At 72.7% G+C, this 114,324-nt stretch carries 103 protein-coding genes and 3 tRNA genes (2 of these 106 running past the window's edge); 59 read left to right on the forward strand and 47 right to left on the reverse strand.

Going from position 1 to position 114,324, the window contains the following annotated elements:
* Positions 1-108: the start of a DUF6328 family protein gene (locus HF995_RS04715; RefSeq protein WP_168446604.1), read on the reverse strand. Its footprint begins 378 nt before the window's first position; 108 of the gene's 486 nt are visible here — the first part of the coding sequence; the start codon lies at positions 106-108; its stop codon lies beyond the left edge, outside the window.
* 229 nt (positions 109-337) lie between these two features.
* Between HF995_RS04715 and HF995_RS04720 the strand changes: the two genes are divergently transcribed.
* The 7 genes from HF995_RS04720 (at position 338) to HF995_RS04750 (ending at position 7,263) form a co-directional block, all read left to right on the forward strand.
* Complete coding sequence (locus HF995_RS04720; protein WP_168446605.1) at positions 338-1,399, forward strand: iron-containing redox enzyme family protein; 1,062 nt, start codon at positions 338-340, stop codon at positions 1,397-1,399.
* Entirely contained in the window at positions 1,396-1,623 is a 228-nt protein-coding gene (locus tag HF995_RS04725; RefSeq protein ID WP_168446606.1) for a CDGSH iron-sulfur domain-containing protein, read from the forward strand. Before HF995_RS04720 ends, HF995_RS04725 begins: the two co-directional genes overlap by 4 nt.
* A gap of 75 nt (positions 1,624-1,698) precedes the next feature.
* On the forward strand, positions 1,699-2,919 hold the full coding sequence (locus HF995_RS04730; RefSeq protein ID WP_168446607.1) for a zinc-dependent alcohol dehydrogenase: 1,221 nt from the start codon (positions 1,699-1,701) through the stop codon (positions 2,917-2,919).
* Positions 2,916-4,400 carry an NAD-dependent epimerase/dehydratase family protein gene (locus HF995_RS04735; RefSeq protein WP_210727071.1) on the forward strand — a complete coding sequence of 495 codons (1,485 nt, stop codon included), beginning with the start codon at positions 2,916-2,918 and terminating at the stop codon, positions 4,398-4,400. The genes HF995_RS04730 and HF995_RS04735 overlap by 4 nt, the downstream gene beginning before the upstream one ends.
* An 89-nt stretch (positions 4,401-4,489) precedes the next feature.
* Positions 4,490-5,077 (forward strand): DUF2231 domain-containing protein, encoded by a 588-nt coding sequence (locus HF995_RS04740; protein ID WP_168446608.1) that lies wholly within the window; start codon positions 4,490-4,492, stop codon positions 5,075-5,077.
* Positions 5,078-5,213: 136 nt separating this feature from the next.
* Positions 5,214-6,758, forward strand: a complete 1,545-nt coding sequence (locus HF995_RS04745) for a SulP family inorganic anion transporter (RefSeq protein ID WP_434060835.1) — start codon at positions 5,214-5,216, stop codon at positions 6,756-6,758.
* Positions 6,759-6,795: 37 nt separating this feature from the next.
* Positions 6,796-7,263, forward strand: coding sequence for a hypothetical protein (locus tag HF995_RS04750; RefSeq protein ID WP_168446609.1), 468 nt, complete (start codon positions 6,796-6,798; stop codon positions 7,261-7,263).
* A 15-nt stretch (positions 7,264-7,278) separates the two neighbouring features.
* Here the strand turns inward: HF995_RS04750 and HF995_RS04755 are convergent, their stop codons facing one another.
* Positions 7,279-8,232, reverse strand: coding sequence for a hypothetical protein (locus HF995_RS04755; RefSeq protein WP_168446610.1), 954 nt, complete (start codon positions 8,230-8,232; stop codon positions 7,279-7,281).
* A 139-nt stretch (positions 8,233-8,371) separates the two neighbouring features.
* On the opposite strand from HF995_RS04755, the gene HF995_RS04760 reads away from it, so the two are divergent.
* Entirely contained in the window at positions 8,372-8,941 is a 570-nt protein-coding gene (locus tag HF995_RS04760; RefSeq protein WP_168446611.1) for a GNAT family N-acetyltransferase, read from the forward strand.
* Positions 8,942-8,967: 26 nt separating this feature from the next.
* Here HF995_RS04760 and HF995_RS04765 read toward each other — a convergent pair whose 3' ends face one another.
* The 5 genes from HF995_RS04765 to HF995_RS04785 form a co-directional block, all read right to left on the reverse strand.
* Positions 8,968-9,318, reverse strand: a complete 351-nt coding sequence (locus tag HF995_RS04765) for a TraR/DksA family transcriptional regulator (RefSeq protein WP_350308731.1) — start codon at positions 9,316-9,318, stop codon at positions 8,968-8,970.
* A gap of 8 nt (positions 9,319-9,326) precedes the next feature.
* Positions 9,327-10,127, reverse strand: coding sequence for an isocitrate lyase/PEP mutase family protein (locus HF995_RS04770; RefSeq protein ID WP_168446612.1), 801 nt, complete (start codon positions 10,125-10,127; stop codon positions 9,327-9,329).
* A 76-nt stretch (positions 10,128-10,203) separates the two neighbouring features.
* Positions 10,204-11,448 (reverse strand): Dyp-type peroxidase, encoded by a 1,245-nt coding sequence (locus HF995_RS04775; protein ID WP_168446613.1) that lies wholly within the window; start codon positions 11,446-11,448, stop codon positions 10,204-10,206.
* Positions 11,448-11,990, reverse strand: a complete 543-nt coding sequence (locus tag HF995_RS04780; RefSeq protein ID WP_168446614.1) for a copper chaperone PCu(A)C — start codon at positions 11,988-11,990, stop codon at positions 11,448-11,450. Before HF995_RS04780 ends, HF995_RS04775 begins: the two co-directional genes overlap by 1 nt.
* A 37-nt stretch (positions 11,991-12,027) precedes the next feature.
* Positions 12,028-12,555, reverse strand: coding sequence for a copper resistance CopC family protein (locus tag HF995_RS04785; protein ID WP_168446615.1), 528 nt, complete (start codon positions 12,553-12,555; stop codon positions 12,028-12,030).
* A 197-nt stretch (positions 12,556-12,752) separates the two neighbouring features.
* On the opposite strand from HF995_RS04785, the gene HF995_RS04790 reads away from it, so the two are divergent.
* Positions 12,753-13,904 (forward strand): hypothetical protein, encoded by a 1,152-nt coding sequence (locus HF995_RS04790; protein ID WP_168446616.1) that lies wholly within the window; start codon positions 12,753-12,755, stop codon positions 13,902-13,904.
* Positions 13,905-14,012: 108 nt separating this feature from the next.
* Here HF995_RS04790 and HF995_RS04795 read toward each other — a convergent pair.
* The 9 genes from HF995_RS04795 to HF995_RS04835 form a co-directional block, all read right to left on the reverse strand.
* Positions 14,013-14,085 (reverse strand) — tRNA-Arg (locus HF995_RS04795).
* 153 nt (positions 14,086-14,238) lie between these two features.
* Positions 14,239-14,327: transfer RNA gene (locus HF995_RS04800), tRNA-Ser, on the reverse strand.
* Between the two features lie 51 nt (positions 14,328-14,378).
* The gene (locus HF995_RS04805; protein ID WP_350308732.1) at positions 14,379-15,647 is read right to left on the reverse strand and encodes a threonine/serine exporter family protein; all 1,269 of its coding nucleotides are present in this window, start codon (positions 15,645-15,647) and stop codon (positions 14,379-14,381) included.
* Positions 15,648-15,758: 111 nt separating this feature from the next.
* A tRNA-Ser gene (locus tag HF995_RS04810) sits at positions 15,759-15,846 on the reverse strand.
* Positions 15,847-15,879: 33 nt separating this feature from the next.
* On the reverse strand, positions 15,880-16,323 hold the full coding sequence (locus HF995_RS04815; protein WP_168446618.1) for a PIN domain-containing protein: 444 nt from the start codon (positions 16,321-16,323) through the stop codon (positions 15,880-15,882).
* Positions 16,324-16,443: 120 nt separating this feature from the next.
* The gene (locus tag HF995_RS04820; protein WP_168446619.1) at positions 16,444-17,043 is read right to left on the reverse strand and encodes a GTP-binding protein; all 600 of its coding nucleotides are present in this window, start codon (positions 17,041-17,043) and stop codon (positions 16,444-16,446) included.
* Entirely contained in the window at positions 17,024-17,428 is a 405-nt protein-coding gene (locus HF995_RS04825) for a DUF742 domain-containing protein (RefSeq protein WP_168446620.1), read from the reverse strand. The genes HF995_RS04820 and HF995_RS04825 overlap by 20 nt, the downstream gene beginning before the upstream one ends.
* An 11-nt stretch (positions 17,429-17,439) precedes the next feature.
* The gene (locus HF995_RS04830) at positions 17,440-17,883 is read right to left on the reverse strand and encodes a roadblock/LC7 domain-containing protein (RefSeq protein WP_098457876.1); all 444 of its coding nucleotides are present in this window, start codon (positions 17,881-17,883) and stop codon (positions 17,440-17,442) included.
* A gap of 20 nt (positions 17,884-17,903) precedes the next feature.
* Positions 17,904-22,157: an ATP-binding protein gene (locus tag HF995_RS04835; protein WP_168446621.1), complete on the reverse strand. Its 4,254-nt coding sequence runs from the start codon at positions 22,155-22,157 to the stop codon at positions 17,904-17,906.
* 219 nt (positions 22,158-22,376) lie between these two features.
* Between HF995_RS04835 and HF995_RS04840 the strand changes: the two genes are divergently transcribed.
* Positions 22,377-23,378: an NAD(P)H-quinone oxidoreductase gene (locus HF995_RS04840; RefSeq protein WP_350308733.1), complete on the forward strand. Its 1,002-nt coding sequence runs from the start codon at positions 22,377-22,379 to the stop codon at positions 23,376-23,378.
* Positions 23,379-23,450: 72 nt separating this feature from the next.
* Here the strand turns inward: HF995_RS04840 and HF995_RS04845 are convergent, their stop codons facing one another.
* From HF995_RS04845 to serS, 6 genes are all read right to left on the reverse strand, one after another.
* Entirely contained in the window at positions 23,451-24,380 is a 930-nt protein-coding gene (locus HF995_RS04845; RefSeq protein WP_168446623.1) for a carbohydrate ABC transporter permease, read from the reverse strand.
* Positions 24,377-25,384, reverse strand: coding sequence for a carbohydrate ABC transporter permease (locus HF995_RS04850; RefSeq protein ID WP_168446624.1), 1,008 nt, complete (start codon positions 25,382-25,384; stop codon positions 24,377-24,379). Before HF995_RS04850 ends, HF995_RS04845 begins: the two co-directional genes overlap by 4 nt.
* Positions 25,385-25,524: 140 nt before the next feature.
* Positions 25,525-26,907 (reverse strand): ABC transporter substrate-binding protein, encoded by a 1,383-nt coding sequence (locus tag HF995_RS04855; RefSeq protein WP_168446625.1) that lies wholly within the window; start codon positions 26,905-26,907, stop codon positions 25,525-25,527.
* Positions 26,908-27,064: 157 nt separating this feature from the next.
* Entirely contained in the window at positions 27,065-28,117 is a 1,053-nt protein-coding gene (locus HF995_RS04860; protein ID WP_350308734.1) for a LacI family DNA-binding transcriptional regulator, read from the reverse strand.
* A gap of 18 nt (positions 28,118-28,135) precedes the next feature.
* Positions 28,136-29,035 carry an HAD hydrolase family protein gene (locus HF995_RS04865; protein WP_168446627.1) on the reverse strand — a complete coding sequence of 300 codons (900 nt, stop codon included), beginning with the start codon at positions 29,033-29,035 and terminating at the stop codon, positions 28,136-28,138.
* On the reverse strand, positions 29,032-30,324 hold the full coding sequence (gene serS / locus HF995_RS04870; RefSeq protein WP_168446628.1) for a serine--tRNA ligase: 1,293 nt from the start codon (positions 30,322-30,324) through the stop codon (positions 29,032-29,034). The genes HF995_RS04865 and serS overlap by 4 nt, the downstream gene beginning before the upstream one ends.
* 107 nt (positions 30,325-30,431) lie before the next feature.
* Here serS and HF995_RS04875 point away from each other — a divergent pair, with 107 nt between their 5' ends.
* The gene (locus HF995_RS04875) at positions 30,432-31,595 is read left to right on the forward strand and encodes a diacylglycerol/lipid kinase family protein (protein WP_286189201.1); all 1,164 of its coding nucleotides are present in this window, start codon (positions 30,432-30,434) and stop codon (positions 31,593-31,595) included.
* A 20-nt stretch (positions 31,596-31,615) separates the two neighbouring features.
* Positions 31,616-33,835 carry a hypothetical protein gene (locus tag HF995_RS04880; RefSeq protein WP_168446629.1) on the forward strand — a complete coding sequence of 740 codons (2,220 nt, stop codon included), beginning with the start codon at positions 31,616-31,618 and terminating at the stop codon, positions 33,833-33,835.
* On the opposite strand, the gene HF995_RS04885 is transcribed toward HF995_RS04880, so the two are convergent.
* Together HF995_RS04885 and HF995_RS04890 are read right to left on the reverse strand one after the other, a co-directional pair.
* Entirely contained in the window at positions 33,789-34,550 is a 762-nt protein-coding gene (locus HF995_RS04885; protein ID WP_350308765.1) for a glycosyltransferase family 2 protein, read from the reverse strand. The genes HF995_RS04880 and HF995_RS04885 overlap by 47 nt on opposite strands.
* A gap of 196 nt (positions 34,551-34,746) precedes the next feature.
* Positions 34,747-35,574, reverse strand: a complete 828-nt coding sequence (locus HF995_RS04890) for a DUF5926 family protein (RefSeq protein ID WP_168446631.1) — start codon at positions 35,572-35,574, stop codon at positions 34,747-34,749.
* Positions 35,575-35,716: 142 nt separating this feature from the next.
* Between HF995_RS04890 and pgm the strand changes: the two genes are divergently transcribed.
* Positions 35,717-37,399 (forward strand): phosphoglucomutase (alpha-D-glucose-1,6-bisphosphate-dependent), encoded by a 1,683-nt coding sequence (gene pgm / locus HF995_RS04895; protein WP_168446632.1) that lies wholly within the window; start codon positions 35,717-35,719, stop codon positions 37,397-37,399.
* A gap of 105 nt (positions 37,400-37,504) precedes the next feature.
* Here the strand turns inward: pgm and HF995_RS04900 are convergent, their stop codons facing one another.
* On the reverse strand, positions 37,505-38,377 hold the full coding sequence (locus HF995_RS04900; protein WP_350308735.1) for an ArgP/LysG family DNA-binding transcriptional regulator: 873 nt from the start codon (positions 38,375-38,377) through the stop codon (positions 37,505-37,507).
* Positions 38,378-38,432: 55 nt separating this feature from the next.
* On the opposite strand from HF995_RS04900, the gene HF995_RS04905 reads away from it, so the two are divergent.
* From HF995_RS04905 to HF995_RS04940, 8 genes are all read left to right on the forward strand, one after another.
* A complete protein-coding gene (locus HF995_RS04905) occupies positions 38,433-39,038 on the forward strand; it encodes a LysE/ArgO family amino acid transporter (RefSeq protein ID WP_168446633.1) in 606 nt (201 codons plus the stop codon).
* Positions 39,039-39,090: 52 nt separating this feature from the next.
* Positions 39,091-40,311 (forward strand): MFS transporter, encoded by a 1,221-nt coding sequence (locus tag HF995_RS04910; RefSeq protein WP_168446634.1) that lies wholly within the window; start codon positions 39,091-39,093, stop codon positions 40,309-40,311.
* 201 nt (positions 40,312-40,512) lie between these two features.
* Positions 40,513-41,610, forward strand: a complete 1,098-nt coding sequence (locus HF995_RS04915) for a polyprenyl synthetase family protein (protein WP_168446635.1) — start codon at positions 40,513-40,515, stop codon at positions 41,608-41,610.
* The gene (locus HF995_RS13790) at positions 41,607-42,503 is read left to right on the forward strand and encodes a phytoene/squalene synthase family protein (protein ID WP_168446636.1); all 897 of its coding nucleotides are present in this window, start codon (positions 41,607-41,609) and stop codon (positions 42,501-42,503) included. Before HF995_RS04915 ends, HF995_RS13790 begins: the two co-directional genes overlap by 4 nt.
* On the forward strand, positions 42,500-44,173 hold the full coding sequence (gene crtI / locus HF995_RS13795; protein WP_350308736.1) for a phytoene desaturase family protein: 1,674 nt from the start codon (positions 42,500-42,502) through the stop codon (positions 44,171-44,173). The genes HF995_RS13790 and crtI overlap by 4 nt, the downstream gene beginning before the upstream one ends.
* Positions 44,170-44,523, forward strand: coding sequence for a lycopene cyclase domain-containing protein (locus HF995_RS04930; RefSeq protein WP_168446637.1), 354 nt, complete (start codon positions 44,170-44,172; stop codon positions 44,521-44,523). Before crtI ends, HF995_RS04930 begins: the two co-directional genes overlap by 4 nt.
* Positions 44,520-44,885, forward strand: coding sequence for a lycopene cyclase domain-containing protein (locus HF995_RS04935; protein WP_168446638.1), 366 nt, complete (start codon positions 44,520-44,522; stop codon positions 44,883-44,885). Before HF995_RS04930 ends, HF995_RS04935 begins: the two co-directional genes overlap by 4 nt.
* The gene (locus HF995_RS04940; RefSeq protein WP_168446639.1) at positions 44,882-45,784 is read left to right on the forward strand and encodes a prenyltransferase; all 903 of its coding nucleotides are present in this window, start codon (positions 44,882-44,884) and stop codon (positions 45,782-45,784) included. Before HF995_RS04935 ends, HF995_RS04940 begins: the two co-directional genes overlap by 4 nt.
* Positions 45,785-45,796: 12 nt before the next feature.
* Here the strand turns inward: HF995_RS04940 and HF995_RS04945 are convergent, their stop codons facing one another.
* Complete coding sequence (locus HF995_RS04945; protein ID WP_168446640.1) at positions 45,797-47,350, reverse strand: SDR family oxidoreductase; 1,554 nt, start codon at positions 47,348-47,350, stop codon at positions 45,797-45,799.
* A 55-nt stretch (positions 47,351-47,405) separates the two neighbouring features.
* Positions 47,406-47,900, reverse strand: a complete 495-nt coding sequence (locus tag HF995_RS04950; protein ID WP_168446641.1) for a CBS domain-containing protein — start codon at positions 47,898-47,900, stop codon at positions 47,406-47,408.
* 170 nt (positions 47,901-48,070) lie between these two features.
* Between HF995_RS04950 and HF995_RS04955 the strand changes: the two genes are divergently transcribed.
* The 5 genes from HF995_RS04955 (at position 48,071) to HF995_RS04975 (ending at position 53,508) form a co-directional block, all read left to right on the forward strand.
* Complete coding sequence (locus HF995_RS04955) at positions 48,071-48,550, forward strand: NfeD C-terminal domain-containing protein (RefSeq protein ID WP_168446642.1); 480 nt, start codon at positions 48,071-48,073, stop codon at positions 48,548-48,550.
* 122 nt (positions 48,551-48,672) lie between these two features.
* Positions 48,673-50,133, forward strand: a complete 1,461-nt coding sequence (locus HF995_RS04960; RefSeq protein WP_168446643.1) for a flotillin family protein — start codon at positions 48,673-48,675, stop codon at positions 50,131-50,133.
* 125 nt (positions 50,134-50,258) lie between these two features.
* The gene (locus HF995_RS04965; protein ID WP_168446644.1) at positions 50,259-51,956 is read left to right on the forward strand and encodes a DivIVA domain-containing protein; all 1,698 of its coding nucleotides are present in this window, start codon (positions 50,259-50,261) and stop codon (positions 51,954-51,956) included.
* A gap of 2 nt (positions 51,957-51,958) precedes the next feature.
* Positions 51,959-52,771, forward strand: coding sequence for a hypothetical protein (locus tag HF995_RS04970; protein ID WP_168446645.1), 813 nt, complete (start codon positions 51,959-51,961; stop codon positions 52,769-52,771).
* A 68-nt stretch (positions 52,772-52,839) separates the two neighbouring features.
* Positions 52,840-53,508, forward strand: coding sequence for an SRPBCC family protein (locus HF995_RS04975; RefSeq protein ID WP_168446646.1), 669 nt, complete (start codon positions 52,840-52,842; stop codon positions 53,506-53,508).
* Between the two features lie 89 nt (positions 53,509-53,597).
* Here the strand turns inward: HF995_RS04975 and HF995_RS04980 are convergent, their stop codons facing one another.
* The 5 genes from HF995_RS04980 to HF995_RS05000 all read right to left on the reverse strand — a co-directional run bounded on the left by HF995_RS04980 (position 53,598) and on the right by HF995_RS05000 (position 60,039).
* Positions 53,598-54,560 (reverse strand): DUF5692 family protein, encoded by a 963-nt coding sequence (locus HF995_RS04980; RefSeq protein ID WP_168446647.1) that lies wholly within the window; start codon positions 54,558-54,560, stop codon positions 53,598-53,600.
* Between the two features lie 118 nt (positions 54,561-54,678).
* On the reverse strand, positions 54,679-55,266 hold the full coding sequence (locus tag HF995_RS04985) for a TetR/AcrR family transcriptional regulator (protein WP_168446648.1): 588 nt from the start codon (positions 55,264-55,266) through the stop codon (positions 54,679-54,681).
* Between the two features lie 261 nt (positions 55,267-55,527).
* Positions 55,528-56,880, reverse strand: a complete 1,353-nt coding sequence (aztD, locus tag HF995_RS04990) for a zinc metallochaperone AztD (RefSeq protein WP_286189202.1) — start codon at positions 56,878-56,880, stop codon at positions 55,528-55,530.
* A 122-nt stretch (positions 56,881-57,002) separates the two neighbouring features.
* Positions 57,003-58,322 (reverse strand): MFS transporter, encoded by a 1,320-nt coding sequence (locus HF995_RS04995; RefSeq protein WP_168446649.1) that lies wholly within the window; start codon positions 58,320-58,322, stop codon positions 57,003-57,005.
* Positions 58,323-58,449: 127 nt separating this feature from the next.
* Positions 58,450-60,039: a C2 family cysteine protease gene (locus HF995_RS05000; RefSeq protein WP_168446650.1), complete on the reverse strand. Its 1,590-nt coding sequence runs from the start codon at positions 60,037-60,039 to the stop codon at positions 58,450-58,452.
* A gap of 167 nt (positions 60,040-60,206) precedes the next feature.
* Here HF995_RS05000 and HF995_RS05005 point away from each other — a divergent pair, with 167 nt between their 5' ends.
* From HF995_RS05005 to HF995_RS05025, 5 genes are read left to right on the forward strand one after another with little or no spacing between them, the layout of a single operon-like run.
* On the forward strand, positions 60,207-60,578 hold the full coding sequence (locus HF995_RS05005) for a GntR family transcriptional regulator (RefSeq protein ID WP_168446651.1): 372 nt from the start codon (positions 60,207-60,209) through the stop codon (positions 60,576-60,578).
* Entirely contained in the window at positions 60,575-61,468 is an 894-nt protein-coding gene (locus tag HF995_RS05010) for an ATP-binding cassette domain-containing protein (protein WP_168446652.1), read from the forward strand. The genes HF995_RS05005 and HF995_RS05010 overlap by 4 nt, the downstream gene beginning before the upstream one ends.
* Positions 61,465-62,211: a hypothetical protein gene (locus tag HF995_RS05015; RefSeq protein ID WP_168446653.1), complete on the forward strand. Its 747-nt coding sequence runs from the start codon at positions 61,465-61,467 to the stop codon at positions 62,209-62,211. Before HF995_RS05010 ends, HF995_RS05015 begins: the two co-directional genes overlap by 4 nt.
* A 1-nt stretch (position 62,212) precedes the next feature.
* Entirely contained in the window at positions 62,213-63,163 is a 951-nt protein-coding gene (locus HF995_RS05020; protein ID WP_168446654.1) for an ABC transporter ATP-binding protein, read from the forward strand.
* Positions 63,160-63,960 carry an ABC transporter permease gene (locus HF995_RS05025; RefSeq protein ID WP_168446655.1) on the forward strand — a complete coding sequence of 267 codons (801 nt, stop codon included), beginning with the start codon at positions 63,160-63,162 and terminating at the stop codon, positions 63,958-63,960. The genes HF995_RS05020 and HF995_RS05025 overlap by 4 nt, the downstream gene beginning before the upstream one ends.
* A 79-nt stretch (positions 63,961-64,039) precedes the next feature.
* On the opposite strand, the gene HF995_RS05030 is transcribed toward HF995_RS05025, so the two are convergent.
* Positions 64,040-65,296 (reverse strand): VIT1/CCC1 transporter family protein, encoded by a 1,257-nt coding sequence (locus HF995_RS05030; protein WP_168446656.1) that lies wholly within the window; start codon positions 65,294-65,296, stop codon positions 64,040-64,042.
* Positions 65,297-65,636: 340 nt separating this feature from the next.
* Positions 65,637-66,212, reverse strand: coding sequence for a sugar O-acetyltransferase (locus HF995_RS05035; RefSeq protein WP_168446657.1), 576 nt, complete (start codon positions 66,210-66,212; stop codon positions 65,637-65,639).
* Between the two features lie 76 nt (positions 66,213-66,288).
* Between HF995_RS05035 and HF995_RS05040 the strand changes: the two genes are divergently transcribed.
* From HF995_RS05040 to HF995_RS05065, 6 genes are all read left to right on the forward strand, one after another.
* The gene (locus tag HF995_RS05040; RefSeq protein ID WP_168446658.1) at positions 66,289-67,500 is read left to right on the forward strand and encodes a ThiF family adenylyltransferase; all 1,212 of its coding nucleotides are present in this window, start codon (positions 66,289-66,291) and stop codon (positions 67,498-67,500) included.
* 229 nt (positions 67,501-67,729) lie between these two features.
* A complete protein-coding gene (locus tag HF995_RS05045; RefSeq protein ID WP_168446659.1) occupies positions 67,730-68,983 on the forward strand; it encodes a molybdopterin molybdotransferase MoeA in 1,254 nt (417 codons plus the stop codon).
* Entirely contained in the window at positions 68,980-69,453 is a 474-nt protein-coding gene (moaC, locus tag HF995_RS05050; protein ID WP_168446660.1) for a cyclic pyranopterin monophosphate synthase MoaC, read from the forward strand. The genes HF995_RS05045 and moaC overlap by 4 nt, the downstream gene beginning before the upstream one ends.
* A 1-nt stretch (position 69,454) precedes the next feature.
* The gene (gene mobA, locus HF995_RS05055; protein ID WP_350308737.1) at positions 69,455-70,147 is read left to right on the forward strand and encodes a molybdenum cofactor guanylyltransferase; all 693 of its coding nucleotides are present in this window, start codon (positions 69,455-69,457) and stop codon (positions 70,145-70,147) included.
* Between the two features lie 107 nt (positions 70,148-70,254).
* The gene (locus HF995_RS05060; RefSeq protein ID WP_168446661.1) at positions 70,255-70,584 is read left to right on the forward strand and encodes a DUF6457 domain-containing protein; all 330 of its coding nucleotides are present in this window, start codon (positions 70,255-70,257) and stop codon (positions 70,582-70,584) included.
* On the forward strand, positions 70,584-70,817 hold the full coding sequence (locus HF995_RS05065) for a MoaD/ThiS family protein (RefSeq protein WP_168446662.1): 234 nt from the start codon (positions 70,584-70,586) through the stop codon (positions 70,815-70,817). The genes HF995_RS05060 and HF995_RS05065 overlap by 1 nt, the downstream gene beginning before the upstream one ends.
* A 123-nt stretch (positions 70,818-70,940) precedes the next feature.
* On the opposite strand, the gene moaA is transcribed toward HF995_RS05065, so the two are convergent.
* The 3 genes from moaA to HF995_RS05080 are packed head-to-tail and all read right to left on the reverse strand — an operon-like array spanning position 70,941 to position 73,020.
* The gene (gene moaA, locus HF995_RS05070; RefSeq protein WP_434060836.1) at positions 70,941-72,062 is read right to left on the reverse strand and encodes a GTP 3',8-cyclase MoaA; all 1,122 of its coding nucleotides are present in this window, start codon (positions 72,060-72,062) and stop codon (positions 70,941-70,943) included.
* Complete coding sequence (locus HF995_RS05075; protein WP_286189203.1) at positions 72,059-72,496, reverse strand: molybdenum cofactor biosynthesis protein MoaE; 438 nt, start codon at positions 72,494-72,496, stop codon at positions 72,059-72,061. The genes moaA and HF995_RS05075 overlap by 4 nt, the downstream gene beginning before the upstream one ends.
* Positions 72,493-73,020 carry a MogA/MoaB family molybdenum cofactor biosynthesis protein gene (locus HF995_RS05080; protein ID WP_350308738.1) on the reverse strand — a complete coding sequence of 176 codons (528 nt, stop codon included), beginning with the start codon at positions 73,018-73,020 and terminating at the stop codon, positions 72,493-72,495. Before HF995_RS05080 ends, HF995_RS05075 begins: the two co-directional genes overlap by 4 nt.
* A 186-nt stretch (positions 73,021-73,206) precedes the next feature.
* Between HF995_RS05080 and modA the strand changes: the two genes are divergently transcribed.
* From modA to HF995_RS05140, 12 genes are all read left to right on the forward strand, one after another.
* Positions 73,207-73,974 carry a molybdate ABC transporter substrate-binding protein gene (gene modA / locus HF995_RS05085; RefSeq protein ID WP_168446664.1) on the forward strand — a complete coding sequence of 256 codons (768 nt, stop codon included), beginning with the start codon at positions 73,207-73,209 and terminating at the stop codon, positions 73,972-73,974.
* A 68-nt stretch (positions 73,975-74,042) separates the two neighbouring features.
* On the forward strand, positions 74,043-74,819 hold the full coding sequence (locus HF995_RS05090; RefSeq protein WP_350308739.1) for an ABC transporter permease: 777 nt from the start codon (positions 74,043-74,045) through the stop codon (positions 74,817-74,819).
* Complete coding sequence (locus HF995_RS05095; protein WP_168446665.1) at positions 74,816-75,904, forward strand: sulfate/molybdate ABC transporter ATP-binding protein; 1,089 nt, start codon at positions 74,816-74,818, stop codon at positions 75,902-75,904. Before HF995_RS05090 ends, HF995_RS05095 begins: the two co-directional genes overlap by 4 nt.
* Before the next feature lie 143 nt (positions 75,905-76,047).
* A complete protein-coding gene (locus tag HF995_RS05100; protein ID WP_168446666.1) occupies positions 76,048-76,527 on the forward strand; it encodes a hypothetical protein in 480 nt (159 codons plus the stop codon).
* Between the two features lie 220 nt (positions 76,528-76,747).
* Positions 76,748-77,437, forward strand: coding sequence for an HNH endonuclease family protein (locus HF995_RS05105; protein WP_168446667.1), 690 nt, complete (start codon positions 76,748-76,750; stop codon positions 77,435-77,437).
* A gap of 149 nt (positions 77,438-77,586) precedes the next feature.
* Positions 77,587-79,197 (forward strand): ABC transporter substrate-binding protein, encoded by a 1,611-nt coding sequence (locus HF995_RS05110; RefSeq protein WP_168446668.1) that lies wholly within the window; start codon positions 77,587-77,589, stop codon positions 79,195-79,197.
* 24 nt (positions 79,198-79,221) lie between these two features.
* Entirely contained in the window at positions 79,222-80,175 is a 954-nt protein-coding gene (locus tag HF995_RS05115; protein ID WP_168446669.1) for an ABC transporter permease, read from the forward strand.
* Positions 80,172-81,053 carry an ABC transporter permease gene (locus HF995_RS05120; RefSeq protein WP_168446670.1) on the forward strand — a complete coding sequence of 294 codons (882 nt, stop codon included), beginning with the start codon at positions 80,172-80,174 and terminating at the stop codon, positions 81,051-81,053. Before HF995_RS05115 ends, HF995_RS05120 begins: the two co-directional genes overlap by 4 nt.
* A complete protein-coding gene (locus HF995_RS05125; protein WP_168446671.1) occupies positions 81,050-82,666 on the forward strand; it encodes an ABC transporter ATP-binding protein in 1,617 nt (538 codons plus the stop codon). The genes HF995_RS05120 and HF995_RS05125 overlap by 4 nt, the downstream gene beginning before the upstream one ends.
* On the forward strand, positions 82,659-84,335 hold the full coding sequence (locus tag HF995_RS05130) for an amidohydrolase (protein WP_168446672.1): 1,677 nt from the start codon (positions 82,659-82,661) through the stop codon (positions 84,333-84,335). Before HF995_RS05125 ends, HF995_RS05130 begins: the two co-directional genes overlap by 8 nt.
* 3 nt (positions 84,336-84,338) lie before the next feature.
* Complete coding sequence (locus HF995_RS05135; RefSeq protein ID WP_168446673.1) at positions 84,339-85,025, forward strand: GNAT family N-acetyltransferase; 687 nt, start codon at positions 84,339-84,341, stop codon at positions 85,023-85,025.
* Between the two features lie 81 nt (positions 85,026-85,106).
* Positions 85,107-85,736: a 3'-5' exonuclease gene (locus tag HF995_RS05140; protein WP_168446674.1), complete on the forward strand. Its 630-nt coding sequence runs from the start codon at positions 85,107-85,109 to the stop codon at positions 85,734-85,736.
* Between the two features lie 83 nt (positions 85,737-85,819).
* On the opposite strand, the gene HF995_RS05145 is transcribed toward HF995_RS05140, so the two are convergent.
* From HF995_RS05145 to HF995_RS05155, 3 genes are all read right to left on the reverse strand, one after another.
* A complete protein-coding gene (locus tag HF995_RS05145; protein WP_168446675.1) occupies positions 85,820-86,317 on the reverse strand; it encodes a M15 family metallopeptidase in 498 nt (165 codons plus the stop codon).
* Positions 86,318-86,448: 131 nt separating this feature from the next.
* Entirely contained in the window at positions 86,449-89,685 is a 3,237-nt protein-coding gene (locus tag HF995_RS05150; protein ID WP_168446676.1) for an AAA family ATPase, read from the reverse strand.
* Positions 89,685-90,890: an exonuclease SbcCD subunit D gene (locus tag HF995_RS05155; protein ID WP_168446677.1), complete on the reverse strand. Its 1,206-nt coding sequence runs from the start codon at positions 90,888-90,890 to the stop codon at positions 89,685-89,687. Before HF995_RS05155 ends, HF995_RS05150 begins: the two co-directional genes overlap by 1 nt.
* A 196-nt stretch (positions 90,891-91,086) precedes the next feature.
* On the opposite strand from HF995_RS05155, the gene HF995_RS05160 reads away from it, so the two are divergent.
* A complete protein-coding gene (locus HF995_RS05160) occupies positions 91,087-92,184 on the forward strand; it encodes a hypothetical protein (protein WP_168446678.1) in 1,098 nt (365 codons plus the stop codon).
* Between the two features lie 65 nt (positions 92,185-92,249).
* Positions 92,250-93,062, forward strand: coding sequence for an NYN domain-containing protein (locus tag HF995_RS05165; protein WP_168446679.1), 813 nt, complete (start codon positions 92,250-92,252; stop codon positions 93,060-93,062).
* A gap of 202 nt (positions 93,063-93,264) precedes the next feature.
* Here the strand turns inward: HF995_RS05165 and HF995_RS05170 are convergent, their stop codons facing one another.
* The 3 genes from HF995_RS05170 to HF995_RS05180 form a co-directional block, all read right to left on the reverse strand.
* Positions 93,265-93,780 carry an aminoacyl-tRNA deacylase gene (locus HF995_RS05170; RefSeq protein WP_168446680.1) on the reverse strand — a complete coding sequence of 172 codons (516 nt, stop codon included), beginning with the start codon at positions 93,778-93,780 and terminating at the stop codon, positions 93,265-93,267.
* A gap of 188 nt (positions 93,781-93,968) precedes the next feature.
* Positions 93,969-95,627: an ABC-F family ATP-binding cassette domain-containing protein gene (locus HF995_RS05175; protein WP_210727229.1), complete on the reverse strand. Its 1,659-nt coding sequence runs from the start codon at positions 95,625-95,627 to the stop codon at positions 93,969-93,971.
* A 70-nt stretch (positions 95,628-95,697) separates the two neighbouring features.
* The gene (locus HF995_RS05180; protein WP_168446682.1) at positions 95,698-96,297 is read right to left on the reverse strand and encodes a hypothetical protein; all 600 of its coding nucleotides are present in this window, start codon (positions 96,295-96,297) and stop codon (positions 95,698-95,700) included.
* A gap of 114 nt (positions 96,298-96,411) precedes the next feature.
* Here HF995_RS05180 and HF995_RS13805 point away from each other — a divergent pair, with 114 nt between their 5' ends.
* From HF995_RS13805 to HF995_RS05210, 7 genes are all read left to right on the forward strand, one after another.
* Positions 96,412-96,540, forward strand: coding sequence for a hypothetical protein (locus HF995_RS13805; RefSeq protein ID WP_286189206.1), 129 nt, complete (start codon positions 96,412-96,414; stop codon positions 96,538-96,540).
* A gap of 65 nt (positions 96,541-96,605) precedes the next feature.
* Positions 96,606-97,127, forward strand: a complete 522-nt coding sequence (locus HF995_RS05185; protein WP_168446683.1) for a hypothetical protein — start codon at positions 96,606-96,608, stop codon at positions 97,125-97,127.
* Positions 97,128-97,218: 91 nt separating this feature from the next.
* On the forward strand, positions 97,219-97,548 hold the full coding sequence (locus tag HF995_RS05190) for a DUF192 domain-containing protein (protein ID WP_168446684.1): 330 nt from the start codon (positions 97,219-97,221) through the stop codon (positions 97,546-97,548).
* Between the two features lie 44 nt (positions 97,549-97,592).
* The gene (locus HF995_RS05195; RefSeq protein ID WP_434060837.1) at positions 97,593-102,509 is read left to right on the forward strand and encodes a DUF3418 domain-containing protein; all 4,917 of its coding nucleotides are present in this window, start codon (positions 97,593-97,595) and stop codon (positions 102,507-102,509) included.
* A 105-nt stretch (positions 102,510-102,614) separates the two neighbouring features.
* A complete protein-coding gene (locus HF995_RS05200; RefSeq protein WP_168446686.1) occupies positions 102,615-102,941 on the forward strand; it encodes a hypothetical protein in 327 nt (108 codons plus the stop codon).
* A gap of 37 nt (positions 102,942-102,978) precedes the next feature.
* A complete protein-coding gene (locus HF995_RS05205; RefSeq protein WP_168446687.1) occupies positions 102,979-103,416 on the forward strand; it encodes a VOC family protein in 438 nt (145 codons plus the stop codon).
* 113 nt (positions 103,417-103,529) lie between these two features.
* Positions 103,530-104,036: a hypothetical protein gene (locus HF995_RS05210; protein WP_168446688.1), complete on the forward strand. Its 507-nt coding sequence runs from the start codon at positions 103,530-103,532 to the stop codon at positions 104,034-104,036.
* An 80-nt stretch (positions 104,037-104,116) separates the two neighbouring features.
* Here the strand turns inward: HF995_RS05210 and HF995_RS05215 are convergent, their stop codons facing one another.
* From HF995_RS05215 to HF995_RS05230, 4 genes are all read right to left on the reverse strand, one after another.
* Positions 104,117-111,088: a DUF5979 domain-containing protein gene (locus HF995_RS05215; RefSeq protein ID WP_168446689.1), complete on the reverse strand. Its 6,972-nt coding sequence runs from the start codon at positions 111,086-111,088 to the stop codon at positions 104,117-104,119.
* 158 nt (positions 111,089-111,246) lie between these two features.
* Complete coding sequence (locus HF995_RS05220) at positions 111,247-112,278, reverse strand: helix-turn-helix transcriptional regulator (RefSeq protein WP_168446690.1); 1,032 nt, start codon at positions 112,276-112,278, stop codon at positions 111,247-111,249.
* Between the two features lie 98 nt (positions 112,279-112,376).
* Entirely contained in the window at positions 112,377-112,592 is a 216-nt protein-coding gene (locus tag HF995_RS05225) for a hypothetical protein (RefSeq protein WP_168446691.1), read from the reverse strand.
* Positions 112,589-113,278 carry a DsbA family oxidoreductase gene (locus tag HF995_RS05230; protein ID WP_168446692.1) on the reverse strand — a complete coding sequence of 230 codons (690 nt, stop codon included), beginning with the start codon at positions 113,276-113,278 and terminating at the stop codon, positions 112,589-112,591. Before HF995_RS05230 ends, HF995_RS05225 begins: the two co-directional genes overlap by 4 nt.
* 131 nt (positions 113,279-113,409) lie before the next feature.
* Here HF995_RS05230 and HF995_RS05235 point away from each other — a divergent pair, with 131 nt between their 5' ends.
* Positions 113,410-114,324 carry the 5' portion of a carbohydrate binding domain-containing protein gene (locus tag HF995_RS05235; RefSeq protein WP_168446693.1) on the forward strand. Its footprint extends 732 nt past the window's final position, so 915 of the gene's 1,647 nt are visible here — the first part of the coding sequence; the start codon lies at positions 113,410-113,412; the stop codon falls past the right edge of the window.

Genomic DNA, 114,324 nt, shown 5'->3' on the forward strand with positions numbered 1-114,324 from the left:
CAGGATGCGCAGCTCCTGCAGGAGCTCGCCCCAGTTCCGGTCGGCGCGCTCGGCTGCCGTCTCGTCGCGCCCGTCGGTCGCGTCGTCCGGCGCACGTTCCACACTCATCGGTCCCTCCCGCTCCTCCCCTGCGACGACAACCTTGGCACCGACAGGGAATCTCGGCGCGCCGAGCGCGACATCCGGTCGCGATGATCCGTCGCGCACCTCCACGACGTGAGGGTTCTTCTCCCAGCGGGCGGGAGCGCCCTGCCTGGCGCAGGCTGGGAACAGGACCTGGACGACGCCGTGCCGCCGGCTCACCGTCGTCCACCCCACGACCCGACCGGAGCCTTCCATGAGCCAGACCACCATCGCCGCGACCCTGCGGCTGCCCTCGCCGCAGCCTCGCGGCCCTGTGAGCGCAGCCGTCCTCGACGCGCTGCGCACGGGTGCCGCCGACGCGGCGGGGAGCCCGGTGCACGACCTCACGACCCGCGCGATCGCCGAGGCCGTGACGAGCGGCGACCTGCTGCGCGACGACGACCTGCAGCTCGCGCTGTTCGTCCTCCAGGAGCTGCACTACCGCGGCATCGAGGGCGTGGACGACGACCGCGAGTGGCAGCCCGGCGTCGTCGCTCTGCGCCGCCTGCTCGAGCGGGCGCTCGAGCAGGAGCTCCGCGAGCGCGTCCCGCTCCCCGCGCTCCCCGCGCCCGCCGCACCAGACGTGGCCGCCGCGCTCTTCGCCCTCACGGCCGCCGACCAGGGGCCCAGCCTCTCCCGGTACGCCGCGCGGCACGCGACGCTCGAGCAGCTGCGCGAGATGCTCATGCTCAAGTCCGTCTACCAGCTCAAGGAGGCGGACCCGCACACGTGGTCCATCCCGCGCCTCACCGGTCGCGCGAAGGCTGCGGCGGTCGAGATCCAGGCGGACGAGTACGGCGGCGGCCACCTCGGGTCGATGCACTCCGAGCTCTTCCGCACATCGATGCGCGCGATCGGCCTCGACGACTCGTACGGCGCGTACGTCGACCACGCGCCCGGGATCACGCTGTGCGCGTCGACGTTCATGTCGATGTGCGGCCTGAACCGCAGCCTGCGCGGCGCGATCACGGGCCACCTCGCGGCGTTCGAGATGACGTCGTCGATCCCCAACCGGCTCTACGGTGACGGTCTGCGCCGCCACGGCTACGGCGAGGAGGCCACCCACTACTTCGACGAGCACGTCGCTGCCGACGCGGTGCACGAGCAGATCGCCGGGCGCGACCTTGCGGGCGGGCTCGCGGAGACCGAGCCCGAGCTGCTCGGCGACATCGTCTTCGGGGCAGCCGCGTGCCTGTTCATCGACGGTCTGGCTGCCGTGGACCACCTCGACGCGTGGAAGTCCGGCCGCTCCGCGCTGCGCGAGGTCACGCCGTGACCGGCCGGACCCGGGACGACGTCGAGATCACCCTGTGCCCGGACGGTCCCCTGCTCGTCCGTGGCCCCGTCCGCCTGCTGACCGGCGATGACCGTGAGGTCGGTCGCACGCGCTCCGCGGTCGCGCTGTGCCGCTGCGGCGGCTCCGCGATCAAGCCGTTCTGCGACGGCACGCACAAGGTCAACGGCTTCACCACAGCCGACTGCCCCACCGAGAGCGCCTGACCTGCGAGAAGTCCCGAAGATCCGTGCCCGCACGGCGCACACCCCGTGCTGGCGGGCCCAACCGATGGAGGAACGATGCGCGCACTGACCTGGCAAGGGACCGAGAAGGTCTCCGTCGAGACCGTCGACGACCCGCGGATCGAGGAGCCCACCGACGCGATCATCTCGGTCACGTCGACGGCTATCTGCGGCTCCGACCTGCACCTGTACTCCCTGCTCGGAGCGTTCATCGACTCGGGCGACATCCTCGGCCACGAGGCGATGGGGATCGTCGAGGAGGTCGGCGCCGGGGTGACGAACCTCAAGCCTGGCGACCGAGTCGTCGTGCCGTTCAACATCTCGTGCGGGCACTGCTGGATGTGCACGGCCGGCCTGCAGTCGCAGTGCGAGACCACGCAGGTGCGCGAGCAAGGCAAGGGCGCAGCGCTGTTCGGGTACACGAAGCTCTACGGTCAGGTGCCCGGCGGGCAGGCCGGCAAGCTGCGCGTGCCGCACGCGGACTATGGCCCGATCGTCGTCCCGGACGACGGCGCGCCCGACGAGAAGTACCTGTTCCTCTCCGACGTCCTGCCGACGGCCTGGCAGGCCGTCGAGTACACCGGCATGGCGCCCGGGGACACCGTCGCGGTGCTCGGTCTGGGCCCGATCGGCCAGATGAGCGCCCGCATCGCCCGGCACCGGGGCGCGCGCGTCATCGGCGTCGACCTCGTGCCTGAGCGGCTCGAGATGGCCGCGCGGCACGGCGTGGAGACGCTCGACCTGCGCGAGCTCTCTGGCTCTGGCCAGGTCGCCGAGGCGATCCGCGGGCTCACGGGTGGCCGGGGCGCGGACGGCGTCGTGGACGCGGTCGGCATGGAGGCGCACGGCTCGCCGGTGAGCCACGGCGCGCACCGCGCGATGATGCACCTGCCCGACGCCGTCGCGGCGCCGATGATCGAGAAGGCCGGCTTCGACCGGCTCGCCGCCCTGCACGCCGCGATCAGCTCGGCCCGCCGCGGCGGCACGGTGTCCGTGTCGGGCGTGTACGGCGGCGCGGTCGACCCGATGCCGCTCATGGAGATCTTCGACAAGCAGCTCACGATCCGCACCGGCCAGTGCAACGTGCGCCGCTGGGTCGACGACCTGATGCCGCTCGTCACCGACCCCGCTGACCCTCTCGGTGTCCTCGACCTGCGCACGCACCGGCTCCCGCTCGAGAGCGCGCCCGAGGCGTACGCGATGTTCCAGAAGAAGGAGGACGGCTGCATCAAGGTCGTCCTCGACCCGCGCCTGCCTGCTGCGGACGGCACGCGATGAGGGTCGTCGTCGTCGGCGCGAGCGGCAACGTCGGGTCGGCCGTCCTGCGGGCGCTCGCGGCGGAGCCGCGCGTGACCGAGGTGGTCGGGGTGTCGCGCCGGCACCCGGGCACGGCGGAGCCGTTCGCGGGCGTCGAGTGGCACCTCGCGGACGTCGGCGAGCCGGGAGACGAGGACGGGCTCGTGCGGACGCTCGCGGCCGCGATGGCGGGTGCGGACGCCGTCGTGCACCTCGCGTGGCAGATCCAGCCGAACCGTGAGCGTGACGCGCTGCGGCGAGCGAACGTGGCCGGGACGGCCCGCGTGCTCGCGGCCGTCGCGGAGGCGCGCGTGCCGACGGTCGTCCTCGCGTCGTCGGTCGGCGCGTACTCGCCGGTCGACGACGACGAGCTGCGCTCCGAGGACCACCCGACGGCTGGCGTGCCGACGTCGCACTACAGCGTCGACAAGTCCGCGCAGGAGCGCGTCATCCAGGAGTTCGCGGCGGCCCACCCCGAGACGGCCGTGTCGTGGCTGCGGCCGGCACTGATCTTCCAGCGCTCGGCCGGCGCGGAGGTGTACCGCTACTTCCTGGGGCCGCGCGTGCCGCGCGCGGCTCTCGCGCACGGCGCGCTCCCGGTCCTGCCGTGGCCGCGCGGCATGCGGCTGCAGGCGGTGCACTCGGACGACGTCGCGGACGCGTACGTGCGCGCTGCCGTCCAGGGCGCGCGGGGCCCGTTCAACATCGCTGCACCGGACGTCGTGCAGGCGGACGACGTCGCGCAGATCTTGGGCGCCCGCGCCACTGTCGAGGTGCCGCACCGGCCGGTGCGGATCGCGATGGACGCCGCGTGGCGCAGCTGCGTGCTCGCCGCAGACCCGGGGTGGCTCGACATGGGTGCGTCGGCGCCGCTCATGTCGACGCGACGGGCGCGTGAGGTGCTCGGCTGGGAGCCGCACCACACTGCGCAGGAGGCGATCGAGGAGATCGTCGAGGGCATCCGCGCCGGGGACGGCCTCGTGACGCGCGGGCCGATGCATCGCATCGACGCGACGCCGGGGCAGGCCTGGCAGGCGACCGCCACAGAGGTCACGGCTCTCGTGCGGGCGCACGCGAGCGCGCTCGCCTTCGCGGGCACCGCGTGCCTGGGTACGCCGGTCGGCGAGGACGCCTGCATGGAGACCGTCATGGACCTGGCGCAGGGTCTCGAGGAGGAGCGCGAGCAGCTCGTCACCCTCGCGGACCTGGCCGGGCTGCCGGTGGTCCGCCGGCGGGAGTCGGTACGCAGCCCGCGCCTGCGCGCAGCCCCCGCGAGCAGGTTGGCCGCAGCCGCGGGGGCGGTCGCGAGCACCGCGGGCGTCTGGGCGGTGCTCGTCGAGCGGGCGACGGATCTCGGGCTCGACCATGAGGTCGTGGCGCGGCAGGCTGCGCTCTCTGCGGAGCGGGTCTCACGTCTGTCGGACCTGGCGGCGCGCGCGGTCGCGACGGCGTCGGACGGCTGACGGCACGGCCGCGACCGCCCGGCGTGCGCCCGCACGTGTCCCGGCGCACGCTGGGAGAGGCGAAGACCACCACCCTTCAAGGAGGACGCATGGCTCTCATGCCGACCCCGGCAGAGCTCGTCTCGGAGCTGGAGGGCGCGCACGCCCTCGACAGCGCGGCCTCGGTCGTCGAGGGGGTCGCCCTCGCGGCGCACCCGTCGGCGACGGAGCGTGACGTCGCGCAAGGCGCGCCCGTAGGCCACCCTGTCCACGCCGCGCTCTCGGACGTCCCGGTGGGCGCGTGGGTCTCGAGCGTGCTGCTCGACGTCCTGCACCCGCGCGACGGTCACGCGGCGCGCACGCTGCTGGGCGTCGCCGTCGTCTCGAGCCTCCCGACCGCCTATCTCGGTCTCGCCGACTACCTGCGGCTCGACCGGTCCCAGAAGCGGGTCGCGACCGTGCACGTGGCGGCGAACAGCGGGGCGCTCGCGCTCGGCGTCGCGTCGCTGTGGGCGCGCCGGTCCGACCCGACCAAGGGCAGGCTGCTGTCGCTCGCGGGTGCGGCACTGCTCGGAGCCGGGGGCTTCCTTGGCGGGCACCTCGCGTCCCGCCTCGGCCCGCCGGAGGAGAGTCCGGAGCGCGCGACGTCGGGCCGTCCGCTGGGCCACCTCACGACGACCGACGAGATCCCCGACTGACTGCCCAGCACCAGTGATGTGAGGCCGGTCTCGACCGGCCCCCGGACGAGGCGCCGGTCGACGCTGCTGAGGTATCGTCGGGCGGCACGATCGAGCGAGGGCTCTCGCGCCGCCCACCCCTTGGACGGAGACCTCCTTGCCCGCTTCCCCGTTGTCCGAGCCACGCGACGCAGCTCCTGCCGAGCAGGCCTCGACCGGCGCACCCGAGGCGGACGCCGTCCACTCCGTCGCCGCCGCGCTCCGGTCGCCGCGACGGCTGCGCACGGAGGTCTTCGCCGGTCTCGTCGTCGGTCTCGCCCTCATCCCGGAAGCGATCGCCTTCTCGATCATCGCCGGCGTCGACCCGCGGGTCGGGCTGTTCGCGTCGTTCACGATGGCGGTCGCGATCGCGTTCCTCGGCGGCCGCCCCGCGATGATCTCCGCGGCGACCGGGGCTGTCGCGCTCGTCGTCGCGCCGGTCGCGCGCGAGCACGGTCTCGACTACCTCGTCGCGACGATCATCCTCGCGGGTGCCATCCAGGTGGCGTTCGGCCTGCTGGGCGTCGCGCGCCTCATGCGGTTCGTGCCGCGCTCGGTCATGGTCGGATTCGTCAACGCGCTGTCGATCCTCGTCCTGCTCGCGCAGCTCCCGCACCTCGTCGACGTCCCGTGGGCCGTCTACGCGCTCACTGCGGCGGGCATCGTCATGATGGTGCTCATCCCCCGCTGGACGACGATCGTCCCGGCGCCGCTCGTCGCGATCGTCGTGCTGACGACGGCGGTCGTGGTCGCGGGCATCGACGTGCCGGACGTCGGCGACGAGGGCGCCCTCCCCGAGTCCCTGCCGACGTTCGGGCTGCCGCACGTGCCGCTCACGCTCGAGACGTTCGAGATCATCGCCCCGTTCGCGCTCGGCGTCGCGCTCGTCGGCCTCCTCGAGTCGCTGCTGACCGCCAAGCTGGTCGACGACGTCACGGACACCCACTCGAACAAGACGCGCGAGGCGTGGGGGCAGGGCGCTGCGAACATCATCACGGGCCTGTTCGGCGGCATGGGCGGTTGCGCGATGATCGGCCAGACGATGATCAACGTGAAGGTGTCCGGAGCGCGGACCCGCATCTCGACGTTCCTCGCGGGCGTGTTCCTGCTCGCGCTCGTCGTCGGGCTGGGCGACGTGGTCGCGGCCATCCCGATGGCTGCGCTCGTCGCGGTGATGATCATGGTGTGCGTCGCGACGATCGACTGGCACTCGGTCCGTCCGAGCACGCTGCGACGCATGCCGCGCAGCGAGACGACGGTCATGCTCACGACCGTCGTGGTGACGGTGTGGTCGCACAACCTTGCGTACGGCGTCGTCAGCGGGGTGCTCGTGGCAGCCGTGCTGTTCGCGAACCGCGTCTCGCACTTGACGTCGGTGACGCACGTCGACGCCGCCGACGGCGAGACACGCGTGTACACGGTTCGCGGGGAGCTGTTCTTCGCGTCGTCGAACGACCTCGTCTACCAGTTCGACTACGCGAACGGTCCGCGGCACGTCGTCATCGACATGTCGGGCGCGCACGTGTGGGACGCGTCGACCGTCGCGACGCTCGACGCGATCACGACGCGCTACGCGGCGAAGGGCGCGACCGTCGAGATCGTCGGCATGAATCCCGACAGCGCGGCACGGCACGGGCGGCTGTCAGGGACGCTCGGTTCCTGACCTGTTCACCGCTCATGGCGGGCGCTAGCCTCGGCGCATGGACAGCTCCGATGTCGCCGCGTACCGCCGCGGGCAGGCCGCCAACCTGCGGCTGGCCGTGGTCGGCCGCTACCTCTTTCTCGGGTTGTGCACGGGCATGGGGGCCGGGGGCGTCGCTGGTGCGCTGCTCGACCAGATCGACTCCGAGTGGTTCGGCGTGCTCATGACGATCTACGCGGTCGTCGCCGGTGTCGTCGGTCTCGCCGTGGGTGGGATCCTCGCAGGCGTCGCGCTGCGGCTGCCTGCGCCCCTGACCGCGCGAGCGCGAATGTGGCTCACGATGGTGCCTGTCTGGGTCGCGCTCGTCGCAGTCTGGTTCCTCGCGCAGGACAGCGCTGCGGGACGGGGCCCCCTCGCCGTGCTGACGGTCGCCACGATCACTGGTGGGGCGTCGTTCTTCCTCACGCCGTGGTGCGTCGCGCCGTTGCGCGAGCTGCGAGAGCACGGGGGACGCCAGCCGCGCTGACGCCTCCCGAGCGTGTCAGGCGCCGTGGGAAGCCCGCTCGAGGAGCAGGTGCGCGTCCGATCCCTCGGGTAGCAGGACGTCGACGTGCGCGGCGCCCATGCAGAGCTTCGCGCGGATCGTCTCGCGGTACCTCGGGTCGGGGGCGATCTCGACCCTATCGAGCATGCTGAGCGGGACGATCAGGCGTGACGTCGACATGACGGGGGCGCGTCCGCGGATGACCCACGCGTGGCGGCCGTAGACCTCGAGCGTGCGGTCGTCGGCGGAGAGGATGGCGGCGTGCAGGGTCGCGGGCGAGAACGCCCGGACGATCGCGTGGAAGGGCGCGGTGATCACGGTCGCGCGGCGGCGGACGTCGCGGCGGACGTGCCCCGTCCACGGCGCGAGGTCGGGGTGGGCGCGTCGGATCTCACGGACGTGGCTGGCGAGCGACTGGTCGTCGCGGCCGAGGTCGAGCGCAGCGACGGGGTCGGCGGTCGCGCGACCCGCGCGCAGCACGGCGGCGCCGCGCTGCGTCGGGGCGCCGGTCGTGACGTGGGTTCGGAGCAGCTCGACGAGGCGACGGACGTTGTCACGTGAGGAGCCGTTGTAGGGGACGGTCACGACGCCCCCGGAGCGGGTGGTCACGGTGATGGTGCCGTCGAGGATGCTGACGGCGTCGCGGACCGCGACGATCTCGTCGTGCCGCACGCGGACCGTGTCGTACCCGCGGTCGCTCCGCGCGCCGGTGCGGCGGGACAGCATGGTGAGGGTCGCGGCGTCGACGACCACGAGGTGATCGTAGAGGTCCATGTCGGGGTGGGCGTCGCGTCGTGCGATGTTGCGCGGGAACTTGAGCACGAGCTCGCTCGCGTCGAGGTCGAGCGGGTGGTCACGGTAGAGCGGGGGCACCTGGTCAGGAGTCTCGACGACGTCAATCCACGGTCCGAACAGGTCGAACTCGCTCGTGCTTGCCTGCGTGGCCGTCATGGCTCTCCCTCGGGCTGGTCATCAGCGGTGATGACGGCCGGCGCATGAGCTCGTCGCTCTCGCCGGTGTGCGTCCGAGCCTAGCCCTGTGTCGTGTGTCCGAGTGGCGCCGCCGGTCACGAACTTGGTAGGCAGGTCCGATGACCTCGACGCGACTGGCCACGCTCGCCGACGTCCCTGCCGCTGCACGCACGCTCGCTCTCGCTTTCGCGGACTATCCGTGGACGCGCTGGACCGTCCCCGAGGAGGACCACGAGGCTCGGGTCGAGGATCTGCAGGCCTTGTACCTCGCGCACGCGGTGAGCTGTGGCCTCGTGCTGGTCGACGACGACGTGACAGGGGTCGCGGCGGTCCTGCCTCCCGACGCACCGGACCCGCCGGACGAGGTGCAGGCGCGGGTCGCGGAGCTGCACGGGGACCGGCTCGAGCGGCTGATCAGCGTCCCGACGCCGGAGCGCCCGGAGGGGGCGTGGGACTTCGCGACGCTCGGCGTGCGCCCGGACCGTCGGGGCGTCGGGCTGGGGTCCGCAGTGCTCACCGAGGTGCTCGCGCTCGTGGCTGAGCGTGCGCCCGACGCACCGGTCGCGCTGGAGACGTCGGACGTGCGCAACGTCCGCTTGTACGAGCGGCACGGTTTCGCGGTGACGGCGCACACGGACGTGCCGGACGGCCCGGACGTGTTCTCGATGGTGCGCACACCCGCTCGCTGAGCCCGGTGCCGCTCGACACTGATGTCTCAGGCGCAGGCGACGCAGCGCCGGGCGGTCGGCCGGGCGCGGAGACGGTCGAGCGGGATGGGCTGCCCGCAGGTCTCGCAGACGCCGTAGGTGCCGTCGTCGAGCCGGGCGAGGGCGGCGCTGATCTCGTCGAGGGTGTCGTGGGCGCTCTGGGCGAGCGCGTCGACCTGGGAGCGCTCGAAGGCGATGGTGGTTCCTTCGGGGTCGTGCTCGTCGTCGACGTTCGCGTTCGCGGCGGCGTCGACGATGTCCTGGAAGGTGCGGGCGTGTGCGCCGAGGCGCTCCTCGGCCTCGGCGCGGCGGGCGAGCAGCGCGGCGCGCAGCTCGGCGACGGCATCGGCCGGGAGCACGGGCGGCCTCAGTTGAGCGCTCGCGTGCTCGGCGGGATGGCGCCGTCGGCGTAGAGGCTCGCGGCGACGTCCTGCAGGGCGGTGAGCGCGACGCGCTGCGTCGTGGGTCCGTAGGAGATGCGGCCGACGCCGAGGGCCTCGTACTCGGCGGCCGTGAGGGCGCCGGGTAGGCCGATGACGGAGACCTTGCGTTCGCCGATGCCCTCGACGAGCTGGCGGGTGACGTCGGCGTCGAGCACGCCGGGGACGAAGATGATGTCGGCGCCGGCGTCGAGGTAGGCGCGGCCCCGCTCGATCGCGTCGGCGACCTTGTCGGCGACGGGCTTGTCGCCGCCGCGCACGAACGCGTCGGTGCGGGCGTTGAGCGCGAACGGCACACCCTCGGCCTCGCCTGCGGCGACGATCGCGGCGACGCGATCGGCAGCCTCGCTGACGGGGACGAGGCGGTCCTCGACGTTCGCCCCGACGATGCCGACACCGATCGCCCGGCGGGCAGTCTCCCCGGGGTTGTCGTAGCCATTGTCGAGGTCGGCGCTCACGGGCACGTCACCGGCAGCCGCGACGATGCGGCCGACCATGTCGAGCGTGATCTCGAAGGGGATCTCGCCGTCGGGGTACCCGAACGTCGCAGCGATCGAGTGGCCGGCGGTCGCGAGCGCCTTCGTCTCCGGGAGCCCGAGCACGGCCTTCGCGGAGATCACGTCCCACACGTTGACGACGCGCAGGATCTCCGGGGCGGCGTGCAGCTCGCGCAGGCGACGAGCGCGGTCAGCGACGGACAGGGACGCGGGGCTCGTGTTCGCGGTCATGCGGCCAGGCTAGCCCGGCCCGCAGACACCGGCCCGTCCGGCCCCGGACTGTCTCACCGCGCCGGCAGGGGCTCGGCTACGCGAGCAGCGTCTCGCCGATGAACCCGCCCTCGGCGCAGCCCGGCGGGACGGCGAAGACCGCGGAGCCGATCGGCGTCGTCCACTCGTTCAGCAGGTCGAGCTCGTCGAGGCGCTGTTGCAGCGGCACGTACTGCGCGTCGACGTCGGCCTGGAAGGCGATGAACACGAGCCCGGAGCTGGAGATCTGCTCACCGCGAGCCTCGTCGTCGTAGTTGTAGCCGCGGCGGAAGATCCGCTCGCGCGGGTCGTCGGAGCGAGCCCGGCGCATGTGGGAGAACTCGGGGATGACGGGAAACCCGAGCGGCGTGGTCGCGTCGAAGTCGGGCTCGTCGTGCTCGCGCGTTCCGGTCAGCGGCGCGCCGTCCGAGAGGCGCCGACCGACGGACTGCTCGCGCCCGTCCCGGTCGAGCCGGTCCCACGTGTCGAGGTTCATCGCGATGCGCCGCACGACCATGCTCGTGCCGCCGGCGAGCCAGCCGTCGCGCGCCCAGACCACCCCGTCGAAGTCGGTGGTGCCCGGCTCCGGGTTGACCGTGCCGTCGACCTGCCCGAAGAGGTTCCGCATGGTCGTCGTGGACGCCTCGGAGCCGCGAGCGCGCCGGAAGCCGTACTGCGTCCACCGGACGGTCGCGAACCGGCGGGTGTCCTTGAGCAGCATGCGGACGGCGTGCGCGACGGTCAGCTGGTCGTCCGCCGCGACCTGGACGAAGATGTCGCCGCCGCTCCACGCGTCGTCGAGCCGGTCGATGCCGAACGCGGGGAGCGGTCGCAGCCACGCGGGCGCGTCGCCCCCTGCCCGACGCACGAGCTCAGGGCCGAACCCGAACGTCACCGTGAGGCGGGCGGGCACCACGGCCAGCTCGGGCTCGGAGTCAGCGAGCGCCGGCGTCCCGTGGGTGAGGCGAGCAGCGTCGTCGGTCAGCAGCCGCATCATGCGGCGCAGGGCGTCGCGGTCGGTCTCCGGGCGCAGGTCGAGGGCGACGAGCGTCGCGCAGGACTGCGGCGGCGTCGTCGCGATCCCGGCCTGGTGCTCCCCGTAGAACGGGACCGTGTCGCCGCCGTGCAGCACCTCGCGCGGCTCGGCCGGCAACGCAGCGGGGGCCGACGTCGTCGCACGTCGGGTCAGCGCATCCGCCCCGACGGCGGCGACCGCTCCCGCACCGGCGACGGCTCCGCCGAGCAGGACCTGGCGGCGGCTCAGCCCGCCGCGGCCGGCCTCACGCTCACGGCCACGGGCCATCAGTGGCCGCCCATCTCCATGTCCTCGCCGTCCTCGTAGGTCTCGTTGGCACCCGAGTAGTCCTTGACCGGGACTGTCGCGTCGACGGAGGTGCCGTCCGCGAGCGTGAGCGTGAGATCGACCTCGTCGCCAGCCTCCAGCGGCCCGACGAGGCCCATGAGCATGAGGTGGTTGCCGCCCGGCGCGAGGCTCAGGGTCTCTCCGGCCGCGACCGTGAACCCGCCTTCCTTCTCGCGCATGACCATCTGCCCGGCGTCGTCCTGGACCGTCTCGTGGAGCTCGGTCGACTTCGAGGCAGGCGTGCTCACGGACACGACCGTCACGTCTGCCCCTGTGGAGTTCACGATCTCGCCGAACGCCGCCGACATGCCCGACTCGGCCGCCTTGACCCACCCGTCCTCGAGGACCACCGCGCCGACGACGGACGGCATCGGCGTCCCGGTCGACGACGCAGCAGGGCTCGGGTCGCCCGCGTCGCACGCGGACAGCGCGAGCAGCAGCGCCAGGGCAGCAGCAGAGGAGAGGGCACGTCGGACGGACATCAGGGCTCGTTTCTCATCAGTGGGTCGGGGCGGAGTCTCATGGCTGTCGGTCGCGCGCCCGACGGCGCGTCGCGAGCACGACGGCGTAGACCGTCGTGGCGAGCGCGGCACCGCCGACGGCGACCAAGACGGTGCGCAGCGGCCCCGTGGAGGTCGCGTTCTCGGTGCGAGGGCTCTCGCTGTCCGTGGCGTCCGCACGGGGCGAGGCGACGTCGTCGGGCGAGGCCGCGGCGTCGGGCGGCACCGTCGCGTCCGGCGACGGAACGTCCCCGACCTGGAACGGCACCGACCCGGAGATGGGGTGCCCGTCGGCGGACACCACGCGCCAGCGCACGGTGTAGGCACCGTCCGGCAGGTTCGGGGCGAGCGGCACCGTCAGCGCTGACCCGTCGAGGACCGGCGTGCTCCCGGCCCAGTCCTGGCCTGCGGCGTCGGCGACGACCACGGTCGAGCCGAGCTCCATCAGGTCGCCCGAGAACGTGAGCCGCACCTCGGTGGGCGCGGCGTCGAGCCGCTCACCGGAGGCTGGGGCGCTGTCGATCAGCTGGTCGTGCGCCGCGGCCACACCCGCAGGGAGGACACACGCGACGGCAGCGAGAAGGAGTGCAGCCAGGGCACGGCGGACGACGCGCCTCGGGGACAGCATCATTCGCCGTCACACAGCCCAGACATGCCTGCCACGCTATCGACCCAGGTCAGCCCGGCGCTATGACGTACGGCACTCGGCGCGACTCGTGCGACCGCCTCGAATAGCATCGTCGGGTGCTGCGCCTGATCACCTCCGCTGCCCTCGGTTCCCTGCTCGGAGGCGCGATCATCGCGCTCGTCGGCCCGCCGGGCGACGGCGGGCTGGTCATCGGGATCTCCCTGACGGTCGCCATCCTCGGCGTCGTCCTCACGGGCGTCGCCTCGTCGATGCGCGGATCGGTTGCTGCCTCGTCCGAGGCGATCCAGCACGCACGTGATGCTCGACGCCTGGGTGTGGCGCGGATCGACGCCCTGCGCCAGACGGGCACGCAGATCAACGACCAGCCGCTGTGCGACATCGACGTCACCGTCCGTCCCCTCGCCGGCCCGGCGTACGCGACGACGATCCGGACCATCGTCACCCTGACCGAGCTCTCGCGGTTCCAGCCGGGGACCGAGGTCGAGGTCGTGATCCTCCTCGACGGAGGCCCGGAGATCGCCTTCGTCGATGGTGAGCTGTCTCCCGCTGAGCGTGCCGGGCTGATCGTCCCCGAACGGGCGTCGGTGCCGCTCGTGCCGATCCAGCCCCATACCCGCATCGTCGACGGGCAGCGCAAGGGACCCCTGTTGAGCGTGTCCCGCGGCCGGCCTCTCCGCTTCGCGCTCTACGCACTCGTAGCGCTCGTCGCGGCGGCCGCGGTCCTCGCCCCGTACCGGGCGGCAGTCGAACAGACCATCGGGGCGATCCAGGACGGCCACCTGCGCCCTGACCTGCGTCAGCCCGCGCTGCTCGCCGATGCCACGGAGGCCCTCCAGGAGGAGATCGGCCACGACCGACTCGTCGATGTCGTCGTCACGGCCAGGTTCGTCATCGTCGACGCCCCGCTCACCCCTGGTGACGTCCGGACGGACCGCTGGACGTACCGAGGTGGGCGTGTCAGCCACGACGGCCCTGCGGCGTCCCAGCCGCGGGTCGCCGGCGAGCAGATGTCCTGGTCCGACATCTCCCTCGACCGCATATGGCCACTGATGGAGGAGAGCGCCGCCTCGGTAGGACGCCCTGTCGGGGACGCCAGCGCTTCTGTGAGGCGCTCCACCGACGGCGACATCGACAGCCCCACCTTCGGCGAGAGCGTCGGCCCCCCGGTCATCAGCTTCAACATCGGTGACGACTACGGAAGCACGCCCTTCCGCTTCGCAGGGGACGGCACCACGCTCCCCGAGTGACGTCCCGTCGGGCGTCGCGAGGTCAAGGAGTGTTCCGGCAACCTCGCGGAATGCAAAGACCCCCGCCGGCCGGTGGCCGCGGGGGTCTGCATCGCTGTCTCAAACGAGTGCGCCCGGAGGGATTCGAACCCCCAACCTTCTGATCCGTAGTCAGATGCTCTATCCGTTGAGCTACGGGCGCATGATCACCGCTTGGGCGACCTCGAAGAGCATACCCGCCCCAGGGGCTGGATGCGAAATCGGCAGGGGCATGGGCTCGATCACAGCCCTCGCACTCCGAGCGGAGCCGGGTATGTCGAAGGGCCCCGGTCTGCTGACCGGGGCCCTTCGGAAGCGGAGACGGAGGGATTTGAACCCTCGAACGGGTTGCCCCGTTACCACCTTAGCAGGGTGGCGCACTAGACCTGACTATGCGACGTCTCCAGGCCCGCACAGCCTATCCGAGCATGAGCCTCGGGCAAAACCGGCTGCTCACTAGCGTTCGAACATCCATCCGCGGTCCGTGAGCATGCGTCCGAGCGCGAGCCCGATCGCGAGCGCGATGACGATCAGGCCCGCGTCGACGGCGTACCCGAGGGCCGTCGTCGACGCGTGGTCGTTGAGGTAGTAGACGGCGCGGTACGCCGTCGCGCCGGGCACCATGATGACGACGGCGGGCACGTACACGGTCACGCGCGGCACGTCGATCGCGGGAGCGACAACGGCGGTGATGAGCCCGACGAGGCATGCCGCGATCGCTGCTGCCGCCTGCGGCGCGAGGCCCTGCTCGACGACGCTGATGCGCAGCACGTTCGCGACCATCCCGATGGTCGCGGCGCTGAGCGCCATGGTCCACGGGCTGTTGAACATGAGCGCGAACCCGAGCACGCCGAGGAAGCTCGCGACGAGTCGCAGGGTCAGGAGCAGGCCTGTAGGGATGTCGAGGGGCTGCACGACGTCGGGCGTCACGCCCGCGAGCGTCGACACGCCCCACACGGCGAGCGCAGCCGACATGAGGATCATGACCGCGTACGTCAGGCGCGCCACACCGGCCGAGTAGTCGAGCTTCGCGAGGTCGAGGGCGCCCGTGACGAGGGGGAAGCCCGGCACGAGGAACAGGACGGCCGACACGTAGCCGGCCTCGTGGCCGCCCCACGCGGCGACGGTCGAGTCGAGCGCCATCATCAGCCCGAGGTACATGAACGACGCGAGGCACGCGGCCAGCATCGTCACGGCGAACTGGTTGAAGCCCTTGTGCAGGAGCGTGCGGCGCAGCAGCTGACCAGAGCCGGCCGCAAGGAACACGCCTGCGCACTCGACGGGCCCACCGTTGTTGAGGAACGCGAACGCCGCGCACGCGACCGCGGCGAACAGGGCGTTCGCCACGCGCCCGTAGAGCAAGGGCTTGGACGCGATCCGGTCCACCCCGCGCTCGAGCTCCTCGACCGTCGTCTCCTCAGGGAGGGCCGAGACGTAGCGCTCGATCTCCATGAGGCGGTCGGAGTTGACGCCGATCGACCGCACCTCGGTGACCTCGGTGCGGAAGATGGGGCCTCGGTGCGACGTCGCGGTGATCTCGGTGAGGGTCACGTGCGCCTCGTGCCGCGCCATGCCGAGCGCGCGTGCCGCGCGCTCCATGGTCGCCTTGACCCGGTAGCTGCCCGTGCCTGCGGAGAGGCTGAGGCGGCCGAGCCGCAGGACGGCGCCGGACTGTCTGATGAGCCCGACCGGTTCGAGCTCGTCCTCTGTCGCGGTGGTGTTCACGGGGACATCATCCCTCCCGTGACGGCGCGGAGGCGGGACCATCCTCCCCTCGGGCCCGTCGCGGCGAGGAGTACGACGAAGGCCGCGCCTGTGCGGCGCGGCCTTCGTCGATGGCGGAGGGCGAGGGATTCGAACCCCCGGTCCCTTGCGGGACAACGGTTTTCAAGACCGTCACATTAGGCCGCTCTGTCAGCCCTCCTCGCGCCACATTCTGCCACGGAGGACCCGCGCCTCAGACCCACCAGGCGTCGTCGCGGCCCGGGCTGAGGACATCGAGGGCATACATGCGCGCGAGGCGCGCCAGGTCGCGCTCGTACGTCACCATCGTCGTGATCTCGTGGTGCACGACGGCGAGGCCGAGGTGCAGGGCGTCGAACGGCCCGAGGACGGGCGTGACGAGCGGCGACACGGTCATCGCCCGGTCCGGGATCCGCAGGACGGTCAGCCGCGGCACGAGCTGACGCACCGTCTCGCGGGCCTCTGGTCCGAGCGGGTCCGCCGTCCGACGCAGCTGCACCAGGCCGATCTCCGTGACAGCGACGTCAGGCTCGTGCTCGCCAAGCCATGCCCGCCAGGCGAGCGCCTCCCCCACGATCGCAGGATCCTCGCCGGGCAGGAGCGGGTACGAGGAGTCGACGACCGTCAGCCGCAGCGCCGAGCCGTCGACGAGAAACACGGCAACCTCCGTCGCACGCGCGGGCCCTTCCCGCGGACGGGACGAATCTACCCGAGACGACACCGGCCGGGGCCGTCGACGAACGACGGCCCCGGCCGGGGACTACAGCTTTGCGGAGGCTCAGGCGGCGCGCAGGCGCGCCATCGCGAGCTGGACGAGCGAGATCAGCGTCTGCTTCGTCGCCGCACGCGAGCGTGCGTCCGTGTACAGCATCGGGACGTGCGCAGGGACCTGCAGGGCCTCACGGACGTCCTCGAGGCGGTGCTTGGCCACACCGTCGAAGCAGTTGACGCCCACGACGAACGGGATGCCCCGCGACTCGAAGTAGTCGATCGCCGGGAAGCACTGCTCGAGGCGGTCGGTGTCGACGAGCACGACGGCGCCGATCGCGCCGCGCACCAGGTCGTCCCACATGAAAAGGAAGCGGTCCTGGCCGGGGGTGCCGAAGAGGTACAGCCACAGCGAGCTCGAGAGCTCGATGCGACCGAAGTCCATGGCGACCGTGGTCGTCGTCTTGCGGTCGGTCACGCCACCGGCGTCGTCGACGCCGACGGAGTGCTCGGTCATCGCGGCCTCGGTGTTGAGGGGCTCGATGTCAGAGATGGAGCCGATGAACGTCGTCTTGCCCACTGCGAAGCCACCTGCGACGACGATCTTGACGACCGTAGGGGCAGGCGCGTGCGGCGTGACGGACGCGGACTCAGAGGGAGGAAATGCCATTGAGAACACTCTCCAACACGCTCAGGGACAGGGCCGGGTTCTGGTGGCCAGGCTGGCCGTGACCCGTGTGGACGTTGACGGGCGCCGCGGTGTGCACCTTGATGTAACCGTCGTCGGCGAGGTCGGCGATGACGACACGAACCACGCCGATCGGCATGCGCAGGAGCGCCGAGAGCTCCGCGACCGAGACGTAGTTCAGCGCCGCATGGCGGATGATCTCGCGCTTCTCGGGCGTCAGACGCGTTCCGGTGACAGCACCGGGCATCGCCTCGACGAGCGCCTCCAGGGGGAGGTCGGACGTCGCGGACCGGACACGGCCGCCCGTGACTGTGTAGGGCCGGACGGTCGAGCTCTCGAACTCGTGACCGTCGTGCGAGCTAGACATGTGAATCTCCCTCAGCCAAGAAGACGAGTCGCACCGTCGACGGGAAGGTTGCCGCGCATCTCGGTGATGAGCTGCGGAGTCAGCGTGGCCTCGGTGCGCGAGACGAGCAGAGCCATCTCGTAGCCGATGAGGCCGACGTCGCAGGTGGACTCTGCCACCGCAGCGAGCACGGAACCATTGGACACGTTCATGAGGAACAGGAACGCGTCGTCCATCTCGATGATGGACTGGCGGACGTTCCCAGCCTCGAGCTGGCGCGCGGCACCACGCGTCAGGGAGGACATGCCAGACACGATAGCGGCAAGCTGGTCGCCGGAGGTCCGGTCCAGGTTCTCCGACATCGCCATGAGCAGACCGTCCGCAGAGACGACGAGCGTGTGGCGGGTGCCGGCAACTGTCCTGACGAAGTTGTCGAGCAACCACCCGAAGTTGGTTGCCTCAGTACTGATGGACACTTTCTCTCCTTCTTCCAGAGTCAACGCGACTGTGGTGCGGGGTCGTGGGTCGGTTCATGGACATCTTGCGCCGGACTTCCGTCGCCCTCCTGGCGTGCCCGGTTGGTGGCACTCACGAAGGACGACAGTCGCGACCGGAGCTCTGCCGCGTCGCGGCTGATCTTGGAAGAGCCCTCGTCCGGAAGTGTAGAGGCAGGCACCTCCGTCCGGACTCGCTTGGTGAGGTTGCTGCTCGCCGCGGTGCCGGCCATCTGGTTCGGCCGGTACGAGGAGAGCTGGCTGAGCTCGGCCAGCGCCTGCTCCTGGATCCCGGCCTGCAGTGCGAGCCGGGCAGAGAGCTCTGCGTCCAGCTCGCCCACTCCCCAGCTGGTGCGCTGGGCATCGGGGGAAGCCGGAGCGGCAGGCGCGGACGGCGCCACGGGTGCGGCGTCGTCCCTCGGACCGAAGAATGCGGTGGCCGACGGCGCGGCACGGCCCACGGTCTCAGCCGCCGACGCGACGGTCGCACCGAACGCGGGAGGCGAGTAGGTGAAGCCGTCGGGCTCGATCGCCTGGGGCGTGAACGTGGACGGCGTACGACGCTCGAGCGGCGCAGCGTCCATGGACGCCGCGGGCGTCCGCGTCGGCATGGGCGGCGCAGCCTGCGGTGCGAACGCTGCGGGAGCCTCGAATGCCGGGGCGGCCTGCGGCTCAGGCTGGAAGGCCGCGGGGGCAGGGGCGGACGGCGCGGGCGCCATCCCCCATCCGGCCGGCTCGTGCGACACAGGTGCGGGCGGCGGCGTGACAGCCGGCGCGTCCTCACCCTTCTTCTTGCGCTTGCGACCGAAGAGGCCACGCTTCTTCTCGGGCTCGGCGGCGGGCGCCGGGGCCGCGGCGGCCGGTGCGGCGCCGAGGACGTCGCTGAAGCTCGGCAGCGCGGCACCCGAAGGGCTGACGGCGAACGGAGCGATGTCAGCGCTCGCCGCGGGCATCGGCAGGAAGCCTGCGTCTTGGACGGGCGCGGGCTCAGCCGGAGCGACGTACTGCGGGGCTTCCTGCTGAGGCGCCTCGTACTGCGGAGCCTCGTACTGCGGAGCTGCAACCTCTGCCTGCGGCGCCTCGAACGACTCATACGCCTGCGGCGCGGGCTCGTTCGCGTAGCCGACAGGCTCCGCCGGGTACTCCTCGACGGGCGCGTCGTCGTACGCGACGTCGGCGGCGAGATCAGGAACCTCGAGCTCGTCCTCGACGAGGCCGGGGATCGCGAAACCGAGCGCGGGGTCGATCTCTGCGACCGGCACGGCGTCGACCACCGTCTGGTCGACGACGGGCTCCGGCTCGTAGGCGGGAGCCGCGTCGCCCTGCGCGACCGTCTCGGCGTTCGCGTCGTCGTAGCGGGCATAGCGGCCCCGACGCGTCGGGACGTCCGGGTACGCCTCGTCGTCGATCTCCGCAGCAGACGCGATCGAACCGACGTGCGCACCGAGGGTGCGCAGCCTGTCGTCGTCACGCGTCGGAGCGGGCAGCTCAGACGCGTGGGTCGGCTGCCACGCGGCGCTCTCGGCATCGTGGAAGGCGCCGAGGTCGGGCTGGTCCGCGACGGACGCGACCGCGTCCTCGAGACCACCGGCGACGCTCGGGTTCCACGCGTCGGCGAGCGCCTGCACGGCCGCGTCCTGGTGCTGGCCGCGCATCGGCAGGTCGGGCTCGACGGACGGGATCGCCTGAGCCGCGGGGGGCTCGACGGCGGGCACCGACGTCTCTGGCTCCTGCTCGTGAGCGGTGCGGGGCTCGATGGACTCGCCCATGAACTCGAGCGAGCGGCGCGTACGGAAGTTCGAGAACACCGCGGCACGCTCAGGCACGGGTGCGACCGGACCGGTCTCGTCGAGGCCCGGCTCTCCCCCGACCGAGGCGGAGGGCGCCGTCGGGGCAGCGCTGCGCGTCGGCAGCACCGACCCGCGGGTGGGCAGGTTGCCGCCGCCACGGGTCGGCAGGCCGCCGCCACGCGTCGGGAGCGACGACGGGCCAGCGACGTTGCTCGGCGGGGTCCACAGCTCGTCAGCACCGGCGACGAAGTCGCTCGGCAGCTCGGACGCGGCGAGCTCGGGGAGGACGATGTCCGCCTCGGGCAGCGCGCCGAGCGAGGCGCTGGGCGCGGCAGCCTCGGGGGTGACGCGAGTCTTGCGACGCGGCATGCCCGTGCTCGTGGAGCCGTCGGTGAGCGCGTCGAGGTCGACGGGGACCGCGACGGGCGGCTCGGGCTCGACGTTGCGACGGGTCGAGAGGGGCTGCGCGGCCGTGGGCTCGGGAGCGACCCAGGCGTCGGTGGCCTGACGGTTGTCCTTGCTCAGGACGTCCACGGGCTCGTCGAGCGGGACCTCGTCGGCTGCGATGAACAGTGCACGCGGCAGCATGACGCGGGCGAGCGTGCCCTGACGGTCCTCAGGCCGCGAGAAGCGCACGGAAGCGCCGAGCTTGTAGGCGAGTCGACCGACCACGTAGAGGCCGAGACGCTGCGACCCGACGATCTCGCTCGCGGCGTACGTGGACGCCTTCTCGTTGGCTTCGTCGAGCTCCTCGTCGCTCATGCCGAGGCCTTCGTCGAGCACGGCGACCGTGTACCAGCGCAGGTCCTCCTCGACCGTCACGACGACGGGCGTGCCCGGGTCGGAGAAGACGGTCGCGTTCTCGAGGAGCTCGGCGATCAGGTGCGCTGCGGGAAGCGCGTTGTGACCGAGCATGAGCGGGTCGACGTGCAGGTCGAGCTCGACGCGCTCGTACAGCTCGATCTCAGAGGAGGCCGTACGGACGACGTCGGAGAGCGGCATCGCTGCGCGGACGCGACGTCCCGACTCGATGCCGGCGAGGACGAGGAGCGACTCGGCGTTACGACGCATTCGCGTCGCCAGGTGGTCGAGACGGAAGAGGTTGGAGAGCGTGCCGGGGTCTTCCTCGGAGCGCTCGAGCTCGTCGAGGAACACGAGCTGGCGGTTGAGGAGCACCTGGTCGCGACGCGCGACGTTGATGAACATCTCGGCGATCGAGCCACGCAGGAGGGCCTGCTCTCGCGCGACGCGGAGGGTCACGGCGTTCACCTCGTTGAACGCGGCGGCCAGGCGGCCGACCTCGTCCTGCGAGGTGACCTCGATCTTCTCGACGGAGATGTCGGGGCTCTTGCCAGGCTCGGCGACCTCGTCGACGATGCGCGGCAGCTCGTCGCGGACTCGGCCAGCAGCCTCCGTGAGGCGACGCAGCGGCTCGGTGATCGTCCGCGCGACGGTGAGCGCGATGACGACGGACACGGCGACCGCGGCGAGCGCGGCGGCGAGCGTGAGGAGCAGCGAACGGGTCGCGGCGTCCTCGGCCGAGTTCCCGTACTCGACGGCGCGGGCCCGCAGGTCGTCGCGCACCTTGAGGATCCGCTCGTTCTCGGCCGCAGCGTTGGCTTCCCACTGGGTCCGGTACTGCAACGGGATTGAGTTCGGGGCTGCCTGGAGCAGGCCGTCACGGGCGGTCTGGAACGAGGAGGTGAGCTCCGGGATCGCGACGCCCTCGATACCGAGGTCGTCGACGGTCCGGATCGCGTCGGTGCGCACCGACGTACCTTGGGCCATCTGGACCGCGACGGCGCGGCGGTCGACCTCGGTGTCGCGGCCGGCGTTGGAGTCCTCGATGAGGATGTGGCCGGACTGCGCCTCGACCTTCATGTTGTCCAGCAGTCGGTTCGTGTTCGTGTACGCGACCACGAAGGTGCCGAGGCCACGGTCGCGCACCGTGGTCGAGAGGATGTCACCGAGGTCGAGCTGAGCGTCGATGATCGTGTCGTAGTACGACATGAGGTTACGGATGGTCGTACCGCCACCGGTCGTACCCCAGTTGACGCGCTGGTCGACGAGGCTTCGCGCGAGCGCGATCGCGGCAGGCTCCCGCGCACGGACCGCCTCGGCCATCGTCTCGTTGACTGCGGCGCTGTCGCTCTTGCGGTCCATCTGCCGCAGGGCGCGGTCGAGCTTGCTGATCGCGTCGTCGGTCGCCTTGCGGGCTTCACCGAGCTCCGCGGCGTAGGCGGTTCGGCCTGTGGCCACGGAGACCGAGGTCCAGCGCTCCTCCTGGAGGGCGCCGATGAGCTCGTCCTGGACGACGACGGCTCCGAGGTAGCTGCTCTGCAGCCGCGAGTACTGCCACGTGTCGTATGCGACGACGACGAGGTAACCGGCGCCAAGAACCAGGACGAGCACCGGCACGGCCAGTGTCGCCAGGATCTTTCCGCGCACCCCTAGTCTGCGGAGCATCGGTACCTCTCTCGTCCTTGTCACGGAGGGCCCACGGGAGGCGTCTCCCAGCTCGCGGCCCAGGCAGGTCGCGCGCTGTTCTCAATGAATCGGCATGTTGGGCCGGTTCCATTAGCAGAGCGCGACCTCGGATGACGAGGCACCACCCCGAAGGCGGGGAAAACACCCAAACTTCCTCTCGCCGGGTGGTGACGGCGTGGCAGAACTAGGATGTGCGCCGTGCGCATTATCACAGCATGCCCCGCCCAGAAGGAAGCCGGGGCGATCCTGGCTGTGCAGGATTCACCCGATCCGGTGCTTGCGGACGACGGCGTGCTGGTCTCCGTCGCCGCTGCGGGGGTCAACCCGGCAGACCTGCTGCAGGTCGCCGGCGCGTACCCTCCGCCGCCCGGCGCGCCGTCCTGGCCCGGCCTCGAGGTCGCTGGGCTGATCGTCGCGACCGGCCCTCTCGTCCGCGGGTGGGCGGTCGGAGACAGGGTCGCGGCTCTGCTCTCCGGCGGCGGCTACGCGGAGCTCGCCGCGGTCTCGGCGTCGCAGCTGCTGCCTGTCCCCGACACGGTCTCGGACGTCGCGGCCGCCGCTCTGCCCGAAGGCCTCGCGACGGCGTGGTCCAACCTCGTCGACGTCGGAGGCATGCAGCCTGACAACGTCGTCCTCGTCCACGGCGCGACGGGCGGGGTCGGTTCGCTCGCCGCTCAGCTCGCCGTCGCGCGCGGCGCGAAGGTCGTCGCCGTCGCGGGCGGCGCCGAGCGCGCGCACCGGCTGCGGGAGCTCCTCGCAGCAGTGCCGGGCACGCACGAGCCCGTCGTCGTGGACCGGACGACCGAGGACTTCGTCGCCGCGTGCCACACCCTCGGCGGCGCCGACGTCGTGCTCGACGTCGTCGGCGCGGCCAACCTCGGGAGGAACGTCGATGCGCTCGCCACCGGCGGCAGGCTCGTCGTGATCGGCTTGCAGCGTGGGCGCAAGGGCGAGCTCGACCTCGGCGCGCTGCTGGCCAAGCGCGCGAGCGTGCACGGCACGACGCTGCGGGCGCGGCCGCTCGACGAGAAGGCGGCGATCATGGCCGCGGTCCGCGAGGAGGTGTGGCCTCTCGTCGTCGACGGCACGATCACGCCCGTCGTCCATGCGACCTTCCCGCTCGAGGACGCACAGCAGGCGCACGAGACCGTCAGGAGCGGCTCGCCGTTCGGCAAGGTCGTCCTCGTCCGCCACGGCTGAGCGCCGCCCGAGAGCAGACGACGAGGGGGCCGGGTCTGTGCAGACCCGGCCCCCTCGTGCGTACGTACGGCGTCAGCCCTTGACGGACCCCGCGAGGAGGCCGCGGACGAAGTAGCGCTGGAGCCCGACGAAGATGATCACCGGCACGATCATCGAGATGAACGCAGCCGCCGACAGCAGGTGCCAGTCGGCGCCGCGCGTGCCCGACAGGTCAGCGATATAGACGGTGAGCGGCTTGACCGCGTTGTCACCGCCCGCGAACGTCAGCGCGACGAGCAGGTCGTTCCACACCCACAGGAACTGGAAGATCGCGAACGACGCGATCGCCGGCACCAGGAGCGGCAGCAGCACCGAGAAGAAGATCTTCACGTGCCCCGCACCGTCGACTCGGGCAGCCTCGACGAGCTCGCGCGGGATCTCCGTCATGAAGTTGTGCAGCAGGAAGATCGCGAGCGGGAGCGCGAAGATCGAGTGCGACAGCCAGATGACCCAGAACGAGCCGTTGAGCTCCCAGTTCACGTACTGCGTGAGCAGGGGGATGAGCGTGACCTGGATCGGCACGACCTGCAGCGTGAAGACACCGACGAACAGGATGCTGCGGCCCTTGAAGTCGAGCCACGCGAACGCGTATGCCGCGAGCAGCGCGATCGTGATCGGGATGAGGACCGACGGGATCGTGATGACGAGGGAGTTGATGAAGTAGTTCGACAGGTTGATCGACGAGCTCGTCATCGCGGAGACGTAGTTCTCCGTCGTGACCGTCGGGTTGGAGAAGAACGTCCACCAGCCCGACGTCTTGATCTCCCGCTCAGGACGGAAGGACGTGATGAGGAGGCCGATCGTCGGGACCGTCCACAGCAGCGCGATGACGATCGCGACGGCAGAGCCGATGCGGCTGGCCATCGTCTTGCGGACCTTGTCCGCGCGGAGCTCGACCTTGTCGAAGGTGCTCGGGGACGGGACCGTGCCGATCCGGTCGACAGGAACGTCGGTGTTGCTCATCGGACCTCCTCCGTCTTCTTCATCTGGCGGACGTTGTAGACGATGAGCGGCAGGATGATGATGAACAGGATCACCGCGAGGGCCGCGCCCAGGCCCTGGTTGTTCTGCCGGAAGCTCTGCGTGTAGAACTCGTTCGCGACGACCGACGTGCCGAACTGGCCGCCCGTCATCGTGCGGACGATGTCGAAGACCTTGAGGGTGCCCATGGCGATCGTCGTGAGGACCACGACGAGGGAGGGCCGCACGCTCGGGACCGTGATGTGGCGGAACATCTGCCAGGCGCCCACACCGTCGAGGCGAGCGGCCTCGATGATGTCGTCGGGGATGGCCTTGATGGACGCCGACAGGATCGTCATCGCGAACCCTGCCTGGATCCAGACCATGACGACGATGAGGAACAGCGTGTTCCACGGGCCGTTGAGCAGGAAGTTGTAGGGCTCACCCCCGAGCCAGATCAGGAGCTGGTTGAGCAGGCCGATCTGCTTGGGCTGGCGGGCCGCCGGGACGTTCTCCAGCACGGCCTTGTAGTCGTACATGAACTTCCAGATGATCGACGCGCCGACCATCGAGATCGCCATCGGCAGGAAGATCAGCGCCTTGGCGAACTTCTCGAACTTGCTGCGGTCGACGAGGATCGCGTAGACCAGGCCGATGCCGGTCGACAGGAGCGGCACGAGGATGACCCAGACCGCGGTGTTGCCGAGGACCTTCTGGAAGGCGTCCTCCGTCAGCGCGCGCGTGTAGTTGTCGGCGCCGATGAAGTTCTTGCCCTGCGCGTCGTAGAACGACGCCTTGATGGTGGTCAGGGCCGGGTACACGAGGCCGAAGAGCAGGCCCAGCACGGCGGGACCGACGAACGCGGCGGCGAGCATCCACTTGCGGGGCCGCTTGATGCGCGACACCCCGAACAGGATGATGCCCATCGCCGCAGCGAAGAGCGCGACGGCGAAGACCATGAGGAGGAGCTTCCCTCCAGTCGTCGCCGGATGTAGCAACCAGTCCACCAGACCCTCCCGAGGTCGTCGTCGTGCAGCTGCGGGTCCCGTGGACCCTGGCGGCCCGAGGGCCCGCCGCTGCTGCGACGGGCCCTCGGTCCGTGGTGCTCAGACCGTGAGGTCAGGCGTTGTCAGGCCGAGGCCTGGGTTCACTTGGGCCAGGAGGCCTGGATGGCGGACAGCACCGCTGCGTCATCCTTGCCCTCGGCCAGCCAGCTGGTCATCTCCGTCCAGAACGTACCCTGGCCGACCGCTGCCGGCATCAGGTCGGAACCGTCGAAGCGGAACTCCTGCGTGGTGTCACCGAGGAGGGTGGCAGCCAGCTTGTCGATCGGGGAGACCAGGTTCTCCGGGTCGAGACCCGAGTTGGCCGAGACCCAGCCACCCGCGGGGGTGGACTTCGCCTTGGAGTTGTTCCACTCGGGGCTCGCGAGGAACGCCTGGAACGCGGCAACCTCGGGGCGGTCCGAGAAGGCCGCGGCAAACTCGCCACCACCGAGGAGCGGACGCTTGTCGGCGGTCAGGCCCGGGAGGTAGAACGCGAACGCGTCACCGGTCTCGGAGACCTCCGTGCCCTCGGGCCAGTTGGCCGCGTAGAACGAAGCCTGGCGGTGCATGTAGCAGAGCGGCTCCTCCTCGACGATCGGCAGGCCGCCGTCCTGGAACGTGGTCGTCGCGATCGACGCGACGTCACCGTAGCCACCGTTGACGTAGTCCGGGTTCTTGAGGATCTCGCCGACCTTGGCGAGCGCCTCCTTGACCTCGGGCGAGTCGAACTTGACCTCGTTGGTGAGCCACTTGTCGTAGACGTCACCACCCGACGTGCGCAGGAGCATGTCCTCGAGCCAGTCGGTGGCCGGCCAGCCGGTGGCCTCGCCCGAGCCGATGCCCGCGCACCACGGCTTGGCGCCCTCGGCGCCGTGGTCGGCAAGGATCTTGTCCGACAGGGCGATGAGCTCGTCCCACGTCGTCGGGACCTTGTAGCCGTTCTTCTCGAACTGCTTCGGCGAGTACCAGACGAACGACTTCACGTTCGCGCCCAGCGGAGCGGCGTAGAACTTGCCGTCGACCGTGCCGTACGTCTTCCACGACGGGGAGTAGTACTTGTCGACGTTCGCGACCGTGCCGGCCGAGGCCGGGACGAGAGCGTCCGGGTAGTCCTTCGCGATCGTCGAGAGCAGACCAGGCTGCGGGATGTAGGCGATGTCAGGTGCAGCACCCGACTTGATCTTGACGAGGAGCTGAGCCTCGAACTCCTTGGAGCCCTCGTACGTGATCTTGGCGCCGGTGCACTCCTCGAACGGCTTGTACGAGTCGATGTGCGGCGTGTCCTCGGGCGTGACGATCGAGGTGTAGACCGAGACGGTCTTGCCCTTCAGGTCCCCGTACTGCTCGTAGGCGGCGCAGTCGCCGCTGGCGCCAGGGGTCTCGGTCTTCTTCTCGTCATCGCTGCCACAAGCAGCGAGCGAGAGCGCAAGTCCGAGGCCCACGACGGAGGCCGTGAATGCACGGCCCTTGTTGAAGCTCCTCATTGAGATCCTCCACAACGATGTGATGTTGCCCCTAGGTGTCGACGCCCTGACCTCCTGGTCGAGCGCCGCCTCCGAGATCCATGTAAGCGTTTACATCGGCGACTTTCAAGCCCGTGGTGTCGCAAGCGAGTAACGATTTCGTCACGTTGCCGCTTCGTTACAGCCCAGGTCCGCCCATACGGAGCACACCCTCGCGCGGAGGCCCGGTCGTCCCCCGGACGACCAGCTCGGCGTCGAACACGACGCGCCGGTCCACGGGGCGACCAGCGATCAGGTCGAGGACGAGCGCCGCCGCCGTCGCCCCCTGGGAGACGACCGGCTGGCTCATCGTCGTCAGTCCCACGAGCTCCGAGATCTCGTGACCGTCCACCCCGACGATCGACAGCTCCTCAGGCACCCGGATGCCGCACTCACGAGCCGCGAGCAGCGCACCCATCGCCATCTCGTCCGACGCGACGAACAGCGCCGTGAGCTCCGGAGCGCGCTCGAGCAGCCTCCGCGCCGACTCCTTGCCGCCGTCGATGTCGAAGAACCCGAACTCCTCCCAGCGCGGGTCCGCCGCCACCCCCGTCTCCTCGAGCGCGGTCAGCCAGCCCTGTCGGCGGTCCACCGGCGGCGTCCACCGCCGCAGGTCGTCCGGCGTCCCCGTGATGTGCCCGATGTTCCGGTGCCCCAGCGACAAGAGGTAGCGCACCGCCTCGACGCTCAGGCGCACGTCGTCGATCCCGACGATCGGATGGTCCGAGCTGCCCGACCCGATGAACACGATCGGCTTGCCGAGCGTCTCCAGCGACCGGACCTCGGTGTCCTCGAGCGGCAGCCCGACGACGAGGATCCCGTCCACCCGGCGACGCAGCACGTCTGGGTCGACCCGAGGGGTGCGCCCGTTCTCCGACACCGCGAACGAGTACAGCAGGACGTCGAAACCCACCTCGCGCAGAGCACGCTCCGCGCCCTCGATCACGTTGGAGAAGAACCACCGGTTCACCCAGGGGGTGAGCAGGCCGATCGTGTGGGTCCGACCGGAGGCGAGCGCCGCCGCGAGAGGGGAAGCGCGGTACCCCATCTCCGAGGCGACGGACAGGACGTGCTCACGCGTCTTCGCTGACACGTTGGGCATGCCACGGAGAGCTCGGGACACGGTCGCGGTGGAGACACCGGCCGCCCGGGCAACATCATCGATGCCATGCGCCACTGGCTGATTGTGCACGCAAGCGGGCGTGGAACGCTAACGGCGAGGGGGCTCAGCACCCTCGAGGCGATCGAGCACGGCGCGCAGCACCGCGGCGACGCCGTCGTCCAGGATCGAGCCGGTCACCGTGTCCGCCGCGGCCACGACCTCCGCCGCCGCGTGACCCATCGCGACGCCGCACGCAGCCCAGCGCAGCATCTCGACGTCGTTGCCGCCGTCGCCCACCGCGACCGTCGCGCGCTCGTCGACACCGAGACGGACGCGCACACGCTCGAGCGCAGACGCCTTCGACACGTCCTGCGGCGCGACGTCCATCCACATGAGGTCCGCGATCGAGAAGTGCGTGTCCGACAGGCCGAGCTCGGCGAGACCCGCCCGCAACGCGTCGACAGGCTCGCCCGCGTCGACCGCGACGATCCGTGTCGTCGTGCGCCCCTCGAGCTCGCGCAGGTCGACCACGGTCTGCCGCCCCATGATCGTGCGGTCCGGGAAGCGCTCGGCGACCCAGTAGCCGACGCCGACCTCCTCGACCGCGAAGAGCGTGCGCGGCATGTGGTGCAGCACGAGGTCGAGCGCGGGGCCCGCCGTGAACGTCACGGCGTCGTCGATCTCGTAGCCCTGCGTCCCCCCGAGGCGGGCGGTCACCGAGCCGTTCGACGCGACGAGGTAGCCGTCGTCGAGGCCGAGCTCGTCAGCGACGGGCAGGAGCGCGACGAGGGGCCGCCCCGTCGCGAGCAGCACGTGGCTGCCCGCCGCGCGGATCTCCCGGACGAGAGACTTCGCCTCCGTGGAGATGAAACCGTCGTCGGTCATGAGCGTGCCGTCGACGTCGAGCGCGACCAGGTGGTCGGCGCCGTCCGGCGCCGGCAGCACCGAGTCAGGCCAGCGGAGCCGCGGCTCCCGCACGTCCTCGAGACCGGCGGGGCACCCGCTCATGCGGTGACGGGCGTGAGGACCTCCAGGCCGCCCAGGTAGGGGCGCAGCCCCTCGGGCACACGGACGGAGCCGTCCGGCTGCTGGTGGTTCTCGAGGATCGCGACGATCCAGCGCGTGGTCGCGAGCGTCCCGTTGAGCGTCGCGACCGCGCGCGTCTCGACCTTGCCCTCGGCGTTCTCGACGCGCTCGCGCACGCCCAGGCGGCGCGCCTGGAACGTCGTGCAGTTCGACGTCGACGTCAGCTCGAGGAAACGCTGCTGCGTCGGCAGCCACGCCTCGCAGTCGAACTTGCGGGCAGCCGAGGAGCCGAGGTCGCCCGCAGCCGTGTCGATCACCCGGTAGGGCAGGCCGACGAGCGCGAGCATCTCCTCCTCGAGCGCGAGCAGGCGCTCGTGCTCGGCCGCCGCGTCCTCGACGCGCGCGTACGAGAACATCTCGACCTTGTGGAACTGGTGCACGCGGATGATGCCGCGGGTGTCCTTGCCGTACGAGCCGGCCTCACGGCGGTAGCACGCGCTCCAGCCCGCGTAGCGCAGCGGGCCGGCCGACAGGTCGACGATCTCGTCGGAGTGGTAGCCCGCGAGCGCCACCTCGGACGTCCCGACGAGGTACTGGTCGTCGGCCTCGAGGCGGTAGATCTCGTCCGCGTGCGCACCGAGGAACCCGGTGCCGCGCATGATCTGCGGGTTGACGATCGTCGGCGTGATCATCGGCGTGAAGCCGTGCTCGAGCGCCTTGTCGACAGCAGCGTTGAGCAGCGCGAGCTCGAGGCGCGCGCCGATGCCGGTGAGGTAGTAGAAGCGCGAGCCGGAGACCTTGGCGCCGCGCTCGGTGTCGATCGCGCGGAGCATCTCGCCGAGCTCGAGGTGGTCGCGGGGCTCGAAGCCCTCCGCGGCGAAGTCGCGGCGGGCGCCGACCTCGCGCAGCACGACGTAGTCGTCCTCGCCGCCGGCGGGCACGCCGTCGGCCACGACGTTGGAGACCTTCATGAGCAGCGCGTCGAGGGTCTCGCCAGCCTCGGCTGCGTCCTTCTCGTACGCCTTGACCTGCTCGGCGAGCTGCTTGGTGTGCGCGAGCAGCTCCGTGCGCTCCTCGGGCGACGACGCCTGCGCGACCTTCTTGCCGTGGGACTTCTGCTCGGCACGCAGCGTCTCGAACTCGACGAGGGCGGAACGGCGGCGGGCGTCCGCGTCGAGGATCTGGTCCACGAGCGCCGGGTCGTCGCCACGGGCGACCTGGCTCGCACGGACGACGTCGGGCTGGTCACGCAAGAGCTTGAGATCGATCACGAGCCCACCTTATCGGGCCATGGCTCACCGCCACCGCTGCGTCCGTGCGGCTCCGGGCGTCGGTCCAGGTCGGGCGGTGGAGGTCAGGGGGCGCTAGCCTCGCCAGCATGAGCTCGATGTCGCCCTGGGAGATCGTCTGGATCTGCCTGTCCCTCGTGATGGCCGCGACTGCGCTCACCGTCTCGATCCTGCTGTGGCGCGAGCGTCGCCGTCCCTGGCGGCGCTCGCAGGCTCACGGTCTGCCCGACGGCGCAGCGGGGGACGAGGCCGCGTCGCCCCCGCCGCGTCGCGTCGTCGCGTTCGTCGCCAACCCGTCGAAGCCCGACGTCGCGTCGCTCAAGGAGCCCGTGCTCGCGGCGTGCCGCGCGACCGGCCTCGAGCCGCTGTGGATCGAGACGAGCGTCGAGGACCCTGGGGTCGGGCAGGCGCGCGAGGCCGTCGCACAGGGCGCCGAGGTCGTCGTCGCGACGGGCGGCGACGGCACCGTCCGCGCGGTCGCCGAGGCGATGGTCGGGACCGGCGTCCCCATGGGTCTTCTGCCCGTCGGCACGGGCAACCTCCTCGCCCGCAACCTCGACATCCCCGTGACAGACCTCGACGAGGCGCTCACGATCGCGCTCGACGGCCGCGACCGCTCGATCGACGTCGGCTGGCTCGAGGTGCTCGAGGCCCCGGCGCCGGACGGCGACGAGGACGAGGCCGACCTCGCCGAGGTCGGCTCGAAGCACCTCTTCACCGTGATCGGCGGCGTCGGCTTCGACGCTGCGATGGTCGCCGACACCAACTCGACCCTCAAGGCGAAGGTCGGCTGGATGGCCTACTTCGCCGCCGGCGTCCGGCACCTGCACGGCCGCCGCCTCGAGGCGTCGATCCAGCTCGACGACCAGCCAGCCGTCACGACGCGCCTGCGCACGCTCCTCGTCGGCAACTGCGGGCGCCTCCCGGGCGGCATCACGCTCATCCCCGACGCCGTCGTCGACGACGGCATCCTCGACATCGCCGCGATCGACACGCGCGGCGGCATCGCCGGCTGGGCCCAGCTCTTCGGCGAGGTCGTCCTGCAAGGCCTCGGGGTCAAGACGGTCGAGCTGCCGAACCGCATCGGCCGGATCGACCACACGCAGTGCCGCTCCGTCACCGCACGCATCCGCGGCGGCGAGCAGGCCCAGGTCGACGGCGACATCATCGGCCGCGCGAGCGCGATCAAGGCGTGGGTCGAGCCCGGCGCCCTCGTCGTCCGCAACCCTCGCCGCATCACCCTCGCGCGGTGACCCGCCCGTAGGCTGGGCCGGTGAGCCTCCTGACCCGAACCCGCCGTCCCCTCGCGCGTCTCGGGACGGCCGCGGTCCTCGGAGGTCTCGCCCTGAGCGCGATCCTCCCCACCGCCGTCGCCGCCCCGGCCCCGCCCGCCGTCCAGGTCGTCGTCGTCGGGACCACCGGGGTCCAGTGGGAGGACGTGTCGCCCGAGGCGACCCCGGCCCTCTGGGAGCTCGCCGGTCGTGGCGCGGTCGGGAGCACGGTCGTGCGCAACGTGCGCTCCTCGACGTGCCCGGCCGAGGGGTGGCTCTCGCTGTCCGCGGGCACCCGCTCGGGCGACACGACGTACGAGTACCCCGAGGACGCCGAGGACCGCTGCCGCGTCCTCGACGAGCCGAGCGGCCGCGCCGACGCCGCGGTCCCCGCGTGGGACGCGTACGTCACCTCCGCCCGCGACGGGCAGTACGACGCCGTGCCCGGCACCCTCGGCGACATCCTCGCCGAGGCGGGCCTCACCACGGCCGCGTTCGGTCCCGGCGCCGCGATCGCCCTCGCAGGCTCGGCCGGCCAGGTCCCGAGCTGGGCTCCGGTCGACGACGCCCTCACCCCGGCGCTCGTCGACCGGCTCGCCGCCGCCGACGTCGTCGTCGTCGACGCAGGCACCGTACGCGGCGAGACCGCGGCCGAGCGCGCGAGGGGCGTCGCCGCGGTCGACTCGGTCGTCGCCGACGTCCTCGACGCGCTCGAGACGTCCGCGACCCAGCCGCTCGTCCTCTTCTCGTCCCTCGCCGACTCGGCGCGCGCGCCGCGCCTCCAGGTCGCCGCCGCCGTCGGGCCGCTCACGCCCGGCAGGGACGCCGCAGGTCTCCTCGACTCGGCGTCGACACGGCAGCCCGGATACGTGCTCGGCTACGACCTCACGCGGACGATCGTCGACCGCGCCGCGCCCGGCACGACGAGCACCGCGTCCCACCGGTTCGACGGCTCGCCTCTGCGCGCCGACGGCACGGCAGCATCCCTCGCCGCCCGCGTCGAGGGCCTGCGCGACGACGCGCTCCGCTCCGTCGTCGTCCGCACCGCCGTCTCGCCGTTCTACGTCCTGTTCACGGTCGCGAACATCCTGCTGCAGGTGGTCGTGAGCCTCGGGATCGCACGCGCGACCCGCTCGTCCGCCGAGGATGGCAAGGACAGCGACGTCGGCGGCTACCCGCTGCGCTGGCTCCGCGCCGTGCGCACGGCCGGTCTCGCGCTCGCGGCCCTGCCGACCGCGACCTACCTCGCGAACCTCGTGCCGTGGTGGCGCTCGCCGGTCCCCAACCTGACCGTGACGGCCGTCGTCTCCGCGATCGTCGGCGCGGTCGTCGCCCTCTGCCTCCTGCCCGCCGTCCGCCGCCGCCCGCTCGGGCCGTTGACCGTCGTGACCGCCCTGACGGCTGTCGTGCTCGCGGTCGACGTCGCCCTCGGTGCCCGACTCCAGCTCACCTCGCTCATGGGCACGCAGGCGCTCGTGGCAGGCCGCTTCTACGGCTTCAACAACACGGCGTTCACGCTCTTCGCGACATCGACCGTCCTGCTCGCGGCGATCGCGGCGACGCCGCTCGTCGCACGCGGGCGACGCCGCACGGCAGCCGTGGTCGTCGCGCTCATCGGCCTGGTCGCCGTCGTCCTCGACGGCCTGCCGTCGATCGGCGCGGACTTCGGCGGGCCGCCCGCGCTCGTTCCGGGCTTCGCCGTCCTCGTGCTGCTCGTCCTCGGAGTGCGCCTGACCTGGCGGCGCGTGCTCGCGGTCCTCGCCGCCGGGGCCGTCACCGTCTCCCTGTTCGCCGTGCTGGACTGGCTGCGGCCGGAGGGCGAGCGCACCCACCTCGGCGCGTTCGTGCAGACCGTGCTCGACGGCGGGCTGTGGGGCGTGGTCTCCCGCAAGCTCTCGCAGAACGCGAGCAACCTCGTCGGCACGCCGTTCACCCTCATCGCGGTCGGCGCGGCCGTCCTCGTCTACCTCGGCGTGCGCCGCGCGGGGGGCCGTCTCGAAGCGCCCCTCAAGCTGGTGGCCCGTGAGCTCCCGGTCCTGGGTGCGGGCCTGATCGCGCTCCTCGTCGTCCAGACGATCGCGTTCGCGCTCAACGACTCGGGGATCATCATCCCCGCGATCGCTGCGACGCTCGCACTGCCGCTCGTCGTCGCGACGTTCGGTCGCGTCGCCGAGGTCAGCGCTGCCGACCGCCCAGGACAGAACGCATCTTCCGCGCGTTGACCGCGAGGATCACGTCCCGGTACTGAGCTGCCCGGTGCAGGGTGCCGCGCAGGTCCTTCTTCGACGGGCGGTGCCGCAGGTCGCACGGGACCTCGACCGCGACGTAGCCGCGGCGCACGAGGTCGATCGTCATGCCCGTCTCGACGCCCCAGCCGTGCGCGAGGGGCGTCGCCGCCTCGAAGGCCTCGCGCGTGAGGCAGCGCTGGCCGGAGAGCGGCTGGGTGGGCGTCCAGCCCGTGAGGCTCGCGATCGCGCGGCGGGCAGCGCCCACGACGATGCCGTGGCCGCCCGCGCCCGGCTGCGGCGGTAGGAGCGCGATCGACATGTCGGCGGCGCCCTTGAGGACAGGTGTGATCAGGGGGGCCGTGTTGACGGCCGTCTCGCCGAGGTCACCGTCGATGAACAGCAGGAGGCGGGCAGGGCGGTCGCTCGAGTCGCGCATCGCGACGATCGACGCCCCGGTCTCCATGGCCGCGGCCTTGCCGCGGTTGTGCGAGTGGCGCACGACGACGGCGCCAGCCTCGCGCGCGACGTGCTGGGTGTCGTCGTCGCTGCCGTCGTCGACGACGAGGACGAGGTCGACGTAGGGGATCGCCCGTGCTGAGCGCACGGTCGCGGCGATCCGCTTCGCCTCGTCCTTGGCGGGGATGATGACGGCGACGCGTTGACGGGTACGGCCGTTCGGGCCGACCTGCGGGCGGGGCGTCTTTGCCACCGGGAGGTCCGTGGACTGCGCGGGCGTCGTCGCCTGCTCCGTCCGGTCCTGTGGATCGTGTGTCACACGGTCCACCCTAGTGGAGGCCACGTGGTTCTGCTGAATCGGTCTAGGTCCACCAAGAATCCGCAAAGAGGCGTGCGCGAGGCCCCGCCGCCCGCCCTCACGGGGCGGTCGACGGGGCCTCGTGGCGGGGTCAGCGGAGCGTGACCTGGCGGGCGATGATGCCCGCCCGCGCGCGGCGCTCGTTCGAGTCGAGCGGCTCGGTGTTCTCGAGGGCCGGCGCGAGGAGCGCGGCGAACGCCTCGGCGTCCGCCTCCAGCTGCTCGATCGTCGTGCCCGCGACGATGTCCCACACAGGCACGCAGATGCCCGACGAGCGGAACGCACCGAGGAAGCGGGACTTGCCGAGCGACGACTGACGCTTCGCGTGCAGGCGCGCGATCGCGTCGATCAGGCGGTCCTCCTCGACAGCCATCGACCAGCGCAGGTAGCGGCGCGCACCGAAGTCAGCGAGGTAGGCGCTCTCGACGCCCGCGAGCTTCTCCGTCGGGATGATCGTCGAGGCGGCCTCCTCGAGGGACTCCTTGAGGTCCGGCGTGATCTCCTGGGCCGGGTCGAGCCAGTAGTCGAAACCGTCGTGGATCGTCACCTCGAACGGGACGGTCAGGTCGAGGACGTCCTGCAGGCGCGGGCCCTCGCCCGGCAGGCCCACGGTCGTCAGGGACGTGCCCGGCTCGAGCTCCATGACGGCGAGCAGGTTCGCCGCAAGGTCACGGCTCGTGTCGCCCGAGCCGCCCTGCCCCTGGATCGAGAGCAGGATCGCGCCGTCGGCACGGTGCAGCGCCGGCCACCCGCCGGGGAGCGTCGTCGTCACGACGACGTCGCGCGCGCCGTGCTCCTTCGTCGTGCGGGCGGTCGCCGTGGCAGCGGGGACGACCTCGCGCAGCGCGACCCAGTCCGCCTCGCCGGGAAGGTTCTCGAACGGACGCAGCACGAAGTCGGGGGTGGGGTTCTTGGCCATGCGCTCATCGTACCGGCCGCCCTCTGCCGCGGCGCAGGGCGGCCCCGCGGCCCGCGCGGAACGTGCCGCCACCGTCCGCAACAGGGTCGGAGGGCCCAGATCCGCGGCGCGCCCGCGTCGGAGCGAGTGGCAGGATCGGAGCATGCATCCTCGAGCTGGAACCGTTGCCCTCCCCGAAGACCTCATCGACGTCGACGCGTTGCTCGGCGCCTACTACGACCGCACACCCGACCTCGACGACCCCGCGCAGCGGGTCGTCTTCGGCACGTCGGGCCACCGCGGGTCGAGCCTCGACGGCGCCTTCAACGAGGCGCACATCGTCGCGACCACGCAGGCGATCGTCGAGTACCGGCGCAGCCAGGGCATCGACGGACCGCTGTTCATCGGCCGTGACACGCACGCCCTGTCCCTGCCCGCGTGGCAGTCCGCGCTCGAGGTCCTCGCCGCGAACGACATCGACGTGCGCATCGACGCCCGCGACTCCTACACCCCGACCCCCGCCGTCTCGCACGCGATCCTGCTGCACAACGGTGCAGGCACGTCCGAGGGCGTCCGCGTCGAGGGACCCGGCCTCGCCGACGGCATCGTCGTCACGCCGTCGCACAACCCGCCGCGCGACGGCGGCTTCAAGTACAACCCGCCGCACGGCGGCCCCGCGGACTCCGACGCGACCTCCGTGATCGCCGCGCGCGCGAACGAGATCCTGCGCGACGGCGTCGGGCAGGTGCGACGCGTGTCGCTCGAGACGGCGCTCGCCGCGCCGACGACGCACAAGCACGACTTCCTGTCCGCGTACGTCGACGACCTCGCGAACGTCGTCGACTTCGACGCGATCCGCACGGCGGGCGTGCGGATCGGCGCCGACCCGCTCGGCGGGGCGTCCGTCGAGTACTGGGGCGAGATCGGTGAGCGGTACGGCCTCGACCTCACCGTCGTGAACCCGACCGTCGACCCGCGCTGGGCGTTCATGACCCTCGACTGGGACGGCAAGATCCGCATGGACTGCTCGTCGCCGAACGCGATGGCGTCCCTCGTCGGCGCGATGCGTCCCGCCGCGGGCGGCCCCGCACCCTTCGACATCGCGACGGGCAACGACGCCGACTCGGACCGCCACGGCATCGTGACGCCCGACGCGGGCCTGATGAACCCGAACCACTTCCTCGCGGTCGCGATCGACTACCTGTTCTCGGGTGCACGCCCGGGCTGGCGGCCCGACGCAGCGATCGGCAAGACCCTCGTGTCCTCGGCCCTCATCGACCGGGTCGCCGCCGGCCTGGGGCGCCGCCTCGTCGAGGTGCCGGTCGGCTTCAAGTGGTTCGTGCCCGGGCTGCTCACCGGCGAGGTCGGCTTCGGCGGGGAGGAGTCCGCCGGGGCGTCCTTCCTGCGGACCGACGGCAACGTCTGGACGACCGACAAGGACGGCCTGCTCCTCGCCCTGCTCGCCTCCGAGATCCAGGCGAAGACCGGCAAGTCCCCGTCGCAGCGGCACGCCGAGCTCGTCGCCGCGCACGGCGAGTCCTGGTACGCGCGCGTCGACGCCCCCGCCACGCTCGAGGAGAAGGCGACGCTGTCGAAGCTCGACCCGGCCCAGGTCCGCTCCACCTCGCTCGCGGGCGAGGAGATCGTCGAGAAGCTCACCGCAGCACCGGGCAACGGCGCAGCGATCGGCGGCCTCAAGGTCACGACGAAGAACGCCTGGTTCGCGGCGCGCCCGTCGGGCACGGAGAACGTCTACAAGGTGTACGCCGAGTCGTTCGTCTCGGCAGAGCACCTCACGCAGGTCCAGGAGGAGGCCAAGCAGGTCGTCTCCGACGCGCTCGCCTGAGGAGGCTGACCGCTGCGGCCCCTGCGGGCCGACGCAAGAGTGAGGGCCGGTGCACACGATCCGTGTGCACCGGCCCTCACTCTTCTCTCTGCAGGGAGTGCCCCGTCAGCCTCGGAAGGCCCGCTGCACCGCTTCGGTGAGGCGGTCGAGGCGGTGCGCCGCGATGGTCCAGCGCTGCCACACGAGCTGGCGTTCCACCGGCTCGAGGCCCGGCACGGGGACGAGCTCGGGTGCAGCCTCGACCTGCCCGTCGAGGAGCATGCCCCAGCCGAGACCGGCACGCACCGCTGTCGCGAACGCGCTCGGGCTCGGCACGGCGGGGCCGCGCCCGGCGGGCGGCAGGCCCGCGGCGCGGAGCGCGGTGTCCTGCAGCTCGTCTTTCGCGTCGAAGCGCACGGCGGGCAGTCGCGGGACCTCGTCACGGGTGCGGACGCCGTAGCGTGCGAGCAGGTCCGGGTGCACGCGCGGGCTGTAGCGCACGACGCCGAGCGGCTCGGCCCGGCAGCCGGGGGCAGCGACCGGGTCGGTCGAGACGGCGGCCATGACGGCGCCGCGTCGCAACAGGTCGACGGCGTGCGCCTCGTCGTCGGCGACGACCTGCAGGTGCGTGTCGTGCCAGGACCCGGCCGCGACGAGGACGTCGCGGAACCAGGTGGCGAGGGAGTCGGCGTTGACGGCGACGGTCAGGGGGACGGGCTCGGCGCCGGCGGGCACGCCGCCGATCTCCGTGGCGAGCTCTGCGGCGAGCAGTGCCTGCTGGCGGGCGTACCTCAGGACGGGTGCTCCGTCGTCGGTCACGGTCGACGGGGTGCCGCGGCGGACGAGGATCCGACCGAGGGAGGTCTCGAGCGCGCGGATGCGCTGGCTCACGGCGGACGTGCTGATCCCGAGCTCGTAGGCGGCCCCCTCGAAGGACCCTTCGTCGGCGATCGCGGCGAGCGTGGCGAGCTGCTCCGGACTGATGAAGAACTGCTTCACGGGGAACAGATTATCGCGTTCGCCTTCACGGACCCGGTCTGCTTAGCCTCGCCCCGTGAACACGACTCTCACAGCCCTGACCACCGGCTTCCTCGCGAGCCTCGGCCTCATCGTCGCGATCGGCGCCCAGAACGCCTGGGTGCTGCGCCAGAGCCTGCGCCGCGAGCACGTCGCGCTCGTCGTCGCGATCTGCGTCGCGTGCGACGTCGCCCTCATGGCCGCAGGGACCGCCGGGCTCAGCGTGCTCCAGGACACCGCACCGTGGGTGCTCGAGGTGCTGCGCTGGGGTGGCGTCGTCTACATGCTCGCGTTCGCCGCGACATCCCTCCGCTCCGCGCTCAAGCCCCTCCAGGGGCTCGTCGCGAGCGAGGCCCGGCCCGCACGCTCCGCCGCGCTCACGACCCTCGCCGTCACCCTCCTCAACCCGCACGTCTACCTCGACACCCTCGTCATGCTCGGGACCGTCACCAACAGCTTCGGCGACCTGCGCTGGGTCGCGGCAGCCGGGGCGATGGGCGCGAGCGCCGCGTGGTTCTCCCTCGTCGGGCTCGGCGCGCGCGCCCTGTCGAGCACCCTCGACCGCCCGACGACGTGGCGCGTGATCGACGGCGCCGTCGCCGTCGTCATGGTCGCCATCGCGGTCAGGCTCGCGGTCGGCTGACGGTGGCCGATCTCACCACCGGGGACCGGGAACCCGGTGAGAGAATGGCGCAATGGCATTCGGCGGGCCCTATCGGGCGATCCTTGCGCGCCCTGGCGCGGCTCAGTTCTCGATCTCCGGGCTGATCTCCCGCTTCCCGATGGCCATGGTCGGCATCGGCGTCGTGCTCATGATCCAGGGCCTGTACGGCTCGTACGAGCTCGCGGGGCGCGTCTCCGCCGTCTACGTCCTCGCGCAGGCCGTGTGCGGCCCGCAGATCGCGCGGCTGATCGACCGGCACGGCCAGGCCCGCGTCATGCGGCCCCTCCTCGCCGTCTCCGCCACCGGCATCACAGGCCTCATGATCGCCGCAGTGTCTGACGCGCCGTCGTGGGCGCTGTACGTGATCGCGGCCCTCGCGGGCTCGACGATCGGCTCGATGGGCACCCTCGTGCGCGCCCGCTGGACCCTCCTGCTCGACAACCCGCACGACATGCACACCGCCTACTCGCTCGAGGCGGCGCTCGACGAGGTCGTCTTCGTCCTGGGGCCGGTGCTCGCGACGTGGCTCGCGACGTCGGTCACCCCGTGGGCCGGTCTCGTGTTCCCCATCGTGGCGATGCTCGCCGGCGGCTACTGGTTCCTCTCGCTCAAGGCGACCGAGCCGGTCCCCGTCCCGCAGACGAAGGCTGAGCGCCCGCCGACCGTGCTGCGGTTCGGTGCGATGGTGATGCTCGTCCTCGTGTTCGTCGCCCTGGGCGGCGTGTTCGGCGCGGGCGACGTCGCCACGATCGCGTTCGCCGAGGAGCAGGGCAACAAGGGTGCCGCGGGCATCGTGCTCGCGATCTTCGCGGCGGGCTCGCTCGTCTCGGGTCTCTGGTACGGCTCGCGTCGCTGGGTCGCGCCGGTCTGGGCGCGCTTCACCGCGGCGATGCTCGCGCTCGCGGGCGGGGTCGCGCTGTTCCCGCTCGTGAGCTCGCTCCCCGCGCTCGCGGGCGTCATGTTCGTCACCGGCCTGGCGATCGCGCCGTCGCTCATCGGCGGCAACGGGCTCGTCCAGCTGATCGTCCCTCCGGCCCAGCTCACCGAGGGCCTCACGTACGTGGGCACGGCTCTGGGCGTGGGCGTCTCGTTCGGCTCGTCGATCGCGGGCTCGCGGATCGACGCTGCGGGTCCGCACGCCGGGTTCATCGTGGCGATCGTGTGCGCGGGGACGGGCGCGGCGCTGGTGCTCGCGTCGATGGGGATCTTGCGTCGCTCGAGCACGCGGCGGGTCGTCGACGACGTCGACTGACCTGCGCTGCGCTCGTACGCCCGTCCCGCTCGTGCGGGGCGGGCGTTCGTGCATCTGGGACACGTGAACCTCTGGCGCAACCGTGACTTTCCGGGCACCGTGTTGCCATGACTCGCGAACCAGTACCTAGTTTGGGAGATTGCTAGCCTGGCTAACCACTTTCCGTTACCCTGAGCCGTACCCGAGAGCGCAGGAGCAGCAATGGTCACCGTCACCGCACCGAGCATCACCGCGCCGCAGCGCCAACCCGCTACCCAGGCCACCCCGTGCGAAGCCTTCTTCGCCGCCGGCGATCACCACGCCGAGCTCCTCGACCCGCCCGGCACGGCCTACCGAACCCTGTGGGAAGCGATGCGCGACGCCGCCGGCGGCGGCAAGGGCGCCCGCCCCCAGCTCGTCACACGCACCTACGCGGCGCTCGGCGGCACCGACCTCGAGGTCGCCGCCCACGTCGGCGACGCGGTCGAGCTCCTGCACGGCGCGTTCGTCATGCACGACGACGTGATCGACCACGACACCACCCGGCGCGGCCGGCTCAACGTGAGCGGCCAGCTCGCGCGGCGAGCCCGCGCCGCCGGAGCCTCCCCCGGGGCCGCCACAGCGTTCGGCGACGCCGCAGGCATCCTCGCCGGCGACCTCGCGATCGCCGGCGCCATCACGGCCGTCGCCCGCACCAAAGCCCCCCAGCACGTCGTCGCCAAGCTCCTCGAGCTCTTCGAAGAGGCCATCCGCACGACCGCCGCCGGAGAGCTCGCCGACGTCGAGCTCAGCCTCGGCACCGTCGAGCCCAGCCTCGAGGACGTCCTGCAGATGGAGGAACGGAAGACCGCCGTCTACTCCTTCGTCCTCCCGCTCCAGGCCGCCGCGACCCTCGTCGACACCGAGCGCGCGACGAGCATCCTGCCGATCCTCGACCTGCTCGGCCGCCACCTCGGGCTCGCGTTCCAGCTGCAGGACGACGTGCTCGGCACGTTCGGCGACCCCGCGCACACCGGAAAGTCCAACCTCACCGACCTGCGCGAGGGCAAGCACACGCCGATCATCGCCCACGCCCGCACCACCGGTGCCTGGGAGAGCGTCGCGCCGTACCACGGCGCCGCCGACCTCGACGAGCAGGGCGCAGCGATCGCCCGTGCCGCGCTCGAGGCATGCGGCTCGCGTGCGTTCGTCGAGGCGCTCGCGTTCGACCACATGGCTGCCGCCCGCGCGCTCGCACGCGCCGCAAGCCTGCCCCACGACCTGGTCGAATGGCTCGGAGCGCTCCCCTCCCGGGCAGCACGTCAGTCGCGCGCAGCATGACCGCCGCCGACAGAGCCCGGTACGACGACGCCGCGCTGCGCGCCAGCTCGACCATCATCGACGCCTACTCGACGAGCTTCGGGCGCGCCGCCCGCATGCTCGCGGAACCCGTCCGGACGCAGGTGCGCAGCATCTACGGCCTCGTGCGCCTCGCCGACGAGATCGTCGACGGCGCGTTCGACGGGACGACGGTCGAGGACCGCCGCGCGCTGCTCGAGGACCTCGAGGCCGAGACGGCCCGCGCCGTGGAGCGCGGCTACTCCACCAACCTGACCGTGCACGCGTTCGCCCTGACCGCCCGAGCCGCGGGCATCGACGCGGAGCTCACCGGGCCGTTCTTCGAGTCCATGCGCACCGACCTCGCCCGCACCGAGCACGACGCGTCGTCGCTCGACGCGTACGTGCACGGGTCCGCAGAGGTCGTCGGGCTCATGTGCCTGCGCGTCTTCCTCCTCGACACCCCCGGCACCGCCACGGACCGTCAGCGACGCTACGAGCACCTCGCGCCCGGCGCCGTCGCGCTCGGGGCGGCCTTCCAGAAAGTGAACTTCCTGCGCGACCTCGCCGCCGACCGCGACGAGCTCGGCCGCAACTACCTCCAGGTCGCGCCCACCCGCCTCACCGACACCGAGCGCGACCACATCCTCGACGACATCGACCGCGACCTCGCGACCGCCCGCGCGACGATCGGCGAGCTGCCCCGCTCGAGCCGCCGCGGCGTCCACGCCGCGCATGCCCTCTTCGCTGCGCTCTCGCACCAGCTCCGCCGCACGCCCGCCGCGACGATCGCCGCGCGCCGTGTGCGCGTCCCCACCCGCACCAAGATCGCCGTGCTCGCCCGCGTCGCCCTCGCCGACGCCCGCCCCGGCCGAACCCGTGAGGTGACATCGTGACCCGCAGCCGAGTCGTCGTCGTCGGAGCCGGCATCGCCGGCCTCGCCACCGCCGCGCTCCTCGCCCGCGACGGGCACGACGTCGAGGTCATCGAACGGCGCGACGACGTCGGCGGCAGGTGCGGCGTCTGGGAGTCCGACGGCTTCGTCTTCGACACAGGCCCGTCCTGGTACCTCATGCCCGAGGTGTTCGACCACTTCTTCGAGCTCATGGGCACGACCACCGCCCGCGAGCTCGACCTCGTGCGGCTCGACCCCGCCTACCGGGTCATCACCGAGGACGACGCCGCGACCGGCCGCGCACCGCTCGACGTCCGCTCAGACCTCGAGGACTCCGTCACCCTGTTCGAGACCGTCGAGCCCGGCGCGGGCGAGCGCCTGCGCGCCTACCTCAAGCTCGCACGCGACGCATACGAGCTCGCCGTCGAGCGCTTCCTCTACACGAGCTTCCAGTCGCTGCGGCCGCTCTTCCACCGCGACGTGCTGCGGCGCACCGGCACGCTCATGTCCCTGCTGCTGCGCCCGCTCGACAAGCACGTCGCCCGGTCGTTCCGCGACCCGCGGCTGCGCCAGGTGCTCGGCTACCCGGCCGTGTTCCTCGGCACGAGCCCCGACCGTGCTCCGAGCATGTACCACCTCATGAGCCACCTCGACCTAGCCGAGGGCGTGCGCTACCCCCAAGGCGGCTTCGGCACCGTGATCGACGCCGTCCGCAAGGTCGCGCTCGAGGCGGGCGTCTCCATCGTCACCGGCACCGAGGTCACCGCGGTCCTCACCCGCGAGGGCCGCCACCCCGGCACCGAGCGGTCCGGCCGCTCCCCGCGCACGTCACGCACGGGGCGCGCGCACGTCACCGGGGTCGAGGTCCGCGACGCCGACGGGACGCACCTCGTCCCGGCCGACGTCGTCGTCGGAGCGGGCGACCTGCACCACCTCGAGACGCGCCTGCTCCCTGAGAACCTCCAGACCTACCCGGAGCAGTGGTGGGCGGGCCGCGACCCGGGTCCAGGCGCCGTCCTCGTGCACCTCGGCGTGCGCGGCGAGCTGCCCCGGCTCGTCCACCACACGCTGCTCTTCACGTCCGACTGGGACGCCAACTTCGACGCCGTCTACGGCAAGAATCCGCGCGTCCCCGACCCCGCCTCGCTGTACGTGTGCACGCCGTCGCGCACCGACCCGAGCGTCGCGCCCGACGGCCACGAGAACATCTTCATCCTCGTGCCCGTCCCCGCCGACCCCACGGACGGGCCGAGCCTCGGCCGCGGCGGGATCGACGGCGCAGGCGACGCCGCGGTCGAGAGCGTCGCCGACGCCGCGATCGCCCAGGTCGCCGCGTGGACAGGCGTCACCGACCTCGCCGAGCGGATCGTCCTGCGCCGCACCGTCGGTCCGGGCGACTTCGCCACCGACCTGCTCTCCTGGCGCGGCGGCGCCCTCGGGCCCGCCCACACCCTGCGGCAGAGCGCGATGCTCCGCGGGCGCAACGCGTCCCGCCACGTCGACGGGCTCCTGTACGCGGGCGGCTCCACCATCCCCGGGATCGGCCTGCCGATGTGCCTCATCAGCGCGGAGATCGCGCTCAAGAGGTTGCGCGGCGACACGTCCACCGGGCCGCTGCCCGCCGACACCCTGCGCCACCGCCCGCCCGTGACCCCCGGACGTCCGGCGTGACCGGCTGGTACCTCGGCGCGCTCGCCCTCTCGTTCGCGGGCGTCGTCACGATCGACGCCCGCTGGAAGGTCGCCCTCTTCGCCCGCGAGCGCCGCGCCCGCGCCCTCACGGTCGCGGTGACGCTCGTCGGCGCGGTCGGCTTCCTCGTGTGGGACGCCGTCGCGATCTCCCGCGGGTTCTTCGGCCGCGGCGAGAGCCCCGCGATGCTCGGGATCGAGGTCGCGCCGCACCTCCCCGTCGAAGAGCTCGTGTTCGTGACGTTCCTCAGCTATCTCACGCTCGTGGTGTTCGCCGGCGCGCTGCGCCTCCTCGGGCAGGACGCGCGCACGACGCCGGAGGTCAGGTCGTGACGTACCTGGACCTCGCCGTCATCGCGCTCGCGGTCGTCGTCGTGCTGCACGTCGCGTGCGTCGTCGTCGCACGACGGCGCGGCACGCTCCCGCCGCGGTTCGCCCTCGCGGTCGCCGTGACCGTGGTCGTCCTGTGCGTCCTGACCGTCGTGTTCGACTCGCTCATGGTCATGTCCGACCTGTTCCGCTTCGACGAGGACCGCCTCACCGGCGTGATCCTCTGGCGCGCGCCGCTCGAGGACCTCGCCTGGCCGCTCGCGGCCGGGCTCCTCCTGCCCGCCCTGCGCGTCGCGCTCGCGCCCCGCCCGAGCCACCCCGCGTCCCCCGCCTCGACCGACCGCCAGCTCCAGGAGCACGCATGACCTCCCGCGACGCCGTCGCCCACCACCCCGAGCGCACGAGCCTGCTGCGCGGCCTCGTCGGCACGTCCCGACCCCTGTCGTGGATCAACACCGCCTACCCGTTCGCCGCGGCCTACCTCCTGGCCGGAGGCGACCGGTGGTGGCTCATGGCCGTCGCGACCGTGTTCTTCCTCGTGCCGTACAACCTCGCGATGTACGGGATCAACGACGTCTTCGACTACGAGTCCGACCTGGCCAACCCGCGCAAGGGCGGCGTCGAGGGCATCGTCCTGGACCGGCGCCTGCACCGCGCGACGCTGTGGGCGTCCGCGCTCACGTGCCTGCCGTTCGTCGTCGTGCTCGTCGCCGCGGGCACGGTCGCGTCGACCGCGGTGCTCGCCGTGTCGCTGTTCGCCGTCGTCGCGTACTCGGCGCGCGGGCTGCGCTTCAAGGAGAAGCCGGTCCTCGACTCGCTCACGTCCTCGACGCACTTCGTGTCGCCCGCCGTCTTCGCCGTGACGCTCGCCGGCGGCGACTTCACCGCACCCGTGATCGCGGTGCTCGCCGCGTTCTTCGCGTGGGGCGCCGCATCGCAGGCCTTCGGCGCCGTGCAGGACGTGCGCGCCGACCGCTCCGCCGGGATCGCGTCCATCGCGACCGTGCTCGGCGCGCGACGCACCGTCCGGATCGCGATCGGCGGCTACCTGCTCGCGGCCGTGCTCATGCTCGGCGCAGGCTGGCCCGGGGTCCTCGGCGCCGTCATCCCGCTGGGCTACGCCGTGTCGATCGCACCGTTCCGCACCCTCACGGACGACGACTGCGAGCGGGCCAACGTCGGCTGGCGCCGATTCCTCTGGCTCAACATGGTCGCGGGCTTCCTCATCACGCAGCTCGTGATCGTGATCCTGCTGCAGCGCTGAGCGGCCTGCGGCTCACGCCCTCCCGCCGGCGCCCGTCGCGTCATGACGGGCGGCAGCCGCGAGCAGGTTGCGCGCCATCGCCGGGAAGATGAGCGCGTGGAACGGCCAGATCGCCCACCAGTACGCCTTGCCGCGCAGCCCGCGCGGAAAATAGATCGCCCGCTGCCGGTAGCGCGTCCCACCACCCTCCGCCGGCTCGACCACCATCTCGAGCCACGCCGAGCCCGGCACGCGCATCTCCGCGCGCAACCGCAGCAGGTGCCCGCGCTCGATCGCCTCGACCCGCCACCAGTCCACCGCGTCACCCACCACGAGCCGCTCCGGGTGCCGCCTCCCCCGCCGCGCACCGACACCACCGACAAGCTTGTCGAGAATCCCGCGCACCGCCCACGCGACCGGCAGCGAGTACCAGCCGTTGGCCCCGCCCACGCCCTCGACGACCCGCCACGCGTCCGCGACCTCGACGCGCGCCGCCGTCCGCTCCCGCTCGTCGACGTACACGGTCAGGCCCGCCCACGCCGGGTCGCTCGGCAGCGGGTCCGCCGGCACGCCCGACGACGCCCCCGCCCACGTCGTCTCCACGTCGCCGCGGCTCATCTTGCCCAGCGCCAGCCGCACCGCCTCGCGGTACGGCGTCAGCCCGCCCGGCGGCAGCGGCACGAACCGGTCGATGTCGTGCTCACGGCTCACGGCGTCGTGCTGGAGAGACTGCACGAGCGGCACAGCCATGCCGTGCGGGATCGGCGTCACGAGCGTCACCCACCAGCCCGCGAGCCGCGGCGCAGGCGTCGGCAGCGAGTAGATGCGACGCCTGGGCAGGCCCGCCTCGTGCATGTACCCGTACATGAGCGCCGCATACGTCAGGACCTCGCGCGAGCCCAGGTCGAACCGGCGGCTCACCTCGAGCGGCACGCCGACCGCCCCGACGAGGTAGTGCAGCACGTCACGCACCGCGATCGGCTCGATCCGGTTGCGCACCCACGCCGGCGCCGGCATGACCGGCAGGTTCTCCGTGAGGTGCCGGATCATTTCGAACGACGCCGAGCCCGACCCGATCACCACGCCCGCCTGGTAGACGATCGTCGGGACGCCCGACGCGAGCAACGCCTCACCCACCGCCGTCCGCGAGCGCATGTGCGCCGACAGCTCGACGCCGTCCGGGTGCAGGCCGCCCAGGTACACGATCCGCCGCACCCCAGCCCGCCGAGCCTCGCGGGCGACCGAGCGCGCCATGTCGAGCTCCGTCGTCTCGAAGTCGCCGCTCGCCCCCATCGAGTGCACCAGGTAGAACAGCACGTCTACGTCGCCCGCCGCGTCGTCGCCCGCGCCGTCGGGCCGCAGGGCGCGGGCCGTGTCTCCCGCGTCGCCCAGGTCACCCTCGACGACCTCCACGTCCCCGCGCCACGGAACCTCCGCGAGCCTGCCCGCGTCGCGGGCCAGCACCTTGACGCGGTGCCCCGCTGCGAGCAGCTCCGGGACGAGCCGTCCGCCGAGGTACCCGGTCGCGCCGGTCACGAGCACGGTCACGGGCGAGGGCAAGAGCTGCGGGGCTGCGACGTCGTCCATCTCCCCAGCCTGCGGCGTCCGGCGGGGACGCGCAGCCCGAGCCGAGCCGCCCGGGTCAGGCGCGCCAGTGCGTCGTGACGACGTCCGCGAGCGCACGCACGAGCGCCCGGACGGTCACGACCTGCCACACCGCGCCGTGGACGACGATGTCGTCGAAGCGTCGAGCGTCAGGACGCGCCATCGCGCGCCGCACCACCTCGACCACGGGCATCGTCCCCGGGACCGTCACCGGCCCCCAGTCCACGACCTCCCCCACCTGGCGGCGGGCGAGCAGCGCGCGACCGTACCCGAGCGTCCCGGCGCTCAGCGCCAGATGGCGCTCACGGGAGATCAGGCCGACACGGTCGGCGTCGTCGCTGCTGCACACCGCGACCGATGTCACGTACGCCGGCCGGAAGATCTCCGCGACGACCGGATAGAGCGTCGTCGCCTCCACCACGTCGATCGGGGCGGCGAACCGACCGACCGGTGCGAACGGGTCGTCGAGGCGGTCGATCGCGGACTCGTGGCGGCGGCCGTCAAGGTGCGGCGCGATGGTGCGGGTGATCATGGATCGATCCTGCACAGCCCACCACCGGGAACGAAGCCCTGCACGAGAACGTGGCTCAACGTTCATCGCCCCGCCCCCGCCACGTCACCCGGCGCCGCGGACCCGCACGCCGGGCCGCAAGGTTCGCTAGAGTGCGGCCCACGGCACAGTGCCGCGGGGGAAGGAACAGCGTGACGATCTTCATCGCCATCGGCGGCATCGGGCTCGTGCTCCTGGCCGTCTCCATGGTCGTCGGCGAGGCGTTCGAGGTCGGGGACGGCGTCCTGTCCGGTACGGGCCTCGGTGTGGGCGCCGTCGTTTTCGGCGCGGTCGGCGTCATCACGACAGCCAACGACCTCCCGAGCGCCGTCACCTACGTGGGCTCCGCGATCGCAGGCGTGCTCGCCGTCGTCGTCGTGCAGGTCCTCGTCAGGAGGCTGCAGAGCACCGAGGACGGCCAGCCCATCTCCCTCGTCGGCACGACCGGCGTCGCCAAGACCGACATCACCGCCGAGCGCGGCGAGGTCTTCCTCGACGCCGCGCAGGAGATCGAGCGCCGCATGGCATGGTCCCGCACCCCGATCCCCGAGGGCTCCCGCATCGTCGTCGTGCAGCAGTCCGGGTCCCGCGTCGAGGTCACCCTCGACACCCCCACCGACGGCGCCGTCTGAACCACCCACGCCAGGGGACCATCCGGCCTGCATGCGCAGGCACCGAACGGCGCCGCCGCACGCGGCGCAGCACCACCTGACCGCAACGCCGCACAGGAAGGACTCCCCTGCAGGGGGCCACCATGCCGAACGACCCGAACTTCTGGACAGTCATCGGCGTCGGAGCGCTCGCGATCGCGTTCTTCGCGATCGTCGCCTTCGTCGCCAACCGCATCCGCCGCGTCCCGCCGAACGAGGCTCTCGTCATCGTCGGTCGCGGTGCAGGCAAGCGCGCCGCCGAGGCGATCGGCGGGCAGCGGGTCGTCGTCGGCGGCCGAGTGTTCGTGTGGCCGATCCTCCAGCAGGGCTTCGCGATCTCGCTGGAGCAGCGGCAGATCGGTATCACGGTCGAGGGCGTCGACAAGAACCGCATCAAGATCGCCATCAAGGCGTCCATCAACTTCAAGGTCCGCGGCGACGAGGACGGCGTGCGGCGAGCCGCGCAGCGCTTCCTCTCCCAGCAGGGTGCGCTCACCGAGATCATCAAGGAGTCCCTCGAGGGCTCGCTGCGCTCCATCGTCGGCGACATGACGATCGAGCAGATCATCTCCGACCGCAAGGGCCTGTCCGATCGCGTCGTCGACTCGACGAAGACCGACCTCTCCGAGCAGGGCCTCCAGGTCGACCTGCTCAACATCTCCGACATCTCGACCCCCGGCTCGGACTACCTCGCGAACCTCGGCCGCGCCGAGAACGCGCGCGCACGCCAGGTCGCCGAGGTCTCCGAGGCCGAGGCGCAGCGGATCGCCGAGTTCGCCGTGATCGAGGCGGCCGAGCAGATCGCCGAGCGTCAGAAGGCGCTCGACCTCAAGCGTGCCGTGATCAAGGCGCAGACCGACCGCGCCAACGCCGAGGCGGAGGCTGCCGGCCAGCTCGCCCGCGCCGAGCAGGACCGCCTCGTCGCGACCCAGCAGCGCGAAGCCCTCGCGGAGCAGGCGAAGGTGACCGAGGAAGAGCTCGACATCTCGGTCCGCAAGCCCGCCGAGGCCGACGCGTACGCCGCCGTCCAGCGAGCCAACGCCGAGCGTGACGCCGCGAACGCCGCGACCGAGGCCGACGCGTTCAAGCGCACGACCATCGCACAGGCGAACAAGACGGCGGCGATCCAGGACGCCGAGGCAGCCGCCGAGTCCGTCCGCCGCGCCGGTGAGGCCGAGCGTGACCGCCAGGTCGCCCTCGCCGCCGGTATCCGTGCCGAGGGTGAGGCCCGCGCGGCCGCGACCGAGGCGGAGGGCCGCGCAGAGGCCGCCGCGACGGACGCCAAGGCAGAGGCGCTCAAGAAGTACGGCGAGGCCGCGCTCGCGCAGGAGCTCATCTCGCGCCTGCCTGAGATCGTCCGCGCCGCAGCCGAGCCGCTCGCGTCGATCGACAACATGACCGTCATCTCGACGGACGGCGCGTCCCAGCTGACGAAGTCGGTCAGCTCGGTCCTCGGTGAGGGCCAGGAGATCATCAAGTCCCTGCTCGGGGTCGACTTGTCCTCGTTCGTCCAGGGCATCTCCGGCGCTCCGAAGCCTCCGAGCAGCTCCACCCCCGCGTCCTGACGCTCTGACGCGTCGGACCGGGCGAGAACTCACCCTGGTCCGACGCGTCAGCAGGTCATGACGAGGCCCCAGCGTGTCGATATCATCGGCACACCCGTCACGGCTCTCACCCATCGAGGTCACGCATGCTGTCATCCGCCGACGTTCGCAGCGCACGTTTCACCGCGACCAAGTTCCGTGAGGGCTATGAGATCCCCGAGGTCGACCAGGTCCTCGACGCGGCGTCTGACACCCTCGCCCACCTCGAGCGCGGCGAGACCGTCAAGGCTGACGGCTCCCCGCTGCTGACCCCGAACGACCTGCTCGCGGCACGGTTCACGTCGACGCGCCTGCGCGAGGGGTACGACGTCGTCGAGGTGGACGACCTCCTCGACGAGATCATCACGACGCTCAACACGTACATCGCCCGCGCCCAGCGCGGCGAGCCGCTCTCGCCGGTGAGCGCACACGAGCCCGAGGAGCCGCAGGCGCCGACCGCGCCGGACGTCGCGCCCGCCGCAGACGTCTCCGCGCCGTCGCTCGCGACCCCGGCCGACGCAGAGGACCTCGGCGGCCCTGCCGCCAGCCCCGCTGCGCCGGTGCAGGCTGCCGCAACCGCGGAGGTGGCGTCCGTCGAGGACGCGCCGGAGGCGACGCCGACCAGCGGCACGACGCCGGAGCCCGCCACCGTCGAGGCCTCGCCGCTCGGGGCGCCTGCCGAGCCTGCGGCCGTCGAGCCGGGCCCCGTCGAGGAGGCGGCACCCGCCGAGCCGGGCCCCGTCGAGGAGGCGGCACCCGCGGTCGCCGAGACGGCCCCGGCCGAGCCCGCCCCCGAGACCCCGCAGAACCCTCCGGCACCGCTGCCGTGGGCGAGCTCGCTCGCCGAGACAGCCGCGCGCCACAGCGACGCGTTCGTGCCGCAGTGGGCACCGACCGGCGTGCAGGAGCCCCAGCCTGAGACCGCTACCGCCGACGAGACCCCCGCGCCGGTCACCCCTGTCGACGAGCCGGCTCCCGCGTTCACGCCCACGCCCGCCGAGACCCCGGAGAACACGGCTCCCGCCGTCGAGCTCCCTGCCTGGGCGACCTCCTCTGCTGCCGCACCCGAGGCACCCGGTGACGAGCCTGTGGGCGATGCGGTGGCCACCCCCGAAGATCCTGCCGGCTCCTCCGCGCCAGAGTCGGCGGACGACGCCACGCTCGAGCCCGCCGCCCCCGCGCCCGCGCCCGCGCCCGCGCCCGCCGAGGCTGAGGCCGAGGCCGACGCCCCCGACCCCATCGGCGCCGAGGGCCACGCCTGGGCCGCGCCCGCGTCGCAGCCGTGGACGCCCCCCGCGTCGTCTGAGTGGACCGCGACGCCGTCCGTCCTCCCGGCCCCTGTACCGATCGCCGCCGACGCGTTCGGGGTCGAGGAGGAAGCGTGGGCTCCGGTCACCGCGTTCGAGCCCATCACGAGCGAGCCGTCCGCACCTGACGCGTCCGAGGCCGAGGCGTCCGCGCCCCTGGCGAGCGAGCCGCCGGCGCCTGAGGTGTCCGAGCCCGAGGTGGCCGCGCCCGTTGAGCCCTCCACGCCCGCGGCCGTCGAGCCCGAGCCCGCTCCCGAGCCCGCTCCCGAGCTCGCGACCCGGCGTCTCGCGATGTCGACGATCGAGACGGCCACCGCGCCCGCTCCTGCGGTCGAGGGCCTCGACTCGCAGGCGTTCCTGCGCCAGCTCACCTATGCGCGCGCCACGTCGGTCGGCGATGCGAAGGAGAACCTGACGTTCGTCCTCCCCGACGGCACCGAGGTGCAGGCGGTCCGCGTGAACAAGTCCGCGACAGGCCTCGTCGTCGAGCTCGGCTGACCGTGCCGGGCGGTACGGCCGAGCACGACGCCTCCGAGCTGTTCGACCGTTTCACCGAGCGGCTCGTCTCGTCCGTCTCGACGCGGGACGAGGTCCTCGGGCTCGTGCTGCTCGGCTCGGGCGCGCAGCGTGAACGTCTCGACCAGTGGAGCGACCACGACTTCTACCTCGTCGTGCGCGACGAGGTCGCCGAGCAGATGCGTCGTGACCTGTCGTGGCTGCCCGACCCCGAGCGCATCGTCCTCGCGCCGCGCGAGACCGCGCACGGTCTCAAGGTCGTGTACGACGACGCGCACGTCCTCGAGCTCGCCGTCGCGACCCTCGACGAGGTCGCGGGCTTCGCGACGAACCACCACCGCGTCGTCCTGGACCGGGGCGGAGTCGCCGACGCGATCCGCCGTGCGGTCGAGCAGACCCCCGGGCCGCGCGAGGTGGACGTCGACAGAGCGCTCGGGCTCTTCCTCACGTTGCTGCTGATCGGTGCGGGCCGGGCCCGGCGCGGCGAGCTCGTCGCCGCGGGCGCACACGTACGCACCTATGCCGTCGCCGAGCTGATCGACGCGTGGACAACCGTGCTGCCGCCGTCGGACGACGCGTTCGTCGACCACCTCGACCGCAAGCGTCGCTTCGAGGACGCCTATCCCGGCGTCGGGGCGCGGCTCGACGCCGCGCTCGCGCAGAGCCCCGAGGACGCCGCGCGCACCCTCCTCGACCTCGCCGAGGAGCACCTCGCGGGATACGTCGCCACCTGGCCTGCCGCAGGGGTGAAGGCCCTCCGGACCCGCTTCGGCTGGCCGACGCCACCACGGGCCTGAACGGGACGTCGTCGCTGGCGGGACCTCCGGTACTGGCGGATCAGGGCCCGTCGGTGTTGGGTAGGTGGATGAGCGCCCTCCGACGACTGCTCCCGCCCAAGCCGACGCCCGCACGGGTGGCTGCTCTCGCCGGGGCCCTCGCCGTCGGCTCGCTGCCTCTGCTGCGCACGTGGTCGCTGCAGTGGGGCACGACCGAGTCCGAGCTGGACGCCGAGCTCCCGGGTGACGACCTCCTGCCGATCGCCGACCACCAGTCGACGCGCGCCGTCTCGATCCGCGCGACTGCCGACCAGGTGTGGCCGTGGCTCGTGCAGCTCGGCAAGGGCCGCGGCGGCTTCTACAGCTACGACTTCCTCGAGAATCTCGCGGGCCTCGACATCCGGTCGGCCGACCGGATCGAGGCGCACCTGCAGACCCTCGCCGTCGGCGACCTCGTCGCCCTCGCGGAGGGATTCGAGCTCGAGGTCGCGATGCTCGAGCCGGGTCGCACGCTCGTCCTGCGGTCCCCGCTCGGCTCGACCGGCCCTGCGGGCCCACCGTTCCGCTTCACATGGTCGTTCACGCTCCTGCCTGGGGCGGTCGGCACGCGTCTCGTCGTGCGCGAGCGGTACCAGTACCTCGCGAAGACGGCGGCTCTCGTCGTCGAGCCCGTCTCGCTCGTGTCGTTCCTCATGAGCCAGCAGATGCTGCGCGGCATCCGTGAGCGCGCCGAGTCGGCGGCGTTCCTCGCCGCCTGACGCTGTCGGGGCGAGCCCCCGCCACAAGCGCCGATCGCCTGGACGCACACGTGCTGTGTGCGTCCAGGCGATCCGTGGGGGAGCGACGGTCAGACTGCCGCAGCCGCCTCGGCGGTCCGCGCCTCGCCAGCGGCCTCGGGGCGCTCGGCCGCGAGCCGCTGGTACGACGGCTGCTCGATGAAGAGCTCGTCGCGCAGCGGGTGGCGCTTCTTCGTGACGATCACACGCACCTGGTAGACGACGACGGCGATGTTCGCGAGGAGCGACAGGAGGCTCACGACGAACAGGGCGGTCGTGTTGTGCGACGCGTCGACGGCGAACTTGGAGTCGGTCACGAACGACGGGACCGCCATCGTGAACATCATCCAGAACGCGAGGGTCTGCGCACGGTGCTGCAGCCACGCGCCCTTGCGCAGGAAGAACGCCGGGATGGTGCACGAGATGAGCAGCGCGGCACCCGCGTAGAACGCGTGGTCGCCCACGCAGTTGTACACGTACGCGAAGTTCCACAGGTCGTACGCGATGATCCAGAACCACATCATGTCGGGCCAGACCATGTCCTGGAACCGGTCGCGCGTGACGAAGATGCCGACCCAGCCGCAGATCGTCACGAGGTTCAGGATGCCGGCGATGCCGTTCATGATGTTCCACGAGCCGCCGACCATGAACACGCCGTCGACCATGCCGTGCATGCCCGAGACCTGGAAGTCACGGACGACGGCCTCGGCGATGTTGAGCGCGAGGATCGCGGGCGGGAACCACAGCGCGTACTTCATCGCGGCGATGCGCGGGTTGTAGCGGATGAGCATGAAGCCGATGCAGCCGGCGAGGGCCGAGTACACCTTGACCCAGTGGAACCAGGTGCCGGTCGAGGATCCTGCGCCGGCCGTCTGCGGCCAGACGAAGATCGTCAGGATGATCGGCAGCACGATGAAGAGCGCGATCGCGGCCTTCTTGGACCAGCGGACGAGCTCGTTGAGGCCGATGAGCGCCCCGAGCACGACGAACCACATGAGGGCCGAGTACCAGGGGATCGAGTCGAAGAGGAACACCGTCATCTCCTTGGACGAAGGTTGCGGCGACACGGGTCGCCACGGTGGCGCGCCACCCCTCGCGCGTGACGGCTCCCGGCGCGTGGAGGGAGCCTGCGCTCAGATCTCAGCTCGCGGCTCAGCCCTCCTCGCCCATGTGCAGGGCCTGGCGGACGATCGCGACGAGGACGGCGTCGTCCGTGTCGGGGTTGTTCCGCACGAGGCCGACGAGCCCGTAGATGAGCACGTAGAACGTCTCGGGCACGTGCTCGATGCGGATGCGGTGGCGGGCGGCGTACGCCTCGATCGTCGTGACCTTGAGGCACGCGACGATCGCGCGGACGGCGTGGTCGAGGAACCGGTTGTAGAGGCGGGCGTTCTCGACGCGCTGCAGGTCGTCGCGCAACGGGTCCTCGGAGCCGAGGTGCTGGCGGAAGAGCGCGATGCAGTCGACGAGGGCCTTGTCGATGTTGCCGACCTCGCGGGCGGCGTCCCACTGGCGGACGGCCTCGGCGAACTCGTCGGCGTAGCTCTCGAAGACGGCGTCGACGAGCGCGTCCTTGTCGGGGAAGTAGTAGTAGACGAGGCCGCGGGCGATGCCGGCACGCTCGGCGACGTCCTTGATGGAGGTGCGGCCGATGCCCTTCTCGGAGAAGAGCGCGCGCGCGGCAGCGGCGATCTCCTCCGCGCGCACCTCGGGATCGATGCGCTGCTTGCGTTCAGCCATGGGGGCCTCCTGACCTCGTGTCATGACGACCGTAGGCCCGCTATTGACACAGCGTCAATAGCGCTGCGGGAAGTCAGGACGAAGGTCCCACCGCAGGTCAGGAGGTCGCGCGACGCCCCTCAGCGACCGCGCCGCGCGCCCGAGCCCCCGACCTGCCCCTCCACGCGCCGATCGCCCAGATCCACACGTCAGGTGTGCATCCGGGCGATCGGTCGGGAGGGGACTGGCGCGCCGAGGGGCGGCGCGCCGGGTCAGGCGGCGTCAGTCGTGGTCGTGGCCCTCGTGCCCAGCGTCCTCGTGCCCGGCCTCGTCGTGCCCGCCGTCGGCGTGGTCCTCGTCGTGCGCCTCGGGCGCCTCGCCGGTGACGCCGACGATCTCGTCGGGCACGACGTCGAGCGTCGCCTCGCGCCACACCTTGCCGGTCTCGACGTCGACCGCGAGGATCCGTCGCGTCGCCGGGTCGGTCACGTACACGGAGCCGTCGAGCGCACGGATCGCGGGTCGCGGCTCCTGCCACTCGAGAGGCTCCTCCCAGGCGTCGATCACGGGGACGGACGTCGTCACCTGAGCCTTCGCCGGGTCGATGACGTGGATCGCCCCGTCGGTCCCGAGGACGAGCGCGGCGCCGTCGTCGGCGCGCTCGAGCGAGCGGAAGGTGTAGCTCGCGGGCAGGTCGACGAGCGTGAGCGTCGCGTCCTGCGTGTCGACGAGCGAGACGCGCGTCGGACGCTCGAGCTCCGCGTCGGGGTCGCTCTTGTAGTCACCGAGCACGACCGTCGAAGCGTGCGACCCGGCCTGGTTGCCGATCCGGCCGTACGCGTCCGGGCTGTCGATCTTCGCGATCTCCCCGTCACGCACGAGCACGGCGCCGTCCTCGCAGCCGATCAGCACGGCGTCGCCCTGCGCGACGGCCTCGCCGTGGACTCCGGGGCACTCGTCGGTCCGCGCGGTCTCCTGGCCCGCGGCGTCGAGGAGGCGGACGCTCGTGCGCTCCTCGGCGGTCCCGTCGGAGACGACGAGGCTGCCGTCGCCGAGCTCGACCGCGACCCCGTGGTGGGCGGTCGGCGTCGTGAGCCGGCGCGCACCCTCGGCGCCGTCGGGACCTGCCGCGAGGTCGGACGAGTCGACGACGACGATCGCGCCCGTGCCGTCGTCGAACAGTGCGGTGCGCCCGTCGTGCACGACGACGTGGCCGGGCTTCTGCGCGGGGTAGACGGCGCCCGTGAGGTGCGGGGCGGAGGTGAAGTGGTGCGCGTGGTCGCCGTGCGCCTCGCTCCACGTGCCGAGGTCGAGGACCTCGAAGCCGCGCGACGTCGAGACGAGCGCGTGGCGGCCGTCGCCTGCGGCGTTGAGGCGCACGTACCCGTCGACGGGGATGTCGGCGAGGACCTCGAGGGTCGACGCGTCGAGGACCTGGACGCCGCCGTCGTACGTGACGGCGATGCGCGGCTTGGCCGCGGCCTGCTCGGTCGCAGGTTCGGTGACGGTCGCGGGCGTCGAGGCCGTGGTCGCGGCGGGGGTTCCGGGGTCGCTCGCGCACGCGCCGAGGAGGGCGAGCGGGACGGCGATGCCGAGCGCGAGGCGCGCCCAGGGTGTGCGGTTGGTGCGTGTCATGGCTGGTGGGGCGCGTGGGCGCCCGCTCCTCTCGGTCGGGGGATGTCCGCTCCGCACACTAGATAATGAGAACCGTTATCGTCAACACGGCATAGAGGTGCGGCCCAGGGCGTCGGGGCGACTCAGGGCGTCGGGTGGGCGGCGTCGTACGCGAGGAAGCCGCGCTGCCACCGCACGAGCAGCCACAGCACGACGATGCAGCTCAGGCCGCCAACGAGCGCGGCCACACCCTCGCCCCACCACGAGGCTTGCGTGCCGAGCCACATGTCACCCGCCCGCGGACCACCCGCGACCACGACGATGAACACCCCCTGGAGGCGCCCGCGCATGTCGTCCGGCGCCGCCGTCTGCAAGATCGACTGACGGAAGATCGCCGAGACGTTGTCCGCCGCCCCGCACACCGCGAGCGCGACGAGCGCGACGACGAGCGCGGGAACGAGGACGTGCGACGGCGTCGTCCGGCCCGCCGCGACGAGCACGGCGCCGAACGCCGCGACACCCAGACCCCAGACGGTGATCGACCAGACGATCATGGCGCCCTGGCGCCGGATTCCCGTCAGGCCGCCCGAGAGCAGCCCGGCCACCACCCCGCCGACGGCGATCGCCGCCGTGAGCAGGCCCGTCGTGCTCTCGCCGCCACCCAGGACGACGACGCCGATCGCCGGGAACAGCACGCGCGGCATCGCGAGCACCATCGCGGCCAGGTCGACGAGGAACGTCATGCGCACGTTCGGCTGCGTCGACAGGTAGCGCAACCCTTCGACGACCGCGCCGAGGCCAGGCCGGCGCGTCGGCGCCGTCGAGACGACGGGGGCGTCGCCGTCGTGCGCGTAGAGGACGGTGCCGGGCGGCAGCGCCGGGAGCCGCAGCATCGCCCAGAGCGCTGCGAGGAACATCACGGCGTCGATCGTGTACGCAATCTCGTAGTCCCAGCGGGCGACGAGCATCGCGCCCACGACGGGGCCGACCATGAGGGTCGTGTTGAAGACGAGCGTCTGCAGGGCGTTCGCCGCCGGGAGGCTGCGCGGCGGGACGAGCATCGGGATGATCGCGGTGCGGGCCGGGCTGTTGATGCCATACGCCCCGTGCTGCACCGCGACGAGCGCGTACAGCACCCAGAGCTGGTCGACGTCGAGCCACGCCTGGAGGGCGAGCAGCGCCGTCACGAGCCACAGGACGACCGCGGAGGACAGAGCGACCTTGCGGCGGTCGTGCACGTCGAGGACCGCGCCGCCGTACAGCCCGGTGATGACGAGCGGCACGAGCGCAGCGATGCCGATGCCGCCGACGGCGAAGGACGAGCCCGTGAGCGCGTACACCTCGAGGCCCACAGCGACGAGCGTGAGCTGCGTGCCGAGGCTCGACAGCCCGAGTCCCGCCCAGAGGCGGCGGAAGTCAGGGGAATCCTGGAGCGGGGTCGTGTCGATGAGCAGGCGAGGCACCCCGCGAGCCTACGTCGCAGGTCCGCCGCGCTGGATCGGCGCCCGCGCCTCCCCCCGGAGACACGGGCACCGACACCAGAAGGACACCCCGACGCGGCGTCAGATACGCGGGGGGTGACGAGCGCGGTCAGGCAGCGCCCCCGGTCCCGGCGAAGAGCCGGTGGTACGCGTTGATCTCGAGCGCGAACACGCCGTCGGCCCCGAGCGGCACGGAACGCCACCAGTCGACGTCGCGCGCCTGGTGCGTGCCCGACGCGGTGCTCGCCCCCGTGCCCGGCGTCGACCCCCACGGGTTGCGCAGGATCACGTAGGTCCGGGGCCGCAGCGGGATGCCGACGAGGTCCGGCCACAGCGCGCCGACGATCGCAGCACGCGCCCTCGGGGAAGCCCCCAGGACGAGCTCCCCGCCCTGCTCCCGCGCAGCGACCTCCTCCGGCCGGACCACCGGGCCCACGAGCCGCTCGCGGACCAGGAAGTCCCGCACGAGCACGGGCGGGACGCGCCGCATCCAGCCGAGGATCGAGTACGCGTGGTTGGCGACGATGGTCGCGTCGCTGTAGGCGCCAGGCGTCGGCTCGGTGCCGTGGGTCCAGGCGACCATCGGCGTCGTCGTGCGCCCGTCGACGCTGTGCGCCTGGATGGTGCTGAGCACCTGGGCGGCGGTGAACGACGTGTGCCACTGCCGGTAGTCGCTGAGCCCCGTGAGGGCTCGACAGGCGATGGATGGGTCTCCGCCGGCGATCGAGGGGATCGCGGGAAAGTCGGTCGGCTCGCCCAGCCGCCACTTGGCGTAGGCCTTCTCGTAGACGGCCGGCCAGATCTCGCCCGGCTCCTTCGAGCGTGCGTAGGGCGCGCTCGTCGTCCCGGAGTACACGAGCACCGAGTCGCTGACCTCGACGTTCTCGAGGCCGTTGCCGCCCGTGAAGCCGATCTGGTGCACGAACCGCTGGTTGTCGACGGCCTTGGCGCGGCTGCGGTCGGTGATCGTGTAGGGCATGGACCACGCGACCGAGGACATCGCGGCGATGACGTAGCAGTCGCCGACGGCGCCCTGCACAGGGTCGAAGAACTCGGCGGCCTCGTCGAAGAAGCGTCCGACGTCCTGCCACTGCAGCCCGTCGGGGTGGTAGCCGAGCCGGACCGGCGGGAACAGCATGTCGATGTCGTGGATGTCGAAGATCTGGCCGAGGAGACGACGCCGGAGCGTGGGTCCCTGACCGAGCTCGACGAAGGTGCCGCCCGGGGTGGGGACGGCGGAGCGGACCGGGATGCGGTCCGCGGCGTCAGGCCCGAGGGCCTGGACGAGCTCCGCGAGCGTGCGGACTCCTGCGAGCGCGTCGGCGTCGGCGCGCTTGTCGTCGGTGGTCTTCTCGCCGCCCTCGTCGCCGTGGGCGAGCTCGGGACGCTTCCGGACGATCGTGCCGTCGTCCTGCAGCTCCTGGCCGAGGTAGAGCGGGGACCCGTGCTTGGGGTCGAAGAGGTTCTGGTAGGGGGTCTGGAAGGCCTCCTCGAGCAGCGCCTCGGGCGCTGCGACGCGGTCCCAGTCGACGGTCCGTCCGAGGACGAGCTCGGCGAGCGCGTACGGGCTGGGGACGCCGGTGGAGGCGAGCGGTGCGTCGTCGACCGCGGAGAGGTCGGCGGGACGGTCGGGCGCGAGCGCGGTGGCGTCGGCGTCGGGACGGGTGGTGCGGGTCGTGCGGCGTGCGTGGGTGGGCATGATCTCCTCCTCGAGGAACGCCCGGGTGGTGCATCGGACACCGGCATGACGCCGTCTGCGCGCCCGCAGATACGCGCGGCTGGGTCAAACACCCTGATGCCCTCTTGCCAGCACCCAGGCTCCATGGTTCATTAGTCATGTAACTAACCAACGAAGCGAGGTGGCCGGTGTTCGACGGACGCGAACCCATCTACGTGCAGATCGCCGAGTCGATCCGCGCAGAGATCCTGTCCGGCGCCCTGAAGGAAGGGGACCAGGTCATGTCCACCACCCAGTACGCCACGACCTACCGCATCAACCCCGCCACCGCCGCCAAGGCCTTCGCCCAGCTCGTCGACGAAGGCGTCCTGCACAAGCAGCGCGGCGTCGGCATGTTCGTCACCGACGGCGCCCGCACCCTGCTGCGCGACCGCCGCCGCGAAGCGTTCTTCACCGAGCGGCTCGACCCCGTGCTCCGCGAGGCCGCCCTCCTCGGCATCACCACCGCAGACCTCACCGCCCACCTCGACCGGCAGCCCCAGGAAGGAGACCGACAGTGACCGGCTACAGCGTCAGCACCTCCGGCCTCGGCGTCTCGTACGGCCGCACCGCCGCCCTCACCGACGTCACGATCGACCTCGCCCCCGACCGCATCCACGGGCTGCTCGGCCGCAACGGCGCCGGCAAGTCCACGCTCCTGTCCGCGCTCGCCTCCCTGCGCACGCCGTCCGCCGGCACCGTCGCCGTCGACGGCGGCGACCCGTTCGAGGACGAGCGCCGCATGGAGCACACCTGCCTCGTCCGCGAGTGCGGCGACGTCATCGGCGACGAACCGCTCACGGTCAACCTCGACTGGTTCGCCCTCGCACGCCCCACCTTCGACCGCGCGTTCGCCGAGGACCTCCTCGACAGGTTCGGCCTGGACCCGCGCACGAAGCCCCAGGCGCTCTCCCGCGGGCAGGCCTCCGCGTTCGGCGTCGTCACCGGCCTCGCGTCACGCTCCCCGCTGACCATGTTCGACGAGGTCCACCTCGGCATGGACGCACCCGCACGCCACACGTTCTACGAGGCGCTGCTCGCCGACTTCGCCGAGCACCCCCGCACGATCATCGTCTCCAGCCACCTGATCAACGAGATCGAGACCATGCTCGAGACCGTCACGATCATCCACCAGGGCCGCCTGCTCCTCAGCGAGGAAGCCGACGAGCTGCGCGCCCGCGGAGCGACCCTCACCGGGCCCGCCGACGCCGTCGACCGCCTCGCCGCAGGCCAGACCGTCATCGGCTCGCGCGACCTCGGCCCCACCCGGCAGGCCACCCTCTTCGGGGACCTCGACACCGCCGTCCTCGACCGCGCCGCCGACCACGGCGTCACCGCCGGCCCCGTCCCCCTGCAGGACCTGTTCATCCACCTCACCGAGCACCCCACCCGGACGGAGGCCCACGCATGACGACCACGACCCGCACCGCGCAGCCCACCCGCCGCGCGCCGCAGTGGCGGCGCTCGGCCGCCTGGCAGCTCGGCGTCTACGCGTACCTCATGGCCTGGGCGTGGGCGATCGCCCTCGTCGTCGTGGTCGCGGTCCTCGCGATCGTGAGCCGCTCCGTAGACGTCGAGATGTCCGCCGTCGCCTTCTCCCACCACGCGTTCCTCTGGTTCCCGTTCAGCATCGCGATCATGGTCACGACGTCCCTCCTGACGACGCACGTCGCAGCCGGCATGACCCGCGCCTCGTTCATCAAGGGCGCGATCATCGCAGCGGTCACGACCGGCGTCGGCAACGCCGTCGTCGCGACCACCCTCCTCGTCACCGAACGGTGGGTCTACGACCGTCTCGGCTGGGTCCACGGGAGCGGCGACGTCGGCCGCACCGTGCTGCAGGACGGCGCTCTCCGGTACGGCGCAGGCCTCGCCCTGCTGTTCAGCGCCGGCATGCTCAGCGGCCTGCTCGTCGGCATCTGCTTCTACCGTCTCGGCGGGCTGGGCGGCATCCTCGCGCTCCCGCTCGCCCTCAGCCCGATCCTCCTGACCGGATGGGTCGGCATGCCGAGCGACGACCAGTGGACAGCGTGGGGCAACGCTCCCGGCAGCATGCCGTCGCACCCGCTCCTCGGCGTCCTCGTCCTCGCGGCCGCAGCGGCCGCCTACCACCTGCTCGTCCGCCGTGTCCCCATCGCCAAGAAGGAGGGCTGACATGCCCCGCAGCGCCGCAGCGGACACCCCCGCCGTCCGCGTCACCCACCTGCGCAAGACCTACGGCACGACCGTCGCCGTCGACGACGTGAGCTTCGACGTCGCGCACGGCGAGATCTTCGGGATCCTCGGCCCCAACGGGGCCGGGAAGACCACGACCGTCGAGTGCCTCGCCGGGCTCCGCACCGTCGACGGCGGGACCGTCCGCGTCCTCGACCACGACCCTCAGGACCCGACGGACGCGCTCACCGTCCGCGAGCGCCTCGGCATCCAGCTCCAGGAGTCCCAGCTCCCCGCCAAGCTGCGCGTCCACGAGGCTCTCGCCCTCTACGCGTCGTTCTACGACGACCCCGACGACCCCGACCGGCTCATCACCCTGCTCGGGCTCGAGGACCGTCGCAACACCGCGTTCGAGGCCCTCTCCGGCGGGCAGAAGCAGCGCCTGTCGATCGCCCTCGCCCTGATCGGCAAGCCCAAGGTCGCGATCCTCGACGAGCTCACGACCGGGCTCGACCCGCACGCGCGGCGCGAGACCTGGGACCTCGTCGAACGCGTCCGGGACGACGGCGTGACGATCATCCTCGTCACGCACTTCATGGACGAGGCCGAGCGGCTGTGCGACCGCCTCGTCGTCATCGACCAGGGCCGCGTCGTCGCCCAGGGCACCCCCGCCGAGCTCACCGGCGCGAGCGGTGAGCACCGCACCTTCCGGATGCGCCTGCCCGAGCCGTTCACCGACCACGCGCCGCTCACCGCGCTCCCCTCCGTCACCACGGTCACGCAGGTCGGCGAGGAGATGGAGGTGACGGGCACCCGCACCGTCCTGCCCGACGTCATCATCGCCCTGCACGCGCTCGGCATCGTCCCCGACGAGGTCCGCACGCGCACCCGCTCCCTCGAGGACACGTTCGTCGCTCTCGTCACCCACGAGGGCCAGGAGGTCACGTCATGACCAGCACCGTCACCGCGCCCGCACCCGCCCGTGGCGGGATGCGCGGCCTGTCCACGCTCGTCCGCTCCGAGGCCCGGCTGTTCCTGCGCTACCCGGGCAACGTCTTCTTCGTCGTCGCGTTCCCGAGCGTCCTGCTGCTCGGCATGGGGTTCATCGTGCCCGGCATGCGGGAGCCCCTCACCGACGTCCCCGCACCGTGGCTCGGCCTGCGCGTGATCGACATGTTCCTGCCGATCATCCTGTGCGTCTCGGCCGCGACCGCCGGCCTCACCTCCCTGCCGCTGATCCTCGCGGGCTACCGCGAGACCGGCGTGCTGCGCCGGCTGTCGACGACGCCGATGCGCCCCCAGGGTGTCCTCCTCGCGCAGGTGGTCGTCCAGCTCTGCGGCGTCGTCGCCGGCTCCGTGATCGCGCTCCTCGCCGCGCTCCTCGCCGTCGGGACACCCGGCCCCGAGCTGCCGCTCGTCGCGGTCGCGGCCTTCCCGCTGGCGGTCACGGCGATGTTCAGCATCGGCCTCGTGATCGGCGGGCTCGCACCGCGCGCGTCGTCCGCGTCGGGGATCGGCATGCTGCTGTACTTCCCGATGCTGTTCTTCGCGGGCCTCTGGACGCCGGGGCCGCTCATGCCCGGCACCCTCCAGACCATCTCGTCCTACACGCCCCTCGGGGCGGCGTCCCAAGCGATGACGGCCGCGTGGTTCGAGGGCAGCGTCCCGTGGCTGCAGCTCGGCGTCATGGCCGCGTGGTCGGTCGTGCTGTTCGGGGTCGCGACCAAGACCTTCCGCTGGTCACGCTGAGCTGCGCGGCGGACGGACGAGGCGGGTGCGCCGCGAGAACGTTCTCGCGACGCACCCGCCTCGGATCATCGTCGGACGGCTACGCGACCGTCGTGCCGAACCCCAGGCCGAGCAGGTAGGTCGCGCCGGCCGCGCCGTAGCCGATCGCGATCTGGCGTAGCGCCCGACGGCCCGGCGACGCACCCGAGAGGACGCCGACCGTCGCCCCCGTGGCGAGCAGCGCGAGGCCCACGACGAGCGTCGCGGCCACGACGGCCGCCAACCCCTCGAGCCCGAACAGGTAGGGCAGCACGGGCAGGAGCGCGCCGCTCGCGAAGAAGCAGAACGACGACGCTGCCGCGCCCCACGCCGACCCGAGCAGGTCGTGCGACTCACCCTCGTCCTGCCCTTCGGCATCGTGGCTCGCGCCGTCGTGCCTCTCGGCGCCGTGCGCCGGGGGGTGCGGCTCCTCGCTGGCCGCCGCGTGCACCGCGTCGGACGGCAGGGCCGACTCCTCGAGCTCGAGCACCTCGATCTCGCCTGCCTGCGCCTGCTCGACGCGCTGCACGAGCGCGAGCGTGCGGCGCGCGCGCTCCTCCGCGGACTCGGTGTCCATGCCGCGGGCCCGGTACACGAGCGCGAGCTCGTTCGCGTCGACGTCGAGGTCGGGCAGCGCACGGCGCGCGTGCGGCGACGGGCGGGACGCCTCGGCGAGCTCGCGCTGCGAGCGCACCGACACGAACTCGCCGGCACCCATCGAGAGGGCGCCAGCGAGCAGACCTGCGATACCCGTGAGCAGCACGGTCGCAGCCGAGACGCCGGATGCGCCGATGCCGAGGATGAGGGCGAGGTTCGACACCAGGCCGTCGTTCGCGCCGAAGACGGCGGCACGGAAGTTCCCCGAGATGCGGCGTCGGCCGCGCGTCGCGAGGGACCGCACGACCTCCTCGTGGATCCGTTCGTCGGCGGCCATCGCGGCGGTCGCGTCAGCGTCGGCCTCGTACTCGGAGCGCGACTCCGCGCGCTGCACGAGCGCGAGCGTGAACACGGAGCCGAAGCGGCGGGCGAGCCAGCCGAGCGCACGGCTGCGCAGCGTGCGGGCGGCGGGCTTGGCGTCGGGCCCGAGCAGGGTCGTCCAGTGCGCGGCGTGCCGGCCCTCAGCCTCGGCGATCGCGAGGAGGATCTCCCGCTCCTCGCCCGTGCGGCTCTGGGCGAGGTCACGGTAGACCTGCGCCTCCGCCAGCTCGTCCGCGAGGTAGCGGCGCCAACGGCGCACGTCGGCGGCCGTCGGCGTGCGACCGCACGGGTGCTGCGCGTCGTCGTCCGGGCGCGGCGAGTTGTCGAGGTTGTCGGGCATGCCCCTGATTCTTCCAGGGGCACCGCGCCGCGTCTCCGAGCGGGAAAGTTCGGCCGTCCGCACTTTCCGGGGCCCGACGCCGACGCGCGGCGAGGTGTCGCTGCCACCGCCGCCGAGCCGCGTCGCTCTGTCGCCGCACCCTCCGCCGTCCGACGGGCGTTCCGCGTCGCTGCCCACCTCTGCCGAGGTAGGGCCTTCCTCGCCAGACAGCCCCCTGCATGGCCCTACCTCGCGCGCATGGCCCTACCTCAGGCGCATGGCCCTACCTCGCGCGCTGGGCCCTACCTCAAGCGCAGGGCGGGAGCTGGCTCGCGGAGGAGGTCCGACGTGGTGGATCCGGTCAGGCGTCCGGGTCGAGGTGCTTGATGACGCGCGCCGGGTTGCCGACGGCGACGACGTTCGCCGGCAGGTCCTTCGTCACGACCGCCCCAGCCCCGACGACCGTGTTCTCGCCGATCGTCACGCCCGGGCACACCACGACCCCGCCGCCGAGCCAGACGTTGTCGCCGATGACGATCGGCTTCGCGGCCTCCCACTTGTCACGGCGGGGCCCCGGCTCGGTGGGGTGCGTCGGGGTGAGGAGCTGGACGTGGGTCCCGATGAGGACGTCGTCGCCGATCGTGATGGGTGCGACGTCAAGCGCCGTCAGCCCGAAGTTCGCGAAGCAGCGCGCACCGATCGTGATGTTCGTGCCGTAGTCGACGTAGAACGGCGGCCGGATCTCGGAGCCCTCACCGAACGCGCCGAGCATCTGCTCGAGGAGGCTGCGGCGCAGCGGCCCCTGCCGGACCGACGTCGCGTTGAACGCGTCCATCAGGTCGAGCGCCTGGGCGGACGCCTCGGCAAGCTCGGGGTCGTCAGCGATGTACGGGTCTCCGGCGAGCATGCGCTCGCGCATCGATCGGGTGTCAGTCATGCGGCGACCATAGCCCGCCGTCCGACCGCGACCACGAGAGCCGTCGAGGGCGCGAGGCCGCCGGTAGGTTGGGGGGATGCTGGCACCCCTGGTCGCGGTCGGGCCGCCGCTCACGCCCGACGACGTCGAGCGCTTCTCCCGGCACCTCCTCCTCGCGGGGTTCGGCGAGGAGGCGCAGCGGCGCGTCCGCAACGCGCGCGTGTGCGTGCTCGGCGCGGGCGGCCTCGGCTCCCCGGCGATCTCGTACCTGGTCGCGGCGGGCGTCGGGACGCTCGGCGTCGTGGACGACGACGTCGTCGCTCTCTCCAACCTCCAGCGTCAGGTGCTGCACCGCACCGAGGACGTCGGGACGCTCAAGACGCGCTCGGCCGCGCGGGCGGCGCGGGCGCTCGACCCGGGGGTCGACGTCGTGCTCCACGACGTGCGGCTGACCGAGGCGAACGCCGACGAGATCCTGCGCGGCTACGACCTCGTCCTCGACGGGACGGACAACTTCGACACCCGCTATCTCGTCTCCGACGCGTGCGCGCGCCTCGGGCTGCCCGTCGTGTGGGCGTCCGTGCTGCAGATGGACGCGCAGGTCTCCGTGTTCTGGGCGGACGCGCCCGACGGCCGCGGCGTCACCCTCCGCGACCTGTTCCCCGAGCCGCCCGCGCCGGGGAGCGTGCCGTCGTGCTCGCAGGCCGGCGTGCTCGGGGCGATGTGCGGGCAGGTCGGGTCCCTCATGGCGACCGAGGCGATCAAGCTCGTCGCCGGCGTCGGCGACGTCCTGCTCGGTCGTGTCCTCGTGATCGACGCGCTGCGGTCGCGCTGGACCGAGGTGCCGCTGGTCGCCGCGCACGGCCCCCGGACCGACAGCCACGGGTCCCACGGCGCGGTGACCAGCGGCGCAACCAGCGGCGCCGGGTCCGGCAACCCAGGGTCGGGTCAGAGCGTCACCTCGGCCACCGACCTGCCCGCGGCGGCCACCGTTCTGCCCGACGAGATCACGGCGCGCGAGCTGCGTCGTCGGCTCGACGCGCGCGAGGCGGGAGAGGACGACGTCGTCGTCGTCGACGTGCGCACCACCCAGGAGCGCGACATCCGCACGATCCCGGGCTCGGTGCACGTCCCGCTCGACGTGCTCCTCACCGCCGACGGGCGGGCGCTGGTCCCGCGAGACCGCGACGTCGTCCTGTTCTGCGCGGTCGGCGGTCGGTCCGCGCAAGCCCTGACGCTGCTGCGCGCGGCGGGCTGGACGCGCGTCGCGCACCTCCCCGGCGGCATGACGGTCTGGCCGGAGGCCTGACGCCCCTGTCGACGTCGTGACCTAGAGCGCGACGTCGCGCACTCTGGCGCGCCGGGTGCAGGGCCGTGAGTCCGTCAGTCCCGGGCCGAGTCCGTCGGTCGCAGCTGACGGACTCAGCCGGAGGTGACGGACTCGCCGGCGGGCAGGCGCCAGCCGCACCGCCTCGTCCACCGTGGGCCGCCGTGGGCCACCACGACCGTGGCCCATCTCGCGCGGCTAGATTGGGGTCGTGCCTGCTGCCCTCGTCCCTGTCGCCGACCATGTCGCGCAGGTGCTCACGCTCGCGGACGGCCGCACGCCAGCCGTCGAGACTGTCGCGCTCGACGACGCGCCGGGCCGTGTCCTTGCCGCCGACCTGCTCGCGCGCGTCGCCGTGCCGCCGTTCGACAACTCGGCGATGGACGGCTTCGCGGTCCGGCGGGCGGACCTGCTGACCGCGACCGCGCAGGCTCCGAGGGCTCTCGACGTCGTCGCGGACCTTCCCGCGGGGAGCGCGGCCCAGCCGCACGTCGGGCCCGGCCAGGCGGCGCGCATCATGACGGGCGCGCCGGTCCCGCCGGGTGCGGACGCGGTCGTGCCGGTCGAGCTGACGGTCACCGGCACGTTCGCCGGGGGCGGTGACACGGTCCGCGTGGAGGTCGTCGCGGCACCCGCGGAGGGTGCGCACGTGCGGCGCGCAGCCGACGACGTCGCGCCAGGGGACGTCGTGATCGTCGCCGGGATGCGGCTCACGGCACGGCACGCGTCGGCTGCGGCGTCGGTCGGGTACGCGACGCTCGACGTCGTCCGTCGCCCGCGCGTGCACGTCCTGTCGACGGGCGCCGAGCTGCGTGCGCCGGGCGAGCCGCTCGAGCACGGTCAGATCCCGGACTCGAACTCGACGCTCCTCGCGGGCCTCGCGCGTGCGGCCGGTGCGGACGTGCACCGCGTGGGCGCGGTCGCGGACGACCCGGCGGCGCTGCGCGCCGTTCTCGAGACGGCTGCGGCGGACGCGGACCTGATCGTCACCTCGGGCGGGGTGAGCGCGGGCGCGCACGACGTCGTCAAGGAGCTGCTCTCCGCCCCCGGTCCTGACGGTGCGCCGGCAGTGACGTTCACGAAGGTCGCGATGCAGCCGGGCAAGCCGCAGGGCTACGGTCGCGTGCACGGCACCCCGATCGTGACGTTGCCGGGCAACCCGGTGAGCGTGTTCGTGTCGTTCGAGGTGGTCGTGCGGCCGCTGCTGCGCGCACTGCTCGGCCAGGAACCGCACGCCCCCGCACGTCACGTCGTCGCGGCGACCGGCTGGCGCAGCCCGGCGGGCCGCACCCAGCACGTACCTGTCGTCGTCGACGACGACGGTGTCCGCCCCGCGACGTCGGGCGGCTCCGGCTCGCACCTCGTCGCGTCCCTCGCCCTCGCCGAGGCGCTCGCCGTCGTCCCAGCGGACGTCGACGAGGTGCGTCCCGGCGACGTCCTCACCCTCCTGGAGATCGACCGATGAGCAGCTTCACGCACCTCGACCAGTCCGGCCACGCGCGCATGGTGGACGTCACCGAGAAGGTGCCGACCGTCCGCTCGGCGACAGCGCGCGGCCGAGTCGTGTGCACGCCCGCAGTTGTGGCGGCGCTGCGCGACGGCTCGACGCCGAAGGGTGACGTCCTGGCGGTCGCGCGCATCGCGGGGATCGCGGGCGCGAAGCGGACGGCGGAGCTGTTGCCGCTCGCGCACGTCATCGGGGTGCACGGCGCGGTCGTGGACCTCGAGGTGACGGACGACGGCGTCGCGATCGTCGCGACCGTCCGCACCGCCGACCGCACGGGGGTGGAGATGGAGGCGCTGACCGCGGTGAGCGTCGCAGCTCTCGCGGTCGTCGACATGGTCAAGGGCATGGACAAGTCGGTGCACATCGCTGACGTGCAACTCGTCGCGAAGACGGGCGGCAAGTCCGGCGACTGGCACCGCGAGGACTGACGTGACCGTCCCGCCCGTGTCCGTGCTCGACGCGGTCGTGCTCGCGGGCGGTCGGGCGCGGCGGCTCGACGGCGCGGCGAAGCCGCACGTCCTGCTCGACGGGCGTGAGCTGCTCGCGCACGTCCTCGACGGCCTCGCGGCGTCGGGGCTCGTCCGGCGGGTCGCGGTCGTGGGGCCGCCCGACGTCGCCGTGCCGTCTCCCGTGCCGCTCGTCCAGGTGCAGGAGGATCCGCCGTTCGGCGGGCCGGTCGCCGGGATCGCCGCGGGGCTCGCGGTGCTCGACACCGCCGGGCCCGCCCGCGCACCGCAGGGCACGCCGCTGCGTGCCGACGCCGCGCGGAGCGTCGGCGACCTGGTCGCGGTCGTCGCGTGCGACGTCCCCGGGGGTGCGCGGTTGCTGCCCGCGCTCGTCGACGCGCTGCAGGGGGCTCCGGCCGCGGACGGGGCGTGCGCGCGGGCTGAGGGGCGGGACCAGTGGCTGCTCGCCGTCTACCGCCGCGCCGCGCTCGCCGACGCGCTCGGCGCGCTCGCCACGGAGCGCGGCGAGCTCACGGGGGCGAGCGTGCGCGGGCTCGTCGGTGGCTTCGACCTCGTCCGGGTCGACGACGTCACGGGCGCGAGCGCCGACGTCGACACGTGGGCTGACCTCGACGCGCTGCACCGGCCGTCCGACAAGCGGCGTCCGTCCGACTAGCCGGGACGGCCGACCAGCTGCGGGCGGCCGACGTCCGGGAAGGGCCGTGCGTGCCTGCAGGTGGAAGGATGGTGGGCACACGATGGCCCTGACAACGAGGTGATCCCATGAGCCCGTCCGACAACATCGATGTCCGTGTCACCCTCGTTGAGTGGATGGCCGCGCTCGAGCGAGAGCTCGGCGTGTCCTTCGGCGAGGTCGACATCGACGCCCTCCTCGACGCCACGCGCGTCGCGGCGCACGGCGTCGCACGTCCGGCGGGGCCGCTGACGACGTTCGCGATCGGTTTCGCGGCGGGTCTCTCGACGGGGATCGCGACGGACTCGTCGGCGGGCGAGCCTGACACGACGGCCGCGGTGCGTGAGCTCTCGACGAAGGCGTCAGCACTCGTCTCGTCCTGGCGGCCCGAGGCCGCAGGCACCGCCGGGGATTCCTGATGGCGCAGGTCAGGCTGTTCGCCGGTGCCGCTGAGGCCGCGGGAGCGGCGGAGCTGACGGTCGACGCGCCGACGGTGGGCGCGCTGCGCGCCGCCCTGGGCGGGGTGGCGCGGCTCGGGACGGTCCTGGACCGGTGCGCGCTGCTCGTCGACGGGCGGCGCGCGTCCGACGACGCCGAGCCGGTGCCGGCGTCCGCGACGGTCGACGTCCTGCCGCCCTTCGCGGGCGGCTGAGCGAGCCGCCCGAGTCCTGGGACGTCCTCCGAGGTCGTGAGTCTCGACCCGAGGTCGTGAGCTCTGGCTCACGACCTGGGTGCAGAAGTCACGACCTCGAGGCAGACCCCGCCCGTGACTGGTTCAGCCGCCGATCGCGCTCATCGGGCGGTCGGGCTGCTCGAAGCCAGGCTCGCCGATACCGTGCCCGGCCTTCTTCCCGGCGAGGCACGTGCGCAGGGCCGCGTCGATCGCGTCGTCGTCGGCACCGGAGCGCACGACGGACCGCAGGTCCGTCTCCTCGCGCGCGAACAGGCAGGACCGCAGGTAGCCGTCGGCGGTGAGGCGCACGCGGTCGCACGACCCGCAGAACGGCGCGGTCACCGACGCGATGACGCCGACGGTCGCGGGGCCGTCGTCGAGCAGGAACTTCTCCGCGGGCGCTGCACCGCGCTCCCCGACGGGCGTGAGCGTGAACTCGCGCGCGAGCACGTCGAGGATCTCCTGGCCGTCGACCATCTCGACGCGGTCCCACACGTGTCCTGCGTCGAGCGGCATCTGCTCGATGAACCGCATCTCGCACCCGCGCTCGACGGCGAACCGGGTGAGCGCGACGATCTCGTCGTCGTTGACGCCGCGCATCGCGACGGCGTTGAGCTTGACGGGTGCGAGGCCGGCCGCGAGCGCGGCGTCGATCCCCGCGATGACGTCGTCGAGCCGGTCGCGGCGGGTCAGCGTCGCAAAACGCTCCCGGTCGAGCGTGTCGATCGAGATGTTGACGCGGGCCAGGCCTGCGTCGACGAGCCGCTGCGCGACGCGCGGCAGCGCGAGCCCGTTCGTCGTGAGGGAGAGCTCGACGGGCGTGCCTGCGTCGGGCGCGTCGTCGGGAGCGCGCAGCTCGGCGAGGGCGGCGACGACGTCGACGACGTCAGGCCGCAGGAGCGGCTCGCCGCCCGTCAGCCGGATCTCGCGGACCCCTGCGGCGACGGCGGCGCGTGCGATCCGCGCCATCTCGGGCGTCGTGAGCAGCGTGTCCTTCGGCAGCCACGGGACGCCCTCGGCAGGCATGCAGTAGAGGCAGCGCAGGGAGCAGCGGTCGGTGAGCGAGATGCGCAGGTCGCGGTGCACCCGGCCGAAGCCGTCGACGAGCGCGGGGCGCGCGCCCGCGGTCCGGCGGGGTGCGGCAGGTGCGGGCTCGGGTGCCACGAGGGCGGGCCCGGGCTCCGGCTCCTGTGGCCGCACGAGCGGCACGGGCAGGAAGGTCACAGACCGACCCAGTGGTAGGTGCCGTCCCGCAGGATCTCCCGCTTCCACACGGGCAGCTCCGCCTTGACCGCCTCGACGAGCGCCTCGCACGTCTCGAACGCGAGCCGGCGGTGCGCTGCGGAGACGGCGGCGACGAGGGCGAGACCGCCGACGTCGAGCAGGCCGGTGCGGTGGGAGATCGCGACGAGCGTGCCGGGCGCTGCGACGCGGGTGACGACGTCGGCGAGGACCTGCTCGGCGTCGGGGTGCGCGGAGTACTCGAGGCTCGTGACCTCGCCGACGACTGACGGGTCGTGGTCGCGGACCTGTCCGATGAACGTCACGACGGCGCCCGCAGCGCTGGCCCGCACGGCCTCGAGGTGCTCGTCGACGCTCAGCGGGACGTCGGTGACGCGCGCGAGCCGGACGGCGGTCATGCTGGGCGCGGTCGTCATGCGCCGTCTCCTGTGTGGTCGCCGCCGTCGAGCTGGTCGAGGAGGTGCGGCAGGAGCGGCGCGAGCAGGTCGAGGCCGTCACGGACGCCGCCCTGCGAGCCGGGAAGGTTCACGACGACGCCGCGGCGCGTGCCGCCGTCGGGCCCGGGGACGTGCGCGACGCCCGCGAGGCCGCGGGACAGGAGCGCGGCCGGCACGGAGAGGGCGCCGCGGCGGCGCAGCTCTTCGGCGATGCCAGGGAGCTCGGCGTCGAGCAGGGGGCGCGTTCCCTCGGGTGTCTGGTCGCGGGGCGTCACGCCGGTGCCGCCGGTGGTGATGACGGCGCGGGCGCCGTCGACGAGCGCGGCCTCGATGCCCTCGCCCACCTGGGCTGCGCCGTCCGGCACGAGAGATGTCGTGACGTGGAAGCCGGAGGCGGTGAGGATCTTCGCGGCGAGCGGGCCCGACAGGTCGACCGCGTCCCCGGAGGCGCACCTGTCGGAGACGGTGATGACGTGGACGTGCCAGGCGGCTGCTGGGGTCACGTGGCGCCTCCTGGTGACGTGGTCGAGCGTTTCCGCAACGATACCGCCGTGAAAATCGTCGCGCGGCACGAGTCCATGCACTGCGCACGGCCCCGCACGCGCTTCGGCCTTGCGCACGTCCGGGCCTAGGATCGCTCCCATCGTGAGTGCCACGTCCCTCATCGTCGAGACTCCAGGAGACCACCGGTGAACCGCCGACCGCTCGCCGCAGCCGCGGCGCTCGTCCTCGTCACGAGCCTGACCGCGTGCGCGGGCGAACGACGGCCGGGTGGTGCCGAGCTCGCGGGGGAAGAGATCACGGTGTTCGCGGCAGCGTCCCTCTCGATCGCGTTCGAGGAGATCGGCGAGCAGTTCACGGAGTCGACCGGTATCGGCGTGACCTTCTCCTACGCCGGGTCGCAGGACCTCGCCGCGCAGGTCCTCGAGGGCGCTCCGGCCGACGTGCTCGCCACTGCCGACGAGCTGACGATGCAGCGCGTCGTCACCGAGGCGCCCGAGCTCGTCGTGGATGAGCCCCGGTCCTTCGCGACGAACACGCTCATCATCGCCACCCCTCCCGGCAACCGCGCGGGCGTCACCTCGTGGGCAGACCTGGCCGACGACGACCTCGCTCTCGTCATGTGCGCGCCCGAGGTTCCGTGCGGCGCGTCGGCCAAGCGCGTCGAGGCCGCGACGGGTGTCCGGCTCCACCCCGTCTCCGAGGAGTCGAACGTGAGCGACGTGCTCGCGAAGGTGGTGGCGGGCGAGGCGGACGCGGGTCTCGTCTACGAGACGGACATCGTCACCGCGAAGGTGGACATCGTCCCGTGCCCCGAGTGCATCGAGGACAAGAACACGTACCAGGCTGCACCGCTCGCGGGTGAGCACCCCGAGGCCGCGCGCGCGTTCATCGACTTCCTCGTCTCGGAGATCGGGACCGGGGTGCTCCTCGGGCTGGGGTTCGGGGACACGTGACGCGCTCGCCGCGCAGCACGGCCTCGCGGGCGCCTGCCGTCCCGGTGCGACCGCCACGGTGGGTCCTTGTGCCGGCCGTGCTCGGGCTGCTGCTGGTCGCGGTGCCGCTCGTCGGCGTGGTGCTGAGGGTCGACCTCGCGCGTCTCCCCGAGCTCGTAACGAGCGAGGCGTCCCGGGCGGCGCTCGGCCTGTCGCTCCGGACGTCGCTCGCGACGACCGCGCTCTGCGTCGTGCTGGGCGTACCGATCGCGCTCGTCCTCGCGCGCGGACGGGCGCGCTGGCTCTCGCTCGTGCGCGCGGTCGTGCTGCTGCCGCTCGTCCTGCCGCCCGTCGTGGGCGGTCTCGCCCTGCTGACGGCGTTCGGCAGGCGCGGCCTGCTCGGCCAGCACCTCGACGCGTGGGGCGTGTCGATCGCGTTCTCGACGACCGCCGTCGTGCTGGCGCAGACGTTCATCGCGATGCCGTTCCTCGTCCTCACGTGCGAGGGTGCGCTGCGCACGGCGGGGACTCGCCACGAGGCGGTCGCGGCGACGCTCGGGGCGCGGCCGTCGCGCGTGCTGTGGCGCGTCACGCTGCCGCGGCTGCTGCCGGGGCTCGCGGCCGGGGCGGTGCTCGCGTTCGCGCGTGCGCTCGGCGAGTTCGGTGCGACGTTGACGTTCGCGGGCTCGCTCCAGGGCACGACGCGGACGCTGCCGCTCGAGATCTACCTGCGACGCGAGTCCGACACGGACGCCGCGCTCGCGCTCGCACTCGTCCTGATGGTCGTGGCGGCGGTGCTCGTCGTCGTCGCGTACGGCGCGACCGACCGGCGGGCTTCTCGCGCCGCGCGCGAGGTGGCGCCGTGACCGCGCCTGCTGTGGACGTCGACGCGCACGTCGCGGGGCGTGTGCGTGCGGCGCTCACGGTCGCGGCGGGCGAGCGTGTCGCGCTCGTCGGGCCCAACGGGTCGGGCAAGTCGACGCTCGTCGAGCTCGTCGCGGGGCTCGTGCGGCCTTCCGCGGGCCGCGTCGGGCTGGGCGGCCGTACGGTGGCCGACGCCGCGACGTGGGTCCCGCCGCACGAGCGGCACGTGGGTCTGCTCGGGCAGGAGCCGCTGCTGTTCGACCATCTGTCGGTCGTCGACAACGTCGCGTTCGGGCTGCGGTCGCGGGGTGTGGCGCGGGGCCGCGCGCGGGCGGAGGCGGCGCGCTGGCTCGAGGCGGTCGGGCTCGCGGACCTCGTCGGTGTGCGTCGCGCGCGTCTGTCGGGCGGGCAGGCGGCGCGGGTCGCGCTCGCGCGGGCGCTGGCGTCCCGACCGCAGGTGCTCGTGCTCGACGAGCCGTCGGCGTCGCTCGACGTGCGTGCCGCGGCGCAGGTGCGTCACCTGCTCGCGGGCCAGGAGCGGCGCGCGACGCTGTTCGTGAGCCACGACGTCCTGGACGTGCTGACGCTCGCCGACCGCGTCGTCGTGCTCGAGGCGGGTGAGGTGGTCGACGACGCGCCGGTCGATCTCGCGCTGACGCTGCCGCGGTCGGACTTTGCGGCGCACTTCGCGGGTCTCGAGCGCGTACGCGGCACGGCCGTCGCGGACGGGCTGCTGCTCGATGACGGGACGCTCGTGCCGGGCGTCGCGACGTCGGTCCCGGGCGCTGTGCCGGGCTCTGGCAGCGAGGGGTGGGCCGTGCTCGCGCCGACGGCGCTGCGCCTCGTCGACGGGCCGGGTGGTCCGGGCGACCTTCCGCTCGCTGTCGACGGGGTCGAGCCGCGCGGGGACCACGCGCTCGTCCGCGGCCGGCTCGGCCAGGCGGAGGGAGCGCGCGTGTCCGCATGGGCGAGCCTCGCTGATGCGGCGCGCCTCGAGCGGGCGACCACGAGCGGCTTGCCCGACGGCGTCCTCGCACGTGCATGGTGCCGCGCGGACGCGTCGGGCGTCACGACCTACGCCCGCTGATGTCCAGCGCTGTGGCCTGCGCACCGACGCGGGCCTGGGTGCTTTCCCCTGCCCGATGGTGGATGAGTTCTCATTCCTAGGGATGATGACTCAGTCGGCCCTGCGCGCCAGAATCGCAGGGACAGACGGAACCAGGGGGCTCCATGAGCGACAACAGCATCATCATGGCCGTGCGCCGAGACCGCGCCGCGCCACCTGCCACGGGGACCCGGGGCACGCGCGTGCGCGTCCGGTCGCGCGTCGTCGCGGCCGTGCTCGCGGTCGAGGTCGTCGGCGCGGGCTGGAGCGTGCTCGCCCTCGCCTCGCGAGCGATCGCGGCCGCCGGTCTCGACGGGACCGCGAGCGCGGGCGTCCTGTCCCGTACCGGGGTGATCGTCGCAGCGATCGTGCTTGCTGGCGCGCTCGCCTCGACGGCGGAGGCCCTGTGGACGGGGCGCCTGCCCCGGACGCCCGCCCCGCTGCACGCGGTGCGGACGTGGGCGACGGCGCTCGTGGTGGCCGCGCACGCCATCACGGTGTTCGGTGCTCTCATGCGGGACTCGTGGCTCGTCGCGCTCGTCTCTGCCGCGGTGTGCGCGGCGGTCGTCGTGGCGTGGTCCGCCGAGCCGGGCGTGCGGAGCTAGCAGGCTGCCCACAACCACTGGCGGCGCGTGCCGATGACGCGCCGTGAGCGGTGTGCGCCCGGATGTCAGCCGGGTCGGACATCCTTGTCCGGTGCCGACCGTCGCCCTCCCACCTGCGCGTTCCCGCCCGTCCGTCCGTGGTTCCGCCCGCCCGCGCCGTCAGGCGGGGCCTGGGCGCGGCCGGGCACGCGGGGCTCGACGCCGGACGGTCCGGCTCCTCGTGAGCGTCGCCGTCCTGCTCGGGGCCGTCCTCGCGGTCCTGCTGCTGGGCGGGCGGGCCCCCGGGGCGACGTACCCCGTGACTGCGGAGCAGCTCGCTCAGGTCCGCGCCGACCTCGCTGCGCTCGCCGTGGTCGACGCTCCGCGCTCTCCTGCCTACGACCGGGAGGCCTTCGGCCCGGCGTGGGCCGACGTCGACCGCAACGGCTGCGACACCCGCAACGACGTCCTCGCCCGCGACCTGACCGCCGTGACGTTCAAGCCCGGCACGCAGGACTGCGTCGTGCTGAGCGGTCGTCTCGCTGACCGCTACACAGGTCAGGACGTCGAGTTCCGGCGGGGGCAGGACACGAGCTCGCTCGTCCAGGTCGACCACGTCGTCGCCCTCGCCGATGCCTGGCGCTCGGGCGCGCACGCCTGGACCGCCGAGGACCGCGCGCGGTTCGCGAACGACCCGCAGAACCTGCTCGCGGTCGACGGCGCGGCGAACCAGGACAAGGGCGCGGCGTCTGCTGACGAGTGGCTCCCGCCACAGCGCGGATACCGCTGCCGGTACGTCGCAGCGCAGGTGACGGTCAAGGCGCGCTGGTCGTTGAGCGTGACGACCGCGGAGCGCCGCGCGATCGGGCGGACGCTCGACTCGTGCGTGACCGTGGAGACGCAGACCACGTCCGCTCGTCCACATTTCTAGACGTCGATGATCCAGTTTGGCGGAACGGCGCGCAGCGCTGTACTTTCACCGGACCCAGCCCCCCGCTGCGCACCGCCGGCGCGCTGGCACGCCCCGCCGCTCGCCCCTTCGCACGAGCGTCACGCAGCACCCGAAAGGACACCCGTCCCATGTCGCTCCGCCTCACGCGACCCGCGTCCCGCGCGCTCGCCACCTCGCTCGCCCTCGGCGTCGTCCTCGCGCTCGGCGCGTGCGCGCCGGCCACGAAGGACGCGGCTCCCACGGCGAGCGTCGCCCAGGCCGACCCGAGCAAGACGCTCGACCAGGTCGCGGTCGGCCTCAACGGGTCGCTCTCGACGCTGAACACCGGGCAGACCGGCATGATCCTCAACTACTACGTCGGCACGTCCTTCGCGGAGGGCCTCGTCGGCGTCGACGCCGACGGCCAGCTCGTCCCGGCGCTCGCCGAGTCGTGGACCCAGCCGGACGACACGACGTGGGTCTACCAGCTGCGCAACGCGACGTTCTCCGACGGCAGCCCCGTCACCACCGAGGACGTCATCTTCTCGATCAACCTCTTCCGGGACGCCGAGAAGTCGCCCTCGACGGCCTACTACTGGCCCGAGCTCGAGAGCGTCGAGAAGACCGGCGACCGAGAGATCACGATCAAGCTCGCCGGCACGAGCGCGACGTTCGGCTGGACGCCGTCGGCCGCCGCAGGCCTGTACGTCACGTCGCAGAAGTCCTACGAGGCCGCGACCGCGTGGGGCTCCGCGCAGGACCTCCTCGTCGGCACCGGCCCGTACAAGGTCACCGAGTTCGCGCCCGACTCGCACGTCCAGCTCGAGCGCAACGCGAGCTACTGGGGCGCCGCGCCCAAGGCCGAGAAGCTCCGCTTCGACTTCATCACCGACGACTCGACGCGCCTCCTCGCGTTCCAGGAAGGCAAGATCGACCTCGCGCTCGGCGTGCCCGTCGACCAGGTCGACCAGTGGCAGAAGACCGAGGGCGCCCGCGTCGAGACGGTCTCGAACCTCTCGTACCAGGGCCTGACGTTCGACTCGAACCTCGCACCGTTCGACGACATCCATGCGCGCAACGCGGTGGCGCACGCGATCGACCGCACCGGAGTCGTCGAGGGCATCCTCAAGAGGAACGCCGAGATCGCGACCGGCATCACGTCGCCCGAGCAGCTCGCGCTCAACGTCGGCGCCGAGGCCGCCGCGACCGCCGTCGCGGGGCTGCCGCAGAAGGACTTCGACCTCGACAAGGCCAAGGCCGAGCTCGCGCAGTCGGCCACTCCCGAGGGCTTCACCGTGTCCCTCACCTACCCCGACTCCGACCCGAGCCTCGGCAAGGTCTCGCTCGCCCTCGCCGAGAACCTCAAGGAGCTCGGTATCACTCTCGAGGTCAAGGAGATCCCGTCCTCGCAGTGGGGTGCGGAGCTCGGCAACGGCGAGCAGCCCGTGTCGTGGATGTCCTACACGCCGCCGGTCCCGACCGACTGGCCGACCGACTGGCTGCTCGGCGAGTTCAACCCCGCCCTGTTCACGGACCCTGACATCTTCGCGCTGCAGGCCACCGCCGTGTCGACGACCGACCCCGCCGAGCGCGTCGACTCGGTGATCGAGGCCACCCGCCTCGCGCTCGAGAACACCTACTACGCTCCTGTGTTCTGGGGGACGTCGACGACCGCGGTCGGGCCGCGCGTCGTCGCCGAGGACTTCACGTCCTACTTCTTCCTCACGAGCTGGCCCGGACGCCTCGCCGCCACGAGCTGATCCCACCGAGCAGGACCGAGACACATGAACGTCGCCCGCTTCCTCGCGCGGCGCCTGGTCACCCTGGCCGCGCTGCTCGTCGTGCTGTCGTTCATCGTGTTCTCCCTGCTCTACGTGGCGCCGGGCGACATCGTGAAGAACCTCCTCGGGACGCGGCCCGCCGCGCCCGAGACGGTCGCCGCGATCCGCGCCCGGTACCACCTCGACGACCCGTTCCTCGTCCAGTACTGGAAGTGGCTCGGCAACGCGCTCACCGGTGACCTCGGCGAGTCCGTCCGCACGAGCGTCCCGGTCACGCAGATGTTCGGCGACCGCATCGGGGTGACGCTCCTGCTCACCGGGCTGGCGGCGCTCCTCGCGCTCGGCTTCGGGGTGCCGCTCGGCATCCGCGCCGCCCAGCGGCACGGGTCGGCGGTGGACCGCGGGATCGTCGCGACGTCGATCGTCGGGATCAGCGCTCCCGGCTTCGCGGTCGGGCTCCTGCTGCTGTACGTGTTCGCGGTCATGCTCGGGTGGTTCCCGCTCTACGGGCTCGGCGAGCCAGGCCTCGACCGGCTGTGGCACCTCGCGCTGCCCGCGGTCGCGCTCGCGCTCGGCGTCGGAGCGATCGTCGTGAAGATCACGCGCACCGCCGTGCTGCGCGAGCTGAGCGAGGACTACGTCGCGTTCGCGCGCTCGCGCGGGCTCGCGCCGTCGGCCGTGCGCTCGATGTACCTCCGTGGGGCCGCGACGCCGATCGTCACGAGCACGGGCCTCGTCCTCGCGGGACTGTTCGGCGGGTCGGTCCTCGTCGAGACGACGTTCGCGCTGCCGGGCCTCGGCGTGCTGCTCGCCGACTCGATCACGTTCAAGGACCTCCCCGTCGTCCAGGCGCTCACGCTCGTCATCGCCACGTTCATCGGCGTGACGACGGCCCTCGTCGACCTGTTCGCCGTGCTCGTCGACCCGCGCGTGCGCCGCGCACGGGTGGCCTCGTGAGTGCCGTGGCCGGGCGCCGGCCCGGCGCGGTCGCGCGTGCCCTGAGGCGCCTCCCCGGCGTCGTCGCCGTGTCTGCGCTCGTGCTGCTCGCCGTGGTCGTGCTCGTCGTGCTGCCCGTCGCGCAGGGCGCGCTCGCGCAGGACATCACGCTCGGTGCGACGCCCGCCGGGACCCCCGGTCACGTGCTCGGGACGGACTCGCTCGGGCGCGACGTCCTCGCGCTCACGCTCGCGGGGGCGCGGTCGGCCGTCGTCGGGCCCGTCGTCGTCGCGCTCGGCTCGATGCTCATCGGCGTGGTCCTCGGGACCCTCGCGGGCTACCGCGGCGGGTGGGTCGACGCGGTCGTCTCGCGGTACGTGGACCTCACGCTCGCGATGCCCGCCCTGCTGCTCGCGATCGTCGTCGCGGGCGTCGTCGGCGGCGGGTACTGGGTGACGGTCGCGGTGCTCGTCGTGCTGTTCTCCCCGGGTGACACGCGCCTCGTGCGGTCTGCCGTGCTGCAGCACGCGCACCGCCCGTACATCGAGTCGACGCGCGTCCTCGGCCTGCCTGCGTGGCGCGTGATGACGCGGCACATCCTGCCGAACGTGCGGCCGCTCGTGCTGACCAACCTATTCCTCAACGTCGCGTACGCGCTCGTGAGCATGTCCGGCCTGTCGTACCTGGGCCTGGGCGTCGCACCCGGCGACGCGGACTGGGGCCGCCAGCTCGCGGACGGCCGGGCGATCCTGTTCGACAACCCCGCCGCGTCCGTCGTGCCCGGGCTCGCGATCATCGTCACCGCGACGGCCGTCAACCTGGTGGGCGACTGGCTCGCGGAGCGGTTCGAGCACGGTGACCTGGGCGTCGGGGAGATCGAGACGGAGGTGCGCGCATGAGCGGGACCTTCCTCGAGGTGCGAGGCCTGACGGTCCGCGCGGGCGAGCGCGTGATCGTCGACGCGGTCGACGTCGTGGCGGGGCGCGGGCGCACGCTCGGTGTCGTCGGGGAGTCCGGCTCGGGCAAGTCGATGCTCGTCAAGGCGCTCACGGGCCTCCTGCCCACGGGCGTCACCGCGACGGGCGACGTCCTGCTCGACGGCGCCCCTGTGGACCTCGGCGCGTCCGAGCGTGCCTGGGGGCGGGTGCGCGGGCGCCATGTCGTCCTCGTCCTGCAGGACCCGTTCACGTCGCTCGACCCGCTGCGCCGCTGCGGGCGGCAGGTCATGGACTCGTCGCCCACGCGCGGACGCGCCGCCCGGCGCGCCGAGGTCGTCCGCCGGCTCGCCGAGGTCGGGCTGCCCGCGCGCGTCGCGCAGCAGTACCCGCACGAGCTGTCCGGGGGCATGCGCCAACGCGTCGCGATCGCCGCCGCGCTCGCGTCCGACCCGCAGCTCCTCGTCGCCGACGAGCCGACGACGGCCCTCGACGTCACGACGCAGCGCGAGATCCTCGACCTGCTCGCGTCCCTCCAGCAGGCGCGCGGCATGACGCTCGTCCTCATCACCCACGACCTCGGCCTCGCGGAGGAACGCTGCGACGACCTCGTCGTCATGCGCGGCGGCTCGATCGTCGAGCGCGGCCGCGCGACCGACGTGCTCGCCGCACCGCAGCACCCGTACACGCAGGCTCTCGCGGAGGCCGCGCGCGGCCGTCTGCGCACGTCCGGCGAGGTCGCCGAGACCCAGCTCGCCCTGCGCGTCTCCGGCCTCGTCAAGCAGTTCCGCGGAGCGCAGGAGCGCGCAGTCGACGGCGTCACGATCGAGGTGCGCGACGGCGAGTGCGTCGGGGTCGTCGGGGAGTCCGGCTCGGGCAAGACGACCGTCGCCCGCTGCGTCGTCGGGCTCGAGACGCCCGACGCGGGCACGATCGAGGTCCGCGCGCCGGGCACGGCTGCGGCCGCGGACGGCCTCGTCGCGACGACCGCGCTCACGCCCGCACAGCGGGCGCGCACGGTCCAGATCGTCTTCCAGGACCCGTACTCGGCGCTCAACCCTGCGCTCACGATCGGTGCGATGCTGCGCGAGGCGCTCGACGTCGCGGCCGCGGGCGACGCCGAGCGACGCACCGTCAAGAACCTCCTCACGATGGTCGGACTGCCCGCCTCGTACGCCCGGCGTCGGCCTGCGCGCCTCTCGGGCGGTGAGCGGCAGCGCGTCGCGATCGCCCGCGCCCTCGCGCCCGCGCCGCGCGTCCTCGTGTGCGACGAGTCCGTCTCCGCGCTCGACGTGTCCGTCCAGGCGCAGGTCCTCGACCTCCTCGCGCGGCTGCGCGCCGACCTCGGACTGACGATCCTGTTCATCTCGCACGACCTCGGCGTCATGCAGCAGGTGACGGACCGCGTCTACGTCATGCGCGGCGGCCGGGTCGTCGAGGCTGGCCCGACGTCGCGCGTCCTGCGCGAGCCCGAGCACCCGTACACGCGCGCCCTGCTCGACGCGGTCCCCGGCGCGCCCGGCGCCGCCACGTCGGCGACCGCCGCCCCGACCGCCGCTGAGGTACCCGGTGACTGACTCACGCCCCGCCGACGTCCTCCTCGTCGGCGCCTCCGTGTTCGACGGCGACCCCACGTCGACGTCCCGCCCCGCCTCGGTCGCGGTCCGCGACGGGCGCATCCTCGCCGTCGGCCCCGACGCCGAGGTGCGTGCGCACGCCGGGCCGTCGACGCGCGTCGTCGACCTGACCGGGCGCATGCTGACGCCCGGCTTCCAGGACACGCACGTCCACCCCATCCTCGCGGCGAGCATGGACCGCCGCCTCAACGTTCTCGGCGAGCGCACCCTCGCCGGGACGCTCGAGGCGATCCGCGCCTACGCCGCTGCGCACCCCGAGGACGAGTGGGTGACCGGCTGGGGCTGGAACGCCGACCTGTTCGAGGGCGGCCTCCCGACGCGCGCGCAGCTCGACGCGGTCGTGCCTGACCGCCCCGCGCTCATCCACCGCAGCGACGGTCACGCGGCGTGGGCGAACACGCTCGCGATCGAGGCGGCGGGCCTTGACGACGACGGGTCCGGCCGTCCGGTCGCCGACCCGCCCGGCGGGCGTGTCGAGCGCGACGCGGACGGTCGCGCAGCGGGCGTCCTGCAGGAGTGGGCGACCGGACTCGTCGAGCGGCTGATCCCCGAGCCCGACGTCGCGACGCTCCGACGAGACCTCGTCGCCGGCCAGGCCGCGCTGCTCGCGGTGGGCATCACGGCGTGGCAGGACGCGTCGGTGCTCGCCGCCGACCAGGAGGCGTACGAGCGCGCCGAGGCGGCTGGCGAGCTGCTCGGAACGGTCGTCGGCGCGCTGCGCTGGGACCACCGCCGCGGCATGGAGCAGGTCGCCGAGCTCGTCGCGCGCCGGGCGCGCTCGCACGGGCCGCGCTTCCGGCCGACGTCCGTGAAGATCATGGTCGACGGCGTCGTCGACGGGTCGCTGACCGCCGCGATGATCGACCCGTACCTCGACGTCGACGGGTCGGTGAGCGAGAACAGCGGCGACACGTACTTCGAGCCGAGCCACCTCGACGAGGTCGTCGCGGCGCTCACCGCCGAGGGCTTCCAGACGCACTTCCACGTGATCGGCGACCGGGCGGTGCGGCTCGCGCTCGACGCGCTGGAGCGCGCCGCCGCCGCGCACCCCGAGATGGTCGACGCCGAGGGCCGGCTGACGACGCGGCCGATCCTCTCCCACGTGCAGGTAGTGCACCCCGACGACCGGGCGCGCTTCGCCCGGGTGGGCGCCGTCGTCTCCGCGCAGCCCCTGTGGGCGAACTGCGAGGACGTGCAGACCGAGCTGACCATCCCGTTCCTCGGCGACGAGCGCACGACGTGGCAGTACCCGTTCGCGTCGCTCCAGCGGGCGGGCGCGGTCCTCGCGGGCGGCTCCGACTGGCCCGTGTCGACGCCGGACCCGGTCCAGGCGATCCACGTCGCCGTGAACCGCCGACTGCACGGCGAGGAGCGCCCAGCGCTCGGGCCCGACGAGGCGATCACCCTCGCGGAGGGTCTGGCCGCGTACACGTCCGGCGCGGCGTGGGCGAACGGGCTCGACGACGTCGCCGGGCGGATCGAGCCCGGGCTCGTCGCCGACCTCGCGGTCGTGGACCGCGACCTGTTCGCCGTGCCGGCCGACGAGATCGGGGCGGCGCGCGTGCTCCAGACGTGGCTGGCCGGGGTTGTCGTCCACGACGAGGATTGAGCCATGAGGCCCTGCTCCGTCACTCCCGTCGCCAGCCGTGAGGCGCGCGCGTCCCTGTACGACGCCGTCCTGAGCCAGTCGTTCGGCCCGGAGGAGCTGCCGCCGCGCGAGCAGTTCCTCGCGTGGACCGCGCGCGACGAGCTCGAGGTGCTGCTCGCGACCGACCCCGAGACGGGCGAGACGCTCGGGTGCGCGGTCGTCGCGCTGCGCCAGGGTGCGCCCGAGGTGGCGTTGCTCGCGTGGCTCGCCGTGCGGCCGGGCCTGCGCGGCACGGGCACGGGCGGCGCGCTGCTCGACGCTGCGATCGACCTGGCGCGTGACGCGGGCGCGCAACTGCTGCTCGCGGAGGTCGAGGACCCGCGGAAGCACCCGGCGTCGGCCGACCACGGCAACCCGTGGCGCCGCCTCGGCTTCTACGCCCGGAACGACCTCGCGCTCCTCGACCTCCCGTACTTCCTCCCACCGATGGCGCCCGGGCAGGAGCGCGTGCCGGACATGCTGATGCTCGCGAGCGTGCTGCACGACGGCGCGGACTCGCCCGAGGTGCTGCGGCCTGCGCTCGTCGCGTTCCTGCGGGCGTTCGTCCCGCGCCTCGACGGCGACGACCCGGACCATGACGCGCTGCTCGCGGCAGCCGCCGAGGTCACGGCTGAGCCGCTCGCCGACGTGCTGGAGCGCGCCGGGCGGTAGCCGCGCCGGGCGGCACCGCTGCGCAGAGCGCCCACGGCGGGTCTGCACGGTCGTGTCACAGCCTCGTGGCAGCATCGAAGCGTGCCTGGATATGCCGTGATCGACACCGAGACGACGGGGTTCTCCCCGCGCACCGGTGACCGTGTCATCGAGATCGCGGTCGTGCGGCTCGACGGGGACGGTGAGGTCGTCGACACGTGGGAGACGCTGCTGAACCCGGGTCGTCCGGTGGGGCCGACGCACGTGCACGGGCTGACGGCGGCTGACGTCGAGCATGCGCCCCGCTTCACGGAGGTGGCCGAGCACGTGGCTGCGCTCCTCGCGGGCCGGGTCGTCGTGGGTCACAACGTGGACTTCGACCTGCGGTTCCTCGAGAAAGAGTTCCGGCTCGCGCAGTTCCCGTTCCGGGTTCCGGGGCGGCTGTGCACGCAGCAGCTCGCGAAGGCGCACCTGCCAGGCCCCAAGCGGACGCTCGCCGTGTGCTGCGAGCAGGCGGGCGTGATCAACGAGCATGCGCACTCGGCGCTGGGGGACACGCTCGCGACGGCGGAGCTGTTCCGGTTCTTCCTGCGTCAGCACCCTGCGGGGGTGCCGTGGGTGGACGAGCTCTCGGCGGCGGCGCTGACCGCTCCGGCGGACGACCTGTTCGCCGAGCTGTTCGACGTCGCGCTCACCGCTCCGCGGACGTTGTCGCGGTCCGCGCTCGCCTGAGCGAGGCTCCCGCCCTGCGCGGGTCCGCGGGGTCGGTCTGAGCGGACAGTCGTACCTTGCGGCTCACCGGCGCGTCGAGCGGTTCAGTCGGCGCTCCAGGTCCAGTGCCAGGGCTCGTCGATGATCGTCTCGTGGAACCCGAAGCCGGGGGCGTTCTCGCGCATCCAGATGAGCGCTTCGGTGTCGAGGGTGAGGTCGACGCTCGTGCCGTCGCCGTGCTCGCTCTCGCCGAGGGGTGCGGCGCGCCCGCCGTCTTCGAGGAGGCCGAAGCGTCTGATCATCTCGGCTTGCTCGTCGAGGTCGCGGTAGGCGGAGTTGACGGTGGGGTGGTGGCCGGCGTCGCGGGCGGCTCGCTCGAGCTTGGTGAATGCTGCGGCTGCGGGGGCGATGAGGCGGTGGCCGGTGTCGATGGTGACGAGCTGGTCCTCGGGGATCCGGCCGTTGATGTTCGCGGGAGTGGTCGTGCTCGCGGCGGCGGGCTCGGCACTGGTCCAGTCGAGGAAGCTGCGGGCGCCGACGACCCCTGCGGTGGCGAGGGTGACGAGCGCGAGGATGGCGAGGGTGAGCCGGACGCGGGACATGCTGCGACGTTATGGCTGGTCGGCGGGGCGGGGCATCGGTCCGGGGTGGGAGTCCGACGGTAGGCGTGTCCTCCTGGGAGGGGACATCACGGTGCCGGAGGTGCGGGTCGGGGCGGTGCCGGAGGTGCGGGTCAGGCTCCGGCGAGGACGGTGATGCGGGAGGAGCCGTCGGGGGTGCGGCGGACGCTGATGCGGTCGGCTATGGCGCTCTTCATGGCTTCGACGTGGGAGACGACTCCGACGGTTCGTCCACCGGCGCGGAGCTTGCCGAGCTCGGCCATGACGAGGTCGAGGGTGGCGGGGTCGAGGGACCCGAAGCCTTCGTCGACGAAGAGCGTGCCGAGGTCGATGCCGCCGGACTCGGCGGTGACGACGTCGGCGAGGCCGAGGGCGAGGCAGAGCGAGACGTAGAAGGTCTCTCCGCCGGAGAGAGTGGCGGGTTCGCGGGCGGTCTCGGTGGTGTGGTCGACGATGCGCAGGGAGAGGCCGAGGCGCCGGCCGCCGCGGGACTCCTTCTCGGTGGACCGCTGCACCTCGTACCGGCCGGAGGACATCTGCCGGAGGCGGTCGTTGGCGGCGGCGAGCACGTCGTCGAAGCGGCGGGCGAGGACGTACGTGGAGAGCGTGAGAGCGGCGGAGTTGTCGGCTGTCGCGGCTGAGGCGAGGTTGGCCATGCGGATGACGGGGGCGAGCGCGTCTCGTTCGGCGCGGGAGGCGTCGAGGGCGGCGCGCACGCCGGCGGCGGCCTTGCGGGCGCGGGCGAGGGTCTCCTCGGTGAGGGCGACGAGCCGCTTGTCGTGCTCGAGCGCTTGGGCGGTGGCGGCGAGGATCGCTTCGGCTTGAGCAACCACGTCGGCGGTCGCGTCGGGGCTGAGGTCGGGGGGCAGCGTGGCGATCTCTGGGCGAGCGAGGCCGTCGCGGACGGCGGCCTGGGCATTCTCCCGCTCGGCGACCTGTGCGGCGAGGCGCTCGTGCTCGTTCTTGTCGAGGGCCGCGGCACGGGCGGCGTCTGCGCTGTCGAGCTGCTCCTGGTCGAGTGCGGTTCGGGCGGCTGTTGAGAGGCGGGCGTGGGTCTCGTGGGCGCGGCGGTGCTCGGCCGACGCGTCGAGGAGGTGCTCGAGGAGCCGGGTCTGCTGCTCGAGGTCGCTGCGCACGTGCGCGAGCGTCACGTCACCGTCGCGGTCGAGGTCCCGGTCGCTGAGGTTCGTGGCGGCGTCATCGTCACCGCGGGCGCCTCGGGTCAGGTGGTCGGTCTCGGCGGCCTCACGGGCGCGGCGGACGGTGTCGCGGTCCTGCTCCAGGACGGTGCGCATCTCGGCGTTGGCGGCGCTCTCGGCGGCGATCCGGGACTCGAGCGCGGCGACGTCTGCGCGCATGCGGGTGGTCTCGGCGTCGTGCTTCTCGATGGTCGCGGTGAGGGTAGCGAGGCGGGCGACGGCGCCTTCGGCTTCGACGAGCGCGTCGCGGGCGGTCTCGACGGCGGCGAGGGCGTCGACGATGGTCGCGTCCTGCGCGGCGGAGCGGAGGCGTGCGAGCTCGGCGTCGAGGCGGGCGCGGGCGTCGCGGGCGTCGGCGAGGGCACGCTCGGCTGTCTCCCGCTCGGTCGCGGCAGCGTCGACCTGCTCGGGCGACACGTGGTCATCGCTCACTGCGGCGGGGTGGGGGTGCTCGGTGCCGCCGCAGACGGCGCACGGCTCGCCGGGGACGAGCTGTGTCGCGAGCTCGCCCGCGATGCCGTCGATGCGGGCGCGCCGCAGGCGGGCCTCGAGCTCGACCGCGGCCAGGGCGGTCTGTGCTGCCTCGCTCACGATCGTGTCGGCGGCGGCGATGCGGGGCGCGAGAGCGTCGACGGCGCGTGCGGCGGCGAGCCGCTGCTCGGCGCTCGTGAGTGCGGCACGTCGGGCGTCGACGAGCGCTGCCGTGACGGTCGCGTCCTTCACCTGCGCGGCGAGCGCGTCACGCTCGGCGGGACGGTCGGTGAGTGCGGCCAGGCTCGCGGTGTGGTCCTGACGCAGCCTGTCGACCGCGAGGTCTCGCACGTCGAGCGCGGCGGCGCGCCCGACGAGGTCACGTTCGATCGTGACGAGGTGGCGGAGCTCGCCGTCTCGAGCGCGGCGCGCGTCGATCTCGTACCGCAGCGTCGCGTCCGAGGGCGTGAACGGCACCAGGCTGTCGTCGTCGGTTCCGCCGCCGCGAGGGGCGCCGTCGTCCGCGTCAGGGCCGGTCCCGGCGAGCCACGCGTGCAGCACGGGGTGCTCGTGCGCGTCGGCGAGGGCGTTGTCGAGCGTGGTCGCGGCCTTTGCGAGGTTCCCGGTGGCGAGCTCGAGCTCGTCGAGTCGCGGGAGGACGGCAGCCGCACGGCGGGCGGCGTCGAGGCGCTGCACCCGGAGGGCGTGCTCGGCGGCTCCGGCGGCTAGCTCGTCGCGGCGGGCGTGCAGCTCGTGGCGTGCGACGACGAGCCGGTGCGTCGTCGTGGCGGCGGCGTGCCTCTCGCTCGCGTCGGCGTGGGCTGCGGTAGAGCGCGCGCACCCGGCGGTGAGGCGCTCGTGCTCGGCGTTCAGCGTCGACAGGTGGCCGTCGAGCGTGGTCGTCAGCTCTTCGGCCCCGACGACGGAGCCCGCGAGGCCCGCGACCACCTCGGCCTCTTCTGGTTCGAGGCGTGCAGCCTCGATGAACGTCGCGGCGGCGCGGCCGATGCTGTGCTCGGCGGCGGCGACGCGGCGGTCGGCCTCCTTGCGGGCTTCGACGAGCTCGTTCTGGATGCGCTGGTAGATCTCCGTGCCGAACACGCGCTGCAGGAGCGCGGACCGGTCCTCGGGCTTGGCGCGCAGGAAGCTCGCGAACTCGCCCTGGGGCAGCACGATCGTCTGGACGAACTGCTCACGGCTGAGCCCGAGGATCTGGGTGATCGCGTCCCCGACCTCGTCGGCGCGGCTGCTGAGGAGATAGCCCGGAGCCTGGTTGCCCGGGTCCTCGCTCGTGTCGAGCGCCTCGGCGTCGGCAGCGGACAGCTGCCACAGGTTGACCTTGGTCTGCTGGCGGGTGGTACCGGTCCCGCGCTGCTTGGGCCGGTCATAGGCAGGGCTGCGACGCACCCGGTACACGCCTGCCGGGACCTCGAGGACGAGGTCGACGTAGGACTCGAGCTCAGCGCGGACGTGCGTCGAGCGCAGCCGGTCATCGCTCGCGCCCGCGGACGCGACCTTGCCGTAGAGCGCGAAGACGATCGCGTCGATGATCGTGGACTTGCCTGCGCCTGTCGGCCCTTCGAGGAGGAAGAGGCCGCCCTCGGCGAGGCGTGCGAAGTCGATCGTGAACGCGTCCTTGAACGGCCCGATCGCCTGGAGCGTGAGCGAGCGCAGCTGCATCAGGCGCTCCTCTCCGCGGCGAGGACGTTCTCGAGCGCGCGGCGCAGCACAGCCCGCTCGGTCTCGTCGGGCGCTGCGGTCTCGCCACCCCCGCGGACGTGGGCGACGAAGTCGCAGCAGACGTCGAACGGGTCTGCTGCCGCCACGCGCGGCGCCTCAGCCCCGTCACCGGTGCGCGCGGGCGGCTCGTGGAGCACGGCGAGCGCGTGCGGTAACCGGGCCCGCACCCGCGCCACGAGACTCTCGGGGCGGGACGGGTCCGTGACGTAGACGCGCGTCCAGCAGTCCACGTGCGCCTCTCCGAGCTCACCGAGGATCTCCTCGAGGGTCCCGCGGACCTCCGTCAGGCGGCGGGGCACGGGCGCCTCGATCAGCTCGGGCTCGCCGTGCACGCCGTCGGCGCGCAGGTCCACGACGACGCTCGACTTCCGGTGGTTCATCTCGGAGAACGAGTAGGCGAGCGGCGATCCCGAGTACCGCGCGACCGTCCGCCGCCCGTCCAGATCGGCGACCGGGACGCGCTGCGGGCCGTGCAGGTGCCCGAGCGCGACATAGTCGACACCGCGGAGCACGCCCGACGGCACCGAGTCGACGCCACCCACGCGGATGTCCCGCTCCGACTCGCTCACCTCGCCACCCACGACGAACGTGTGCGCCGCGAGGACCGTCGGCACGGGCGCGCCCCCGCGCGCCCGGCGCCGGGTGACGTCTGCGCGCACCCGTTCCAGCGCGGCGGTCGTCACCGCCTCGTGGGACCGTGCGAGCGGTCCGTCCTCCCCCGCCAGCACGTGCCGTGCGTCGTCCGGGTCGAGGTACGGCAGCGCGTATACGAGCGCGCCCAGCCCACCCTCGGCGTCGTGCAGCTCGACCGCCGTGCCCACGTCACGCGATCGCGCCCGCACGTGCAGGCCCTCCCGCATCAGGTCCGCGCCGAAGCCGAGTCGCGCCGCCGAGTCGTGGTTGCCCGGCGACACGACGACCTGCGTGACCTCCAGCAGGCGCCGCAACGTGCTCGACAGCAGCTCGACCGCCTGCACCGGCGGGATCGCACGGTCGTACACGTCGCCCGCCACCACGACTGCGTCGATCCCCTCCGACCGCACCACCTCGACCAGGTGGTCGAGGTACGCCGACTGGTGATCCAGCAGGTCGACGCCGTGCAGCGTCCGGCCCAGGTGCCAGTCGGAGGTATGGAGGATCCGCATGCCTGGCACGCTATCCGCTACCACCGACACGACCGGACAGGCTGGCCACCGGATCCTGGGGGCATCCCGCAACCTCGGTCGCCACCAGCCGAGACACCACCCCCAACACCTCACCTCCGCGCGTCGCCTGTCGATGGGCCTCGTAGCCGTGCCACGTCCAGGTCGGCGCAGCCCACGAAGGAGAGGGCGAGACGCTGTGTTCTCGTTGAGTGAGATCCGGGCTCTGGACGAGTCCGACTTCCCTTTCCGCGAGGCCTGGGAGGCCGACGAGCCGCTCTACCGCGACACCCCGCGGCTGGGCCGCACCGTCCAGCTCCACACGACGCCCGACTGCCCTGCCGCGCGCAAGGCAAGGCTCTTCGTGCCGTGGGACCTCACACGGTCCGAGCCCGGCGCGACGTGCGCGGCCTGCGCCGTCGACGACTCCGAGGAGCAGGTCGCGATGCGACGCGCGCCCGGCCTCATCGACGTCGTGCGGGACGTCCGCGTGTGGGTCCACGCCGTCGACGAGCTCCAGGGCGCCCACCACGAGCGCGCCCGCCAGGTCCTCCTCGCCGACGCTCTGGACGTCCTGCGCTCCCCCTTCCTCGCACGCGGCGCGACGTCCTGGATGCCCATCGAGGTCGACCGCGACGCGTGGAACGAGTGCGGCCTCGAGCGCGGCACCTACGTGCGCGACTGGATCACCCGCAAGTACGACGAGGCGTGGGCCATGGTCTCCGCCGTGCAGTCCGAGATCCTGCGGGAGCGCGACAAGGACGAGAAGAAGGTGTGGGTGCTCATGAGCATGTCCCACCCGCTCGAACCGGTCGCCGCCTGGACCCGCTCCTTCACGCCGTCGCCGCGGTTCCGCATCGCGTCGCCGCCCGTCGTCGTCATGGACCAGATCCCTCCGCACCGCGACACCTTCCTCCTCGGGCCGTACGACGGCGAGATCAAGAAGGACGTCTGGCAGACGTTCGTCGAGCTCCTCGACGCCCACGCCGCGGGCCTCTTCGGCCTCGACCGCGACGAGGCGATGTACGACCACGTCCGCAGCCTGTTCGACGCCGCGCAGCGCGCGGGCGACTTCCCCCGCTTCAACCTCGCCCGCGAGCGGCGGCGCGAGGAGGAGCACCAGCGCGCTCTCGAGCGCGCCGCCGCGAAGGCCGCGAAGGAGGCCGCGGCCGCGCAGACCCCGAGCACGGACGCACAGGACCAGCCCGACGTCACGGGCGAGCCGAGCGACGACGTCGTCCAGCCGCCCGTCGCGCCCACCACCGAGCCCGACGGCGAGGCCCTCACCCGCGCGTGACGCCGCGCGCACCCTGACCTGGCGCGCGATAGCCTCGCAGCACCGCCCAGGGAAGGAACCGCCACATGTCCGCCGCCACGCCTGAGTCACGGCCGCACGTCAACCTCGCCGTCCTGATCGACGCCGACAACGCGGCCGCCGCCATCGTCGAGGGCCTCTTCGAGGAGATCGCGCGCTACGGCGTCGCGAGCGTCAAGCGCATCTACGGCGACTGGACGCAGCCCAACCTCGGCGGGTGGAAGAAGGTCCTGCTCGACCACTCGATCCAGCCGATGCAGCAGTTCGCGTACACGCACGGCAAGAACGCGACGGACAGCGCGCTCATCATCGACGCGATGGACCTGCTGTACACGGGCCGGTTCGACGGGTTCTGCCTCGTGTCGTCCGACTCCGACTTCACGCGGCTCGCCTCGCGCCTGCGCGAGGAGGGCCTCACGGTCTACGGGTTCGGTGAGCGCAAGACGCCGAAGCCGTTCGTCTCCGCGTGCGACAAGTTCATCTACACGGAGCTGCTGCGCGCGGACGCGCACCCGGTCGACGCGCCCGCCGAGGCGCCGGCCAAGGCGGCGCCCCGGGGCGCGAAGAAGGACAAGGCCGAGCCCGCCGCGAAGGCGGAGCCGGTCAAGGAGGACGCGAAGGACGACGCGAAGGCGTCGCCCGTCCCGATCCGGCTCATCACGAAGGTGATCGACGACGTGTCGGACGACGACGGCTGGGCGTCCCTCGGCGTCGTCGGGCAGAACCTCACGAAGCTGCGGCCCGACTTCGACCCCCGCCTCTACGGCTTCTCCAAGCTGAGCGCGCTCATGAAGGCGCAGCCGCGCATCGAGTCGCGAGAGAGCAACAAGCACGTCGAGGTCCGCGTCCGCCAGCGCTGACCTGCGGCGCAGCGGGCGGAGGGCAGGTGTCGCCCCACCGCCGCGCCCCTGCCCGCGCCCGTGCCCCGGGCGAGTCCGTCTGTTCCAGCGCGAGTCCGCGGGTAGCAGCCGACGGACTCGGCTGGGACCGACGGACTCGTGGCGTGGCGTCGCAGGGCGAGCGGCCCGCGGCGACCCTGTCCGGCTCGAGGCGCGCCGGACCTCAGGCGCGCGGCGTCTCCGGGTCCGTCACGTCGGCGACCGTCGCGCCGAGCGCAGCGACGAGCGCGGCGGCGTCGACGGTCGCACCGGCCCCGTGCGTGCCCGCCCCGATCGACACGGTGTCCTGCAGCGTCTCGTCCGCGATGACCGGGAGCGCGGTGCGGGACCCGAACGGCGTGATCGTGCCGCGCTCGTAGCCGGTGACGTCGAGCGCGCCCGCGGCGTCGGGCATCGTCATGCGGTTGACGCCCAGGTGCGCGCGGAGCTTCTTCCAGGAGATCTCGCGTCCGCCGGGCACGAGCACGAATAGGTGGTCGCCCTCGCCGCGGCGCACGACGATCGTCTTGACGATGCCCGACGGCGCGACGCCCCGCGCCGCGGCCGCCTCCTCGAGCGATCGCACGCGCCCGTGCCGGGTGATCGTGAAGTCGATCCCGGACGCCTCGAGAGCCGCGCGGGCTCGCGCGAGCCCTGCGTCGTCGTCGGGCACGTCGGAGCTGCTGTCGTGGGCTGCCATGTCCCCACGCTACGCCGGGCCGCCGGCACGCCTCCGCGAAGCAGGGCCGGCCACGCGGGGTAGGCCCGTCCACGCGGGGTAGGGCCGTCCACGTCGGGTAGGGCCCTGCAAGGCCCTACCTCGCGGCAAGCCCCCTACCTCGCGACGCAGCCCCTACCTCGGCGCGGCCCCGCCGCGCCCCGTCAGCCCTACTGCCCCGTGCCCTGCGGCGGGAGGTGGACCTTCGTGCCCTTCCAGCGTCGGCGCAGCCAGCGGTCGTGCGACGCGACGACGACAGCGCCGGGCCATCCGTCGAGCGCGTCCATGAGCTCTTCGGCGAGCGTGAGCGACAGATGGTTGGTCGGCTCGTCGAGGAGCAGCACGTGGGGGCTGTGCATGACGATCATCGCGAGCACGACGCGCCGCCGCTGCCCGACGCTCAGGTCGCCGATCCGCCGGTCGAGGTCGTTCGCGGCGACGAGCCCGAAGTCCCGCACCCGGTCGCTCGCGGCCGCCCCCGCCATGAGCGTGAGCAGCTCGCGCGGCGTGCGCTTCTCACCGGCGAGGTGCAGGTCCTGCTCGAGCAGCGCGATCTCGACGCCGTCGGTCCGCCGCACGGTCCCGGACGTGAGCGCCAGGTCGCCGGCGAGGACGTGCAGGAGCGTGGACTTGCCCGCGCCGTTCGTCCCGGTGACGAGCAGGCGGTCGCCCGCGCGCACGCGCAGCCTGCCCTGGCCTGCGGCCAGGAGGTCGAGCCGCCCCTGCACGACGCCGCGGCGCACCTCGAGCACGACCGGCGCCTCGCCGTCGGCCCCGGGTGTCAGGGCGCGCCCGCGGGGCGGCGCGAACCGCAGCGGCACGGGCGGGCGCGGCACCTGCTCGGCCTCGAGGGTCTCGAGCCGGGTGCGGGCGTTGCGCACGCGCCGGGAGACCTGGCCCTCGACGCGGTCGCCGCGCTTGCCGTACGCCATCTTGTTGCGGTCGGTCATCTCGCGGTCGTGGCCGACCTGGCGGGCCCGCACCCGCACGGACTCCCGCAAGGACGCGAGCTCGTCCTGCTCGGCCTCGTACTGCGCCTGCCATGCGCGGCGCTCCTTGGCCTTCGCCGTGAGGTAGTCGCGGTAGCCGCCGCCGTACCAGGTGGTTGCGGTGCGGCCCGCTGCGGCGGCCTCGCGGGTCGGGTCGAGGTCGACGATCTCGGTCGCGACCTCCTGGAGGAACTCGCGGTCGTGGCTCGCGAACAGCACGGCGCCGGGGAGCGTGCGCAGGGCGTCGGCGAGGAACTCGGCCGCGGTGTCGTCGAGGTGGTTGGTCGGCTCGTCGAGGACGAGCGCCTCGGGCTGGCGGATGAGCAGGGCCGCGAGGCCGAGGCGGGTGCGCTGGCCTCCGGACATGTGGACGATCCGACGGTCGTGGCCCAGGTTGGCGAGGTCGAGCCCGGCCAGGGTCCGGGCGACGCGCACGTCGGCGTCCCACACCTGGGCTGCCTCGGCGCGGGCGAGGGCGGCGGCGTACCTGGCGGCGGCGTCGTCCCGTGCTTCGTCGGGTGCAGCGTCGACGGCCGCGGCGGCGGCCTCGAGCTCGGCGGTCAGGGCGCGGACGTCCGCGAGCGCGGCGTCGAGCAGGTCGCCGACGACGGCATCGCGCCCGAACGGCGGTTCTTGGTGCAGGTAGCCGAGGCGTGCGGGGCGCTTCACGGTGCCTGCGTCGGCGTCCTCGACGCCGGCGATCAGGCGGAGCAGCGTGGACTTGCCGACGCCGTTCTCACCGACGAGCCCGACGCGGTGGCCGGGGTCGACGGCGAGGTCGACGTGCGCGAGGACCGTGCGGTCCCCGTAGGACTGGGAGAGGTCTGACGCGAGGAGCATCGCGGACACGGGTCACCTGCCGGGGTCGAGGGAGTCGGGCGGGGCAGGTCAGATCCACATGCCGCTGAGCCTAGCCGGGGGTCCCGGCGTCGTCCGACTGATTATCCGTGAGCTGCCACGGGGTGCGGAACAGCCTGGCGACGTACATGCCGACGACCACGACGCCGCAGAGGACCGCGATGACGAGCATGGCCTGGCCGAGGGGGACGGTCCCGCCGCCGGCGATCCACAGCTCGGTGTGTGACGGCGGCGGGGTGGGTGAGGCGCTCGGGTCGGGTGTCGCGGTCGGGAGGATCTTGCCGCGGCGCGCGGCCTCCTGGCTGCGGGCGTCGCCGGGTGCGACGGCCATGGCCATGCCCCAGGGGAGGGCGACGGCGTAGATCGCGCCGAGCACGACGGCGGGTGTTGGCACGTAGCGGTGCATGCCGCGCAGGGGGGAGAGGTCGGACATGAACCCGTGCAGGGCGACGACGACACCTGAGAGGTACAGCACGGCCCAGCCCAGGAGGAGGGGGGCGTGCAGGGTGGTCTGCTCGTCGGTGAGCCAGATGACGGGGGCGAGGAGCGGGAGGACGAGCATGAGCAGCCCGACGGCGGCGTCGCCCGGGGCCGGGGGCGTGCAGAGCCGGCCGTCGTCGGCGCGGGTCGCGGGGATGTCCGTGAACACCATGACCAGACACTAGCGGCCGTGTCGCGGGTGGTGGGCGCGGCGCGAAGGGCGGTCTCTCAGTGATCGGCGGGCGCTGCCGATGGGACCTTCGGCCGCGCCCAGGTGTTTTCACCTATGGCAGCGCTCGACGCGGCGACGATCAGGCAGATCGCGCACCGCGCCACAGGCACGCTCCTCGAACCGCCGCAGCAGGGCACGCTGCCCTCGACGGCAGACGGCGAGGAGGCCGGGCGCGTCGCGTGAGCGGGCGGCGACGTCCCAGGGGGCGCACCTAGGATGGCCCTCTCAACCGCGACCTGGAGGCGACGATGACCTCGAACCCCACCCGCTCCCGTGCCCGCGCCGCCGGCGCCTCGATCGCGCTCGTGGGCACGCTCGCCCTGACGGCCTGCTCGGCCGAGGACCGGCCCGCGCTCCCGGAGATCACTCTCCCGTCGTTCAGCCTGCCGAGCGGCGACGAGCTGAAGTCCTTCGTCGCGGACGCCCGCTCCCAGATCGAGGAGGTCAGCGGCGACGTCGCGTCCGCCGCGACGGCGCTCGAGGGCCTGTCCGGGAAGGCGCGCGGCAGCGCCGAGGATGCGCTCGGCACCGTCCAGGGGGCGGTGGGTCAGGTCCAGGAGGCGCTCGACGCCGCGAAGTCCGGCAAGGAGGACGCGCAGGAGCAGCTCGCGGCGGCCAGCACGACGCTCGAGGAGGCGCGCGCGAAGGTCGACGACGCCCTGGCGTCGCTCGGCACGTCGACCGACGAGGTGACGTCGCGTGCGCGCTCGGAGCTGACGGACCTGCGCGCCGAGCTCGCCCGGCTCGAGGGCGACGTCACGACACCTTGATTCCCACACGGGGGTGAGAACACCCAGGTCAACGGTGTTTTTTCGGGCCGCATCCGCGTTACGTTCTAGGTATCGACACGGAGGCCAGACGATGCGCCAAGCCGAGCTGTTCATCGACGAGCGTCCCGTCTGCCCTGTCGTCGTGGCGGACACATGGTGGGGTCGTGCGCGCGGGATGTTCTGGCGCAGGCCGATCCCGCAGGCGCTCGTCGTCATCCGCGGGACGCACGGCATCGGGGTGCGGGAGCCGCTCGACATCGCCCTCCTCGACGAGGAGGGCACGGTCGTCGAGACGCGCGTGCTGAAGGCGTGGCGCACCTCGCGGCTGCGTCCGCGCGGCAACCTGCTCGAGGCGCCGCACGGCTCGTTCGAACGGTGGGGCGTCGGCCCTGGGGCGCGGGTGTCGATCGTCCCGCACTGACCTCGGTCGGTATCGGCTTGCGTCGACCGGGAGAATGGTTGGTCGTGAGCACCTCTGACCGTCCCGAGCACCGCAGCGCACGTGGCGCCGGACGACGCCGCGGCGGGCGTGGGCGCAGCGGACGCGGCGCCGCCCGCTTCCCTGACACGGCGTCGCTCGACGCGCGCGCCCTGGCGAGAGCGCAGCGCGCGGCCACGATCCGCGGAGCGGTGGCCGTCCCGCCGATCACGTACCCGGAGAACCTGCCGGTCTCGGGGCACCGCGCGGAGATCTCCGAGGCGATCCGTGACCACCAGGTAGTGATCGTCGCGGGTGCGACCGGCTCGGGGAAGACGACGCAGCTGCCCAAGATCCTGCTCGACCTCGGGCGTGGGCGGGCCGGGCAGATCGGGCACACGCAGCCGCGGCGTCTGGCGGCGCGCACGGTCGCGGAGCGCATCGCGGAGGAGATCGGCGCGGAGCACACGGGGCCCGACGGCGTGACGCGTCGCGGCAAGCTCGGCGGCGTCGTCGGGTATCAGGTGAGGTTCACGGACGAGTCCTCGGACTCGACGCTCGTGAAGGTCATGACGGACGGCATCCTGCTCGCGCAGATCCAGCGCGACCCGCTGCTGCGGGCGTACGACACGCTGATCATCGACGAGGCGCACGAGCGTTCGCTCAACATCGACTTCCTGCTCGGGTATCTCACGCAGCTGTTGCCGCAGCGGCCGGACCTGAAGCTCGTGATCACGTCGGCGACGATCGACTCGGAGCGGTTCGCGAACCACTTCGCGGCGACGGCACCCGACGGCTCGCGCGTCCCGGCGCCCGTGATCGAGGTGTCGGGCCGCACGTACCCGGTCGAGGTCCGCTACCGCCCGCTCGTCCCGGACCCGGTGCCCTCCGTCTCCCCCTCCGACGCCCGCGACGCCGAGGTAGGGGCTTCCTCGCGCGTCAGGGCCCTGGACGGCCCTACTTCGCGTGAGAGCACCTACCTCGGCGCACGAGGTGGCGCGGGCAGCGCGGGCGGCGCCGGGCGCGACGACGGATCCGCGTCGCGGAAGACAGGCGGCGGCAAGGGCAAGCAGCCGCCGAAGGACGGCGCGGGCACCGCGCGCCGACAGGCCGTCGAGCGTGACCTCATGACCGCGATCTGCGAGGCGGTCGACGAGCTGTTCGCGGCCGGGCCTGGCGACATCCTCGTGTTCCTCTCGGGCGAGCGGGAGATCCGCGACGCCGAGGACGCCCTGCGCGGCCACCTCGGCGACCGCGTCGACGGTCGCGGCCTGCCGACGTCCGTCGAGGTCGTCCCGCTGTACGCGCGCCTGTCGGCGGCGGAGCAGCACCGCGTGTTCGAGCCGCACGCGGGGCGGCGCGTCGTCCTCGCGACGAACGTCGCCGAGACGTCACTGACCGTGCCGGGCATCCGGTACGTCGTCGACCCTGGCACGGCCCGCATCTCGCGGTTCTCGAAGGCGACGAAGGTGCAGCGCCTGCCGATCGAGCCGATCAGCCAGGCGAGCGCGAACCAGCGCTCAGGCCGCTGCGGCCGTGTCGCGGACGGCATCGCGATCCGCCTCTACTCCGAGGACGACTTCGAGTCGCGCCCCGAGTTCACCGACCCGGAGATCCTGCGGACGTCGCTCGCGTCCGTGATCCTCCAGATGGTCGCGGCGGGTGTCGCGGCAGGGCCCGACGACGTCGCGAAGTTCCCGTTCGTCGACCAGCCGGACGTCCGCTCGATCCGCGACGGCGTAGGCCTCCTGACGGAGCTCGGCGCGCTCGAGACGGTCCCGGGCTCGGGCACGCGCCTGACGGACGTCGGCCGGGCGCTCGCGCAGCTGCCGATGGACCCGCGGCTCGCCCGGATGATCGTCGAGGGTGCGCGGCGTGGCGTGGGGCGCGAGGTCATCATCGTCGCGGCCGCGCTGTCCATCCAGGACCCGCGCGAACGCCCGACGGAGCAGCGCCAGCACGCCGACCAGATGCACGCCCGCTTCGCCGACGCGTCGTCCGACTTCCTCACCTACCTGAACCTGTGGGAGTACCTGAAGTCGCAGCGCCGCGAGCTGTCGAGCTCGGCGTTCCGCCGCCTGTGCAAGGCGGAGTTCGTCAACTTCCTGCGGGTACGGGAGTGGCAGGACGTCGTCGGGCAGCTCAAGGACATGGCGTTGCAGCTCGGGCTCGAGGTCAAGCCCGCGTCGCGCGCGCTCGTCGCCGACGGCGACGCCAAGGGTGTCGTGCGCCGCGGCGCGTCGGGCGCCCGCGCTCTCTCCGTCGCCGAGGCGATGGCTGAGGCGCAGGAGCGCGGCGGCGTCGCGCCCGAGGACGTGAACCACCGCCTCGCGTGGGACGCCGACACGATCCACCGCTCCCTCCTCGCGGGCATGCTGTCGCAGCTCGGCATGCAGGAGGCGACCGAGGTCCGCGCGACACCCAAGGGCGGCCGCCCCGCCAAGGAGGACCGCCGCGCGGCCCGGCAGGCGCGCAACGACTACCAGGGCGCCCGCGGGGCGCGCTTCGCGATCTTCCCCGGCTCGGCGGTCGTGAAGAAGCCGCCGGCGTGGATCATGGCGGGCGAGCTCGTCGAGACGAGCCGCCTGTGGGCGCGCGAGGTCGCGCGCATCCAGCCCGAGTGGGCTGAGGAGCTCGGCGCGCACCTCGCGAAGCGCGTCTACTCGGAACCGCACTGGTCCTCGAAGCAGGGCGCGGCGCAAGCCTACGAGAAGGTGCTGCTGTACGGGCTGCCGATCGTCGCGCAGCGCAAGGTCCTGTACGGCAAGGTCGACCCGGCCGGGGCGCGAGAGCTGTTCATCCGGCACGCCCTCGTCGAGGGCGACTGGACCACGCGTCACGAGTTCTTCCACGCCAACCGTGCGCTGCTCGACGAGGCGGAACAGCTCGAGGCGCGCGCCCGGCGTCGTGACCTCGTGGTCGACGACGAGGCGCTGTTCGCGTTCTACGACGAGCGCATCCCCGCTGACGTCGTGTCCGCGCAGCACTTCGACCGCTGGTGGCGCGACGCCCGCCGCGCGACGCCCGACCTGCTGACGTTCACCGCGGAGATGATCGCGCCCGAGGCCGCTGCGCTCGACCTCACCGAGTACCCCGAGGAGTGGGAGCAGGGCGACCTTCGGCTCGCGCTCACGTACCAGTTCACGCCCGGGCGCGCGTCCGACGGCGTGACCGTGCACGTCCCGCTCGCCGTCCTCGACCGCGTCCAGCCGGACGGCTTCGACTGGCTCGTCCCCGGCATGTGGCTCGACCTGACGACCGCGTGGATCCGGGCCCTGCCCAAGCCCGTGCGCGTGCAGCTCGTGCCTGCGCCGGACGTGGCGCGCGACGTCGTCGGCTGGATCCGCGAGCACGAGCCCGCATGGGCGGACATCACGCGCGCGGGCGACATGGCGACCCCGTTCACGGCGGCGTTCACGCGTGCGGTGCGCGCGCTGCGCGACGTGGTCGTGCCTGACGACGCGTGGGACCCGTCGCGGCTGCCCGACCACCTGCGGATGATGTTCCGGGTGTCGGACTCGCGCGGCGTCGTCGTCGACGAAGGTGCCGACCTGGTCGCGCTGCAGCGTCGCCTCGCTGCGCGGACGCAGGCTGAGGTGCGCTCGGCCGTGAAGTCCGCGGTCGGCGCGGCGCTGCGCGAGGCGCAGGCCGCCGCACGCGAGGGTGCGTCCGCTCCTGGCCCCGCCGCCGGTACCTCCGCCGACGGGCCGGGCTCCGGTCCTGTCGCCGGGCTGGCCGGGCCGGGCTCCGGCCCTGTCGCCGAGGTAGGGGGTTCCTCGCGAGGTAGTGCCGTCGACAGCCCTACCTCGCGTGCACGGGCCTACCTCGGCGAGGGCGGCGCCGGGGGCGAGGGGCGCGACGGTGCGAGCGGCGCCGGGGCCGACGGCGCCGCTGCGAACGGGCCTGCGGGCGGCGTGATCGAGGAGCAGACCTCCCTCGCGACCTGGCCGGTCCTGCGCGACGGCGCCGGCGCGGCCGTCCCCGGCGACGCGCTGCCCGACGAGGTCTACACGCGCCTCGGCGCAGGCGAGGCCGCGATGACGGTGCGCGGCTACCCGGCATTCGTCGTCGAGCTCGCGCCCCGCTCCGCTGCCCCGAAGAGCACCGCGCAGGGTACGTCCGCGGCGCCGAAGCGCGACAAGGGCAAGAACACGACGGGCGGGACGACGTCGGGTGCCTCGAACGTCGAGTCCGTCGCCCTGCGCGTGCTCGCGGACCAGCGCCGCCAGGCGCCCGAGCATGCACGCGGCGTGCGCGCGCTGCTCCTCGCCGAGACGGCGCTCGCGACCGCGCGCGTGACGACACGGTGGACGGGTCAGCAGGCGCTCACGCTCGCGGCGAGCCCGTACCGGAACACCGACGCGCTCGTCGCGGACGTGCAGGCCGCGGCGGTCGCGGCACTCACGTCGGGCAGCGAGCCGGGGATCCCGGAGGCGTCGACGATCCGCGACCGCGCGACCTACGAGGCGGCCCGCGCCGCGGTGCGGGACCGGCTCGAGGAGCGGGTGCACCAGATCGTCGGGCACGTCGTCGCGGCGCTCGCGGCGGCGCGTGACATCGACGTCGCCGTGCGCGGCTCGACGAGCCTGGCTCTCCTCAACACGCTCACGGACGTACGGGACCACGCGGCGTCGCTCGTCTACGACGGGTTCGTGTCGCGGACGCCGCCCGACCGGCTGCGCCACCTGCCGCGCTACCTGCGTGCGGACCTGCACCGCCTCGAGAAGGCGGAGTCCAACCCGAACCGTGACGCGGAGCTCGCCTGGCGGATCCGCGACGTCGAGGAGGATCACGCGCGCGCCCGTGCGGCGTACGCGTCGGGCAAGCCCGACCTGGCGCGGCTCGCGGTGCTCGACGACGTCCGCTGGCAGCTCGAGGAGCTGCGCGTGTCGTTCTTCGCGCAGCAGCTCGGCACGGACGGGTCCGTCTCGGAGAAGCGCATCCGCAAGCAGCTCGCCGGCTGAGCCCGGTCTGCGGGTGGTCCCGGCGCCGGGGCCGTCCGCCGAACTAGAGTTCAGGTGCCCCCGCACGGCAGGCGTCCGGGGCACGACGACGCGAGGTGTTCCCACATGACCGTGATCGCAGCCGGGATCGGGGCGGCGCTGGCCGCTGCGGTGATCCACTTCCGCCGTGCCGGGCAGCGGGCGCTCGTCGTCGCGTGCATCGCCGTCATGGCTGTCCTCGTGGTGGTCACGGCGTTCTCGCGGATGGACAGCTCGGGCGAGGTGTCGAGCTATGGCGTCTTCGCGTTCGTCATCGTGTACTTCGCGCTCGACTACCGCGGCCGCAAGGCTGCGGAGGACAAGGCGGCCGCGGACAAGGCAGCCGCAGAGGCAGAAGACTCCGATGCGCCGGCGTCGGAAGCCGACGCCGCAGGGGACTCGCAGACCCGCTGACCGGGCGGGCGCCGTCGGCCGTGCCTACGGTGTGGACATGGCAGCGACGGTGCGGCAGGTCCAGGTCACGTTCGACTGCGCGGAGCCGGAACGGCTCGCGCGCTTCTGGTGCGACGTCCTCGGGTACGTCATCCCTGACCCGCCCGAGGGCTTCACGGACTGGGACGAGTTCAACCGGGCGCTCCCGCCCGAGCACCAGGGTTCTGCGTTCGCGTGCCAGGACCCGTTCGGCGTCGGCCCGCGGCTGTTCTTCCAGCGCGTCCCTGAGGGCAAGACCGTGAAGAACCGCGTGCACCTCGACGTCCGCGTCGGGACGGGGCTCGTGGGTCCGGAACGGCTTGCCGCGCTCGAGGCGGAGAGTGCGCGTCTCGTGGCGCTCGGCGCGACGCAGGTCCGGGTCATGGAGGCGGACGGCATCGACGAGTCGTGCATCGTGATGCAGGACGTCGAGGGCAACGAGTTCTGCCTGGACTGAGGCCTGCCTGAGACCTGTCTGTGACCCGGCCGCGACCAGCGGCCCCTATCGTCGCAGGTGAGGCCGCGAGGGTGCGGCGACAGTCGACGTCGGGGGCAGACGTGGAGACATCGGTGCGTGAGCGGTTGCAGATGATCGCGCTCGTGCTCGTGGTGGGCCTGGGCGCGGGCCTGCTCGTGCAGATGTTCATGCGCGGGGAGAGCCTGCCGAGCCCTGATCCTGCCGAGCAGGCGGCGGCCGACCGCGTGACGATGCTCGTCGCGTCAGCCTTCAGCGGCTCGGTCATGACGACGGCGTCGCTGTACGAGGGTGGGACCGTGGACGTCGGCACGGACGCTCTCGCGGGGACGTCGCTCGCCGATCCTGCGCGTGCGTCGCTCGCCGTGCTCACGGCCGCGGCAGCTCAGCGCGTCGACCAGGGCGACCCGCTCGAGGCACGCGTGGCTCCCCGTGAGGTTGCGATCGATCAGGAGGACGGTCGCACCGTGATCGAGGCGAGGACCGCGGTGACGACGCTGCACAGGAACGCGCCGGAGGCGACGGTCATCCTCGTCTCGACGACGACGCTCGACGACGCGACCGGCACGGTCCTGTCGTTCGAGGCGACCGGCCTGGACTGAGCCGGCGCCGCGCGCAGACGGACGCGACCCCTCCGGGGAGGGGGTCGCGTCCGTCTGTGCGTGCGGGGCGTGCCGCTGGGTCAGACCTGGTGCGAGCCGCGGCGTCGGCGGACGCTCACGAGGTAGCCGCCCGCACCGAGCAGCAGCGCGGCGAGAGCCGCGAGCGACGCGATCTGTGCGCCGGTGACCGGGAGCCTTGCCGGCGGGCGGGTCTCGTCGGCGGGGTCGTCCGGGTCGTCCGGGTCGTCGCCGCCCGCGACGGGCTCGTCAGGGCCGCCCTGCGGGTCCTTCGTGATCGAGTCGAAGTGGTTGACGAGCTGCACCTCGGCCTCCCCGGGGGCGGTCGTGGTGGACAGGCCGTCGACGGGGATCGTCGTCCCGGTGGCCGCGGCGACGCTCCCGCCGACGACGACGTCTGCCCGCGTCGAGGTCGCGCCGCCGGTCCCGGTCTCCGTGAGGACGCACGTCGCGCCGACGGGCAGGTGCTCGTAGGTCGTCGTGAGGCTCGGTGCGCGGAGCGTGCGCTCCGCGCCGCCGGGCACGGCGACCGGGGACGTGGTGCCGTCGCGCTCGAGCGTGCACGCGAGCTCGACGACGAACGGACCGTTCGCGCCCGGGGCGCTGAGGTCGCCCTCGATGGTCTTGACGACCGTGAGAGACGTCTCGTCGAAGGTGTTCGTCGCACGCACGGTCGCGGTCGAGACGGTCTCGCCCGGCTGGGGTGCCTCGATGAGCACGGTGCCGTCGGCCGGGGCGAGGGCGGTGCGCGTGGCGCCGCCCTTCGTGACCTCGGCGACGACGCACGTGGTCCCCGCGGGGAACGTCCCGAAGGTACGGGTCGCGCCGCCGACGAGGTCGAACTTCTCGTCGAGGACGTTCGCGCCACGGTACGTGCACCGCGCGGTGAAGCCGAACGGGCCGGTGCCGTGCTCCGCGGCCGCGCCGTCGACCTTCTTGGTGACGGCGAGGATGCCTGCGTCGAACGCGTTGGTCACGGTGACGGCGTTGGGGGTGACGCCGATCGCGACGTCAGCCGTCCCCGTCCCGGTGACCGTGACGCCGTCGCCGACCACGACGACGCTGTCAGCGTCGCCGTCGCTGACCTCGGCGAGCTCGCACTCGGCGCGGGCCGGGATCGTGCCGGCGGGGACGGTGTAGGTGTCGCCACCGGCCAGGTCGAAGCGGAGCGTCGGGTCGCCCCCGAAGAGGACCGGGGTCCCGGAGACGGCCGCGGTGCAGGAGAGCTCGAACGAGAACGTCGTCGCGACGCCGCGGTCGGCCTTCGTGTCGACGACCTTCGTGACGGACAGGCCGCTGTACGCGTAGGTGTTGGTGAGGGTCGCGACCTGCGCGGCCGGCACGACGCCGCCCGTCGCGTCGGCCGTGATCGTCACGGTCGCGCCGGCGGACCGGATGGTCTCGCCGAAGGCGCCGAGCGCGCCGGTCTCCTCGACGGCGCACTGCGCGCCCACGGGGATGCCGTCGATCTGGTGCTCGTGGTCACCGGCGTCGTCGAGGACGACGGGCATCGGGCCGAGGTCGAGCTCCGCACCGCCCAGCGTGCACGACACGTCTGCGGTGAAGGAGCCGGGTGCGAACGCCGCGGCCGGGCCGGTGACGTCCTTGCGAACGAGGAGCGGGCCCGTGAGCACCTGGACGCCCATCTTGGCGGGGGAGATCTTCTTCCACGCCGTCTGGCCCTCGTCGCGGTACTTCACGCCGAACTGGTTCCAGGCCACGACGTCGTCAGCCGCGGGGCTCGCGGGGACGCCGTCGGCGAAGGTGCTGTCGGCGAGGGCGTTGACGGTCTGGAACGTGACGTCGACGAACGCGCCGGGCTGGAGCGCACGCGCACCGGTGGTGCGCAGGTCCACGCTCACGCGCAGGCCGGTGACGCGGTCCCACTCGGTCGTGGGGGCGACCTCGGTCCACATCTCGCCGCTCTGCTCGCAGACGGCGCCCGTGAGGAGACCGCTCCAGGTGTCGGCGCACGCCGTCGGCGTCGTCGTGACCTCGGTGCGGACGGTCGCGCCTGCGGGCGCGGACACGTCGAGCGATCCGGGGACGAGGCGCGGGCGGTAGCTCGAGCCGCGGTCGGCGCCCGAGATGATCATCGTGTCGTCGGCCGACGCGAGCGGGTCGAAGATCGTCAGCTGTTCGACGTTCGTCGTGCCGCCGTTGATCGCGCGCAGGACCCAGTGGTCGGTGCCGCCGACGACGGAGCGCGCTATGCAGGGCGTGCGGTAATAGCTCCCGCCGGTGGCCGCGAGGAGCGGGGTGCACTCCTGCCCCTCGGGGGTCGCCGCTCCGGTGACCGCTCCGCGGACTCCCTTGACGGTGAAGAGGTTCGGGCCGCCTGTCGGCGAGACGTGGTCGCTGACGCCGCACGTCGTCCGGTCTGCTGCCCACGCGCCAGTGACCGGGCGTGAACCTACGAGCGGGGTGCATGCGGCCAGCGTCTCCGCCGTCCGCACGGTCATCGTGTTGATCGCCTGCTGGGATGCGGTCAGGCCAGCCTGCAGCTCGAGGAGGACGCGCACGGTGACGGTCTCGCCGGGCTTGAGCGTGCGGCCTGTCGCGGGCCAGGTGAGGACGAGGTCCTGACCGTCCTGGACGATCGTGACGTCGTCGGACATGAGGCCGTCCGGGTCGGCCGTGACGACCGGCGCCTCACCGGTCCACAGGAGCGACGTGGGGAGCGTGTCGCGCAGCTCGGTGACGGTGAGGAAGCCGGTGCCGGCGTTGCGGAACGTGAGGTCCCACGGCACCGCGCGGCCGACGTCGACCGTCCGGGTGCCCTCGTTCGCGAGCTTGTCGACGGCGAGCCTGCGCGTGCCCTCGGTCAGCGTGAGGAGGGCGGCGGCGGCACGCTCGTCGGACGCCTCGCCCGTGAGGCGGTCGGCGATCGCGGTCACGGTGTTCGGCACGGTGCGGTCGGCTCCCGCGATCGCCACCGGTCTCCCGGCGGACCGGGTCGTGTCGCGCAGGCGCACGGTGAACCGTGCAGCGCCGCTCCAGCCGGAGGCGGGCAGCTGGCTCGAGAAGAAGGTGCCGTCCGCCTTGGAGAACACGAACCGGATGCCGGTCGCACGGCTGACGTCAGCGCCCGTCACGGGGAGCGTGACGGCGGCAGCGGTTGCTGCCGTGCCCGTGCGCCACTCGGACGCGCCACCCGCGCCGAACGGCCCGTGCACGTCGACGCGGACGCGGTCCGCGCCGTTCGGCAGGGTGATCGTGCCGAGGCCGACGAGGTCGAACTCGTCCCAGAACTGAGGGGCCGTCACGATGTCGTCGGTCAGGCGCACCTCGGCAGGCGAGATCGTGCTGGTCCCCTGGGTCGCGCCCAGGGTGACGGTCACGGGGGTCGTGCGAGCTGGCGCGGCGATCGTCGTCGGGGAGACCGACTTGGACGCGGTCACGTCGATCGCACCACCCGAGAGCGGGACCGACGCGGTCGCCGTGCCGGCAGCGACGACGGTCGGCGCGAGGACCGGGTCGTAGCTCTGGGCGTACCCGTGGTTGTCGACCGGGTGGGCCTTGCCCGCGCGGAGCTCCTGGGGGTCGCCCGTCGAGCGCACGTGCGTGCGCAGTCGCGTCTCGAGCGTGAGCGCGACCTTGTTGCCCGCAGAGATGGTGCCGCCGGTCGTGGTCGGGTCGGTGCCCTGCATCGTGACGGACACGCCGACGACGTCGGCGAGCTGCGCGGGCGTCGCGGCGAGGAGCTGGGTGACGCTCATCGACGACGACGTGAGGTCACCGGTCGCCGGGTCGTACCGCAGGAGCCACGCGACGGACGTGCTGTTGTCGACCTCGGTCGGGCGCGTGACCGTCATCGTGACGCGGGTCAGGTCGAACCGGTCGAAGACCGACTCCTGGCCGCCCGGGGCGAGCCAGTCGACGCTCGCGGCGAACGGGTCGGCGAGGGCGTCGGCGAGGTGGCAGGGCGCGACGTCGACCCCGGAGCAGGCCGGGTCGGTGATGCGCAGGTAGGACGCGCGGGCGACCGAGTCGTTCCACGCGGTGACGGTGAAGCTCCGTGTCGGGTAGGACGCCGCGGCGGTGCCGGTGGGCGGCACGAGCAGCTCGCCCGCAGGGGTGACCGTCTTCTCGATGCGCACGAGCGGGACGGCGTCGACGATCGTGATGTCGTCGTGGTCGCTGTCCGTCACGGGCGCGCCTCCGCCGATCGGCTGCCCGTCGATCCCTGCGGTGTTGCGCACGACGCCGGGCGTCGTGTGGTTGTACGTCGCGGTGCCGGTCACCCAGGCGTTGGACGCGGAGCGGCGGACCTCGCGGACCTGCCAGGTCAGGACGAACGTGCGGTCGGTCGTCGAGCTCGCGACGCCGTCGCCCACGGCGGGCGCGTACGGGTCGTAGCCGGCGTCGGTCGCGGCCGCGGTGCGCGCGGGGACGTTCTCCGCGAGGACGAGGCGCGCGCCCGTGGCGTCGCGTCGCTGCGCGGCCGTGAGCGTGTGCCCCGTGAACCCGGTCGAGCTCATCCAGCCGCCCAACGGCGGGGTGACGGCCTGCCAGGTACCGCCGATGTACAGCTCGACAGCGGTGACCGTGTCGTACTTGAGGTACCAGCCGTTGGTGAACGGCGTCGTCGAGAAGGTGCGGGGCTCGATGCGCTGGAGGTTGAACGCGTCGGCGACGCTCGCGGCGACGGGTCCGGCCGGGTCGGCAGGGTCGCTGATCGTCACGGTCTCGAGGCCGTTGCTCACGCGCCATGACAGGGTCGTGGTGCGCGTCTGGCCGGACTGCGCGCTGACGGTCGCGTCGGACCACGCCTTCTGGATGGCGACGTCGCCGGTGCCGGGCGGCGACGGCTCGACCGCGACGTTCACGCCCTTGCCGTCGGTGTCGGACAGGGGGGTGCCTGCCTCGGTCTCGCCCTCTGCGCCGGCTGTCGCCGCGTTGGCGAGCGCGGCGGCGGGCAGCGGGCCGCCCGTGCGCAGTGCGCTGCGCGCGGTCGTGACGAGGTACGGGATGACGGTGACGCTCTCCTCGAAGCCCTGCGTGTTCTCCAGGACGAGACGTACGCCCGTGACGTCGGAGAGCGACGCGCCGCCGGAGGTGAACTGGGCGCCGGTGAGGCTGAGCAGCGAGGCGGCAGCGACGGCGGGGGCGGTGTGGACGGTCGTCCAGGTGCCGAGCGCCGTCTGGACCTCGACCTGCACCGCCGTGTTCGCAGGGATCTGCGTGGGTGCGAGGGAGACGAGGTTGAAGCCGTTCCAGAACTCGCCGGCCCCACCAGCCCAGGCGTCGGCGATGGTCAGCGTGTCTGCGGTGACGTAGCTCGACGAGACGGCGAGGTCGGAGCGCAGCGAGACGACGGCGCGGTCGCCGGGGCGCAGCGGCCCGGCGGGTGCGACGGTCTTCGTCAGGGTGACGTCGATCGCGGCGGGCACGACGGTGAGCGTGTCGTCGTCCTGCGCCTGGGTGGTGCGGCCGTTGGTCGCGGTGATCGTGCTGGTCGCGGTGTTGGTGTGGGTCACCGCGTCGGTGACGCTCCCCTCGGGGGTGTCGACGGCGACGACGACGCGGGCCGGGTCGGCGTTCGGGGTGATCGAGCCGGTGAAGACGATCTCGAAGCCGGTGACGTGGGTGCCTGCCGGGGGTGCCGGGGTAGCGGGTGTGGCGCCCTCGGGGAAGACGACGTCAGCGGTGCTGCCGTCGGAGAAGTGGTAGACGGCCTTGGCGTCGGTCGCGCCGGTGGGCCAGCCGGGTGCGCTCTTGAGACCGCCGAACTGGACCTTGGTGTCGAAGAAGCCGAGGTCGGTGATGCGGAGCTCGCGGACGGCGACGTCGGAGAGCTGCGCAGCGGTGAGGGTCAGGGTCGAGCTCTGCCCGGCCGAGATGCGTGCGGGGGCGAAGCTCTTCGTAATCGTCGTCGCGAGGTTCGCGGGCACGACGGCGTGGGGTGCGGTGGCCGTCTTCGACACCGTGGGCCTGCCGGCGACGGTCACGGCTGCGGACGCGACGTTGGTGAGGTCGTGGCGGGCGAGCGACAGGTCGGACGCGTCGTTGCGGTGCGTCTCGCGCTGCGTGACGTCGATGACGGCACGCAGCGTGCCGGAGACTGCGACGGCGTCGGTGCACGTCACGCGGAGCCCACCGACGTCGGCCTTGGTGACGCCTGCGGGGAGTCCGGCGGATGCGGCCGGTCCGGGGCTTCCCGTGACCCAGCTCCAGGTGCCGCCGGAGCGGACGTACGCGTCGACCTGGACGGCGGTGCAGCCGGCCGGGGCGCTCACGGTGAAGGTGTCGAGGTCCTTGATCGCGAAGGGGTTGGAGGCGTGGAGGGTCGCCGCGCCGTCGGGCGCCTGGGCGGGCTCCTGGAGGACGAGCGCGTCCGCGGGGACGTTCGCAGCGTTCCGTCCGGTCACGGTGACGGTCGAGGCGGCTCCCACGGCGAACGGCTGGGTCGCGGGCGTCCAGGTCTTGCCGGGGACGACGTCGACGCTGATGGGCGCGGTCACGTGGATGGCCGCGCTGTCGGACGCAGGCTGGGAGTTGGTCGCGGTCACCTGGGCGGTGTTGGTCAGGTTCTCGTCGGTGCCCGGGGTGAGGTTCGTCGGGACGGCCATCGTGAGGGCTGCCGTGAACGTCTGGCCGGACTGGATGCCGACGCCGGTCGGGCTGACGGTCGGCTGCGTGAACCGGACGCGGAGCGCCGTGTCCGCCTTGATGACGGCGGGCGCGGTGGCCGACGTCGCGCCGTCCGAGGTCCACTCGGTGACATACGTGAGGCTCGGGTCGGGGCTGCGCAGCTCGACGTTCTTCAGCTCGTGCCCGGCGAAGACGCCGAGCGCGTCGCTCAGCTCGGCGTCGAGGCAGGACGCCTCGGAGCACGTGACCTGGATGCGGAACGTGTAGCTGTCGCCAGCGACGTTCTCGACCCGGTCGACGGTCTTGGTGAGCTGCAGGTACTCGTTGCTCGCGGCGGCGGCCGGGAGCGCTCCGAGGGACACCGTGAGGACGGTGGCGAGGAACGCCGCGACGGCGGCGACCGCTCGGCGGGCGCGGTGCGGACGACTGGCTGCAGGCAACACGAAGACTCCCAGAAGAGGTGTGGATTCCGGGAGAGACTAAGGACTTAGGGCCCTCTGCCTGGGGTGGCGTGCACTCTGCGTCAGGTGGCGGTGCACTCTGGAGCCGGGTGATTCGCGTCATGGTCCCGTGGGGACGCCCTGCTCGCGGGACCAGGTCAGGCCTGGCGAAGGTTCGCGTGGGGAGCCCCCGCGGCCGCGAGCGCCTGCGCACGGTACGCGCTCGGTGGGACGCCGTAGCGTTCCCGGAACACGCGCGTGAGCTGCTCGGCGCTCGAGAACCCGGTGGTCTTCGCGACGCGACGCACGGTGATGCTCGCGTCCGGGCTCGCGAGGATCTCGGCGGCGTGGTTGAGACGGATGCGGCGGAGCTCGCTCGCGAACGTGTCGGCGGCGCCGTCGTACTGCGCGAAGAGGTGGCGCCTGCTGATGCGCAGGTCGCGGGCGATCTCGCTCGCATCGAGGTTCGCTTCGTGGTGCCGCGCGAGGAGCTGCTCGCGGATGCGTGCGCGCAGGTTGGTGGAGTCACGCTGGCTGTGGTCGATCGCGGCGGCGACCGTCGCGTTGACGAGCTCTTCGAGCGCGCGGCCGGCGGCGGCGGCCAGATGGGTGTCCGACGGCGTGAGCAGCTCGGACGCGAGCGCCAGCATCGCGGGGGCGAGCGGCGCGTCGTGGACGGCGATGTCGGAGGTGCGCAGCACTGGTCCGGTGAGCTGGCCGAAGACGCGGGTCGTGATGAGGATCGTCATCCGGCGGCAGTGGTCGGACTGCCACTCGATCCGGTGGTCTCCCTGCGGGGGATGGATGATCAGGGCGCCCGGCCCGAGCTGCTCGCGCTGGTCCCCCTGCACGAGGACGGCGGCACCTTCGACGAGGATGTCCATCGCGGCGATGCGCACGCCCGAGGGGACGGGAACGCCTTCCCGCCGGAACTGCATGGTGTACGGGCCGCCCTCGTACTCCATGACGACGACGCGACCCTCGACGACCGTCGTCGTCACTCCGCGGGCGCGCGCCGGGTCGGGGAAGCTGGTCTCCCATCCGAGCGGCGTCAGGAGCATCGCGATCTCGGCGGCGCCGACGTCGCGACGCCCGACGGGGAGCATCTTCGCGATCCAGGCGAGGACCTCTTCCGTCGACCGGTCCTGGCGCTGCAGCACAGCGCCGGGGATCGTGTCGACGGAGGTCATCTGCGCAGGTTATCGGGGATCCTCAGGGTCTCGACGGCCGCATTTCCCGGTTGGTCCGGTATGCCTGAGGGGGTATCGCCCAGGCCGGGTGTGACGTGCTACGCGAACGCCCCCGGAAGCTCGCAGACGCCGTCGACGCACGCCGCGCCGGCGTCGCCGAGCATCGCGAGGCCTGTGGCCGCGGGTGCCGGCGCGCTGCCGGGCACGGCAGGCGACGGCTGGGCGACGGGGAACGCGGCGAGGATCGACACGGTGTCCGCGGCGGCGGGGGCGGCGGCGGTAGCGACCTCGCCGCCGGTCACGTCCGCGCTCACTCGGCTGCTCCGACGCGCTCGGCGACGACCTGCTCGAGGACCTGCGCGAACACCTCGGGAGCCTGCGCGCCCGAGACGCCGTAGCGTCCGTCGACCACGTAGAACGGCACCCCGGTGATGCCGAGCTGGCGGCCCTGGGCGATGTCGGCGTCGACGGCGTCGGCGTGGCGACGGTCGGCGAGGGCGGCGGTGACGTCGTCGGCGTCGAGCCCGACCTCGGCGGCGAGACGCGCGAGCGTCTCCGGCTCCGCGATGTGCTCACCTTCGGTGAAGTAGGCGGCGAAGAGACGCTCGAGCATCTCCTGCTGCAGGCCGACGGCCTTGGCGTGGTGGAGCAGCTCGTGGGCGCGCAGCGTCTTGGTGTGGCGCAGGCGGTCGAAGCGGAACTCGACGCCCTCGGCTGCGGCCATCTGCGTCATCTGCGCGAGCATCTGCTCGACCTGCGCGAGCGGCATGCCCTTGTGGTGCGCGAGGAAGTCGACCTCGGTGCCGTCGAAGTCCTCGGGGGTGTCGGGGGCGAGCTCGTACGAGTGGTACTCGATCTCGACGGGCACGGCGCCGCCGCTCGCGGCGAACTGCTCGAGCCCTGCGGCGAGGCGGTGCTTGCCGACGTAGCACCAGGGGCACGCGACGTCCGACCAGACGTCGATCTTCAGGGGGGCGGGGGCGTTCGCGTCCGTGTTCACACTGTGCTGAACAACGGAAGACGCCGTGTATTCCGATGACAAGGGTCCTGCGGCCTACGGGAGCGGTCGCGGCGCTCCGCGTCGCGACATACGTTGTGCCCGGCTATCGGCAGCGAGGGGTAGGGGCGGGTATGGCACGGGCACGGTGGGTCTCGGTAGTGGTGGCGGCGGCTGTCGCCCTCACCTTGGGCGGTGTCTCGCCCGCAGGCGCGGCGCCTGGGCGGGCAGTGGCGCCTGCTGAGGTGCAGTTCCCGACGCCGGAAGCGGCGCCTCGCGCGGCCGGCGCTGTGGCGGTGGGCGCTGGGGTGGTCGGCTCGGCGGTCGCGGCGTCGGCGTTCTCGGACGGGCTGCTGCGCAGGACGGTGACGATCGCGGACCCGCGCGAGTCGGCGTCGCCGAGCGCCGCGCAGCGGGTCACGAAGGTGGTCGCCACACAGGATCTCGTCGCGCAGCGGCTGCACGCGTCCGTGACGTTCGCAGCCGCGCCGACGTCGGCGGCCCGCGCGGTGGTCATCGTGTGGCTCGGCGAATGGGACGGGTCGTCGTGCGTGCCCCGTGCCGCTCTCGGTGTGGAGTCCCAGCCGGGCGGCGCGGCCTCTGGTGCCCACATCGGTGCGGCGGGTTCGGTGACGGGGTCCTTCGGTGTCTCGCGTGCTGACCGCGGCGCGAACGTGACGTTGACCTCGTCGGCTGCGGGGACGTTCCGCAACGCGGACCTGGAGTGCGGGTTTGCGACCGTGCAGAGCACGGACGGCGCCACCCGGTACCAGTCGTTCTACGCGGAAGGCATGGACGAGGTCTACAAGCCGGTGCTCGGCATGACCGGCGGCGAGCCGGTCCAGGGCGCACGAGCGGGCAAGTGGACGACGCTGCGCCTCGACGTGCGCAACTCCGGGCGAGGTGCGGCGAAGAACGTCCGGATCAGCGCCAAGGGCGCGAGCATGACCATCAAGAATGCGAGCCGTTCGCTCGGCACGATCGAGGACCGCAGCACGAAGTACGGCGTGGTCTACAAGGTGAAGCTCAAGGGCGCGAAGTCCCGCAAG

The organism is Sanguibacter hominis ATCC BAA-789 (assembly GCF_012396185.1).
GTDB classification, from domain to species: Bacteria; Actinomycetota; Actinomycetes; order Actinomycetales; family Cellulomonadaceae; genus Flavimobilis; species Flavimobilis hominis.

What these genes read in the sequence shown, in the direction of transcription:
- HF995_RS04720 (WP_168446605.1), top strand. Translation starts at nt 338, where the DNA reads ATGAGCCAGACCACCATCGCCGCGACCCTGCGGCTGCCCTCGCCGCAG.
- HF995_RS04730 (WP_168446607.1), top strand. Translation starts at nt 1,699, where the DNA reads ATGCGCGCACTGACCTGGCAAGGGACCGAGAAGGTCTCCGTCGAGACC.
- HF995_RS04735 (WP_210727071.1), top strand. Translation starts at nt 2,916, where the DNA reads ATGAGGGTCGTCGTCGTCGGCGCGAGCGGCAACGTCGGGTCGGCCGTC.
- HF995_RS04740 (WP_168446608.1), top strand. Translation starts at nt 4,490, where the DNA reads ATGGCTCTCATGCCGACCCCGGCAGAGCTCGTCTCGGAGCTGGAGGGC.
- HF995_RS04750 (WP_168446609.1), top strand. Translation starts at nt 6,796, where the DNA reads ATGGACAGCTCCGATGTCGCCGCGTACCGCCGCGGGCAGGCCGCCAAC.
- HF995_RS04755 (WP_168446610.1), bottom strand. Translation starts at nt 8,232, where the DNA reads ATGACGGCCACGCAGGCAAGCACGAGCGAGTTCGACCTGTTCGGACCG.
- HF995_RS04760 (WP_168446611.1), top strand. Translation starts at nt 8,372, where the DNA reads ATGACCTCGACGCGACTGGCCACGCTCGCCGACGTCCCTGCCGCTGCA.
- HF995_RS04770 (WP_168446612.1), bottom strand. Translation starts at nt 10,127, where the DNA reads ATGACCGCGAACACGAGCCCCGCGTCCCTGTCCGTCGCTGACCGCGCT.
- HF995_RS04775 (WP_168446613.1), bottom strand. Translation starts at nt 11,448, where the DNA reads ATGGCCCGTGGCCGTGAGCGTGAGGCCGGCCGCGGCGGGCTGAGCCGC.
- HF995_RS04780 (WP_168446614.1), bottom strand. Translation starts at nt 11,990, where the DNA reads ATGTCCGTCCGACGTGCCCTCTCCTCTGCTGCTGCCCTGGCGCTGCTG.
- HF995_RS04820 (WP_168446619.1), bottom strand. Translation starts at nt 17,043, where the DNA reads ATGGCATTTCCTCCCTCTGAGTCCGCGTCCGTCACGCCGCACGCGCCT.
- HF995_RS04825 (WP_168446620.1), bottom strand. Translation starts at nt 17,428, where the DNA reads ATGTCTAGCTCGCACGACGGTCACGAGTTCGAGAGCTCGACCGTCCGG.
- HF995_RS04835 (WP_168446621.1), bottom strand. Translation starts at nt 22,157, where the DNA reads ATGCTCCGCAGACTAGGGGTGCGCGGAAAGATCCTGGCGACACTGGCC.
- HF995_RS04845 (WP_168446623.1), bottom strand. Translation starts at nt 24,380, where the DNA reads ATGAGCAACACCGACGTTCCTGTCGACCGGATCGGCACGGTCCCGTCC.
- HF995_RS04855 (WP_168446625.1), bottom strand. Translation starts at nt 26,907, where the DNA reads ATGAGGAGCTTCAACAAGGGCCGTGCATTCACGGCCTCCGTCGTGGGC.
- HF995_RS04865 (WP_168446627.1), bottom strand. Translation starts at nt 29,035, where the DNA reads ATGAGCGGGTGCCCCGCCGGTCTCGAGGACGTGCGGGAGCCGCGGCTC.
- HF995_RS04875 (WP_286189201.1), top strand. Translation starts at nt 30,432, where the DNA reads ATGAGCTCGATGTCGCCCTGGGAGATCGTCTGGATCTGCCTGTCCCTC.
- HF995_RS04890 (WP_168446631.1), bottom strand. Translation starts at nt 35,574, where the DNA reads ATGGCCAAGAACCCCACCCCCGACTTCGTGCTGCGTCCGTTCGAGAAC.
- pgm (WP_168446632.1), top strand. Translation starts at nt 35,717, where the DNA reads ATGCATCCTCGAGCTGGAACCGTTGCCCTCCCCGAAGACCTCATCGAC.
- HF995_RS04910 (WP_168446634.1), top strand. Translation starts at nt 39,091, where the DNA reads ATGGCATTCGGCGGGCCCTATCGGGCGATCCTTGCGCGCCCTGGCGCG.
- HF995_RS04915 (WP_168446635.1), top strand. Translation starts at nt 40,513, where the DNA reads ATGGTCACCGTCACCGCACCGAGCATCACCGCGCCGCAGCGCCAACCC.
- HF995_RS13790 (WP_168446636.1), top strand. Translation starts at nt 41,607, where the DNA reads ATGACCGCCGCCGACAGAGCCCGGTACGACGACGCCGCGCTGCGCGCC.
- HF995_RS04940 (WP_168446639.1), top strand. Translation starts at nt 44,882, where the DNA reads ATGACCTCCCGCGACGCCGTCGCCCACCACCCCGAGCGCACGAGCCTG.
- HF995_RS04945 (WP_168446640.1), bottom strand. Translation starts at nt 47,350, where the DNA reads ATGGACGACGTCGCAGCCCCGCAGCTCTTGCCCTCGCCCGTGACCGTG.
- HF995_RS04950 (WP_168446641.1), bottom strand. Translation starts at nt 47,900, where the DNA reads ATGATCACCCGCACCATCGCGCCGCACCTTGACGGCCGCCGCCACGAG.
- HF995_RS04960 (WP_168446643.1), top strand. Translation starts at nt 48,673, where the DNA reads ATGCCGAACGACCCGAACTTCTGGACAGTCATCGGCGTCGGAGCGCTC.
- HF995_RS04965 (WP_168446644.1), top strand. Translation starts at nt 50,259, where the DNA reads ATGCTGTCATCCGCCGACGTTCGCAGCGCACGTTTCACCGCGACCAAG.
- HF995_RS04975 (WP_168446646.1), top strand. Translation starts at nt 52,840, where the DNA reads ATGAGCGCCCTCCGACGACTGCTCCCGCCCAAGCCGACGCCCGCACGG.
- HF995_RS04985 (WP_168446648.1), bottom strand. Translation starts at nt 55,266, where the DNA reads ATGGCTGAACGCAAGCAGCGCATCGATCCCGAGGTGCGCGCGGAGGAG.
- aztD (WP_286189202.1), bottom strand. Translation starts at nt 56,880, where the DNA reads ATGACACGCACCAACCGCACACCCTGGGCGCGCCTCGCGCTCGGCATC.
- HF995_RS05000 (WP_168446650.1), bottom strand. Translation starts at nt 60,039, where the DNA reads ATGCCCACCCACGCACGCCGCACGACCCGCACCACCCGTCCCGACGCC.
- HF995_RS05015 (WP_168446653.1), top strand. Translation starts at nt 61,465, where the DNA reads ATGACGACCACGACCCGCACCGCGCAGCCCACCCGCCGCGCGCCGCAG.
- HF995_RS05020 (WP_168446654.1), top strand. Translation starts at nt 62,213, where the DNA reads ATGCCCCGCAGCGCCGCAGCGGACACCCCCGCCGTCCGCGTCACCCAC.
- HF995_RS05025 (WP_168446655.1), top strand. Translation starts at nt 63,160, where the DNA reads ATGACCAGCACCGTCACCGCGCCCGCACCCGCCCGTGGCGGGATGCGC.
- HF995_RS05030 (WP_168446656.1), bottom strand. Translation starts at nt 65,296, where the DNA reads ATGCCCGACAACCTCGACAACTCGCCGCGCCCGGACGACGACGCGCAG.
- HF995_RS05035 (WP_168446657.1), bottom strand. Translation starts at nt 66,212, where the DNA reads ATGACTGACACCCGATCGATGCGCGAGCGCATGCTCGCCGGAGACCCG.
- HF995_RS05040 (WP_168446658.1), top strand. Translation starts at nt 66,289, where the DNA reads ATGCTGGCACCCCTGGTCGCGGTCGGGCCGCCGCTCACGCCCGACGAC.
- moaC (WP_168446660.1), top strand. Translation starts at nt 68,980, where the DNA reads ATGAGCAGCTTCACGCACCTCGACCAGTCCGGCCACGCGCGCATGGTG.
- HF995_RS05060 (WP_168446661.1), top strand. Translation starts at nt 70,255, where the DNA reads ATGAGCCCGTCCGACAACATCGATGTCCGTGTCACCCTCGTTGAGTGG.
- HF995_RS05065 (WP_168446662.1), top strand. Translation starts at nt 70,584, where the DNA reads ATGGCGCAGGTCAGGCTGTTCGCCGGTGCCGCTGAGGCCGCGGGAGCG.
- HF995_RS05075 (WP_286189203.1), bottom strand. Translation starts at nt 72,496, where the DNA reads ATGACGACCGCGCCCAGCATGACCGCCGTCCGGCTCGCGCGCGTCACC.
- HF995_RS05100 (WP_168446666.1), top strand. Translation starts at nt 76,048, where the DNA reads ATGAGCGACAACAGCATCATCATGGCCGTGCGCCGAGACCGCGCCGCG.
- HF995_RS05110 (WP_168446668.1), top strand. Translation starts at nt 77,587, where the DNA reads ATGTCGCTCCGCCTCACGCGACCCGCGTCCCGCGCGCTCGCCACCTCG.
- HF995_RS05115 (WP_168446669.1), top strand. Translation starts at nt 79,222, where the DNA reads ATGAACGTCGCCCGCTTCCTCGCGCGGCGCCTGGTCACCCTGGCCGCG.
- HF995_RS05125 (WP_168446671.1), top strand. Translation starts at nt 81,050, where the DNA reads ATGAGCGGGACCTTCCTCGAGGTGCGAGGCCTGACGGTCCGCGCGGGC.
- HF995_RS05135 (WP_168446673.1), top strand. Translation starts at nt 84,339, where the DNA reads ATGAGGCCCTGCTCCGTCACTCCCGTCGCCAGCCGTGAGGCGCGCGCG.
- HF995_RS05145 (WP_168446675.1), bottom strand. Translation starts at nt 86,317, where the DNA reads ATGTCCCGCGTCCGGCTCACCCTCGCCATCCTCGCGCTCGTCACCCTC.
- HF995_RS05150 (WP_168446676.1), bottom strand. Translation starts at nt 89,685, where the DNA reads ATGCAGCTGCGCTCGCTCACGCTCCAGGCGATCGGGCCGTTCAAGGAC.
- HF995_RS05155 (WP_168446677.1), bottom strand. Translation starts at nt 90,890, where the DNA reads ATGCGGATCCTCCATACCTCCGACTGGCACCTGGGCCGGACGCTGCAC.
- HF995_RS05165 (WP_168446679.1), top strand. Translation starts at nt 92,250, where the DNA reads ATGTCCGCCGCCACGCCTGAGTCACGGCCGCACGTCAACCTCGCCGTC.
- HF995_RS05170 (WP_168446680.1), bottom strand. Translation starts at nt 93,780, where the DNA reads ATGGCAGCCCACGACAGCAGCTCCGACGTGCCCGACGACGACGCAGGG.
- HF995_RS05175 (WP_210727229.1), bottom strand. Translation starts at nt 95,627, where the DNA reads ATGCTCCTCGCGTCAGACCTCTCCCAGTCCTACGGGGACCGCACGGTC.
- HF995_RS05180 (WP_168446682.1), bottom strand. Translation starts at nt 96,297, where the DNA reads ATGGTGTTCACGGACATCCCCGCGACCCGCGCCGACGACGGCCGGCTC.
- HF995_RS13805 (WP_286189206.1), top strand. Translation starts at nt 96,412, where the DNA reads ATGGCAGCGCTCGACGCGGCGACGATCAGGCAGATCGCGCACCGCGCC.
- HF995_RS05185 (WP_168446683.1), top strand. Translation starts at nt 96,606, where the DNA reads ATGACCTCGAACCCCACCCGCTCCCGTGCCCGCGCCGCCGGCGCCTCG.
- HF995_RS05190 (WP_168446684.1), top strand. Translation starts at nt 97,219, where the DNA reads ATGCGCCAAGCCGAGCTGTTCATCGACGAGCGTCCCGTCTGCCCTGTC.
- HF995_RS05200 (WP_168446686.1), top strand. Translation starts at nt 102,615, where the DNA reads ATGACCGTGATCGCAGCCGGGATCGGGGCGGCGCTGGCCGCTGCGGTG.
- HF995_RS05205 (WP_168446687.1), top strand. Translation starts at nt 102,979, where the DNA reads ATGGCAGCGACGGTGCGGCAGGTCCAGGTCACGTTCGACTGCGCGGAG.
- HF995_RS05220 (WP_168446690.1), bottom strand. Translation starts at nt 112,278, where the DNA reads ATGACCTCCGTCGACACGATCCCCGGCGCTGTGCTGCAGCGCCAGGAC.